119 protein-coding genes and 3 riboswitches are annotated in these 113,920 nt (G+C 43.5%); of the genes, 43 read left to right on the top strand and 76 right to left on the bottom strand.

Annotated features, from left to right (window positions below):
* Positions 1-71 precede the first annotated feature (71 nt).
* Complete coding sequence (locus LQ226_RS00595; RefSeq protein ID WP_231415782.1) at positions 72-1,589, bottom strand: glycine betaine uptake BCCT transporter; 1,518 nt, start codon at positions 1,587-1,589, stop codon at positions 72-74.
* Between the two features lie 94 nt (positions 1,590-1,683).
* Positions 1,684-3,867 carry a YhgE/Pip domain-containing protein gene (locus tag LQ226_RS00590; RefSeq protein ID WP_231415781.1) on the bottom strand — a complete coding sequence of 728 codons (2,184 nt, stop codon included), beginning with the start codon at positions 3,865-3,867 and terminating at the stop codon, positions 1,684-1,686.
* Positions 3,868-4,068: 201 nt separating this feature from the next.
* Between LQ226_RS00590 and LQ226_RS00585 the strand changes: the two genes are divergently transcribed.
* Positions 4,069-4,812 (top strand): SDR family NAD(P)-dependent oxidoreductase, encoded by a 744-nt coding sequence (locus LQ226_RS00585; protein WP_231415780.1) that lies wholly within the window; start codon positions 4,069-4,071, stop codon positions 4,810-4,812.
* 134 nt (positions 4,813-4,946) lie between these two features.
* On the opposite strand, the gene LQ226_RS00580 is transcribed toward LQ226_RS00585, so the two are convergent.
* Positions 4,947-5,933 (bottom strand): peptidoglycan recognition protein family protein, encoded by a 987-nt coding sequence (locus LQ226_RS00580; RefSeq protein ID WP_231415779.1) that lies wholly within the window; start codon positions 5,931-5,933, stop codon positions 4,947-4,949.
* Between the two features lie 240 nt (positions 5,934-6,173).
* Entirely contained in the window at positions 6,174-6,935 is a 762-nt protein-coding gene (locus LQ226_RS00575; RefSeq protein WP_231415778.1) for an HAD-IIB family hydrolase, read from the bottom strand.
* Positions 6,936-7,167: 232 nt separating this feature from the next.
* On the opposite strand from LQ226_RS00575, the gene LQ226_RS00570 reads away from it, so the two are divergent.
* A complete protein-coding gene (locus LQ226_RS00570) occupies positions 7,168-7,830 on the top strand; it encodes a VanZ family protein (protein ID WP_231415777.1) in 663 nt (220 codons plus the stop codon).
* A gap of 86 nt (positions 7,831-7,916) precedes the next feature.
* On the opposite strand, the gene LQ226_RS00565 is transcribed toward LQ226_RS00570, so the two are convergent.
* The 4 genes from LQ226_RS00565 to LQ226_RS00550 form a co-directional block, all read right to left on the bottom strand.
* Positions 7,917-8,255 (bottom strand): hypothetical protein, encoded by a 339-nt coding sequence (locus LQ226_RS00565; protein ID WP_231415776.1) that lies wholly within the window; start codon positions 8,253-8,255, stop codon positions 7,917-7,919.
* Between the two features lie 116 nt (positions 8,256-8,371).
* Positions 8,372-8,923 (bottom strand): hypothetical protein, encoded by a 552-nt coding sequence (locus LQ226_RS00560; RefSeq protein ID WP_231415775.1) that lies wholly within the window; start codon positions 8,921-8,923, stop codon positions 8,372-8,374.
* A gap of 32 nt (positions 8,924-8,955) precedes the next feature.
* Positions 8,956-9,717: a nucleotidyltransferase domain-containing protein gene (locus LQ226_RS00555; RefSeq protein ID WP_231415774.1), complete on the bottom strand. Its 762-nt coding sequence runs from the start codon at positions 9,715-9,717 to the stop codon at positions 8,956-8,958.
* A gap of 405 nt (positions 9,718-10,122) precedes the next feature.
* Entirely contained in the window at positions 10,123-10,704 is a 582-nt protein-coding gene (locus LQ226_RS00550; protein WP_231415773.1) for a type 1 glutamine amidotransferase family protein, read from the bottom strand.
* Between the two features lie 365 nt (positions 10,705-11,069).
* Here LQ226_RS00550 and LQ226_RS00545 point away from each other — a divergent pair, with 365 nt between their 5' ends.
* Positions 11,070-11,522: a DUF4362 domain-containing protein gene (locus LQ226_RS00545; protein WP_231415772.1), complete on the top strand. Its 453-nt coding sequence runs from the start codon at positions 11,070-11,072 to the stop codon at positions 11,520-11,522.
* 406 nt (positions 11,523-11,928) lie between these two features.
* On the opposite strand, the gene LQ226_RS00540 is transcribed toward LQ226_RS00545, so the two are convergent.
* Genes LQ226_RS00540 through LQ226_RS00530 form a run of 3 tightly spaced genes read right to left on the bottom strand, consistent with a single transcriptional unit; the run spans position 11,929 to position 14,253 of the window.
* Positions 11,929-12,399: a thioesterase family protein gene (locus LQ226_RS00540; RefSeq protein WP_231415771.1), complete on the bottom strand. Its 471-nt coding sequence runs from the start codon at positions 12,397-12,399 to the stop codon at positions 11,929-11,931.
* Positions 12,400-12,412: 13 nt separating this feature from the next.
* Positions 12,413-13,360 (bottom strand): 3-hydroxyacyl-CoA dehydrogenase NAD-binding domain-containing protein, encoded by a 948-nt coding sequence (locus tag LQ226_RS00535; protein ID WP_231415770.1) that lies wholly within the window; start codon positions 13,358-13,360, stop codon positions 12,413-12,415.
* 2 nt (positions 13,361-13,362) lie between these two features.
* Positions 13,363-14,253: a beta-keto acid cleavage family enzyme gene (locus LQ226_RS00530; protein WP_231415769.1), complete on the bottom strand. Its 891-nt coding sequence runs from the start codon at positions 14,251-14,253 to the stop codon at positions 13,363-13,365.
* Positions 14,254-14,634: 381 nt separating this feature from the next.
* Between LQ226_RS00530 and LQ226_RS00525 the strand changes: the two genes are divergently transcribed.
* Together LQ226_RS00525 and LQ226_RS00520 are read left to right on the top strand one after the other, a co-directional pair.
* Positions 14,635-16,182, top strand: coding sequence for a BCCT family transporter (locus LQ226_RS00525; protein ID WP_231415768.1), 1,548 nt, complete (start codon positions 14,635-14,637; stop codon positions 16,180-16,182).
* Positions 16,183-16,198: 16 nt separating this feature from the next.
* Positions 16,199-16,603: a carboxymuconolactone decarboxylase family protein gene (locus LQ226_RS00520; protein WP_255686749.1), complete on the top strand. Its 405-nt coding sequence runs from the start codon at positions 16,199-16,201 to the stop codon at positions 16,601-16,603.
* A 323-nt stretch (positions 16,604-16,926) separates the two neighbouring features.
* Here LQ226_RS00520 and LQ226_RS00515 read toward each other — a convergent pair whose 3' ends face one another.
* On the bottom strand, positions 16,927-17,466 hold the full coding sequence (locus tag LQ226_RS00515; RefSeq protein ID WP_231415767.1) for a TetR/AcrR family transcriptional regulator: 540 nt from the start codon (positions 17,464-17,466) through the stop codon (positions 16,927-16,929).
* Positions 17,467-18,339: 873 nt separating this feature from the next.
* Between LQ226_RS00515 and LQ226_RS00510 the strand changes: the two genes are divergently transcribed.
* The 4 genes from LQ226_RS00510 (at position 18,340) to LQ226_RS00495 (ending at position 19,741) form a co-directional block, all read left to right on the top strand.
* Positions 18,340-18,792, top strand: coding sequence for a hypothetical protein (locus LQ226_RS00510; RefSeq protein WP_231415766.1), 453 nt, complete (start codon positions 18,340-18,342; stop codon positions 18,790-18,792).
* Positions 18,792-18,941 carry a hypothetical protein gene (locus LQ226_RS00505; protein ID WP_231415765.1) on the top strand — a complete coding sequence of 50 codons (150 nt, stop codon included), beginning with the start codon at positions 18,792-18,794 and terminating at the stop codon, positions 18,939-18,941. The genes LQ226_RS00510 and LQ226_RS00505 overlap by 1 nt, the downstream gene beginning before the upstream one ends.
* A gap of 32 nt (positions 18,942-18,973) precedes the next feature.
* On the top strand, positions 18,974-19,333 hold the full coding sequence (locus LQ226_RS00500; RefSeq protein WP_231415764.1) for an SH3 domain-containing protein: 360 nt from the start codon (positions 18,974-18,976) through the stop codon (positions 19,331-19,333).
* Positions 19,334-19,474: 141 nt separating this feature from the next.
* On the top strand, positions 19,475-19,741 hold the full coding sequence (locus LQ226_RS00495; RefSeq protein ID WP_231415763.1) for a YesK family protein: 267 nt from the start codon (positions 19,475-19,477) through the stop codon (positions 19,739-19,741).
* A gap of 61 nt (positions 19,742-19,802) precedes the next feature.
* Here the strand turns inward: LQ226_RS00495 and LQ226_RS00490 are convergent, their stop codons facing one another.
* Positions 19,803-20,306 (bottom strand): hypothetical protein, encoded by a 504-nt coding sequence (locus tag LQ226_RS00490; RefSeq protein ID WP_231415762.1) that lies wholly within the window; start codon positions 20,304-20,306, stop codon positions 19,803-19,805.
* Between the two features lie 209 nt (positions 20,307-20,515).
* A complete protein-coding gene (locus LQ226_RS00485) occupies positions 20,516-20,803 on the bottom strand; it encodes a hypothetical protein (protein WP_231415761.1) in 288 nt (95 codons plus the stop codon).
* A gap of 65 nt (positions 20,804-20,868) precedes the next feature.
* On the opposite strand from LQ226_RS00485, the gene LQ226_RS00480 reads away from it, so the two are divergent.
* Positions 20,869-21,195, top strand: coding sequence for a hypothetical protein (locus tag LQ226_RS00480; protein WP_231415760.1), 327 nt, complete (start codon positions 20,869-20,871; stop codon positions 21,193-21,195).
* Between the two features lie 148 nt (positions 21,196-21,343).
* On the opposite strand, the gene LQ226_RS00475 is transcribed toward LQ226_RS00480, so the two are convergent.
* The 3 genes from LQ226_RS00475 to LQ226_RS00465 form a co-directional block, all read right to left on the bottom strand.
* Positions 21,344-21,706, bottom strand: a complete 363-nt coding sequence (locus LQ226_RS00475; protein WP_231415759.1) for a DUF948 domain-containing protein — start codon at positions 21,704-21,706, stop codon at positions 21,344-21,346.
* Positions 21,707-21,817: 111 nt separating this feature from the next.
* Positions 21,818-22,624 carry an aldo/keto reductase gene (locus tag LQ226_RS00470; protein WP_231415758.1) on the bottom strand — a complete coding sequence of 269 codons (807 nt, stop codon included), beginning with the start codon at positions 22,622-22,624 and terminating at the stop codon, positions 21,818-21,820.
* 153 nt (positions 22,625-22,777) lie between these two features.
* A complete protein-coding gene (locus tag LQ226_RS00465; RefSeq protein WP_231415757.1) occupies positions 22,778-23,281 on the bottom strand; it encodes a DUF3221 domain-containing protein in 504 nt (167 codons plus the stop codon).
* Between the two features lie 267 nt (positions 23,282-23,548).
* Between LQ226_RS00465 and LQ226_RS00460 the strand changes: the two genes are divergently transcribed.
* Both LQ226_RS00460 and LQ226_RS00455 read left to right on the top strand, forming a co-directional pair.
* The gene (locus tag LQ226_RS00460; protein WP_231415756.1) at positions 23,549-24,364 is read left to right on the top strand and encodes a 5'-methylthioadenosine/adenosylhomocysteine nucleosidase; all 816 of its coding nucleotides are present in this window, start codon (positions 23,549-23,551) and stop codon (positions 24,362-24,364) included.
* Between the two features lie 534 nt (positions 24,365-24,898).
* A complete protein-coding gene (locus LQ226_RS00455; protein ID WP_231415755.1) occupies positions 24,899-25,204 on the top strand; it encodes a hypothetical protein in 306 nt (101 codons plus the stop codon).
* An 85-nt stretch (positions 25,205-25,289) separates the two neighbouring features.
* Here the strand turns inward: LQ226_RS00455 and LQ226_RS00450 are convergent, their stop codons facing one another.
* From LQ226_RS00450 to LQ226_RS00435, 4 genes are all read right to left on the bottom strand, one after another.
* Positions 25,290-25,751 carry a hypothetical protein gene (locus LQ226_RS00450; protein ID WP_231415754.1) on the bottom strand — a complete coding sequence of 154 codons (462 nt, stop codon included), beginning with the start codon at positions 25,749-25,751 and terminating at the stop codon, positions 25,290-25,292.
* A 30-nt stretch (positions 25,752-25,781) separates the two neighbouring features.
* Positions 25,782-26,219, bottom strand: coding sequence for a hypothetical protein (locus LQ226_RS00445; protein ID WP_231415753.1), 438 nt, complete (start codon positions 26,217-26,219; stop codon positions 25,782-25,784).
* Positions 26,220-26,281: 62 nt separating this feature from the next.
* Positions 26,282-26,839 carry a hypothetical protein gene (locus LQ226_RS00440; RefSeq protein WP_231415752.1) on the bottom strand — a complete coding sequence of 186 codons (558 nt, stop codon included), beginning with the start codon at positions 26,837-26,839 and terminating at the stop codon, positions 26,282-26,284.
* A gap of 43 nt (positions 26,840-26,882) precedes the next feature.
* Positions 26,883-27,242 carry a YobA family protein gene (locus LQ226_RS00435; RefSeq protein WP_231415751.1) on the bottom strand — a complete coding sequence of 120 codons (360 nt, stop codon included), beginning with the start codon at positions 27,240-27,242 and terminating at the stop codon, positions 26,883-26,885.
* A gap of 278 nt (positions 27,243-27,520) precedes the next feature.
* Here LQ226_RS00435 and LQ226_RS00430 point away from each other — a divergent pair, with 278 nt between their 5' ends.
* The 4 genes from LQ226_RS00430 to LQ226_RS00415 all read left to right on the top strand — a co-directional run bounded on the left by LQ226_RS00430 (position 27,521) and on the right by LQ226_RS00415 (position 31,838).
* The gene (locus LQ226_RS00430; protein WP_231415750.1) at positions 27,521-27,979 is read left to right on the top strand and encodes a DUF6843 domain-containing protein; all 459 of its coding nucleotides are present in this window, start codon (positions 27,521-27,523) and stop codon (positions 27,977-27,979) included.
* Between the two features lie 167 nt (positions 27,980-28,146).
* A complete protein-coding gene (locus tag LQ226_RS00425; protein WP_231415749.1) occupies positions 28,147-29,643 on the top strand; it encodes a spore germination protein in 1,497 nt (498 codons plus the stop codon).
* Positions 29,644-29,646: 3 nt separating this feature from the next.
* Complete coding sequence (locus LQ226_RS00420) at positions 29,647-30,729, top strand: GerAB/ArcD/ProY family transporter (protein ID WP_231415748.1); 1,083 nt, start codon at positions 29,647-29,649, stop codon at positions 30,727-30,729.
* Positions 30,726-31,838: a Ger(x)C family spore germination protein gene (locus tag LQ226_RS00415; protein ID WP_231415747.1), complete on the top strand. Its 1,113-nt coding sequence runs from the start codon at positions 30,726-30,728 to the stop codon at positions 31,836-31,838. The genes LQ226_RS00420 and LQ226_RS00415 overlap by 4 nt, the downstream gene beginning before the upstream one ends.
* 105 nt (positions 31,839-31,943) lie before the next feature.
* Here the strand turns inward: LQ226_RS00415 and LQ226_RS00410 are convergent, their stop codons facing one another.
* The 13 genes from LQ226_RS00410 to LQ226_RS00350 all read right to left on the bottom strand — a co-directional run bounded on the left by LQ226_RS00410 (position 31,944) and on the right by LQ226_RS00350 (position 39,961).
* Positions 31,944-32,303 (bottom strand): hypothetical protein, encoded by a 360-nt coding sequence (locus LQ226_RS00410; RefSeq protein ID WP_231415746.1) that lies wholly within the window; start codon positions 32,301-32,303, stop codon positions 31,944-31,946.
* Positions 32,304-32,396: 93 nt separating this feature from the next.
* Positions 32,397-32,828, bottom strand: coding sequence for an NUDIX hydrolase (locus LQ226_RS00405; RefSeq protein ID WP_231415745.1), 432 nt, complete (start codon positions 32,826-32,828; stop codon positions 32,397-32,399).
* Between the two features lie 652 nt (positions 32,829-33,480).
* Entirely contained in the window at positions 33,481-33,720 is a 240-nt protein-coding gene (locus LQ226_RS00400; RefSeq protein ID WP_231415744.1) for a hypothetical protein, read from the bottom strand.
* Positions 33,721-33,928: 208 nt separating this feature from the next.
* Positions 33,929-34,147 (bottom strand): hypothetical protein, encoded by a 219-nt coding sequence (locus tag LQ226_RS00395; protein ID WP_231415743.1) that lies wholly within the window; start codon positions 34,145-34,147, stop codon positions 33,929-33,931.
* A gap of 31 nt (positions 34,148-34,178) precedes the next feature.
* Positions 34,179-34,745 (bottom strand): AAA family ATPase, encoded by a 567-nt coding sequence (locus LQ226_RS00390; protein WP_231415742.1) that lies wholly within the window; start codon positions 34,743-34,745, stop codon positions 34,179-34,181.
* 39 nt (positions 34,746-34,784) lie between these two features.
* A complete protein-coding gene (locus LQ226_RS00385; RefSeq protein ID WP_231415741.1) occupies positions 34,785-34,982 on the bottom strand; it encodes a hypothetical protein in 198 nt (65 codons plus the stop codon).
* A 63-nt stretch (positions 34,983-35,045) separates the two neighbouring features.
* Positions 35,046-35,390 carry a VOC family protein gene (locus tag LQ226_RS00380; protein ID WP_231415740.1) on the bottom strand — a complete coding sequence of 115 codons (345 nt, stop codon included), beginning with the start codon at positions 35,388-35,390 and terminating at the stop codon, positions 35,046-35,048.
* Positions 35,391-35,548: 158 nt separating this feature from the next.
* The gene (locus LQ226_RS00375; protein ID WP_231415739.1) at positions 35,549-35,830 is read right to left on the bottom strand and encodes a hypothetical protein; all 282 of its coding nucleotides are present in this window, start codon (positions 35,828-35,830) and stop codon (positions 35,549-35,551) included.
* A 157-nt stretch (positions 35,831-35,987) separates the two neighbouring features.
* Entirely contained in the window at positions 35,988-36,266 is a 279-nt protein-coding gene (locus LQ226_RS00370; protein ID WP_231415738.1) for a hypothetical protein, read from the bottom strand.
* A 78-nt stretch (positions 36,267-36,344) separates the two neighbouring features.
* Positions 36,345-36,695 carry a DUF2200 domain-containing protein gene (locus tag LQ226_RS00365; RefSeq protein WP_231415737.1) on the bottom strand — a complete coding sequence of 117 codons (351 nt, stop codon included), beginning with the start codon at positions 36,693-36,695 and terminating at the stop codon, positions 36,345-36,347.
* A 43-nt stretch (positions 36,696-36,738) separates the two neighbouring features.
* Entirely contained in the window at positions 36,739-37,533 is a 795-nt protein-coding gene (locus LQ226_RS00360; protein ID WP_231415736.1) for a phosphatidylserine decarboxylase, read from the bottom strand.
* Positions 37,534-37,659: 126 nt separating this feature from the next.
* Entirely contained in the window at positions 37,660-38,613 is a 954-nt protein-coding gene (gene mmuM / locus LQ226_RS00355; RefSeq protein ID WP_231415735.1) for a homocysteine S-methyltransferase, read from the bottom strand.
* Complete coding sequence (locus LQ226_RS00350; protein ID WP_231417535.1) at positions 38,579-39,961, bottom strand: amino acid permease; 1,383 nt, start codon at positions 39,959-39,961, stop codon at positions 38,579-38,581. Before LQ226_RS00350 ends, mmuM begins: the two co-directional genes overlap by 35 nt.
* A 107-nt stretch (positions 39,962-40,068) precedes the next feature.
* Positions 40,069-40,173, bottom strand: a riboswitch (SAM riboswitch).
* A gap of 236 nt (positions 40,174-40,409) precedes the next feature.
* On the opposite strand from LQ226_RS00350, the gene LQ226_RS00345 reads away from it, so the two are divergent.
* The 3 genes from LQ226_RS00345 to LQ226_RS00335 all read left to right on the top strand — a co-directional run bounded on the left by LQ226_RS00345 (position 40,410) and on the right by LQ226_RS00335 (position 41,415).
* On the top strand, positions 40,410-40,622 hold the full coding sequence (locus LQ226_RS00345; protein ID WP_231415734.1) for a helix-turn-helix transcriptional regulator: 213 nt from the start codon (positions 40,410-40,412) through the stop codon (positions 40,620-40,622).
* Positions 40,612-41,025, top strand: coding sequence for a hypothetical protein (locus tag LQ226_RS00340; protein ID WP_231415733.1), 414 nt, complete (start codon positions 40,612-40,614; stop codon positions 41,023-41,025). Before LQ226_RS00345 ends, LQ226_RS00340 begins: the two co-directional genes overlap by 11 nt.
* Positions 41,026-41,253: 228 nt before the next feature.
* On the top strand, positions 41,254-41,415 hold the full coding sequence (locus LQ226_RS00335) for a YfhE family protein (protein WP_188652667.1): 162 nt from the start codon (positions 41,254-41,256) through the stop codon (positions 41,413-41,415).
* A 76-nt stretch (positions 41,416-41,491) separates the two neighbouring features.
* On the opposite strand, the gene LQ226_RS00330 is transcribed toward LQ226_RS00335, so the two are convergent.
* Positions 41,492-42,505: a DUF2268 domain-containing putative Zn-dependent protease gene (locus LQ226_RS00330; RefSeq protein WP_231415732.1), complete on the bottom strand. Its 1,014-nt coding sequence runs from the start codon at positions 42,503-42,505 to the stop codon at positions 41,492-41,494.
* Positions 42,506-42,538: 33 nt separating this feature from the next.
* Complete coding sequence (locus LQ226_RS00325) at positions 42,539-42,997, bottom strand: hypothetical protein (RefSeq protein ID WP_231415731.1); 459 nt, start codon at positions 42,995-42,997, stop codon at positions 42,539-42,541.
* Positions 42,998-43,150: 153 nt separating this feature from the next.
* On the opposite strand from LQ226_RS00325, the gene LQ226_RS00320 reads away from it, so the two are divergent.
* Both LQ226_RS00320 and LQ226_RS21080 read left to right on the top strand, forming a co-directional pair.
* A complete protein-coding gene (locus LQ226_RS00320) occupies positions 43,151-43,996 on the top strand; it encodes a protein-glutamine gamma-glutamyltransferase (RefSeq protein WP_231415730.1) in 846 nt (281 codons plus the stop codon).
* A gap of 180 nt (positions 43,997-44,176) precedes the next feature.
* Positions 44,177-44,272 (top strand): YjcZ family sporulation protein, encoded by a 96-nt coding sequence (locus LQ226_RS21080; RefSeq protein ID WP_370635469.1) that lies wholly within the window; start codon positions 44,177-44,179, stop codon positions 44,270-44,272.
* Positions 44,273-44,375: 103 nt separating this feature from the next.
* On the opposite strand, the gene LQ226_RS00310 is transcribed toward LQ226_RS21080, so the two are convergent.
* Positions 44,376-44,846 carry a MarR family winged helix-turn-helix transcriptional regulator gene (locus LQ226_RS00310; protein ID WP_231415728.1) on the bottom strand — a complete coding sequence of 157 codons (471 nt, stop codon included), beginning with the start codon at positions 44,844-44,846 and terminating at the stop codon, positions 44,376-44,378.
* 2 nt (positions 44,847-44,848) lie between these two features.
* Positions 44,849-45,658, bottom strand: a complete 810-nt coding sequence (locus LQ226_RS00305; protein ID WP_231415727.1) for an N-acyl homoserine lactonase family protein — start codon at positions 45,656-45,658, stop codon at positions 44,849-44,851.
* A gap of 141 nt (positions 45,659-45,799) precedes the next feature.
* On the opposite strand from LQ226_RS00305, the gene LQ226_RS00300 reads away from it, so the two are divergent.
* A complete protein-coding gene (locus LQ226_RS00300; protein WP_231415726.1) occupies positions 45,800-46,432 on the top strand; it encodes a 2OG-Fe(II) oxygenase in 633 nt (210 codons plus the stop codon).
* Positions 46,433-46,558: 126 nt separating this feature from the next.
* Here the strand turns inward: LQ226_RS00300 and LQ226_RS00295 are convergent, their stop codons facing one another.
* The 4 genes from LQ226_RS00295 to LQ226_RS00280 all read right to left on the bottom strand — a co-directional run bounded on the left by LQ226_RS00295 (position 46,559) and on the right by LQ226_RS00280 (position 49,018).
* On the bottom strand, positions 46,559-46,867 hold the full coding sequence (locus tag LQ226_RS00295) for a putative quinol monooxygenase (RefSeq protein WP_231415725.1): 309 nt from the start codon (positions 46,865-46,867) through the stop codon (positions 46,559-46,561).
* Positions 46,868-47,038: 171 nt separating this feature from the next.
* Positions 47,039-47,572: a GNAT family N-acetyltransferase gene (locus tag LQ226_RS00290; RefSeq protein WP_231415724.1), complete on the bottom strand. Its 534-nt coding sequence runs from the start codon at positions 47,570-47,572 to the stop codon at positions 47,039-47,041.
* A 466-nt stretch (positions 47,573-48,038) separates the two neighbouring features.
* Positions 48,039-48,422: a VOC family protein gene (locus tag LQ226_RS00285; protein ID WP_231415723.1), complete on the bottom strand. Its 384-nt coding sequence runs from the start codon at positions 48,420-48,422 to the stop codon at positions 48,039-48,041.
* Between the two features lie 206 nt (positions 48,423-48,628).
* The gene (locus LQ226_RS00280; protein WP_231415722.1) at positions 48,629-49,018 is read right to left on the bottom strand and encodes a VOC family protein; all 390 of its coding nucleotides are present in this window, start codon (positions 49,016-49,018) and stop codon (positions 48,629-48,631) included.
* 244 nt (positions 49,019-49,262) lie between these two features.
* On the opposite strand from LQ226_RS00280, the gene LQ226_RS00275 reads away from it, so the two are divergent.
* Entirely contained in the window at positions 49,263-49,421 is a 159-nt protein-coding gene (locus tag LQ226_RS00275) for a hypothetical protein (RefSeq protein ID WP_231415721.1), read from the top strand.
* Between the two features lie 115 nt (positions 49,422-49,536).
* On the opposite strand, the gene murB is transcribed toward LQ226_RS00275, so the two are convergent.
* Positions 49,537-50,448, bottom strand: a complete 912-nt coding sequence (gene murB / locus LQ226_RS00270) for a UDP-N-acetylmuramate dehydrogenase (RefSeq protein WP_231415720.1) — start codon at positions 50,446-50,448, stop codon at positions 49,537-49,539.
* Between the two features lie 653 nt (positions 50,449-51,101).
* Between murB and LQ226_RS00265 the strand changes: the two genes are divergently transcribed.
* Both LQ226_RS00265 and LQ226_RS00260 read left to right on the top strand, forming a co-directional pair.
* Positions 51,102-51,620, top strand: a complete 519-nt coding sequence (locus LQ226_RS00265; RefSeq protein WP_231415719.1) for a hypothetical protein — start codon at positions 51,102-51,104, stop codon at positions 51,618-51,620.
* A gap of 110 nt (positions 51,621-51,730) precedes the next feature.
* Positions 51,731-52,123, top strand: coding sequence for a hypothetical protein (locus tag LQ226_RS00260; protein ID WP_231415718.1), 393 nt, complete (start codon positions 51,731-51,733; stop codon positions 52,121-52,123).
* Positions 52,124-52,339: 216 nt separating this feature from the next.
* Here LQ226_RS00260 and LQ226_RS00255 read toward each other — a convergent pair whose 3' ends face one another.
* The 10 genes from LQ226_RS00255 to hpaI form a co-directional block, all read right to left on the bottom strand.
* Entirely contained in the window at positions 52,340-54,016 is a 1,677-nt protein-coding gene (locus tag LQ226_RS00255) for an acyl-CoA dehydrogenase family protein (protein WP_231415717.1), read from the bottom strand.
* A gap of 2 nt (positions 54,017-54,018) precedes the next feature.
* A complete protein-coding gene (locus LQ226_RS00250; RefSeq protein WP_231415716.1) occupies positions 54,019-55,536 on the bottom strand; it encodes a class I adenylate-forming enzyme family protein in 1,518 nt (505 codons plus the stop codon).
* Positions 55,537-55,550: 14 nt separating this feature from the next.
* A complete protein-coding gene (locus LQ226_RS00245; protein ID WP_231415715.1) occupies positions 55,551-55,922 on the bottom strand; it encodes a MerR family transcriptional regulator in 372 nt (123 codons plus the stop codon).
* 185 nt (positions 55,923-56,107) lie between these two features.
* A complete protein-coding gene (locus LQ226_RS00240) occupies positions 56,108-57,700 on the bottom strand; it encodes a lamin tail domain-containing protein (protein ID WP_231415714.1) in 1,593 nt (530 codons plus the stop codon).
* 486 nt (positions 57,701-58,186) lie between these two features.
* A complete protein-coding gene (locus tag LQ226_RS00235; protein WP_231415713.1) occupies positions 58,187-58,648 on the bottom strand; it encodes a flavin reductase family protein in 462 nt (153 codons plus the stop codon).
* 10 nt (positions 58,649-58,658) lie between these two features.
* Positions 58,659-60,098, bottom strand: coding sequence for an aldehyde dehydrogenase family protein (locus tag LQ226_RS00230; RefSeq protein ID WP_231417534.1), 1,440 nt, complete (start codon positions 60,096-60,098; stop codon positions 58,659-58,661).
* Positions 60,099-60,407: 309 nt separating this feature from the next.
* On the bottom strand, positions 60,408-61,388 hold the full coding sequence (hpaD, locus tag LQ226_RS00225) for a 3,4-dihydroxyphenylacetate 2,3-dioxygenase (protein ID WP_231415712.1): 981 nt from the start codon (positions 61,386-61,388) through the stop codon (positions 60,408-60,410).
* A 12-nt stretch (positions 61,389-61,400) separates the two neighbouring features.
* The gene (gene hpaB, locus LQ226_RS00220; RefSeq protein ID WP_231415711.1) at positions 61,401-62,876 is read right to left on the bottom strand and encodes a 4-hydroxyphenylacetate 3-monooxygenase, oxygenase component; all 1,476 of its coding nucleotides are present in this window, start codon (positions 62,874-62,876) and stop codon (positions 61,401-61,403) included.
* A gap of 12 nt (positions 62,877-62,888) precedes the next feature.
* A complete protein-coding gene (gene hpaE, locus LQ226_RS00215) occupies positions 62,889-64,382 on the bottom strand; it encodes a 5-carboxymethyl-2-hydroxymuconate semialdehyde dehydrogenase (protein ID WP_231417533.1) in 1,494 nt (497 codons plus the stop codon).
* Between the two features lie 78 nt (positions 64,383-64,460).
* Positions 64,461-65,384, bottom strand: a complete 924-nt coding sequence (hpaI, locus tag LQ226_RS00210) for a 2,4-dihydroxyhept-2-ene-1,7-dioic acid aldolase (RefSeq protein WP_231415710.1) — start codon at positions 65,382-65,384, stop codon at positions 64,461-64,463.
* A gap of 147 nt (positions 65,385-65,531) precedes the next feature.
* On the opposite strand from hpaI, the gene LQ226_RS00205 reads away from it, so the two are divergent.
* The 4 genes from LQ226_RS00205 to LQ226_RS00190 all read left to right on the top strand — a co-directional run bounded on the left by LQ226_RS00205 (position 65,532) and on the right by LQ226_RS00190 (position 68,428).
* Positions 65,532-66,428 (top strand): LysR family transcriptional regulator, encoded by an 897-nt coding sequence (locus LQ226_RS00205; protein WP_231415709.1) that lies wholly within the window; start codon positions 65,532-65,534, stop codon positions 66,426-66,428.
* 75 nt (positions 66,429-66,503) lie between these two features.
* Positions 66,504-67,280, top strand: a complete 777-nt coding sequence (locus LQ226_RS00200) for a fumarylacetoacetate hydrolase family protein (protein ID WP_231415708.1) — start codon at positions 66,504-66,506, stop codon at positions 67,278-67,280.
* Entirely contained in the window at positions 67,277-68,035 is a 759-nt protein-coding gene (locus LQ226_RS00195) for a fumarylacetoacetate hydrolase family protein (protein ID WP_231415707.1), read from the top strand. The genes LQ226_RS00200 and LQ226_RS00195 overlap by 4 nt, the downstream gene beginning before the upstream one ends.
* A 15-nt stretch (positions 68,036-68,050) precedes the next feature.
* Entirely contained in the window at positions 68,051-68,428 is a 378-nt protein-coding gene (locus tag LQ226_RS00190) for a 5-carboxymethyl-2-hydroxymuconate Delta-isomerase (RefSeq protein WP_231415706.1), read from the top strand.
* A 790-nt stretch (positions 68,429-69,218) separates the two neighbouring features.
* Here the strand turns inward: LQ226_RS00190 and LQ226_RS00185 are convergent.
* From LQ226_RS00185 to LQ226_RS00140, 10 genes are all read right to left on the bottom strand, one after another.
* On the bottom strand, positions 69,219-70,580 hold the full coding sequence (locus LQ226_RS00185; RefSeq protein ID WP_231415705.1) for a PFL family protein: 1,362 nt from the start codon (positions 70,578-70,580) through the stop codon (positions 69,219-69,221).
* A 12-nt stretch (positions 70,581-70,592) separates the two neighbouring features.
* Entirely contained in the window at positions 70,593-70,868 is a 276-nt protein-coding gene (locus LQ226_RS00180) for an ACT domain-containing protein (RefSeq protein ID WP_188652622.1), read from the bottom strand.
* A 95-nt stretch (positions 70,869-70,963) separates the two neighbouring features.
* A riboswitch (glycine riboswitch) is annotated at positions 70,964-71,040 on the bottom strand.
* Between the two features lie 96 nt (positions 71,041-71,136).
* On the bottom strand, positions 71,137-72,441 hold the full coding sequence (locus tag LQ226_RS00175; RefSeq protein WP_231417532.1) for a TrkH family potassium uptake protein: 1,305 nt from the start codon (positions 72,439-72,441) through the stop codon (positions 71,137-71,139).
* Positions 72,442-72,764: 323 nt separating this feature from the next.
* The gene (locus LQ226_RS00170) at positions 72,765-73,517 is read right to left on the bottom strand and encodes an SDR family NAD(P)-dependent oxidoreductase (RefSeq protein WP_231415704.1); all 753 of its coding nucleotides are present in this window, start codon (positions 73,515-73,517) and stop codon (positions 72,765-72,767) included.
* 250 nt (positions 73,518-73,767) lie between these two features.
* A complete protein-coding gene (gene glpT / locus LQ226_RS00165; protein WP_231415703.1) occupies positions 73,768-75,132 on the bottom strand; it encodes a glycerol-3-phosphate transporter in 1,365 nt (454 codons plus the stop codon).
* 520 nt (positions 75,133-75,652) lie between these two features.
* The gene (locus LQ226_RS00160) at positions 75,653-77,356 is read right to left on the bottom strand and encodes a glycoside hydrolase family 13 protein (protein ID WP_231415702.1); all 1,704 of its coding nucleotides are present in this window, start codon (positions 77,354-77,356) and stop codon (positions 75,653-75,655) included.
* A gap of 18 nt (positions 77,357-77,374) precedes the next feature.
* Positions 77,375-78,202, bottom strand: a complete 828-nt coding sequence (locus tag LQ226_RS00155) for a carbohydrate ABC transporter permease (protein WP_231415701.1) — start codon at positions 78,200-78,202, stop codon at positions 77,375-77,377.
* Positions 78,203-78,214: 12 nt separating this feature from the next.
* Positions 78,215-79,561 (bottom strand): ABC transporter permease subunit, encoded by a 1,347-nt coding sequence (locus LQ226_RS00150; protein ID WP_231415700.1) that lies wholly within the window; start codon positions 79,559-79,561, stop codon positions 78,215-78,217.
* A 132-nt stretch (positions 79,562-79,693) separates the two neighbouring features.
* A complete protein-coding gene (locus tag LQ226_RS00145; protein ID WP_231415699.1) occupies positions 79,694-81,049 on the bottom strand; it encodes an ABC transporter substrate-binding protein in 1,356 nt (451 codons plus the stop codon).
* A 46-nt stretch (positions 81,050-81,095) separates the two neighbouring features.
* Positions 81,096-82,106, bottom strand: a complete 1,011-nt coding sequence (locus LQ226_RS00140; protein ID WP_231415698.1) for a LacI family DNA-binding transcriptional regulator — start codon at positions 82,104-82,106, stop codon at positions 81,096-81,098.
* A 413-nt stretch (positions 82,107-82,519) separates the two neighbouring features.
* Here LQ226_RS00140 and LQ226_RS00135 point away from each other — a divergent pair, with 413 nt between their 5' ends.
* Positions 82,520-83,284: a serine hydrolase gene (locus tag LQ226_RS00135; protein WP_231415697.1), complete on the top strand. Its 765-nt coding sequence runs from the start codon at positions 82,520-82,522 to the stop codon at positions 83,282-83,284.
* A gap of 334 nt (positions 83,285-83,618) precedes the next feature.
* On the opposite strand, the gene LQ226_RS00130 is transcribed toward LQ226_RS00135, so the two are convergent.
* Together LQ226_RS00130 and LQ226_RS00125 are read right to left on the bottom strand one after the other, a co-directional pair.
* Positions 83,619-85,193, bottom strand: coding sequence for a glycoside hydrolase family 32 protein (locus LQ226_RS00130; RefSeq protein ID WP_231415696.1), 1,575 nt, complete (start codon positions 85,191-85,193; stop codon positions 83,619-83,621).
* A 103-nt stretch (positions 85,194-85,296) separates the two neighbouring features.
* Positions 85,297-87,855, bottom strand: coding sequence for a glycoside hydrolase family 68 protein (locus tag LQ226_RS00125; protein ID WP_231415695.1), 2,559 nt, complete (start codon positions 87,853-87,855; stop codon positions 85,297-85,299).
* A 467-nt stretch (positions 87,856-88,322) separates the two neighbouring features.
* Between LQ226_RS00125 and LQ226_RS00120 the strand changes: the two genes are divergently transcribed.
* Together LQ226_RS00120 and guaC are read left to right on the top strand one after the other, a co-directional pair.
* Positions 88,323-88,586 (top strand): DNA alkylation repair protein, encoded by a 264-nt coding sequence (locus LQ226_RS00120; RefSeq protein ID WP_231415694.1) that lies wholly within the window; start codon positions 88,323-88,325, stop codon positions 88,584-88,586.
* Positions 88,587-88,757: 171 nt separating this feature from the next.
* Complete coding sequence (guaC, locus tag LQ226_RS00115) at positions 88,758-89,741, top strand: GMP reductase (RefSeq protein WP_231415693.1); 984 nt, start codon at positions 88,758-88,760, stop codon at positions 89,739-89,741.
* A 1,060-nt stretch (positions 89,742-90,801) separates the two neighbouring features.
* Here guaC and LQ226_RS00110 read toward each other — a convergent pair.
* The 3 genes from LQ226_RS00110 to LQ226_RS00100 all read right to left on the bottom strand — a co-directional run bounded on the left by LQ226_RS00110 (position 90,802) and on the right by LQ226_RS00100 (position 95,371).
* Positions 90,802-93,972, bottom strand: a complete 3,171-nt coding sequence (locus tag LQ226_RS00110; protein ID WP_231415692.1) for a bifunctional cytochrome P450/NADPH--P450 reductase — start codon at positions 93,970-93,972, stop codon at positions 90,802-90,804.
* A gap of 121 nt (positions 93,973-94,093) precedes the next feature.
* Positions 94,094-94,666 (bottom strand): TetR/AcrR family transcriptional regulator, encoded by a 573-nt coding sequence (locus tag LQ226_RS00105; protein WP_231415691.1) that lies wholly within the window; start codon positions 94,664-94,666, stop codon positions 94,094-94,096.
* A 165-nt stretch (positions 94,667-94,831) separates the two neighbouring features.
* Positions 94,832-95,371, bottom strand: coding sequence for a DinB family protein (locus tag LQ226_RS00100; protein WP_231415690.1), 540 nt, complete (start codon positions 95,369-95,371; stop codon positions 94,832-94,834).
* 591 nt (positions 95,372-95,962) lie between these two features.
* Here LQ226_RS00100 and LQ226_RS00095 point away from each other — a divergent pair.
* The 4 genes from LQ226_RS00095 (at position 95,963) to LQ226_RS00080 (ending at position 101,225) form a co-directional block, all read left to right on the top strand.
* Complete coding sequence (locus tag LQ226_RS00095; RefSeq protein WP_231415689.1) at positions 95,963-97,558, top strand: spore germination protein; 1,596 nt, start codon at positions 95,963-95,965, stop codon at positions 97,556-97,558.
* Positions 97,555-98,751 (top strand): Ger(x)C family spore germination protein, encoded by a 1,197-nt coding sequence (locus LQ226_RS00090; protein ID WP_231415688.1) that lies wholly within the window; start codon positions 97,555-97,557, stop codon positions 98,749-98,751. Before LQ226_RS00095 ends, LQ226_RS00090 begins: the two co-directional genes overlap by 4 nt.
* A 255-nt stretch (positions 98,752-99,006) precedes the next feature.
* The gene (locus LQ226_RS00085; protein WP_231415687.1) at positions 99,007-100,125 is read left to right on the top strand and encodes a GerAB/ArcD/ProY family transporter; all 1,119 of its coding nucleotides are present in this window, start codon (positions 99,007-99,009) and stop codon (positions 100,123-100,125) included.
* A complete protein-coding gene (locus LQ226_RS00080) occupies positions 100,122-101,225 on the top strand; it encodes a GerAB/ArcD/ProY family transporter (protein WP_231415686.1) in 1,104 nt (367 codons plus the stop codon). The genes LQ226_RS00085 and LQ226_RS00080 overlap by 4 nt, the downstream gene beginning before the upstream one ends.
* Before the next feature lie 370 nt (positions 101,226-101,595).
* Here the strand turns inward: LQ226_RS00080 and LQ226_RS00075 are convergent, their stop codons facing one another.
* The 5 genes from LQ226_RS00075 to LQ226_RS00055 all read right to left on the bottom strand — a co-directional run bounded on the left by LQ226_RS00075 (position 101,596) and on the right by LQ226_RS00055 (position 106,028).
* Positions 101,596-102,792 (bottom strand): M20 family metallopeptidase, encoded by a 1,197-nt coding sequence (locus LQ226_RS00075; RefSeq protein WP_231415685.1) that lies wholly within the window; start codon positions 102,790-102,792, stop codon positions 101,596-101,598.
* A gap of 24 nt (positions 102,793-102,816) precedes the next feature.
* The gene (locus LQ226_RS00070) at positions 102,817-103,647 is read right to left on the bottom strand and encodes a MetQ/NlpA family ABC transporter substrate-binding protein (RefSeq protein WP_231415684.1); all 831 of its coding nucleotides are present in this window, start codon (positions 103,645-103,647) and stop codon (positions 102,817-102,819) included.
* Positions 103,648-103,663: 16 nt separating this feature from the next.
* Positions 103,664-104,326: a methionine ABC transporter permease gene (locus LQ226_RS00065; RefSeq protein WP_231415683.1), complete on the bottom strand. Its 663-nt coding sequence runs from the start codon at positions 104,324-104,326 to the stop codon at positions 103,664-103,666.
* Positions 104,316-105,335, bottom strand: coding sequence for a methionine ABC transporter ATP-binding protein (locus LQ226_RS00060; protein WP_231415682.1), 1,020 nt, complete (start codon positions 105,333-105,335; stop codon positions 104,316-104,318). Before LQ226_RS00060 ends, LQ226_RS00065 begins: the two co-directional genes overlap by 11 nt.
* 151 nt (positions 105,336-105,486) lie before the next feature.
* A riboswitch (SAM riboswitch) is annotated at positions 105,487-105,594 on the bottom strand.
* Between the two features lie 158 nt (positions 105,595-105,752).
* A complete protein-coding gene (locus LQ226_RS00055) occupies positions 105,753-106,028 on the bottom strand; it encodes a hypothetical protein (protein ID WP_231415681.1) in 276 nt (91 codons plus the stop codon).
* A 180-nt stretch (positions 106,029-106,208) separates the two neighbouring features.
* Here LQ226_RS00055 and LQ226_RS00050 point away from each other — a divergent pair, with 180 nt between their 5' ends.
* Positions 106,209-106,526 (top strand): ArsR/SmtB family transcription factor, encoded by a 318-nt coding sequence (locus tag LQ226_RS00050; protein WP_231415680.1) that lies wholly within the window; start codon positions 106,209-106,211, stop codon positions 106,524-106,526.
* A 127-nt stretch (positions 106,527-106,653) separates the two neighbouring features.
* Positions 106,654-107,205, top strand: coding sequence for an NAD(P)H-dependent oxidoreductase (locus LQ226_RS00045; protein ID WP_231415679.1), 552 nt, complete (start codon positions 106,654-106,656; stop codon positions 107,203-107,205).
* A gap of 58 nt (positions 107,206-107,263) precedes the next feature.
* On the opposite strand, the gene LQ226_RS00040 is transcribed toward LQ226_RS00045, so the two are convergent.
* Complete coding sequence (locus LQ226_RS00040) at positions 107,264-107,443, bottom strand: DUF4083 family protein (protein WP_231415678.1); 180 nt, start codon at positions 107,441-107,443, stop codon at positions 107,264-107,266.
* Positions 107,444-107,942: 499 nt separating this feature from the next.
* Between LQ226_RS00040 and LQ226_RS00035 the strand changes: the two genes are divergently transcribed.
* The 4 genes from LQ226_RS00035 to LQ226_RS00020 all read left to right on the top strand — a co-directional run bounded on the left by LQ226_RS00035 (position 107,943) and on the right by LQ226_RS00020 (position 112,415).
* Positions 107,943-109,856: an LTA synthase family protein gene (locus LQ226_RS00035; RefSeq protein WP_231415677.1), complete on the top strand. Its 1,914-nt coding sequence runs from the start codon at positions 107,943-107,945 to the stop codon at positions 109,854-109,856.
* 533 nt (positions 109,857-110,389) lie between these two features.
* Complete coding sequence (locus LQ226_RS00030) at positions 110,390-110,590, top strand: hypothetical protein (RefSeq protein ID WP_231415676.1); 201 nt, start codon at positions 110,390-110,392, stop codon at positions 110,588-110,590.
* Positions 110,591-110,803: 213 nt separating this feature from the next.
* Positions 110,804-111,532, top strand: a complete 729-nt coding sequence (locus LQ226_RS00025; RefSeq protein WP_231415675.1) for a YqcI/YcgG family protein — start codon at positions 110,804-110,806, stop codon at positions 111,530-111,532.
* Positions 111,533-111,563: 31 nt separating this feature from the next.
* On the top strand, positions 111,564-112,415 hold the full coding sequence (locus tag LQ226_RS00020; protein ID WP_231415674.1) for a dimethylarginine dimethylaminohydrolase family protein: 852 nt from the start codon (positions 111,564-111,566) through the stop codon (positions 112,413-112,415).
* Positions 112,416-112,523: 108 nt separating this feature from the next.
* Here LQ226_RS00020 and LQ226_RS00015 read toward each other — a convergent pair whose 3' ends face one another.
* A complete protein-coding gene (locus tag LQ226_RS00015; protein ID WP_231415673.1) occupies positions 112,524-112,703 on the bottom strand; it encodes a hypothetical protein in 180 nt (59 codons plus the stop codon).
* A gap of 22 nt (positions 112,704-112,725) precedes the next feature.
* The gene (locus LQ226_RS00010; RefSeq protein WP_231415672.1) at positions 112,726-113,232 is read right to left on the bottom strand and encodes a ferritin; all 507 of its coding nucleotides are present in this window, start codon (positions 113,230-113,232) and stop codon (positions 112,726-112,728) included.
* Between the two features lie 187 nt (positions 113,233-113,419).
* Here LQ226_RS00010 and LQ226_RS00005 point away from each other — a divergent pair, with 187 nt between their 5' ends.
* Positions 113,420-113,719: a hypothetical protein gene (locus LQ226_RS00005; protein ID WP_231415671.1), complete on the top strand. Its 300-nt coding sequence runs from the start codon at positions 113,420-113,422 to the stop codon at positions 113,717-113,719.
* The last annotated feature ends 201 nt before the right edge of the window (positions 113,720-113,920 follow it).

Here is a 113,920-nt window from a genome sequence, read left to right as displayed (position 1 = left end):
TACTTCAATAAACACAAGATTGAATCCTTCTATAGAAAAACGCCTAGCTACACGCTAGACGTTTTAATCATTTATTTTCTTTTCTTTCCTTCAATCTTCCCAATCCCAAGCTCTTTCCCTTCCTGATACACCGTCTTCACGAAGCTAAATGACATCAGGAGCATGATGACGGAAAATGGCAAGGCTGCAATAATCATTGTGTTCTGTAACGCTTGAAGGCCACCTGTGTATAAAAGGGCAAGAGCGGTTACAGCGAGCAAGACACCCCATGTTAATTTCACGAACTGGCTCGGGTCGCCCTTACCGCCTGTTGTCATCAGGCCTAGCACGAACGTTCCTGAATCTGCAGATGTGATAAAGAAGGTACTAATGAGCAAGATTGCTACAATCGATGCGACCATGCTAAGCGGGAAGTTCTCGAATACTCCAAATAAAGACTTCTCAGTAGCAAGTTCTGAAATCGCTGCTATACCGTTATGCTCGAGTGAAATGGCCGTTCCGCCAAATGAAGCAAACCATAAGAACCCGATTAAAGACGGCAGTAACAACACAAAGAATACAAACTCCCTGATACTACGCCCCCTTGAAACGCGGGCAATAAAGATTCCTACAAATGGGGACCAGGCAATCCACCAGGCCCAGTAAAAAATGGTCCATGAATTAATCCAGCCTCTGATGTCTTCATTAAGAGGCGCAATACGGAAGCTCATCTCAGGCAGATGCTGAATGTAAGCTCCAAGTGAATTGGTAAATAAGTTCAGCTGGAACAATGTCGGCCCAAGGATAAACATCAGAAGGAATAAGATAAAAGCAAGAATCATGTTGGCATTACTTAAATACTTAATCCCTTTCCCAAGCCCTGACCAGGCTGAAATCATAAATAACACCGTTACAATCGCGATAATAATCAGTTGCACAAAGAAGTTACTTGGAATATCAAAGAGATAGGAAAGCCCTCCATTAATTTGAACAGCTCCAAATCCAAGTGTTGTGGCAACTCCGATTACGGTTGCGATCACAGAGAAAATATCGATTAAGCGGCCTGTATTTCCGTTCGCTTTATCTCCGATAATCGGCTCTAACGTGGCACTAATAAGACCAGGCTTACCTCTTCTGAAGCTAAAGTACGCAAGCACCAGTGCGACAATGCCATAAATAGCCCAGGCATGAATCCCCCAGTGAAAATAAGTAAACCGCATCGCATCTTTAATCGCTTGATCGGTCCCTACTTCTCCTGTCGGTGAGCTAACTGCATAATGACTAATCGGCTCAGCCGTCCCCCAGAAGACTAGCCCAATTCCCATACCGGCACTAAATAACATGGCGACCCACGTAGGCCTTGTGAACTCCGGTTTCTCATCTTGTTTTCCAAGACGGATTTTCCCAAGTGGCGTAATAAGAAAGACTAACGCCACAATCGTGAAGAACGTCACAACAATTAAATAATACCATCCTAATCGATTCGCAATGAACGCTTTAACATTTGCCGTGATGGTCTCTAACCAATCAGGTGCGATAATCCCAACAAGGGATAACAGAATCATCACAGCAGCTGATATTTTAAAAACGGGATTTAATTTTTGAAGCATAACAACGACTCCTTTCTAAGGCACTTTTCGGTACCTGACTCCTGCTTATTCTTTTCTATTCTGAGGATTGCTATTCGATAGGAAAGCACCCTTTTTAGTGGAACATGCCAGACTTCCGCGACTTCTCCATTAAACTTCTTGTCCCTTTATGCAAAGGCCCTTTCAAGAAGGCCCCAATTACGATGAAAAGCACCCAGAATCCAGTGAGAAATAAAAGGTCCGTTTTCACACGGGCATCTACAATACCTCCGACCGCTTCCCTCAACAAATCCACCGCATAGGAGAATGGAAGAAACGGATGTATGGTTTGAAAGAACTCCGGAAGAAGGGCAACCGGGTAGGTTCCACCAGAACCTGCAATTTGCAGCACAAGGATAACGATCGCTGCCGCCTTCCCTACATCTCCGAGCACCGAAACGAGCGTGTAGACGATCGTCATAAAGACAACGCTCACGACCATGCCAAAAAGGATGAAATAGAGAGGATCGGCAATATCAATACGCAATAGATATAAGTTCCCAAGGGTGACAACGAGTGTCTGTAATATTCCGATGCTTACAAAGGTCGCAAGCTTCCCGAAGTAGCGCTCATAGATTCGGTACTCCTCCCCGTGGACCGGGTCTGTCGTGAGGAGGGAGACGAGTAATAAAGCTCCGACCCATAAGGATAAAACGGTGTAAAACGGCGTCATGCCTGTCCCGTAGTTCTCGATTGGGAAAAGTGCATTTTTCCTCAGCATAATCGGATCCTCAAAGAAACTCTGTTCCGCTTTCGGATCATTCTTAAGAAGCTCAATCAGCTTATTGATATCCGTTTCGCCCTGAATCTCTCGAATGCGGTCAGCTAAGCGATTCACCTTCTCGTTTACATACGGGTACTCATTTAACATGTACTCAAGGATCCCTTGACCTTCATCGATATCCTTCTCTGTATTGTTCAGGATGCGATCCACCCTCGGGATCGTTGATTGGGCCTCTGATAAGATCGACCGCGCCTCAGCCAGCGTATCCTTGGCGCTAGCTACTTCACTTATCACAGTAGGTTCAATCGATTCGTTGTATTCTTTTAAAAAATCGCCTATCCGGTTCGATGTAGACTCAGATGTTTCTTGAAGATCTGCCAGTGTTGCCTCAATCGACTTTTGCTTGTCTATCAGGAATGTTTCAATCTTCCCATTTGTTTCTTGCAAGGCCTTAAGTCCCTGCGTTATGGTGTCGAGGTCAGCTAGCGCGTTTGAGATTGCTTCATTGTTCGTGCTTGTTTCCCCATTCGCCTGTTCTCCTTCTGGTGGCTCTTCTTGAACTTGCTTGAGGATCTGTTGTACATTCTGAACTTGGCTGATCGAGTCAGCGAGCTGTGAGTCGATTTTCTTTTGAATCTCTTGGCCTTTACTTAAATCGATATCGGTTGACTGAATCTCTTTCAGAAAAGCGTTAACCTCGTCAGCTGTTTCCTGGGCGGTCTTTAAGTCTTCTTTCACCTTAGGAGCCAACTCATTCAAGCGCTCTTCGGCCTTGCTTAAAAAGGAGGTGGTTTCGTCAATCGACGTTAAGCCTTGCTCCGTCACATTTTGTGCTTGCGGAATCAGAGCCTGCACGTCATTGATGACGCCTTCCGCTTCCTTAGAATCGCTGTACGCTCCTGAGATCAGGTCGTGAATCTTTGGCAGGTTCTCCTCTAGCTTGAAGACATATTCCTCAAACCTCTTAATGTCAGGAAGGTCTTTCTCAAGCTCTACTCCGAGTTGATTAAAGAGTTCCGCTACTCTCCCATTCACCTCCGAGATAAAGCTGCTCGTAATCTGATCCACAATGACAGAAGCCCCTTTATTCGTAATCTTCGGAGCAATGGCATTGATCTTCTCATTCACATAGTAAGCTACTTCTGCTTTCTCCGGACGGTCCTGAACGACCGTGGCTAATTTCTGGGAAAAGTTCTCCGGAATGACAATCACCGCATAGTAATCTCCGTACTCCAACTTCTCCATCGCGTCTGGTTGGTCCGTAAAGTGCCAGTCAAACTTCTTATTCTCTTTCAACGTGTCCACTAGCCTCTCTCCAACATCAATCTGTTGATCACGGACGGTTGCTCCCTTGTCCTCATTCACAATCCCTACAGGGAGCTGATCCGTTTGGCTATACGGATCCCAAGAAGCATCTATGTTAAACCAGGCGTATAAAGAAGGAAGGATGATGAGACCACCTATTAAGACCATCGCGACCCAGTTCGTTGCAATACTCTTCCAGTCTCTAGTGAAACTATTCCAGACAGCTTTCATGTGAGGATCTCCTTTATGTTCGTTCACAAGATTTCCTATTAGAATGCGCGGAACGAGGGGGCTATATTCTTAAGGAGAGGCGATTCTGAACAATCTATATTCCATTTTCAACCTACTTTTATTACAAAATTAAACAAATTATGAGACTTTTCGACAAAAGAAGCGTAAAATGGATAACGAAAGATAGAGAGGAGAGAAAGCATGAAACTAGAAAACAAAGTAGCCATTGTCACAGGTGGGGTAACAGGAATCGGGGAAGCAACGGTAAGAGACTTTTGCGAGCAAGGGGCGAAAGTGGTTATTGCTGATGTAAATGAAAACGGCGAAGCCTTCGCACAAGAGTTACGAGATCAAGGATTTGAAACGCTTTTCGTTAAAACAGATGTTACGAGCGAAGAGGACATTAAGAATTTGATTCATCAGGCAGTCCATACATACGGTTCTCTTGATGTTCTGTTTGCGAACGCAGGAATTGGAGACGTCACACCGGCTCATGAATTAACATATGACGCTTGGAAGAAGCTTATTGATGTCAATTTAAACGGGGTATTCCTTTCCAACAAATATGCAATCGAACAAATGCTGACTCAAGAATCAGGCGGTTCGATCATTAACAATGCCTCTGCCCTTGGTCATGTCGGTCAACCGAATATGACATCTTACCCTGCTGCAAAAGGCGGCGTGGTAAACATGACGCGTACGCTAGCGATTACATATGCGAAGAAAAACATCCGCGTCAATTCTGTGTGCCCAGGATACGTGGACACAGCCATTATGAAAGACGCAGATGAAGCTGCACGTGAACGCCTGACAAGCCTTCACCCTATCGGTCGCTTAGGCCAGCCATCTGAGATCGCGAAAGCCGTTACGTTCCTAGCAAGCGATGATGCATCTTTCGTAGTTGGTTCAAGCATTTTGGTTGATGGCGGGTATACTGCTCATTAATTCAACATAACGAAACGGATATGAGGCAGATGATGCTTCATGTCCGTTTTTATAGAGAACAATTCTGATGCTTTAGTTGAAAGTAAGGAGGGCCTTTTATAAAAAAACGCCACTCTCAGCTCAGACCCCAGTATTTACTGTAAGCTCGCTCGAATCTCGTTCATTTTCTGAAGGACTAGCGGATAGAAATTCTGCTCAGCACTCGCCGTGGAATTTCCACCGAAGAAACCAGTGCCCGGGCATGATTTAACAGCGTGCCCTGCCCCGTGGTCTAGCACGCGCTCTCCTGTATTAATATCCCACCAGTGGTGATAGGTGACGCTATCTACCGAAGGAGTCAGCCCATACTTTATCATTAACAAGGCTGTCACAGTTAGAATCGTTTCCCGTTGTTCAGCCGTCATTTGATTGTCCCCCTTATCAAAGCTCCCTAAATTCTCGATCGCTAAGGCATTGTCTTCAATCCGTTTCATAGCCGCTTCATTTTGAAGACCAAACGATCCTTCAGGAGGGGTGTTGAATGACCTGCCAACAGCCACAGTACCATCTGGGAAAGTCGTTAACTGCTGACTAATGTCGCTCCACTTCATCCCATTCACGTGGTACTCCTTCATCCCTTTTAGTAAAGCAAAATGGTTCGATCCATTAAAACTCTGGTAATTCGGCTGATATGTGTGGTGCTGTTGAATTAGATTGACCTTACGGCTGAACTTGTGATTAAAGATCCAATCCTTAAACTCCTCTCTTGTCATGAGAACAAACTGCCCTTCCATTTGAAGCTTCTTCGGAGGTATTCTGATTACTTGACCTACGTATAGCAAATTGGATTGGAGTTTATTCGCTGCTTTAATCGAAGATATAGTTGAATTGAACGACTGAGATAAAAGCCAAAGCGTATCGCCTGGCTGTATTTCATACATAACCGGGACCCGAATTTTCTGCCCTACAAATAACAAGTCAGACTGCAATCCGTTTATTCGCTTCAGGTCTGAAGCAGAGGTTTGATAGGTTGCTGCGATCTTCCATAGCGCATCGCCTGATTTCACCTCATAGATATTTCGTGGGTTATTTGTAGCATGGGCGTGAGACAGGGACAGTTGCATGATGACAAACAAACTCATGATAGCGATGAGGATATTTTTCATAATTGGATTCCTTTCCAACAGCTAGGATGTTTTCCTTTAGTTTGTTGATCATCAGTTAGATTATACGGAAGGAGCGTTATGGTTTGGGAAAAGGAGGCGTACCGAGAAATAACTTGCTTCAACTGTGAATAAAAGAACACAAAAAAGACATGAGAATTTGTACCTCATGCCCCTCTGCCTAAACTGTTCTCCTACAAAAAATACTGCGATTGTCATTTAAACGGTCATATGTTCGAGATTTCTTAGCTTGTTTATAATGTGCTCTTCTTGATCTTCTCCTAAAGCAATTGTTTCATCCGAAAAAGGTGTGAGAGAATCAAGATCCCCAATTTGGATGGCGTGTGCAGCGTGTTCGAACATAGTAATATCATTCGCGTCATTCCCGAATGCGATATATTCCCCTTCCTTCACGCCGATCTGCTGCAAAGCTGACCACTTATGAATGCCTTTAGGATTAATATCGATCAGGTCCTCTTTATGATGGCGGTGGATCACCACATCCAAATTCTCGACTCTTTCTGTTAACTCTTCCATGTGAGAAGCCGTTAAGATCAGAACCTTCACAATAGTAGGTAACTCCCCAACTGGCACATGCGATGCTAACCGGTAAGGATCAAGGTTGTTTAAAATAGGATGGTCATCCGGGCCTGTATAAGCATAATCCCATTCACTATCGATTAAATACGTGGCTTGGTAGGTTTCAATCAGCTCTTGTAGCGCGTTCACGCTTTCAGGTTGAAATGACGTTTCAGAAACGAGCTTCCCTTCCCTATAGACCATAGACCCATTCCCGCCAATTAACGTGCCATTATGGAATTGTTCATCAAGAACGGGGATCATATCACGGACGGGCCGGGCAGAGGCAAAGATCACGTCAAACCCTTTATGCTGCAACTCCGCAATCGCGGATGCAATCCCCTCAGAAAGAGGTTCCCCTTTAAAAATAATGGTGCCGTCTAAATCAAATACTAGTTTCATAGATCGCTCCTTTATGTAACCTTCTTCCCACATCTATTAGCTTACAAACACTGATGCGCCCCTTCAACTAAAACGTGTTCGTCTTGCACCACTAAATGAATTGCCGATTTTTACCCTAAAGAGTCCATTGAAAACCTCACCGATATGGTTTAATATGGAAATGTTGTTTAGGGATCGTTCAGGTAAGAGGAACCACTCTTCCTAAAAATCATTTAAGTAATAGGGTGATGTTGTGAAAAAATACGTATTGTTAGCCGTGCCCATCTTTCTTTATGGCCAAGGCGTCCTGTTTTACTTCCAGTCCAATAGTAGTTTGTTTGGGCAAAGTCTAGTAAACCTCGTAACGATAATCATTTTGTTGAGTCTTCTATTAAAACAGACACACTTCCATCATGTACTCGACTGGATCGTCGGAACCGCATTCGTCTTATACTTTTGCGTTTTGTATCACCAAACGGTTGAATTCGAGTGGTATTTCTCGAACATCCATTATTCACCGGAAGATATAAGCTATGTCTTCAATTTTGTGAACCTCATGCCCCTCACTGGAATTCTTGAGGTGTTACGCTACAATCCGAATGCAACTTTTCAAATTCTAGGGAATCTGATGATGCTTGCACCACTCGCTTTTGCTATGCTTTACTTCAAGTGGACAACGAGCTATAAACGAGTCGTCTTGTATGCGTTTCTATGCTCAGTAGGAATTGAAGTGTTCCAGTTCTTCCAAACCATAATTTCAACTGTATTCTCATTAGGGATAGGAAGAAGCACAGATATAGATGACATCATTCTAAATACGTTGGGTGCGGGTATAGGAATCGGAGTTTATCACCTTTGGACAATGATCGTAAAAGTTTATCGCCAGAAGAGAGAGAAGTCTCATCTGACTGCTTAAGTAAGAGGCATACATAAGAAAATGAAAGGCCAGCCCTATTATAGGGCTGGCCTTTCATTAGTTGTAAGCAACATGAAGCAATTCTATTACTCCTCTCTAATTATAGAACGAATCAAGAAGACCCCCGCTGCTACATCCAATAGATTATAAAGATCTGGTATATAGAACATTTTTATGAAGAAGGGATTTCCCCAACCGAGCCAGGAGATCCATTGGAACATGGGAATAAAACTAAAACCGGTTAAGAGCAGTGCAGGCACTACCAACCAACTGATCCTAACTTTTCCCCTGAGTAAGTTCTTTAACCCTCTCCATTCCAACAGAACTCCAAACAAAAACGCCCACAAGCTCATCTGTAAACTTAGCGATATGGAAAGGATATTTTCCTTTGCATCCTCTTCCATTGCCGCATAGGTAGAAACCATTAGATAGAGAAGAATGAGAAACCCAGTGCATATTGCTACTGAGAACAAGATCTTTTTTGTGATCGTATCCCTCCTAACTGGCGGGACGAGGGGACAGGTTCATTGTCCCGCTTTTTCTACTTTTTAGAGTAGTCTAAAAGATAAACTCCACTAAGTTTAAACGTCCATTGTTCGCCGCTCTTCACCTCTGCCCCACCTATTTTGAAATGATAGGATTGTTCGTAAGGCGCGTCACTATCTCCACCCCCATAAGCAATGTCAGCTGTTTCACCTTTTTCATTGACCACTTCATATTCTAAATCTCTTGAATACGACTGGTCGGAGTTCAATCGAAATAAACTCACCATCGTTCCGTTTGATTTCAATTCACTATCTAAACCGAACTCGACCACGTAGCGATCTTCCCTCTTCTCCACTTTGATAAGGTATACTTCAGTATCATAGACGGTGTCTAAAAGTCTTGGTTCTTCCACTCCTTCAACAATTTCATCTGTTGTTAAAGTGAACGCCATCCCTTCTTCAAAAGGTTCGGTGCTAGCACTATAATCATCTAAGTGATGCCGAATGAAAATGATGTCCTTATCATTGTTTAGGTTACAAGCATTCATGGTAAGGGCCAATAAAATAATTAAACTAAACATGAAATACCAGTTTAGTCGTCGTTTCACTGTCTACACCTCCATCATCTAAAAGTCGCCATTTAGATCCGCGCTCTGACCAACTCTAACAACCTACCCGATTGAGTAGGCACATCTGCCTCCAATGCGATCCATCCATATTCTTCATCGATCATCTTCAATATTTTCTTACCTGCTTCATGGTGAGCGGACGGCGTTATCTGCTCATAAATCTCAAGAAGCTGATCTTTTTTCGATTGCGGTAAATCCTTATGTATAGCTTTCATACCTAGCTGTGCCCGATCATTCGCATATCGGTAAAGAAGTAACCGACTCATAGATCGCATCACTTCCCGAAGCATTTCCGTTGCCCACAAATCATTCCCTCTGTCTTTGGCTTTCGTATACTGAAACAAAAACCAAACGACGGTTTCGGCGCGATCCCTAGCTTCTTCAGTCGTTAAGGTCAGGTTTTGAGTCAACTGATAATCCTTCATTACCTCATCACGATCGTAAAGAACCTTAAAATAATCTTTTTCCTGGATCGTCTTCTTCGTTACCGTAAACAAATCTATGTGTAGGCCATCCTCATAAACTCCAATGACCTGAGGAGCAATGATAAAAATAGATTCATAGTACAATAGATCCTTATAAGCCCTTAGGTGATCAAGCCTTCGTGTCAGAAAAGACGCTTCCCCGTCCTCGTCCACCAGACAATACAAATCAATATCTGAGTGCTCGTCATGTTCATTTCTTCCCATTGAACCTTTCACGAACAAGCTTTGCACACATGGCTCTTGCTTCAGGCTCTCAACTACTTTCTCAAGCGCTATATCTTGACGCATACTCTTACCTCTTTTCTATTGAAAGATAAATATTACGTCAGATTACTATAATATAGAAATAATATCAAATAATTTACACCTTAATGAACTGCCCATTTTTACGGTCCAATCAAAGCCGCTAAGACAGGAAGTGAAAGTAAGACAATAACACTTTGGACAAAAGAGATGATCCCGTCCTTTTTCCAAGCATTCTTTTTAGGATAGCGGTTAAAGATCCTTCCAAATATCAGGAAAAGAAACCACCAAAAGGTGAAAGCGTATAGAGCAGAGCTAACGCTTCCGTATAAGTCACTAAACAAAGGTATCCCCCCTTATTTCGCCAAATATTAGAGCCGGTACCGAGACGAGGGGACAGGTCCCTGGTCCCACGGGACAATGAACCTGTCCCTTTGTCCCGAAGCCACCTCACGCTTTGATAAACCCTTTTTTGAAAAAGCTATACCACTCTTCCAACTCTTCATCCTTTAACACACCTAGCCGTTTCAAAATATCTCTTGAGAACTCAAGAGCTGCACTCCCATTCGCGGTAATCAAATTTCTATCAAGCACCGATTGTTCCTCTATGTAATGCCCTTCTCCCTGATAAGTAGGTGCTCCTTCTTTTAAATACGATAACGAATTTCCTGTATGGGCGTGGTGATCCAGAAATCCATGCATTCCTAAAAACGTCGTAGCATCACAAATGGCTGCCACCGGAATCTCTTTTTGAAAACAAGTGGCTACAAGTTCCTTTGCCTGCTGGTTCTTATCCTCTCTCCACCCTGTTCCACCAGGCAAGATCAACATCGCGAGATCAGAGGCATCTCGGACATCTTGCAACCTGTAATCCGGAAGAACCGTGAGTCCACCCATCGAGACTTTGGGATCTCGGTCAATTCCTACTGTCTTCACTTGAAGGCCTGTATCTGGCTTATTCAACTCCGGTGTAACATAACTGGCTTCCCAATCCGCAAACCCATCTGTTAGAAATACGAGCACCTTTTTCATATCAATTCTCTCCTTTATTTATTCGTATTTAAAGAGATAAAAACAACAATACTTTAAATGATTGATCTTTGGATAGCGGTTCGTGATTTGTTGGAAGGCGAGAAAAATAGTCCACCAAAATAATAAAGCGTACATAATTGAACAGACATTCCTATATACGTCTGTACACAAAACAACCGCCCCATTATTTTCCAAACATTAGTATTAGGATACCATACAACACCTCATTATGTGCTTACGAATAAAATCTCAAGGACAATGAACCTGTTTCCTTGCCCCTCCTCCAATTGGATATTAATGTTAAAATAGAAGGATCGAAACAACTAGAAAGCTATAAATGGAAACTTTTAAAAGGAGGGGAGAGAATGATGAGAAACATATTAGTGGTGACCAGCATCATTTTGTTCATTCTTTCAGGATGCCAATCAAATGGCTTTGAAGGTACGCAAGACACTACAAATAGCGATGCACCGGAGTATGTCCAATCACCAGAAGATATCGTTGATTCACACAGAGATATGACTAACGTAGAAACGTTCTATGCCTTTATAGAACATGTGAATGAAGGGGGTGAAGATGAAATCCGGGTAGTAAGGTACACGACCGAGGGTGATCCGATTCTCCACGATCTTAAATATGATGGTGACGTTATTCATTCCACCATTGATTCCAGGAGAGATGCCTACGGGGCCGGTAGCGTAAGCGAGGCCACCTGCAAATCGATTGATGTTGATGAAAGTAAAGAGAGAACGGATTATGATTTAACAGGTTGTGACGGGGAAAGTGCGCAGCGTAGTATTTTAGTGGTTTGGAAATAGTTATAGGCTCATTGGTTAAAAACAAAACGTGCCCCATAGAGACAGAAAACAAACTCCATAATAGAAAGTGGTAAATATGATTAGATTAATAGGTTTAGTCACTTTAGGACTGGTCTTACTCTTATTAAATGGACTGATAGATACACTATACACTGATGGTACATTTAACTTATTTATTAAAGTATTAAGTTTTGTTACTTTCACTTGGTTAATAGGTAAAATTTTTAATTTAATAATGAAAGAAGAAAAAAGAAAAGACTAAAAATCTATCTTCTCAGATATACTTAAAAACTCTTCCAATTTTTATTGGAAGAGTTTTTTTATTACTATCCTGCGGGACAAGGGGACTGGTCCGTGGTCCCGTGGGACAAGGAACCTGTCCCTCCATCCCACCACCATCTCCATCTCATTTCCTACGAATCCCAATCGTTCTCCCAGCCTGCTTCGGGCGATCGATCTGAGCATCCCTTTCAGCCATTTCAGTAAGCTTGTCCGCTACCTCATTAGGGAAAGCAGCGCCGCGTCCTTCTTTACGGTCAATGCCCATCAGCATTTCCTCTAAGGTTGCGACCGCTTCGCCTTGTTCATTTTCCATCATTAGAAACAGGTGAATGCGCTTTGCGTCTACATCAAAGATCTGGCCTTTAACCGTAAAGGCAGAGCCTTCATGCATTTCCTGCAGGTAGCAAATATGCGTCTCTAAGGTGTAGATTGTGTAGTCATACACTTCACGGGTGCGTTCATCAAGGCCGATGTGGTCAATAAAGGCGTCCGTTGCTTGGCTGAACGCTTTATTGTACTCGGCGTCATTCATATGACCGTTATAGTCCACCCACTCATGAAGAACGGTTCCCTGATAAGAAAAGGATTGTTCCATATTCGACTCTCCTTTACACATTCGTTTTCGTTGTTTCTTGTGGCCAGTATTCCTGCACAAGGTCATAAAGCTTAATTAAGAATTCGTTTCGGTTCTGGTCAAGCTCACTCATCGTCATGCCGCTTGATTGTTCTTCGCATCCGGAAACGACTTTCTCATACAGTTCATCCGTTAATTCAGGTGCTTCAAGCTTCGTCCATGGTTTCTTAAGCGCAGGTCCGAACTGCTTCAGCATGTGACGCATGCCGCCTTCGCCTCCTGCTAGGTGGAATGTTAAGAATGGACCATATTGCGCGTAGCGAAGACCTGCACCGTGAGTGAACGCTTTGTCCACTTCTTCTGTTGTGGCAATGCCTTCGTTAACAATATGAAGAGACTCGCGCCAGATCGCTTCTAATAGACGGTCCGCGATGTGACCTTCAATTTCATGGCGAACAATGAGTACGCTCATGTTGATGCCTTCATAGAAGTCTTTCGCTTTCTGAACAAATTCCTTGGTCGTCTGCTTTCCTGGTACAACCTCAACAAGCGGCAGGATGTAAACCGGGTGGAACGGGTGAGCAACAACTACACGTTCAGGGTGATCTAAGTTCGCTTGTAGTTCTGAAGGCATAATGCCAGAAGTACTTGAGCCGATCAAGGCATCCGGCTTAGCGTGTTGATCGATATTTTTAAGAACCGTTTGCTTTAACTCTTCGATCTCCGGTACGTTTTCCTGAATGAAATCCGCATCCTTCACCGCTTCAGAAAGATCTGCTTCAAACGTTAGGCGGTCCTTTGAAGCTCCTTCCGCAAGGCCAAGTGCTTCAACGTGAGGCCACGCATGGTCAACCGCGCGGCGCATGCGCTCTTCTGCACCTTCTGCTGGGTCTGTTGCGACAACGTCATACCCTTGAGCAAGCATGCGTGCGATCCAGCCATTTCCGATAACTCCTGTTCCGACTACTGCAATTTTTGTCATGATTATTTCCCTCCATGTGGATTTCGTAGATTAAGATATTCGCGGGCTTCTTGTGGTGTCATTGGCTCTAAATCTAGTCCACCAAGCATGTTCACAGCCTTCTCAACAAGCTGTTCGTTCGTTGCTGGTACACCTTTTGATAGATAAATGTTGTCTTCTAGTCCAACGCGGATATTTCCGCCTAGCTGTGCTGTTTGAGAAGCGATTGGCATTTGCATACGTCCAATGCCAAATGCAGACCAGTGCGCGTTCTCAGGAATGCGATTCTTCATATAAAGCATTGTCTCCGCATCTGCTGCCGCTCCCCAAGGAATCCCTAAGCAGAACTGATACATTGGATCGCCGTCGATTAACCCTTCCTTCACCAATTGATTGGCAAAACGGATATGACCGGTATCGAAGCACTCAAGCTCTGGCTTCACACCGCTCTCCTGGATCATCTTCGCCTGATCGCGAAGCCAGTCGGTCGGGCTCATGTAGATCATGTTGCCGAAGTTTGTGCTTCCGCAATCTAATGTACACATTTCAGGAAGCAATTCTCCTACCGGCTCGTGGCGTTCAGCTGGTGTTTGAATATCCGTGCCGTCTCCACCAGCAGCTGGTGTTTGCAGGCTCGGGATGAAATCGCCCCCGCCCCCGGATGTGATATTAATGATGACATCTGTTTCAGACTCACGAATGCGATCGACAATTTCACGATAATGATCGACGTCGTGACTGATGCCCCCAGTTTTCGGATCGCGAGCGTGAACATGAGCAACCGTTGCCCCCGCCTTCGCTGATTCAATCGCAGACTCAGCAATTTCCTTTGGTGTTACTGGAACATTCGGGTTTTTCTTTATCGTATCTCCTGCCCCTGTTACGGCAGAAGTTAATAGTACTTTATTGTTCATTCAAAAGTTCCTCCTCTTGAATTCGTTTTTTGTTTTGTTGTGATCAACTAGTCAAAACTATACCATCTGGACTGTTTAGTTTCAAACCGTTTTTTATCAAAATGACTCCCTTAACCTTCTGAAAACCGCTACATAACAGCATTTAAAGTTTAAATAAAATTTTTATGATGTACAAAACAAACTGTATAATCAGTGAATTGCACATAAATTTTACGAAAATCAGTTAAAATTTGCCCTGAGTATCTAAAAATCTCTTTCATTCTTTTAAATCCTCTTATTTAATACCCAATCTCCCTTTTGAAAGGTTTACCGTCTGGATAGTACAGTTTTCAATGGCAAACAACCGAATAACAACTTATTGAAATATGAGGAGGAATTATTGTGACGAATAGATTAATGGATTGGAAAACCTTTTGGGGTGCCTTATCATTACTGATCTTTGTGTCGGTACCGCTGATGGTCTTTCCTAAAGAAGGGAAGAAACTTGTGCTAGCGGCAAACGATGTCGTAACACAAAACTTAGGGTTCCTATTCTTAACGGTAGGATTATTGATGCTTATGTTCTTACTCTTTGTAGGGATCAGCCGCTACGGAGATATCAAACTAGGCGATGTGGATACAAAGCCTGAATTTAAAACAAGCTCCTGGGCAGCGATGCTCTTCACGAGTGGAATTGGGACAGGCATTCTTTACTGGGGTGTCATTGAGTGGGCTTACTATTATCAAGGACCTCCGTTTGGTCTTGAGCCAGGCTCAAAAGAAGCGGTTCAGTGGGCTTCTACTTATGGATTCTTCCACTGGGGACCGATTGCCTGGGCGATGTTCGCCATCCCTGCCCTGCCGATCGGCTACATGTTCTTTGTTCGTAAAACGAATGTATTCAAAATCAGTGAAGCGTGTCGCCCCGTATTAGGGAAACACACGGACGGGTTCCTTGGACGACTCGTAGATATTCTATTTATGTTCGGACTATTAGGCGGTGGCGGTACAGGTCTTGCCCTGTCTGCACCGATTATTTCAGAAGGATTAAACCACCTTATTGGACTTCCGAACAATATTATGACGAAATCGATTATCTTATTTGGGTGTACATTAATCTTTGGACTAAGCGCTTATTCTGGACTCCAAAAAGGAATTCGCGTCTTAAGTGACATTAACTTATGGTTAGCTTTTGCCCTATTAATCTTTATCTTTTCTGTTGGACCGACCACGTTTATGACCGAATCAACGGTTACATCCCTTGGACGCATGATGGACAACTTCTTCAGCATGAGTACATGGGCAGAACCATTTAATGACTTAGGATTATTCGAACGAACCGGTTTCCCTGAAGGCTGGACGGTCTTCTACTGGGCATGGTGGATTGTATACGCGCCATTCGTTGGCTTATTCATCGCCCGCATTTCAAAAGGACGTACCATTCGCCAGGTTGTATTCGGCACGGTCCTGTTTGGAAGTCTTGGAACGGTTCTATTCTTCGGAATCCTAGGAAACTACTCCATGTACCTTGAATTAAGTGGACAGTATCCGGTGATCGAAACGTTAAACAACCAGGGAGCACCAGCTGCCATTATCGGGACGCTCACACAGCTACCCCTTTCAACATTTGCGATTATAGTCTTTGTTGTGCTTGCGATTATCTTCCTATCCACAACTTACGACTCCGGTTCTTACGTCATCGCCTCTGTTGTACAGAAGCACGTTGAGGGAGAACCACTTCGCTGGAACCGTCTATTCTGGGCCCTTGCCCTTTCCGTTCTGCCAATGATCTTCATGTATTTAGGCGGACTGAAGACGCTCCAGACCATCAGCATCATCGGAGGATTCCCGCTACTTGTGATCCTGCCGATCTTAGGATGGTCGTTCATTAAGATGGCCAATGAGGATAAAGAAAAGAGACTGAAGAAGGAAAAAGACGAAGCTGCATAAAAGGAGACAACACATCATGACGACACGCTATCAAAAAGGATTAGAAGCCTTAAACTCATACACCGATCAGGAAAAAGGAACAAGCCACTTTGACTTAATGAAGGACTTAGATTCCATTGCTCCTGATATCGGAAAATATATTGTAGAATTCGCCTACGGAGACATCTACAACCGTAGCCACTTAGACCAGAAGCAACGTGCCCTAACGGTACTCTCAAGCCTGATCACCCAAGGCGAAGGAAGCTTACCGCAGCTTGAATTACACATTAATACAGCCTTAAACGCTGGCTTGTCAGAAGAAGAGATCGTTGAAGCGATGATTCAGCTCATCCCGTATCTTGGTTTCCCTTCTGTGATTAATGCAGTCAAGCAAGCTAAGCGTGTATTTGCTGAGCGTTCAGAAGAGAAAGTATTTGCTTAGAACTAGGAAAGAAATTGTTCCCTTTTACTTGAATAGAGTGTAAGGTGGGCCTGGAAACCACTCGCTTTCCTGTGGGGAGTTGGTAAGCCTCCTCGACCAGCAGAGCTGGTCTGCGGGGTCTTACCTAGACTCTTCTTCCCACGGGAGTCTCGCAGTTTCCAGGCCCACCTTTACCGTAATGAGAGGAACGGGAACGTGCCAATTGGAGATAGGTAAAGTCTATATAAGGACACTTATATGGGACAGATTAAAATCCTCACTTCAACAGAACCTAAAACAAAAAAGTCACCAGTTCTACTAAAGAGCTGGTGACTTTTTTTGATTTATTTTTTATACGTCTGGTTCTTCAACCGCTCGAGGACTCGTCCTCGGAGCTCGGGGTCTAGTGGCGCTAGGCCAAAGATCTCAGAAAGCCACAGGCCATCAATTGCAAGACGGGTGATCGTTGCATCGACTTCATCTAACCCATCATGTTCCATGTGATCCTGCCAGTCGGCATATGTATCCTGCAGGGGTTTCATAAGCTCAGGGTTGATCCCCTGCGCGGCCAACATTCCGGCACTAATGGTGCGGTTCTCTTCACTCTTATCACGCATAACTTCGATAAAAGCACGCGCCCATTTCCCCGCTTCCTCTGGATCGTTCTCTACCAGTCCCTCGACGTTCTCACGATAAAGGTCATTCATATGTTGAACAAGCCCCTTCACTAGGGCCTCTTTCGTCGAAAAGTGATAAAGCAATCCGCCTTTACTCACTTCCGCTTTCTTCGCTGCGGCATCCAACGTCAAAGCATCACTACCCTGCTCCTTCACAATCAGCGCAGCCGCTTCTAAAATCTTATCCCGCTTCGACTCTCTTGGCATTTTCTTCCCTCATTTGTTTTAGTGCTTGGTTTTTGCTTGTTTTTATAGTATCAGTCTTTTGTGGGGGATTCAATTTTTGAAAATAAATAAAACCTTTAATTATTTACATCGCTATCTATCCTTCTTATTTTGGGCTTATCTAATAGTTAAATCCATATATTGTTGTGGTCCATTAGAGTTAGGATATCTGTAATTAAATTTGTAATGAAATTTTTACCTAATTTACTTTTCTTTGTATTAAATTCTTTGCTAAACTGTGTTTACACAAAAGGAATGACCTTAAATAGACGAATTACAGTAGTGGCTATATCTTGAAAGGATGTAAATATGACGATTTTTAGATTCCCCTTTTTCAGGACAGTAGTATATTGCTTGTTGATTTTAGTGTTATTATTTTCTGATTCTTTAAACTATCTTAACTTTTTTGCTATTAGTGCACTATATGCTTTGATCCAAAGGTTAACTCTAAGGTATAAATTTAACCGATTTACTAACAATAAACTTATTGATTTTGGTTGGTTGCCTATTCTTATTGTTACCATGTTGACGGTTGTGGTGACAATATAAAAGCATAAAATGCTAAGTAGTTCGGTTCAGAGGTAGAAAAATGAAAATAACAAGGCTTTTAACATGCGAATTCACATAGGAATTCGCATGTTTCTTTTTATTGATATGATAGGATTTATTATGGTTTTACGTCTAAAATAACAACGGTTTTAGCACAAGGATTAGCAACTGGACAATAGCTATTATTCGCAAGTTAAAATGGTGCTAAAACCATGGTCAAAACCAATGTTATTTAGTATAGTTAATTGTAATATTTTGTATGGATGAAACGCTTTATGCTTAACTAAATATGTAGGAGGGTGTATTTTGAAGAAACTTTTTATTCTGTTCATCGTAATAGGTTTGGCATTAGTTGGTTGCCAAAATAAAGATGAGAGCGGAAAAACCAATGAACCGAACGAAAGTGATTCTGAAACGACTCAAGCTACAGATCATGCGGGTAGTTCTAAAAATGTGGAATTCGAACCATATAGTGGAAAGGCTTTAAAAATTGCTGTAGTTGGAGCTTCTCCAGAAGTTAGAGAAGAAAACGTTCGTTTTAATGAACTTTCATTTAAAAAATTGCGGGAAGAAGATTTGACTCTTTATGATGCCGTCTTTGTTATGAAAGAGAATCTTTCCGAAGCTTCACAGAGTCAGTATGTTGATGTTTATAAGAGGCATGAAATCCCATTCTTTTTTATTTCTGCCAGAAACTCCATCCCTTTTTTCGAAAATCTGAAGAGTATAGTGAGTTTTGGGAGTGGACACCTGGACTGATGTACGCTCCAGGAGTGGAATATGAGTCAAAAGAATTTGACTCCTTTAGACCTATGGGTGTTTACTTGCCAAATAACGAGGAAACAGAAGAAAACCTAAAAAGAATGTATTCTTTAGTCTTTAATTTAATAGAAGAAACGAATCTGTAAATTAAAAAAAACATCGGAGAAAAGGAGCCCGTATGAATAATAATATATATATCGTGATAAAAAATCATATAAGTAATTATCCAAATCCGATTAAACTGACTAAAGGACAATCTGTTATTGTCGGAGAAGCGTACATGGGAGAGGAAAATTGGGATAATTGGATATATTGCCATACAGAAGATTTAAAGCTAGAGGGATGGGTTCCTGAACAAATAATAGATACCTGCGGAAAGGTATTAGAAGATTACGTAGCAAAAGAATTAAACGTGCATATCGGAGAACTGCTTTTCAAACAAAAAGAATTAAATGGGTGGTTTTGGGCTCAAAAACTTAATTCTTTTAATGAGGGATGGATCCCAAATGAAAATGTACAAGTTTATCAGCAAGATTAAATTTTCGTTTAGCTAACGGATGCAAGAGTTTAACAAGGAGTTGTCGAGAGGCATCTCCTTTTTTTAAGAGGCAGTTTATTGGAAGAACGATTTTTTGAATATTGAGATGTACGTTACGACTTTTCTAGAGGAGGAATTCAAATGTCTTACTTATTCATGAAGGCTATCATTACCGTTAGTTTAATAAGCATTTCTTTGATATTTCAAAAGAATGACTCCAAGTTACACTATATCATTTCACCACTATTCATAGTGTTAAGTATTGTTTTATTACTGATCAGTTTCTTTGTGGGAGGATGGGAAGGAATAGGGTTAGGGGCTATAAGCTTTTCAATTATGATTGCCTCAGTCATCTCTTCTATCGTAATGGGGACCTCAGCTTTATTGAAAGGCTGTGTTAAATTTTAATGTTGATATTTATACCAAAATAGAGGAAACCCGAAAATATTAGGGTTTCCTCTATTTTTATTTAATTTTCAAACGGTACGTTCGTTTCTACTCTGTTTTGAACAATAACTACGTTCTCTATACCTTTGGATACTTCTTTATCAATTTGGATTACAAATGTTCTTGGTGTTGCATCAGAAGTACAAGCTCCGTCTGGTTCCGATAAAGGCACTGTCATAGTATTGTTGTCAGAGCTTAATTCAACATTTTTTACCTTGTAGGGACAACTGCCAGACTCATGAACTCCAATAAAAAAAACATCTTTTTCGTGAAAGCTAACGTTTGGTATTTTATCTTCAAATCCATATAAGTTCCATGTTTGCTCAAATTCTGATTGATTAACAGCTTTTCTTATCAAAAATTGAAATAAAGGTGTTGTTTCTCTTTCAAATGCAACCTCATGAAAATTTGAAGGCAATGTTTTTTCACTTGCTATAACACCACTATCATTTGTGTCATTACTGCAACCGAATAAAAGTAACAACAAAAATAAAGTGAGAGCAAGTAACGATTTATTGATTGTCATAGTTTTTCACTCCTTTTCTATATAATTTAGACGACAATTATTTATAAAAGTTTCTCATATAAAAGTTTACAAGCTCAATTTTAATAGACGTAAACTATCATAGGTATCTGTCATTTCAAATACAAATCATGTAAGTAGAAATTCTTTAATATTGTGTTTGGTGTTTTCTACTTCACAACTGAACTACTTAATAAAATGCGGCTCTTTTATTATTCATATATAGCTACCGTTTTTGTCTCGAATACTTTAGATTGAGGAATACCTCCACCGTCAGCTAGTGGGTCTAACTCGTATTTCCATTTATAAGTTACTTTAAATCTTTCAACTCCTAGGTACGAGTAGTATTGATCGATATAATAATTAGCCGCAGTCAATGCATCTGAAGCCCACACAAGCGTTCCTACGTAAGGGATAGCCCTTTTACCTGCTGCTGCTTCCAAAGCAAAGTTAATACCTGCGGTTGTTGCGCCCACAGCTGTCAAATGAACAGGTGTCATATATGAAGGATATAAAACTACAAAAGTGATAGATTATTAGCATAGAAAGAATAAGGAGGTCCAATATGAGTAACAAAAAGTATGGTTTTGATAGTTTAAATAAGGAACTAAATAAGATTCAAAAAAACGGTAGAGAATTAGATGGGGAAAATAATGTCCCACTAAATGAACTGTTTGAGTCAAATTTCATGACAACGTTCACCCATTTTAATAACTTCGATGAGATGTTAAGAAGATCACAGTTTAACATCAATTCGCTAGAGGATTTTGAAGCCATTCCTAGTAGTGAGTGGGAAACATTTATTAAAGAAAAGACTTCCTTTATAAATTGGGATGAGATGTATTCTAAAGCTGTAGAAATTTGGACTCTTAAAAGCTTGGGCCTAATGTAGAGTGGGCTTTCCTAAATCCTTCTTTTCCTAATGTATATAACTATCAATGTTATTAGGAGGGGAAGTGAACACTCTTTTATGAAGTTCCCCTCCTTCATAGTTGCCCCGATGCAAAAAGAAGAGACCGGTCCCCCCAGTCTCTTCTTCCTCACTTCAATTTAATCTGCACCGGCTGACTCTCTTGCGTCCGCACGGTTTTCCTATCGTTCTTATCCAAAGCAGTCCTTTTCATTGAGCTTGTTACTTCATGGATCATATCGCCCACATCGTGTGCGGATTCGATTAAAGGATCGACGGCTTCCATCTTTCCTTTAACATCAACCGAAATTTGGTTGGCTTCATGAATCAGTTCTTCTGCTTCCTCCGTAATCCCTGTTACGGATTTACGGACGTCAGACAGCGTCTCTTCTGTTTCCGCCAGTGTTGCCATGACTTTTCGTAATGTTAGAACCAAATAAGCGACAAGTACGATAAACCCGATCGCTGCGATTAAAACACTCCACTCAAGCATTCAGACCACCTCCCTCCTACCCTCTAAGTCTATGAGAGTAAGGGGGCGGACATTCCTTCGTTGCTAGATTCAGAAGTGATTTAAGGACAGGTTCATTGTACTTTTAGGGAACTACACCTTTTTCAAATAGTCCATATCCTCTTCACTAATCTTAAAGTCTACCTCTGTATTCGTCTTCATACGCTCAGGAGTGACGGTTTTAGGTAGTGGAAGAAGTCCGAGCTGTAAATCGAATCGAATACTTAATTGAGCTACGGAAACCCCGTATTTCTCTGCGATCTCTTCAAGTTCTTCGTTTTTGAGCAAGTCGCCATGGGCCAGAGGAGAATAAGCTTCAACAAGGATGCCTTGGTCTTGCGTATACTGGATCAAATCCAATGGAGTATGCGTGATATTCGCTAAGATTTGATTGGCCATTGGTTTCACGTTGCACTCATTTAAAATGTTCTCAAGGTCCACTTGCTGGAAGTTAGAAACACCAATCGCACGTACTTTCCCGGCTTCGTATGCTTCTTCTAGCGCTCTCCATACGTTACGGTTTTCTTCCAAGTATCGATTGTCACTACCGAACTCATTCCACGGTTGCGGACAGTGAATGAGCATAAGGTCAATGAATTCAAGACCCAGTCTCTCTAACGACTGATCGATCGATGCTACAGCTTCATCGTATGACTTTATTTCAGCAGCGACTTTTGAGGTAATAAACAGCTCGTCTCTTTTCACACTAGAGGCAAGAATGCCTTCCCCGACACCTCTCTCATTTTCATAAGCCTGTGCTGTATCAATGTGACGATACCCAGCGTTTATAGCCTCTCTTACCGTCTGTGCCACATCGTCATTATCAATCTTCCAAGTTCCAAGACCTAGTTTAGGAATCTCTACCCCATTTGATAGAGTATACTTTTGATTTAAAATCATTGTGAATGTCCCCCTTTTGTTTTTATTTGACTTATATCTTCGCACCTTGCAAAATATGGTACAGTAAAAGCGGTTTCATGTCGATTAATAAGGGCTAGAGGGACAGTTCGATACAAACTTACATCCTTCTTGTTACATACATCACGCACTGGTTTATTCATCATCAACACTTACTTCAAGTACCTCATCTCCATCTTGCAGCTTAACGCTCCACATGTCTTTTTCCTCTATGAAATCGATTGCTTCCACCATTTTTAATCGATGTTCCATGTTGCTTAACGCTTTTCTCAACGCTTCTGATTTCGATAGAGTAGCTCCTTCAGGTTTCTCTTCAGAAAGGATTTCAACTTCTCCGAACTTACCTTGTGGAGGGTAGGATTCCATGACGCTACCTTCCACCTTGATGTCGACTCGGTCACCTATTGATACACCTTCAATATCACCAGAACCCCATATGGCATCGTAACCCCCATTGTTATTGACGTCTTTTGGGTTTGATTTAACCACAAGTATTTTAGAGTCGTTCTTATCCATTACATACCATGCACTAGATGGTTTCTCCATATCTTGATTAACAGAGTCATCTGAGGAATGACAACCAGCAATTAATAGACTCATTAACAATAAGCAGCACATTAGAAATAGTCCTTTTCTCATTTTGGAACCCCCTTTGTTTAACCCATTCGTCGCATAGATCTTTTCAAAAGTTACACTCCCACTTGGACCAGGTATTTTCGTTCTCCCCCTCAGTAAACAAGCAAACTCAAAATCCGAACAAAACAAAACAAAAATTACACAAAGTTCGATTTTAGTTAAATAAATGGTTGTAAATCTTTCTATCATAAAATACAATGACAAAAAGACGAACTTTATTAAGTGTATCGCTTCAATCGTTCGTTTCAACTTAGAAAAAGAGGTGCTAACATGAAACAACATTACTTACTCAAACCGCTACTAGGGATTGTGTTGTTGATCCTACTGCTCGCAGGATGTTCACAGCAACAAAATGAGTCAAAGGCTGCAGAGAAGAAAGATGAAGAACGGGTTGGTATTATTGGACCAATGGAAGTAGAAATAGATTTATTACGTTCTCATATGGAAGTTGATAACAAGGAAGAAATCGGTGACCTTACATATTATGAAGGAGTACTAAACGGACAACAGATTGTACTTGTCCAATCAGGCATCGGGAAAGTGAACGCAACCATTGCAGCTCAAACGCTAATAAGTGAATTTGATGTTGATACGTTAATTAATTCAGGCGTGGCCGGGGGTCTGCATCCCGACCTAGGACTAGGAGATATCGTCATATCTACAGAAACCGTCCATCATGATATGGATGAGACTGCTAAAGGCTTCAAGCCAGGTCAAATCCCAGGTATGGATACTCGCTTTTTCAAAGCTGATGAGGACTTAATTCAATTAGCTAAAGAGGGTACGAAAGGATTGCCTGATTACGTAGATGTGTTTGAGGCACGTATTGCTACGGGAGATCAATTTATTGCAAGTGAAGAGAAAACAGAGTGGATTTACAATACATTCAATGCATACGTAGTAGAAATGGAAGGAGCTGCTGTTGGGCAAGTAGCTCAGTTAAACAACATTCCATATGTCGTCATTCGTTCGGCTTCTGACGATGCTGGCGAAGAGGCTGCCTCGATCCAGGAGAACTTCGTTGAAGAAGCTGCTAAGAACTCTAGTCATGTTATTGAAGAAATTTTAAAGAATATGGGGAGCTAAAGCACAAGGGGACAGGCTCCTCGCCCCGTGGGGCAATGGACCTGGTCCCTTGCCCCACATTAGCTACTTGTAATACTCGGAAAAAAATATCTTATTCAAGATTAATGTCAAAATGAACCCAATGAATACAAAGCCAGGAAAAAGGACCAAACCAGATCCATCATGACCAAAGACAAGACTTAGATTCATAGATATATAAACATTAGCTACGAACTCTAACAAAAAAATAAAAAGAATCCAAACAAAGTGTAACGTTGTCATACGGTTATAAAATGCACTTACTCCTACTAAAACCAAAACGACTATCCCCACTACAACAGCTTCCGGCATCATGCTCCTCCAAATATTTAGTTTCAACCTATCAACGTATAGTTCATTATTAACCCTACAAAGAAGGTATCCAGGATTTTAATCCAGAAATCGTATATTACGGAGTAAGATCCTAAAGATGCTCCTCATAATTACAATACAGTAAAAGAAAGAAGCATTATGACAAGGAATAAACTAACGGAAACAAGAAAGGATGGTGTAATCATGACCACAACGTCTTCAAAGAACACAAGAAACCAAACGACCAACGGAGTGTTAAACCCTAGAAGTACCGGCTTTAACATGGCAATCATATACGGGCTTTTATTTGTCCCATTAATGCTTGTTATGGATAAAGAAATTACGGTTGATCTATTAGCAATCCCTGCCTTACTCTTATATGTACTTGTTCAATTGATTGAATCCTTTATAACGAAAGGCAAGAAAGCAACCGTCCCCCAATGGCTAATAGTCGGCTCCTTTGTGGTTTCAGTACTAACAGCGGTCATTATGGCCATTGTTTCAAGTTGACTTTTTAGGTTTATAAGTGATCAGGGGCATCACTATCTTTTTTATCGTAGCGATAAGAAAAGTTCTTCTCTTGATGTCTTCTCCCTCATAACTTCTTAATCTTATAACCTTCAAGAATATTATGAACCACCCACGCTGCTAGAATAGGAATGAAGAAAAGGAATTCTAACTCTACATTTTGCAAGTCTTTCAAAAACAAACACAATGTCGACACGATGCCAATGATCCCCATCCCCAGCATTCCATCCACTCTTTGCTGCTTCCATTCCTCCTCCCCTACTCGCTCTTTATCAAGTTCTACCATCAGACGAGCCGTTTTAGTTCCGATTATTTTTCCTGTTTTAAACATATATAAAGAATGGACGGCAATGCTCCACGAAAACAAACTAAACACAAAGACAAGTACAAAAGCTGACCCTACCTGCCTTGCATAGAGAAACAAGAGTCCATAAATGATAAAGCCAATGAGAAATTGTATATTATTCTGGAGTAATCGCCTCTTCTTCAAGCGCTTCACAATCTGTTGATCCACATCTTTACCAGCCATCCTCCCCCTCCTTCTCTCTTAATCAAATCACTACCTACTCTGAAGCTCTTCAAGAAGAGGCATAAATGATTGATAAACCTCCACAAATTGAACAACCATGTAACCTACGACAATTGCAGCCACTCCCCCGTAAAGGAACATACCTATTTTTAAGAAGCGCGTTTTCCGCAGGGATAAATAGACCATCCAAAGAACACTAAACAAAACTGAACTTAATGCAAAAAGCAATTCTATAAGGTTACGACTTTGCCCTATTTCCACCATGACCTTTATAGCAAGTCTATTATCTTCTTCCTTCTCGAGCACGTAGGTTTCATCTTCATTAAAAATATGCTCCACCGTCACCGACCCTTTGGAAGCTGAAAACGTATATGGAGGGAAATGAATATCCAGTAAATTAAAAATGATTAATGGAATGAGGATTAGAATGAAAAACCCCGCCATGACCATTTTCATTTTTCTATTCATTTAGCACTCTCCTTTCAGAAGCTCAGGCCCTTTAAGACTGAAAGAAAGAGTCCCAAAGCTCGTTATCGATTCTCGTTATATTGCCAATCGGCTGGCTCGATCATTTCACTTTCAAAGGCTTTAAACATCAGGCTAATTTCATGAATCTTTAGGTCATCGTATTGAAGTTCTGACATCTTAGTCGACAGATAAGTACTCTCCCTTTTTAACTCCCCGCTGATTTCAGGCGGTAGATTCTCTGATTGATACGATGCTGCATCTCGAAGGGTTTTCGAGATCGCATTTAATTTATCAGACGCGCTGTCCAACCCCAGGTTATATCGATCTTCAGATAATCCAGACTCAATTAGATGATTGAATTGATCAAGTAGATCACTTTCAATTCGTTGCAGCTTCCAACTGGCTACAATGAGTTCTTCTTCCGTCATCCTACCTTCCGAAGCTTTAGATAAAAGCTCCCCATACCGATCAATCGATTCAAAGTTTTTCTCAACTTCCTCCGTATAACTTTTTTGCAACAATTCATGGTATGAAAAAAGCCGGTTAACTAAGAACCCGAGACCTATTAGAATAAGACTTGTTAAAACAACATAGACGAAACGTTTCTTGTTTTTACTCACCCAATCCCTCCAAACCAAAAGAAAATGACACCTCAGAGCTTCCTTACTCCACCACTTCAATCTTCTCTAATTCCGACTGGGGAGGATAAGACTCAGCGGATCCGCCTTTCGCCCACACGCGAACCCTTTGGCCAACCTCATACTGTTTAAAGGACTCAAACATATGCTCCTCCTTAAATGTATGCGCCTCATATTTCTTATCTGTTTGCTCAGTAAGGTCTCCAAAGCTTTTATTTATCGCTTGTTCTTTTGTAATTCCGCTTACTACAAGAATTTCGTGATCCTCCACTTTTACAAGGTACCCTTCAATCGTAGGTGATCCTGTAACTCCTTGATCGTCTCCACTACATCCAGCCAACGTAAACAGAATTAATAGAATCAAGATTCGTAGACTCTTAATCATCTCATCATCCTTGTGGATTTAGACTGTTTGAATTCCTAAAACTTCCTATTCGTTAATGCCAATTATTTCAAAATAAATAGCAACCTGCAAGCTACTATGGTTTAAACCTATACACATAAAAGGCTATCTACGGGAAAGTAGAATAGTAGAAAACAACATGGATTGGGATAAGAATAGGATTTAACTAATTTTACAATAAATGTTAAAATGTGAGTTGGTTTCTAACAACTATGGAGGTGAGGACGATCCTAAAAAAGATAATAATTGGGGTTCTTGTAATGGCACCTATTCTTTCTTTTGTTTTATATAAAATAAATCATCATCCTAGTGATGAAGTTTATGTATTACCTGAAGAATTTGAGGGGTGTGTAGGTATTTTTTATAACTTTGAAAATGAGAAATCTCTTACTGAGGAAGGTAACATCATTACTTATAATATCCCTAAAGATGGCATAGTAAAAACGTCATCACCTAACGATTTTGGTTGGGGTTATGAAGATCGTTCTGGTCTTAGGAATGTTACCTATTACTATGTGGATGATCGTGGAGACAGGAAAGAAGTGAATGAAGAAAACATGATTCATAATAAAGGTATGGCCATGGTAGAAACTACTTTACCAAATGGCAATGATAAGAGCGTTACTTTCACCCATTTCTATGTAGGAGAAGAAGATCAAATCCCAAAAGAAAAGTGTTTTCAATCTCAGGAAAAAATTAATGAAATTATAAATAAATAAATAAACCGTGTTACATCCATACCCTAACTCGTACTCTAAATTGGTCAGAGGGGACAGGTTCCTCGTCCCACGGGACAATGAACCTGTCCCCTTTTCCCATGTATAAACTCCACCCCTTTCAACTCATACTATCCCTAAAACCAAGTGACCGATCTCTGGAGGGCTTAATGTTTATGTGGAAGAAGAAGCCAACTCACGTCAGATCGCACGAACCCCTTGATACCACCTACTCTACAATTAAAGGGCTTCTGGACGATCTTATTGAATCCGATGACTTTATATCCTATCGCTATGGACCAGATGAAGCGTATCGTCTCTCTTATTTTCAGCCTCTAATCGATGCAGCTCAATTAGAGCGCCATGTGCTGCCGAGTATAGCTCAGAAAGTTGAGCCATTAGAGAAACTTAAAGAAACCATCTCGATCCAAAATTGTCAGGTTCACCACCAAGTCAAAGAAGTGCAAAACAAAGTAATGCAGGGGTTTGGCATGATTACGAACAAAGACAATCCTACTCAAGCTCTCCTTATCCCTTTAGTTCGCTCGGAAGGACGTGCCGTCTCACAGCCTGAAGTGGAATTTAGTGTACTCGGTCCAAAGGAAGCTTTTGTAGAATCCATTGACACTAACCTTTTGCTAATAAGAAAAAGACTGCCTATTCCACAGGTGAAAATAAAAGAAATTCGGGTCGGTTCGCTTACAAAGACGCGCGTTACCGTTATGTATATTGACGGGATCGCTGATGAGGAAAATGTAAATACGGTCACACAGCGGATCAAAGACATCCATTACGATGAAATAGTTGATAGTTCTTATTTGATTCAAATGATCTCAGATAATCCAAAGTCCATCTTTCCTCAACTTGTCTCATCTGAAAGGCCTGATCGAATTACAGGCGAATTGGGTGAAGGGAAAGTCATTGTGCTTGTGGATGGATCTCCCAATGTCATTTCTGGTCCGACCACATTAATTGAATTCTTCTCTGCTTTTGAAGATTATTTTATGAACTGGACCATTGCCTCAGCGATGCGTTTAATCCGGTTATTTGCTGTTTTCTTTTCTGTTTTATCATCTCCACTATATGTGGCCATCTTAACGTATCATTATGAACTTATTCCGATGGACTTACTTGCCACGCTGATTTCCTCCAGGCGGGATATCCCGTTCCCTCCTATCTTAGAGGCAATTATTTTAGAGCTAGCTATTGAACTGCTCAGGGAAGCTGGCGCGCGTTTACCGACTAAAGTTGGCCAAACAATCGGGATTGTAGGAGGTATCGTAATAGGGACCGCTGCTGTTGAAGCAGGGATCACGAGTAATGTCCTTCTGATCGTCGTTGCCCTATCTGCCCTTGCATCATTTACGACGCCGATCTATGAAATGAGTAACACCATTCGTCTCGTTCGTTTTCCGTTTCTTCTTATGGCACAATTCCTTGGGTTACTTGGGGTTTTCATAAGCGGGATCTTCGTGTTAGGGCATTTATTACGTTTAACATCTTTAGGACGACCCTATTTGGCCCCTGTTTTCCCGTTTCGTTTTAAGGAATTAAAAGATACCTTCATTCGGCTATCCTTCCGCTACCAGCAGAGCCGCCCTGTACAAATGAGACCAGAAGATTCTGTCCGATCTCAACCCACTCCATCTAAAAAAGGAGACGATTAATCGATGTCAAACGTCAGCCAAAATCAACAAATCTCTCCTTTTCTGGTATTCTTCCTTATCCACTCAATGCAGATCGGGGTGGGTGTCCTCTCATTTGAACGGGTCATTTCTGAGAAAGCGGGACATGATGCATGGATGAGCATTATCCTAGCCGCTCTCTTTTCCCATATCCTTTTATGGATGATCTATTCTGTTGTAACGAAACACGATCAAGATATCATTTCCATTCACCAATCTCTTCTCGGAAAGTGGATAGGTAATGTACTCTCATTAGCTTTACTAAGCTATTTTGCCTTAATTGTATTACAAGTACTCCGGGTTTATATTGATGTGATCCGGGCTTGGATTTTTCCAGAGACCCCCGTGTGGTTGCTAGCTCTTCTCTTTTTATTGTTGAGCTACTACTTTGTATTAGGAGACTTTCGAGTGGTCGCTGGCATTTGTTTTTTTGGCGTCCTATTGCCTCTCCCACTGCTTTTGTTGAAGATTTACCCAATCCAGGATGGTCATGTAACGAACCTAATTCCTTTTTTCGAAGCAGACGCCGTTTCTCTCTTGAAAGCGTCTAAAGAAATGACCTTTAGCTACGTCGGAATTGAATTTCTCCTTCTTTATTATCCTTTTATTAAAAGAGGGAAAACATCAGCTCGTTATGCACACTTCGGCTTACTGTTGACGTCATTCATTTATCTGTTTAGTGCGCTCGTTACGTTTATGTACTTTTCCCAAGGACAGTTGCAACACGTCGTTTGGCCCACTCTTGACTTATGGAAGACGGTTGATTTCCCATTTATAGAACGATTCGAATATGTCGGTATCGCCATCTGGCTTCTTGTGATCTTGCCTCAAATGGCTTTAGGACTGTGGTGTATCTTGCGCGGCGTGAACCAGATGATCACCCTTCACACCCGATTGATTGGCTACGGAATTGTTCTTACCCTTGTCGTCGCAGCTTCGCTTATTCAAGGACGTGATGCCGTTCAAATGCTCAATACCACCACCAATCAAACGTCCTTTATTGTACTTGCCTGTTACATTCCTTGTTTGTTTCTTCTTTCCAAAATCAGAAGGAGGCAAGGGCAATGAAGAAAATTTCTATGCTACTTCTCTCAAGTTTCCTATTCATCAATGGTTGTTCGGAAAAGTCTATCATTGAAGATATTCAAATCGTTCAAACGATGGGCTATGACTATGTAGATGAGGAATCTATACAAGGCACCGCTGCTTTATCGGTATATGGTCAATCTGAAGCAGAATCGACTGTTAAAAATGTGAGCATCTCCACAACTGCTCATTCTGTAAATGATATGAAAAACAAGCTCCAGGAAACGAGCTCACAACCGATTCGAAACGGGAAAATAGAAACCATCTTATACAACAAGAAATTAGCTGAAAGAGGCGTTTATGAGTTTATTGATTACTTCAGCCGTGATTCGAGTATTGGCAGAAATGTGCAACTACTCATTGTAGACGGGAATGCTGAATCTTTATTATCTGCTTCCTATGAAATCGCCCCAACCGTATCGATGTACTTGCGAGACCTTATCAAACAGAACCTAGAGCAAAACTTGCCTACTGTCAATTTTCATGAATTCTTATACAGCTATTACGGAGAGGGAATGGACCCTTTCATGCCTCTTGTTCAAAAGGAAAACGGCGAAATCAATCTTAGCGGCCTTGCTTTATTCGAAGATGACCGCCTCGTTGATCAAATTGGAATGGACGACCTCTTCATCTTTAAAATGCTGTATGAAAGCGTTCAGAATGGAATTTATGAGTTCACCATTCAAGAAGGTGGAGAGAGCTCATCAGAACCCAATAGCAACTACATTGTGACAGAGGCGATCGGATCGAATGTGCACTATGAGATTACCGATGCGACAGATGCTCCTGAAATTACAATTCATGTGAAGCTAGAAGGGAAAATTAACGAAGCTGTTTCCTTAAAGAAGAAGGAAAACTCAAGACGATTGATTGATCATGTTGAAACCCATATGGAAGAAGAATTGCAGGAAAAAGGGCTTCAATTGCTCCAGAGAATTCAAGAGAAAAAGATCGATCCCCTTCGCATTGGTGACCGTACAAGAGCTGTCACAAGAGGGTGGAAGGAAGAAGATTGGAAGAAGATTTATCCTAAAGCCACTTTTAATTTGAACATCGACGTCCACATTACTCAGACCGGAATTTCTAAATAAGCTTTGTGATGAAGACATAAAAAAATGAAGCAAGAGAGAAGAGCTCTTGCTTCATTCCATTAATACCTGTTAAACCAATTGATGAAAAACTTCAAGTTACAAGTATTACTCAGACGAAAGCTCAATCATTTCTTCTTGATCATCCCATTCAATAATCATTTGAAATTCTTGTGATTCTCTCGCTATGTTACAGCCAGAACATTGTGAAGGACTCCCTTTATATGTCCCCTCGTCCAAACTCACATTTCCGTTATGCTCATCACCGAGCTCGAAGTGAATGTCTTCCGGTGGAGTGTCATCACCAGTATATCTAATCTCTAAGTTTGAAGATTGACTATTTTCACCTTTAGTCTTCACATGGTAAGTAACATCCCAATGATCGCCCTCTCCTGTAAAATCAATACGATTTTGGTTGCAAGCGACTAAAAGGATCGATAGCAGAAACAGCATTAGAATCTTTTTCATGAAAAGCCCCCTATTTTACTCAGGATCCCAGTAAACTTTTACAATCAGAGATCGATCTTTTCCTATATACCAGAAACACCTATGCTCAAGCATTTAAAAATCAATGCAAAATGGTTGAGAAGCGTCGTCTAAGCAATATTCAATTCGTTCTCGGAAATTGCTCACCTCTACCATCTCAAGCGCCTTGTCAATCGGATAAAACCCAACTTCAAGACTCTCTGAAGATGTGGTGCACTCCCCACCAATTGGCTTAGCCAAAAACAATGTATTACAGATCGATCGGTTCACATTTTGAAAGATCCCGCAAAATTTTAGAATTTCAACCTCAATCCCTGATTCTTCTTTTGTTTCTCTAATGGCCGCTTCCTTTAAAGACTCCCCTTCTTCTACTTGACCTCCAGGCATTTCCCAACCTCTCTTCGGTCCCTTAATCAGCAAAATCTCATTTTTCTCATTAAGTACAATCGTTGCAGCTGAAACGATATGTTTGGGTGGTGTGTATACATTTGGACTACTTTTTGTCATAAGGATCTCCCTTTTTCAAACGGTTTGATTTCCATACGGTTAAAGCGATCGCCGTTGTCGATAAGCTCCACATCAAGAACTCCCATCTTCTAGTAAGAAGGGAAAGGAATCCTAACAACAGTGGACTACCTATTAGAATCATGAATGAGATCTTTTGAGAACGATTGATTGAAATACCTCCTATGTATGCGAAAAGCTCCCACTATTATTGTTTTACCTTCGGGCGTAAATTCTTCTCTAGCTTTAATGACAAAATACTTTGTAAACTTTTGTAAATTAGTTTACCTTATTATTCTATAATTGCAAATAGTAAGATAATTCTTATCGTATAAATTTCCTTAAGCCTGTTCACCTTTTTATCCATCATCAAAGTCGATGCGGCGATGGATAAAAAGATGAAAGAGTTAGCTCAAGAGGTAGACGGTAAATTAATGTCTCGATTTTATAAAATAATGATATAAGCTTACCAATCCTATAACAATTAGGACAGTCATAGCGACACCATAAAATATGGACTTAGAAGTGTAACCAATCGAATCCATACTACTTACCGCAGCAGAACCTAAAACAAAAAATAATACGACTACTAGCAATAATCGATTCTTCATATATATGTACGCTCCAACCATAAAAACGCCTTATCAAATCCTACTTAAACGTAGATAATGATAGCTATAATGGCGATAGACGCAATAAAGTATACATAGTCAATTTGTCTTCTTAACAGAAAAGATAGTATCCCTTTACTTAGATATACAATGGATAGCGCTACACCGAAGTAAATCATCACTACATTATTTGGCGAATCAAACACTAAAATGATCAACGGAAGAGCTACCATAAATAAAGCAAGGAGCAGGTAGGTGAATCGTTCAAGCTTTTTTAAGTTCATGGTGGACATCCCTTTCGTATTATGGAAAAACCTTGTTTCATTCATATTTGGTTAATGAGATTAGGAGAATCCAAATGCTTTCTCTTGTTAAGATTATACAAATCGTCAGAATCCTTTTCAATAATATGAAAAAAATTGAAACCACTTGGAAGTAAATGATAACCTAGCAAAAGATTAGATAGAAATGACGCGTACCTTTAAATAATCTCTAAGTAACCACACCATCTTCAAAATAACGATGCTTCGCTTTGTCATAAATCATTAGTATTTCTTCAGTGATACCCCGAGCTTCCTTCCTATTAGGAGCTTCATCTAATTCTACTTTTAATGCAGCTACTTGCTCTTCTTCCCTATGGTTCAATATATCTTTAACCCGCACTACTTCCCTTTCCATTACATCACCAGCTTTCCAAAAATAGTTGCCCACCCTTATTCTAATTTGACAGAATTCACTCTTTTCATAATCGATTGGAAAGCTCCACGATACTCTCCATAACACCTTCCACTTCATCAGGGTCTTGAATAACAAAAAGGTGGTCCGCTTCCCCTTCTTTCGGATCGGTCACACCTTCATAAGAAGACTCCGCTTGCTGACGCTCAAGAATCTCATCAAAATTCGAATAATCACCCCTGAAGATCGTGGTCTTTCGTTCACTACGCTTCACTCGCGCGCGGAGGAGGTCATCCTGTAGATCAAAGTGAACCACTATTCGAACAAATTCGTCCGGAGGATAGATGTTTTTAAGCAACTCCTGTCTTCCTGCTTTAGTGCGATTCGCACTACTGGCGATGATGTGAAGGTTCGTATGTTCTTTAGCATAATTCACGATTAACTTAGAAATCGAGTGCTTGAGCGTATTGGGGCCGTCTTCTGGTTGGAGCTTTTGGTAATATGCATTTATAAATTCAGCATGGTTATCTTGGTCCATCACAAAAGAATGATCAAGCTCCCTTTCTAAAGCTCTGGCGAATGTGCTCTTCCCTGAGTGGGTTTTCCCTACGGTTAGAATGGCTAGTCGTTTCATTTCTCCTCTCCTTTGTTATGGATTTAATCCTTCTGCTTTTTAATGCTTATTCCTATTCAACTTTATGTTGTGGATAATATCTAACAGATAATATCCAGACAATAATAGAAAGGTAAGTAAATAAGAATGATGAAAGTAGTCGTTTTCTGTTACATTAATCAGTTTCATGACCACCACAGTACCTAAATGTACAAAAGCTAAGATTAGGAAAACTTTACTCCAACTACGTAAACTCATGGTCGAATTTCTCCTTACGTCATTCCAACAATCATGATTTGCTTACATTTCCGTGACTCCTGCTTATTCAAAAAAACAAACTTGCAATCTATTCCCATCTGGATCGTAAAAGTCAAAATAGTGATTGAATCCATCTTCATGTAGAGAATCCACCTGCACCCCTTGCTCTTCTAATGACTTATGTAGTTGCTCAATAGTGTTAGAGAAGAATATCGGATAGCTTCCATTCGTGTGCCCCTCACTTTTTCCTTCTTCAATCGTTAAAGGCACGCCGCCCTCTCCAACATTTAACACAACATAACCTTTATCCTTAAACGCTACACGAAACCCCAATACATCCTGATACCACTTACTAGATTTCTCAACGTCTCTAACCTTCAGACAGATCGTATCAATGCGTTCAATCATGCAATCCCTCCATCAACATAAAAAAGAAAAGGATATCCCTCCGTCGGTGATATCCTCTTCTTTCTACTATTCGTTATGAAAGCACACAAACCTGCTCAACCACCTTATTTTTCCAAGACGAAGGGAGGGGACAAGGGGCCTGCCCCCCCTTATCCCTACTAAGGTCCAAACAAAAACGTCCCCCATAGTTGAGACAATGGCGGAAAGAATAAAACGATAATCGCTAAATTGCCGTAGAATCCTGTTTTTCCGATCCTTTTTGTCTTCACAGAAACGCTATTAAACCGTAGGAGGACCCATCCCATAAATCCAACCATTAACCCAATAAAACTGATTCCGTAAAAGATTAAGAAAGGCGAACCAAATACTGAAAAATCGAAAAAGCCCATTGAAAGGGATAAGAGTAAAAGAATGAATCCGATCCAGTTGCATGTCTTCACAAAGATCTTCTCGATAAGAATTCCTCCCTAACCTTCAGTGTTCTCTTCTTTATCTACGATGAAAAAGAGCGTTTGTTTCACCCAATTTGGCAAAAATAAAGAAGCCCTTCCTAAGCTTGTTCAAGCTAAGAATACGCTTCTTTTACTAGACGAAATGTCAACTGCTTTCATTTGTTTTCATAATATTCCGTATAATAGGAACCAACAAATAAGCGAATATTTCAAAAATCATAGCCGCAGTAACGAGTACTCCTAACAGTGCTGCAAATTCTACACTAGTAATCATAGCGAACAGATAAGCTATAGGGAGTGCGAAACTGACGACAAGACAGGTGACAATCTTCCTCTTCTCATAACGCGAAAACATGCGAAAGGCGATCACACCTAAAATGGCCGCTATAGAGAATAAACCCAACAAGATCAATCCATCATTCATTGAAAACACCCCAATATGTAAAAGTTCTTCCAGTTTATATTAACATATTTAACCAAAACACAGAAGAGCGCCTTCCTTTTAACCTCGTAAAATCTTCTCCATCTTCTTCCCCTTTGCTAGTTCATCAATCAGCTTATCCAAATAGCGAATTTCTCTCATTGTTGGTTCCTCGATTTCTTCTACTCGTACCCCACAAATAACGCCTTTGATAAGGGTCCTTGATGGGTTGAGGTGAGGAGCTTTCTCAAAAAAGGTTTCAAAATCTGTTCCATCCTCCAAAATTTGCGCCAGCTCTTCCTGACTGTACCCTGTTAACCAACGGATAATTTCATCCACTTCTTCCTTCGTACGCCCCTTCTTTTCCGCTTTCTTTACATAATGGGGATATACATTTGCGACACTCATTTTATAAACTTTATGTGGAGCCATCATCTTCCTCCTTTTTTGTTTGTCTTTTATTATATCATGATGCTCATTCTTTTGAAGAAGACTTCTTCACCACTACAGGTTCTCCAACTCTAATCAAAGATTTCTCCTCCAATTCAGGATGAAGATCGACTTGAGCCTTCTCGAATAAAAGAACTACCGTTGATCCAAAGGAGAAATACCCGATCTCTTCCCCTTTTTCAACTTGGGAGCCGGGGTGGGTTAATTCGATGGTGTTGATCCACATTGCTCCTACTTTCACAACCGCAAAACGAGTTCCATCTTTCTGCTTTAAATCGGATACGATCCTATAGTTTGTCGATAGAGGTGACTCTCCTAAGGTTAGGCCTAGTTTGTTTACCGGTGAGGACTTTCCTCCAAGCTCATGCTGCTTTGTCACAACGGCATCGGCTGGTGAGTGAATGCGATGATAATCTGACGGGCTTAGGTAGAGAACGATAAATAAACCATCCTTGTAGCGCGTACTCATCTCTTCATCGCTCAATAAATCTTCTATAGAGTAAGAAAGACCTTTCACCTCGATATGACTTTTATTCATCCGCCCAAATCGCTCCACCCGAGCATCGACCGGACTGACTAATACGTTCTCATCACTGTGGATTGGCCTGGCTCCATCTTTTAATTCCCGTATAAAGAAATCTTCTAAAGAGGTATAGGCTTTCCGCTCCTTGTAAGCCTCGTCTTCTATTATATGAAACAGCTTTACGTAGGTTGGAATGAGCCATCTGCTCAATGAAGATTGACTGATTCTCTGCAATCCACGACCAATCAAAGGGTTGTTCAATAGGCCTATCAAACCACGGTACACCTGTTTTTTCATACGATCCCTCTTTCCTAGAACCCGTTCTTCTTTTATAGATAGACTTCCCTAAAACGTTTCTTGATAAAAGGAGGGGGCTCCCTCATTCAAAAACCCCGGGCACATGTTTGGGCCCAGGGTTTAAGATCAGGCTTTATTCTTCCATTTCAAAGAGAGCTCTTTCACATGCTCAGGGGTCGTTCGGCAGCAGCCTCCGATCACCCGGGCCCCTGCTTTATACCATGCCTCAGATTGTGCGGGGAAGCTCTCGCAACTCTCTGAACCATGCCAGGTTTTCGTATCAGGGTCATAGCTCTCACCCGAGTTTGGGTAGACGATAATCGGCTTTGTAGTATAGTTATGCAGGTTCTCCACTGCATCTGTGACAACTTCTAGCGGAGCGCAATTCACGCCGATTGCTGCTAATTGACTATTTCCTTCAAATTCATTGGCGACATCTTTAAGTAACGTGCCGTCGCTGATCGTTCTTCCATCTGTAAGCGTGAAGGACAGCCAAGCATAGACCTCAGGGGTTTCTTTTAAAATCGAAGCAAGAATACGGGCTTCCCGAAACGAAGGGATGGTCTCGATCGCTAAGAGGTCTGCACCCGCTTCGATAAGAGCTTCCATACGCGGTTTATGAAAAGCATACAGTTCCTCATCAGTAATGCTATACTGTCCGACGTACTCTGAACCATCCGCAAGATAGGCACCGTATGGACCAACAGACGCTGCTACGAGCGGTCTCTCCCGGTCGGGGTCTTCTTCTAGTACTTTATCGCGGGCTTCTGTAGCCAGCGTAACCGTTTTTCGAATCAGCGACAGGGCTTCCTCTTTTGTGAAACCTCTTCCCCCGAAGCCGTCCACCGTTGCCTGGTAGCTTGCCGTAATGGAACAATCCGCACCTGCACGGTAATAATCAGCGTGTACTTGCTTAATCGCCTCAGGCTGTTCGAGCAATACACGAGCCGACCACAATGGATCATCCAAGTCACAGCCGTACCGTTCTAATTCCGTCGCCAAGGCTCCATCGAGCACTAGGACATCCTGACGGCTTAATAAGGATTCAATGGGATTTAATCGATTGAGAGGTTTTGACATGATTTATTCTCCTTTTCTTCATAAATTGGTTCACATAATAACTTCCATAGCATAAGGCAATAAACGGGATGCCACAGTAAAGGGCAATTCGCTGCGTCGGATCAAAGGCAATCCCTACACATGAAGCCAAGCACAGAGTAAATGCCGCAATCGGAACTACTGGATAAAATGGCGCTTTGTAGGCTAAGTCAGTTTCTTTATGCCCTGCTTTTCGATACGCTCTTCTGAACTGGAAATGCGAGGCGCTGATACTCATCCACACCACTACAACAGCCAGGCCTGATATCGATACCAGAACAATATACACCGTGTCCGGCGCAATCACACTAGACAACAACGCAAGGCCCCCGCCGATCATACTAAAGGTCATCGCGATCAGAGGTACTCCCCTACTTGATAACTTAGCAAAGACAGGCGAGATTGTTTCTTTATCCGCAAGTGACCAAAGCATGCGCGCAGATGCGTAGAGCCCTGAGTTCGCAGCGGATAATATTGCTGTTAAGATCACGAAATTCATCACATCCGCTGCATACGGGATGCCGATCCGGTCAAGAACCGCAACAAACGGACTTTCTACCACACCAGCCACATCCGTTGGTAGCAGCGCCGAGAGGACAACGATCGTCCCGATAAAAAAGAGAATTAAACGGACAAGTGTTGTGCGGATCGCTAGCGGAATCGTTTTGGACGGATTAACCGTTTCTCCTGCTGCAATTCCAATTAATTCTGTTCCGGAAAAGGCAAAGTTTACCGCTAGCATGGTCATCAATATGGCGGTCACCCCGTTAGGAAAGAGCCCCTGACTTGTAAAGTTTGATAACACAGAAGTGGGTTCGCTATTCGTCACCGTGACCCACCCAAACATCGCTCCAAATCCAATAAGGATAAACAGAACAATGGCTACAACTTTTACAGAAGAGAACCAAAACTCAGCCTCTGCAAAAAACTTCACGCTAAAAGCATTCAAACTGAAAATTAAAGCAGCAAAAAAAGCACTCCATATCCAGACGCTAACATCCGGAAACCACCGCTGCATTAATAAGCCAGCTGCTGTAAACTCAGAGCCTAATGCAACAGTCCAGGTCAGCCAGTACAGCCAAGCAACGGTAAACCCGGTTCCTGGTCCTATGTAGTTGTGGGCATATGTATGAAAGGCGCCCGTCTCCGGATTTTGAACCGATAGCTCCCCGAGGCAGAGCATAACCAAATACACTACAAGAGCTCCAATACCATAAGCGAGAATCGTTCCAAGGGGCCCAGCTTGGTGAATCGTATAGCCAGAACTTAGGAACAACCCTGTTCCAATTACACCCCCAAGGGAGAGCATAACCAAATGCCTTGTTTTCATTTCCCGTTTAAACTGATGTTCCAATTTTCATTCCCCCTAACTTTAGTAGGGTGAACATACAAAAAACGCACTCTCATGCGAGTGCGTTTAACTGACAATAACGAAAGCTCTTATCGATCAGGATGGTTCACCCGCTGGAATTAGCACAGTGTCATCTTCGACCTGTTGCTGAGGCTTCAAAGGGCCAGTCCCTCCACCTCTCTGGATAAGAATATTTTTTTATTACTCTACTAGTCTTTGATTTAATTGTCAATATAGTTGTAATTTTCCTGATCTTTTTGCATTTACGTCTTTATTAATATTTTTAAAGTCGACTCAATGAAGTGCATAAAGATGGAAATCTTTTTAAATCCTTTATTTTCTTTTATTGACTGTAAATACCACTAGTTGTAATATGAAGTTAGCTTCACATGAAATAAACTTCACATCCTATGTAGGTGATCACTTTTTGAAAAACCATATTAGAAGCCTTCGAAAAGAGGCGAACATTACCCAACAAGAATTAGCAGACATCGTTTCTGTCTCGTCAAGAACCATCATTTCATTAGAAAAGGGGCGATATAATCCATCTGTTCTTCTGGCCTACAAGATTGCCAGAGTCTTAAATGTTCACATTGAAGATCTATTTATATTTGAAGAGGATGATGAAAATGAACACTAAGCATGTACGGAATTTAATTCTAACGATTGTATTAGCAGGAATCGGGATCGGTACCTTTATCACAGGAATCGTGAATGACGACCTTCCTTTTGGAGTAGCGGGACTAGGCTTTGCATTAGCGGGCCTCTCCATTGAAATGTACATACGAAGCAGAAAAGATACAACAACAGCAAGTGGTGAAAAGCGTAGTGAGATTGAGAAGAATGATGAGCGGAATATCCTGATTAATGCTAAGTCTGGTGAGGCGGTTAATTGGATTATGGATGGCATGATTGCAGTTGCCTTTGTCCTTTCTGTCTCCCTCGATGCTTCAACAATTGGGCAAACGCTTCTCTTTTCTTTATTGATGGTACGAATCATCATTCGTCCTATTGTGAAACGATTTTACGAACTCAAAATGTAAGGGAGGGCTTACGTAATCGGTGAAGAAGAAACGAGATCAAATGACAACGAAGTCTCTGTGTTACCCGGTTTGGTCCTAACCCCATTTAGATTTGTAAAGGCGATCGTGAAGTATTTCTTGAAATTATGGACCAGCATATAAAAGAAATGATTAAAGAGATGTTTCAACCAAAAATTCAGCGGGAAGGCTATAAATGTACAACGAATTCCAACAGAAAGGATGAGATCAATGTATAAGAGATCACAATACCAGCCTGTCGGAGGAGAGAACGATACATCAGCGGCGAAAGAAGTAATCTATTCTAAAGAATTTAAGAAAGCCGACATCGCTGGCGGGTACCGCAAACCAAAATTACAAGAAGCAAAAAATAGTAACCCTCAGTTACCGTAAAGGGGATTACATGAGAAAAAGCAGCCTGTGATCAGGCTGCTTTTATTCTTGTTATCTATCATTTCTATATAGCACCTTACACTCCATCAAAATCATCAGCAAAACGACTTCCCTTTAGGATTTCTTCTGGTCCCATTTTGGTCCACTCTTCTACCGTTACATCGGGGTTATTCTTTATAAAATCCTGAATGATCATAAGGCCTATTTTATAATTCGCCCATTTTGGAATCCTCTCATTGCCGTCTCTGAACTCTACTAAATCCTCACCTTCATAGGTATACCTTCTTTCGTTCACCCAGTTTATGACTTCCGTCTCTTCTTCTTTCGTCAATTCTCTCGTCCAAGGAAACTCAGCTTCGGGGTAAATCCCTTCTGCAAAGGCATCGGCTTCCCCTTCTACAAGGGCTTCCTCGACCAAATCAACTGGTCTTTCTGGATGCATTTCGTAATAGGCTAGATGATGGTATTCATGGGCCATTGTGTAAGAGAGGGCTTCCTCTGTATAATGTTCAGGATCGATCTCGAACCAAACCAGTGCATCCGTAGTATGAGCTAAGACACCGTCCATTTCATCTATAAGAGAAAGCTGATCGGGATTAAAGGGGAACACATAGATCTTTGTAGGACGATCGAGTTGAAAGCGTTCCACAGACTTCTCTAAAGATTCTTCAATGTAATGGACGATCTCTTCATAACTCGAGTCCAACTTTTGCACTGACTTCCTGAGTGCATCAATATTCTTCGGAGGTCGCACGTCCCCTCCCCGTGTATCACCAAACTCCTCTTGACGAAAAGGGTTAACGACCTTTGACGCGTAAGCTTCTGTTTTACTCTCTAATGGGTTCTCTTCCATAAACTCAATATAATCAAGCGTTGAATCAAAAGCAGGCACAACCTCAAACTCTTGATCTCTTATCGTTATGTAAGTCGGCTCGGTATGTTTCAGTGTGTACCCTTCTGTTTCCTTTACGTGCCCCTCATCCTCAGGTGCTTCTGGTGTTGTAGGAGAAGTCACCTTTTGCGTCTCTTCTCCCTGACAACCAGCCAGAACGAGGAGCCCCAATAAAATGATTAACACGATACGGTTCATCTCGTTCGCCTCATTTCTATAATAAATTAACTTTTACTCTACTTTATTACTTCGAATGAACTGCCCTAACGTTGTTCCTACTCCCGCTCCGATAAGAGGAAGAAAATCATGGAAGGCGTTCATCCTAATACCGCTCCAATCTACTACAAATAAACAAACCGTGAAGACTAGACTTACGACAATAAGGATGGTCGTCTCTATTTTCTTTTTACCCATCCACTCTTTCTCCCCTATACGATCTCGTTCAAAAGATTCGCTATACCTTTTATCCTTTGTGCCAATGATCTTTCCTGTCCTGAGCGTGTATAACGATCCACCTGCAAACGCAGTCATTATAACGCAGAAGGAAGCAAGAAGGACGAAAGCTCCATTCTCATAATGGAACCCATAAATCATAGAACCTATGATGAACGCCCAAAAAATAAGAGAAATTTGAATGGATGATCTTCTTTGTGATCGCTTTACTTTATCCAGGTCCCAAACTTGTTCCATAATCTAAACTCCTCACCTCACTATCTCCTAGTCTCGTATTCTTATATACGGATCACTTACCAATCCGTTTCACCATATCCAGTATTATACATATTTCCTTAACAGCGTCCTAGAAACATGTTTCGCGCCTTGCCCGAATAAACTAACAGAACAATGACAGAAATGGGGAATGCCATTGTGATACAAGTTGCAGGAACTCAAATACAATCCCTTTCTTCCTTAAACGTTTCAGGAGTGGATCTTGAAATCCTCGAGGGGATGAGGGATGCGGGGGAGCTCTTTTCTTTTCCGTCTATGGATCAATTATGGTTTGCCCTTAGACTTCGCAAGAATATGACCCTTAGTGCGAAAGAAATGAGTGAAGGAGAATCCACGTTTCGTGGCTTCAGTGCCGCTACGTGTAATCCTGAATACTGGTACTTAACACCGGCTGGAGGATTTCTTCAGAAGCCGAACGTCTATCCAACTAGTGGGATCTCAGATATCTTTACAAACAGTTCTTTATATGCGTTTGAATGCGCAACGGCTTGCGTCATAAATATGTATCACGCGATGAGTAAAAGTATGGAACAAACTACGTTCAACACCGCTTTTCAAAATATTTATCTCTACAGCTGGAATACAGACCCTGAACTTCGTCTTTACACGTTTCATGCGAACTTTTACCTGCCAGGGGATGTGGTTTATTTCAATAATCCGGATTACGACCGAAGCAATGCCAATTATAGAGGAGAAAATGCTGTGGCAATGGGCGGTGGGAAGTTCTTCGGCCATGGATTTGGAATCGTAACAGCTGAGGAGATGATTGAAGCCCTAAACAAGAAGCGTTTTCCAAACAGCAACCGCTCTGCTTACTTAACGTCTTTAGTCACCCGCTTCTCACCTGAGGTTCATTCCGGACTGTACAGAGATCATAGAGTACCGCCGGTGACGATTCACCATAATAAAATCTCCATCTCGTTTTATCAGTATATCCGTTACCTTTACAAAGGCAGATAAAGCCGGGACACGAACCCATTTTGGAAGGAGACGGGCTCGAAACGGAGCTAGGTGCGTATACTGTAGTGACAAATAACTAGTCTGAAAGGAAGAATGAATATGTACGCAAATGTTAATGCTCCTGCAAATGTTAACGCACCTGCGAACGTTGCTCCTTCTTACGTATCACCTGCTTACGGGATGATGCCTTGCCGCAATGACAACACGTTTGTCCTAATTGTGGTTCTGTTCATCCTCTTGATCATCGTTGGGGCTTGCTGCTATTACAACTGCTAGTCTATAAAGCCATCTGTTAGAAAAAAACAGACATGAGGAGTCTTTTCCTTGTGTCTGTTTTTGTGTGGCTTCACGCCTTCTGTGGTTCTGTTTCTCCATTCCTTTACTCTTCGTCTAAGAATCCCCGTTTCTCTATCGCTCCCGTATTGCCTAAACCTTTTAGAAGCTTCCCCATCAACGCGTTAGCTTCTTGAAGTTCCTTCTCATTAAGCTGATCGCTAACCTTTTCGTGGATTTGATCTTCAACGAGAGTGACGCGTTCTGATTTCTCACGGCCTATCTCTGTTAATTGCAGAATCGTCGACCGGCTATCATTTGGATTAGGCGTTCGTTCGATCAAATCTTCTTCCACCAAACGCTGAATTAACCTCGAAGGACTCCCCGTTTCACAGATCAGAAGACTTCCGAGCTGTTTAAGGGATAATGGTCCATTTTGTTGTAATACACTTAGTACCTCCGCTTTTGATGAGGTTAAGCCTAATTCGGATAAGGATTCATTGTAGATTCGATTCCCCTGCCTCTGGGCAGCAAGAATGAAATAGCGTAAACGCTCCGCTTCCTTTTTCCCGGTCATTCTTACACCAACCTCCCTTCTCGTACATCTGCATCATGGTTCGCGAGCACTGCATAACAATCCTCTCGTTTAGAGAATGTTTTCACCCAGTCCAGTGAAGCAACAGCTGCTTCGTGATCGACCATCAAACCAGGTAAGTGACCTTCCTCCCATGATTTCACCGCATATCCAACATCACTTGCTAGTAACACCCATCCTTTTACCGTCTGCACCAACACAGACCACTGCCCCCGGCTATGTCCTGGTGTGTGCACAAGATAGACGGTTCCATCATTAAATAAATCAATACCCTTGCAAAATGGACCGTATGGAATCACTTCAAGTGGCAAGGGGTCTACAGCTACTCCCTCCCACATGGACTTTCGGTAGCCGATTTCTTTATGCGCTGCCTTCCATTCTTCTTCTGAAACGATAATTCTCCTGGCTTTTTCTACATGCTTCAGCCCACTTACATGGTCTGCATGCATATGGGTCAGAACAACCGTATGTAACGAGTTCAGGTCCTTCCCTTGCTCTCGTAACCGTTCACCCACCGACTGTCCAAGAGGCAGATCTCCTTGAAACATCGAATGAGAGAGCAACCCTAAATGGCGTCTTTGATGAGTTCTGATATCTTCATGCCACCCTGTATCCACTAACACATCCCCTTTTGGATGTTCGATTAAATAAACAGACACGGGCACCCACCGCTTCTTTTTCCTTCCCCTTAACCACCCTGAATATGGCATCGGGTGAAGCGTCTTCTCTTGAAAAGCTAGTGATTGATCAATTCGAACAGAACCCGTATGCCAAACATGAACTTTCGTCTCCAAATCATTCTCCCCCTAAATACATGGCGTGTCATCTATTTTTCAGTATGAATGACATGTCATGTATTTACAAGAATTTACTTCCCCTTTCATATTTCCATAGATTCGCCCATATAATCTATCAAACAGAAAGGGGAGTCTATCATGACCGCTCAAGTTGAACGTGAAGCAACCATCTTTTCACATAAAGGAAACCGCATCATTACGGAGGACCGCACGATCTCTGTTATCTCAAAAGTAGAAGAGCCTCTTATTGTAGTGCTAGATAACGTGGCAAGTGAGAAGGAATGCGATCGCATCATTACTACAAGCCAGGACCGGTTAGAGCGCTCTAGGATCGGACAAGCAAGGGAAACAAATGAAATGAGAACAAGCAGCGGGATGTTTTTTGAAGAAAATGAGAACACACTGATCCACCGCATGGAACGACGCCTCTCCGCAATTATGAATGTTCCCATTGAGCACGCCGAGGGACTGCAGGTCTTGCGGTATCAGCCTGGCCAAGAGTATAAGCCTCATCATGATTACTTTAAGCAGTCAGATAACAACCGGATCTCGACGATTGTGTTATATCTAAACGACGTCGAAGAAGGTGGCGAAACGCTTTTCCCACACCTCGGACTATCTGTAACGCCTAAAAAAGGGATGGCCGTGTATTTTGAGTACTTTTATCAGGACGCGTTGCTTAATGAAAAGACACTCCATAGCGGCAATCCTGTGGTTCAAGGAGAGAAATGGGTCGCAACCCAGTGGATGAGACGGAAGCCTGTGCGATAGAAAAGACTCGGTAAGGATGAACCTCCCCTCATGAGTAGTTCGGTTGTGGAACAAGACACACGAAAGCACATAGAAAAACGCAGTGGTCCAACCCCTGCGTTTTTCTATGCTTTATTGACTTCTTACTTATGAAAGACCTTTCCCACCTTTTGTTTTTAAGGTGCTGATTCTTTCCATTCCAGTAATAATGGGTTTTGCACGTTCTATTAGTGTTTTTGTAGCTTCAAGAGTTAGAGACGCTTGATGAGCATTTTCGTCACTCCAAACTTCATACACATAAACAGAATTTGGTTCACTTTCTGAAATATTTACAAGGTAGATCTCACAATCCTCAAGATGTTTCATTGATTCTGCTGCTTCTAGCAATAGATCTACCATTGTGTCACGTTTGCCTTCTTGTACCATGAATTTTCCAAACAAACTGAATTTGTTCATTAGGTGCTTCCTCTCGTATTTATTAACCCGTTAAATGTTTCTACATCCGATCACTATATTATTTCCACGAAAAATAATTGAGCCTACCAAACTAACCTGCTCTGTTAATAAAAGAAGCTTTATTCTGCAATCGCACTATATACTAGAAGCGTTGAAATTAAGAGATCTGGTTTAATTTTCGTTAATTAGACCAAAAACATAATGATCTACATATGTGTCGTACAATAATTCTGATTTTTCTAGACATCCTTCTTTTGTAAAGCCTAATCTGTATGGGATGGCTAAACTTTTTTCATTCCCCGTTGCTACTCGTATTTCTATACGCTTAAGCCCAAGCTCATTAAAGCAATAGTTTATGACTTCTTGACACGACTTTGTCATTAACCCTTTTCCTTGAAAAGAATCCCCAAGCCAATACCCTATGGAAGTAGATTTATTTGACCAATTAATCGTATGTAACCCTACGATCCCTGCTAACTCTCCTTTATACCAGATCCCCGCCTGGAAGCCATCATTGTTACAGAATTGCTTTAATGTCCCCTCAATAAATCCCTTAGAGTTCTCTACTGTCTTTGTATGATCAATCCATGGTAACCATTTGCGGAGATTATTTCTTGAAGCATCAGTGAGTTGAAATAATTCTTCAGCGTGCCGTACTTCTAGTAAACGAAGCTCCGTGTCATCGTTAATTTTATATTTAAACATGTATTATTCCCCTTTCGTTTTTACAGCATAGAGGGAGATTCTCTTCTTGGATAATCGCACTCAGCACTCATTAAAACAATACAAAAGTTACCTATTAATTTTGTTCTTATCAAATTTAATCCAGCCAAAAAATATAATTAAAGTAGTCATAGGAAGAAAAGATGGTATCCAATGCTGTTTTATTGGCAAAAGAATAAATAGCATAGCTGATAGTAAGATTAAAGGAAGCACCCAAATAAAAAACAATCTTACATATTTATTTTTAAAGCTCAGCTCGAATTCCTCCATTATTTCCCCCCCTTACTCTTGAATACGAAGATCCCTAGGTTGCCTATTAATAGACCTTGCTAGTTTCATTTTTTATACCTCTGAACCACAATCCTCCTATTTGTTTCTCATTATGTAGGACGATTAAGACGCGTAACATTATACGAAGGTTTTAGCACTTTTTCTTTCAAATGTCCCTTCAGTCTTTCATGGAGGCACTTGTTTCATTTAGCTCCCCAAGCTCGATCCGGTTCCCATCTGGGTCTGTTAACACGGCAATGGTTCCCCAATCAAAAACCAGTCTCTTGTCTTTAAAGGCAGCCCCTCTCTCCTCTAGCTGTCTCACTTCTTTATCTAAATCCTCTACATCAAAGCGAATAACGGTTGGGTTTTGGTGCCTTGCCTTTTCCTGATCATTTCCAGCGCCACCCTTTTCGACCATTAAATATCCATGTGGAAGATCAAAAGATACAAGGGTAGGTTTTACATTTCTTACAGGTAGGTTTAGCGTATCTCGGTAAAAGGAAACGCAAGACTCGTAGTTTTCCGTGAATAGAATCAGTCCAAATTCTTGAAAATTCATAAGGTTTCTACCTCCTTAATTAAAGCTTAATCCAGAAACGCTTCACTACGCTTCCATCTTCTTCAACGTGATCCGTATCCTGTATGCCTCCGTTAAAAGGTTGGAAGTTCGGAACACCTATTACACAATCTTCATGCTAAGCCATGAAAATACAGATATGTTAATCCATTTCCGATTGGTCCTCTAAAAGGTAAATAGTTGAGAAGTTACTTTCCGAGGATGCTGTGAGCACGTTCTTTCTCTTCACTCTTATCCAAGTACTCAAAAAAACCAAGTTGATTTCCCCATGGATCCGAGAACGTGCCCCATTTCACTGGCACTTCAGACCTTGAGTGAATATCAAAACGATCAATATGTAAATGCTCCACAAGCCGATCTCTTTCAGATTCAATGTCTGTAACCCCTAAGCGCAAAGGTCCATTTCCTTCTGTAAGCGTTCCTTCAGCTACTTGCAACCAGCAACCGGGGATCAGCTCCCACTCTGCAAACCCCTCGTGTGGAATAAAATCTGGCTTCTTATTGAGAAGCGTTTCATACCACTCTTGCCCTTCCTTCATATCAGAAACCCGAAACTGTGTCGTCATTTCTAAAATCATTCCCCATCCCTCCACTGTTTGTTAGTCACTCCATTCATCATACCATAATTTAACAGAAAACTTCATTGAGAAGTATGGGTTAAGCTATGTAAAGACTCTCCTTTTGTTAGAACGTCTTTTGATGAAACAGCCACTTAATGACACACTTTGCTTGTCTTCTCCATGTTCAAACCCATAGCTGTGTATACCTTCTGACGTTTCCACGGATAATAAAAGACGAATTCAACTACAGAGGAGGGGTACGATGAAGCCAAATCAACAACCTAAAAAGAATTCGAACTCTACAATGAACAAAGGCGTAAAAGGGACGGATCCTCAGAAAGTGAAACAGGATATTCAGAAGGATTTAGACGCAGGGATTGGAGATATGACATCTCGCGAGGCTGGGTCGATGAGGGATTAAATTTTAGTGGAGCATAATGTCTTCTATGTATTATAAAAACAGGGATGGTGGTCCATCCTTGCCATGCTATATGGTATGAGTCAAAAAAAGGTAAAGAGCCTAAGCTCTTTACCTTTTAATCTTCCCCTATTATCTTCACTTCTGTTTCGAGGTCTACTCCAAACTTTCCTTTAACGGTTTCTTGAACGTGCTTAATTAAGTTGACGTAGTCTGTGGCCGTTCCGCCGCCAACGTTAACCATAAATCCAGCGTGTTTCTTAGAAACCTGAACGCCACCAATTTGAACACCTTGTAATTCACTATCTTGAATGAGTTTTCCAGCAAAATAGCCCGGTGGTCGTTTAAAGACACTGCCACAAGACGGATACTCAAGAGGCTGCTTCGACTCACGTTTGAACGTTAAATCGTCCATCTTTTCCTTAATCACATCATATTCCCCTGGCTCGAGAGCGAATGTGGCTTCTAAGACAAGAAGGTTCTTCTCTGCGATGTTACTTGTTCTGTAACCTAAATCAAGCTCCTCTGCGCGTACAGCAAGAAGTTCTCCTTTGTCCGTCACGACAACGGCACTTTCAAGTACATCGGATACCTCACCGCCATAGGCGCCTGCATTCATATAAAGGGCTCCACCTACTGTCCCAGGAATGCCACAAGCAAACTCTAACCCAGTCAGTGTTTGGTCTAGCGCATATCTTGAGGTATCAATAATCTTCGCGCCTGCTTGAGCTGTAATCTTGTTGCCTGAATGACTGATGTCATCCATCTTACCTAAGAATAGGGTAACCCCTCTGATTCCGCCATCTTTCACGATCATGTTTGACCCATTTCCAAGAATGGTTACGGGTACTTCATTTTCATAACAGTAGGATAGCACGTCGCCTGCTTCTCTGTTACTTTGAGGAGAAACTAAGACGTCTGCTTCTCCGCCTGTATGTGTGAAGGTATACGTTTTTAACGGTTCATCTTTTTTCACGTTGTCCTTCTTTACTAATGTTGATAGATCGTCGTACCACTTTTGTTTAGTCATGTATATTCAATCCTTTATCACCATAATCTGTTTTATCATATGACCCAGCTTTTTCTTTGGTTCATCGTCAAGCCCAAAGGTCCGTTACGATAAAAAGAGCTTGGGCTGTCTTGCGGACCACTCGCTTTCCTGCGGGAAGCTGGGAAGCCTCCTCGTTCGCTTTCGCTCTCTGTGGGGTCTCCCCTAGGCTTCTTCCCCGCGGGAGTCTCGCAGTCCGCCAGCCAGCCCTGACATTATTGAAATGAACGGACCCTTAAACCCTTTTTTCCGTAACGTCCTGAGGTCATATATTTCGTGTTTCCCTACCTATATACAACTGCTAACAGAAAAATATCAATATAAAACTTTTCGAATTATAACTTTAACCACCTATAAGTATAAACCTCATACCTCTTTTATGGAAACTCCTTCAGAAAAAAGCGTCTTAAGGCTTATTTTTGGTTAGAAGATTCTTTATGTACCGCTGATTTTAAGCCTAATCTAAAGAAAGATATTCATTTTTTGAAAGGAGGATGGGTTTTTTAAAAAAGATCTTTTTTTAGCTTACCATATAATGAGGATTCAAGGGAGGGTGCGGGTGGGGTTGTTTATTTTCAATTCGTAAGGCACGTGGTAATATGTTACATATTGAATACATGGATTAGGAGGAGATTATGTTACATCAATCGTTACGCCTTTTGTTTTTATTCATGTCCGTTACGGTCATTCTCCTTTCCGGTTGTAATGAAACGGAGAAAGAAGTAGTTCATCATTATTATATGCCCCTTGATGGGGAGAGTGAGCACTGGGTGTTAAGTGATTTTGAGGTAGTTATGACGCCGGAGGCTTTGAAGGTTGGGAATGGGAAGTTAATGATGAAACAGGTGGAGGAATATGAATCCAGTTCGATGAGTTTTGATACTCACCTTGTTGTGAATGGTGAGGATTCTATTGTTCATTCGGGTGCTGTTTCTGGTAATGGGATTGATATCGCTGAGGAGTCTACAGGAGCTATTGAAGGTGGGCCTGAGCTTACGGATGAGGGGGACCCGATTCGTCTTAAAGATGTGAGTCGTATTTACATGACGGTAAAGTGGCGCGATACGGATAAGAAGGAAACGATGGAAGAGAGAATTGATTTGTACGATCAGGGTTTGAAAGAAGATAGCTTTTTGGATGAGGAAGGGTACTAATCAATAAGGTCCAGATAATCTTTACATAAGTCATGAATACAGTTGAGTTTCACCTCTGAAATGAATATACTTTTTATAAAAGCTAGTATTCTAAATTTTAGGAGGTTTCTATGGTTGGTCATTTAAGAAGACATATTGGAGGGGCTATTCTTAGTTCGGTCTATTTTATTGGGGTTTATTTCTTTTACGGCATGGCTTTGGATGGAGAGCTAGGGATTGTCTTTTCGATTCCTTTTGCGTTTATAGCCACTTTACCGATCTACTTACTGATTGCGAATCCTCTTACGATGTTGTTTACTTACTTATTGAAAAAAGCCACCACGTACTACCTTCCTTTCCTAACGCTCATCATGACCGTGCTCTCATTTCTATTTCAATACTTCTTCATCGCAGCTCCGGATCGATTTTCAGTCGCGGGTAGCGGGTATGTTTTCATTATCCTATGGTGCTTTCTTACTGCTCTTCCTTCCGTTCTTGGGGTTGAGTTTTCGGATGAGCGATAGCTGAAACTTGCCGTTCTACTGACTACCAAGAGGAGTTACGGATAATTACCAAACACATCCTCATGCGTGTAAAACTCCCCTTTTTTATATTCTTTTCTTTCTTTTCTAATAACAGCAAAAACGGACATGATTCAGCCGTTCCTCATGTCCGTTTTCACCTATTCGTTAGTAAAGGATTGATTCGATTATCTAGGGATCACTCCTATCTCACTGTTTTTATTTTACACCTACCTCCGTCTCTTTCCCTTCCACAATCATCTCAAAATAAGCTAACGACTTCCGCTCTAAATCAAGCTCTCCCTTCTTCCAAGTCTTCTGCAAGAACACTTCAGCAATGGCTTTTTTGCGTGGTCCTCCTTTGACTGCATCTTCAAGGGCCACCACGCTCTCGTAGATCGCGGCCATTTTTTCAGCGAGGTGCTTGGCGTAGAACGTTTGCTCTTCTTCACTGAAAGAGGCGAGTTTTGCAATCTCTTGTTCTAGTTCATCCGTCTTCTCATAAATGAGAGACGACAATGGTTGCAGATCCTCTGGTAACGCATCTAAGGAAGCCTTCATTTCTTCCATGAAAAGGGTGTGAACCTGGAATTTCTTTATCAGCTTCAATACCTCAAGGCCAAGAATATTGGCTGTCCCTTCCCAAACGGTTAGCACTTGTGCGTCTCTTAATAAACGAGGCATAACGAAGTCTTCAATATACCCATTTCCACCGTGCATCTCAATGCTTTCATGACAGAAATGAATAGCTTGTTCGGCCGTTTCTTTTTTCAAAATCGCTATAAGCAGGCGTTGTAAGGCAACATCCCGCTTTGAGGCTGATGCTTGATCATTAGAAATCTTGTCAAAAAGGGAAATGAGCTTGAATACACTGCTCGTTTCGACTTCTTGCTTCGCTTTTAACGAAACAAGGGTATCCTGAACCATCGGGAAATCTTTCAGTGCGCTGCCGAATGTAACCCGGTCGTAGGCGTATTGCTTTGCTTCAAGATAGGCTCGCTGCATGATCCCGATCGATGCCACAGCATTACACACCCTCGATAGATTGAGAGCTTCCATCATGTAGTAGATGCCGCGCTCTGATTCTCCAACGAGATAAGCCTTTGCACCGTCAAACTCCACCTCTGCAGACGGAACTGCCCGGACACCGAGTTTATCTTTTAACCGACGAATGGATATCCCTTCTGCCGTATGGGATCCATCCTTCCAGGGGACAAGGAACAAACTCAATCCCCGGGAACCGCCTCCGGCTCCTTCGATCCTCGCAAGGACCATCGCTACCCCGCACATCCCCGCGTTACTGGCAAAATACTTCTCTCCATAAAGGCGATAGGAATCACCATCCGGAATAGCTTTTGTCTCATTCGCTCCGACATCTGAGCCGCCTTGCCGTTCAGTTAGAAACGTTGCACCTTCATACAACTCTACGTCCCCAGTAGCTAAGACGTGAGGCAAGTACGTTTCTTTTAACGCATCATTGGCGTAATGATCGATTAAGTAGGCGGTCGCCATCGTTAACGTCACCGGGCAGTAGAACCCAGGTTCTGTATGGGAAAGAAGATAGCCTTGGGCATAGGAATAAATATAATCTCCCTTTCGTCCAAGCTCAGGGATCGGCTTATGCACATACCCGACAATTCCTCTATCATACGTTTGCTGAAGGGTCTTTTTATACCCATCATTCACCCACACATAGGAAATGTCGTTGCCCATTTTGTCGTACTTGATTAGCTTCGGCTGCCCTTCCCGGTCGGTGTGAGCAGCGCGCTCATCGATTTCAGACGCACATAACTCTCCGTACTCATCAAGCTCCCGCTTTGCCCATTCTGCAAAATCATCGTCTAGATACTGGTCTAAAATAAAGGACAGATTCGGATCTTCACGAAAATAATTCATTCTTATACCTCCTTCATTTCAGAGTGTCGCAGCTGATGCTTCAACAATTTACCCGTCGCATTTCTTGGGAGTGACCCCAACACTTCATAGACTCTAGGAATTTTATAATCGGCTATTTTCCCTTTCAGGAACGAGGACAGTTCTTCTGATAAAAGCTCTTCAACATTTTGCGGAACGACAAACGCCTTCACCGTCTCTCCCCAGTCGGGATGCGGGATGCCGACGACAGCCACATCAGCAATCGAAGGATGGGACAAGAGCGCTTCTTCAATTTCTTTTGGGAAAATGTTTACGCCTCCTGAAATGATGAGGTCTTTCTTCCGATCGATCACCCAAAAGAAACCATCCTGATCCCGCTTTCCGACATCTCCCGTATACAGCCAGCCATCCTTTAGAACTTCTTGGGTCTTTATAGGGTCTTTGTAGTAGCCCTTCATCACCCCTTCTCCTCTAAGGACAATCTCGCCTATTTGACCAGGTGGAACGGGATCTCCGTTTTCATCGACAATGTCAATTTCACTATTTAAAGCTGGACGTCTGCCAATACTTCCAGCTTTCCCGTCGTGTTCCTCTGGTAAGAGAAGCGTACCGTTTGGACCGGCTTCTGTGAGTCCATACACACACATGAGGCGTTCTGTCTGAAACTGTTCTTTCACAAACTTCACTTCTTCTGTCCCAAGCGGTGCACCGCCGTAGACCCAGTATTGCATGGTGCTTAAGTCATATTCTTTTACACTTTTATGTTTGGCGGTTAACAAATAGGCAACGGGCGCGCCGAAGAAATGCGTGACGTGTTCTTTTGAAACAAGCTCAAGGAGTAGTTCTGGGGTGAAGGTTGGTGCTAGGATATGAGTGCCACCAACGTACGTCGTGGACATCATAAATAAGTGAAGTGGGGCAGAGTGGCTAAGTGGCATCATATGGAGCACGCGGCTTCCGGGCTCCATTTTCATCTCAATCGCCATCATCGTGGCAACGGTTTGAATATTACGGTTCGTAAACAATACCCCTTTAGGCTTTCCTGTGGTGCCTGATGTATAAAGGAGTGCAACCTCGTCATCTTCTGTTGTCGTCGAAGCACGAGGTGTATCAGGAGAGGCTTTGATCAGCGCATCGAGTGAGCGCCATCCGTCATCAGCGCCTCCAGTTTTGACACAAAGCAAGTCCGAATCAGCGAGCGGTGCGACTTGAGGGAATAATAAGTCATGGGTGAAGAACGCCTTCGCATCACTATGCTCGACGATATAAAGAATTTCATCATACACAAGCTTCGCGTTAATGGGAACGATTATGGCATCAAGTCGCTGCGTGGCGAAATACGTATACAGAAATTCTTCAGTGTTCGGCATATGGAGAATAACCTTGTCCCCTTTGCCTACACCCAATGAAGCCAGTCCATTGGCTAATCGGTTCACCGTCTGATCCCATTCCTCGTACGTCACTCGTTTCCCATTTGAGACAATCGCTTCGTGGTGAGGGCTTCTACGTGCTTGCATGGCTAACAGCTGTGATCCATTCATTTCGTATCCTCCTTTTAATTGTGTAACTTCCTACGAAACTGATCCAACATCCCTTCCATTTCACAACGCATGTCCGTTAACTCTTCGATTCGCTCGGTCACCTCCCTGATCTTCTCCTCTCCATATTGAATCGTCCGCTCCAGTTGCCTGGCTCCGGACGGATCCTGATCAAACAGCTGGACCATCTCTCGAATTTCCTCGAGTTTAAATCCAAACTTCTTCCCGCGAAAAATAAGCACAAGACGGGTCTTCTCTTTCTTCCCATAAACCCGCTGACCCGATTCAGTTCTCTCCGGCTCAAGCATCCCAAGCTGTTCATAGTACCTGATGGTTCGCGTACTCACGCCAAATGTGTTCGCTAGCTCAGAAATGGTGTACGTTGTCACAATCTCACCCTCATTTGTCTAAACTTTCTGATTGTTTATAGTTTACCATTTACGTTAACGTCAACTTCAATTCCTTTTTTTGTGGGGAAATATTTTTAATGAAGAGAAATTTCTTATCAAATCGATGTAACTTTCTTTTGCCATATAAAAAAGACCTGAAGCAAATAGGCTTCAGGTCTCGCAATCTATTTTGTATACATTTCAGATGGCAGGATGACAACTTTAGCATTCCCGATCGATACGCGCATGCCTTCTACGCTTTCAAGCTGCCTCATAAGTCCATTCATATCGTCCATAGCTAGTTCTTCTAATTCTTCTTTCCCCATGGTATCTTTCCCAAACTGAAGAGCTTCAGGTAATGGGTTATCTTGAGATACGATTTTCACATCGGAGTTTCCGATTTGGGTCATTGTCTGAGTTCGTTTCATTTGCACTCGTTCCACTTTTGATTCCTGAACAGTGCCATTAACGTACACTTGATCTCCAACGGAGACATTAACGGACGACTCAACATAAAGCCCTTCTGATGTAATTTCGTTCCGGTCCTTCTCCCCCTCCATATAGAAGCCTTTTCCATCGAGGTACGTAACGATTCCACTAATCGCTTCAACTTCCTTACCTTCATACGGAGAAGTCATTTCCTCTCCTTGAACATCGTGAATAAAGAGGTGACGCTCAACATCTTCTGCTTTGTCGATATAAAGGGTTTGGTAGTCACCGTTATTTCTATAAATAGCTGTTACATCCACACGTTCTCCAGCTTCTAGTTCCGGAAGTGCTGAATCCCCGTTAACGGGAATGGTAGAGCCGGATGCATCGTTAAGGATGGTCCGATCATATTCATCTTTTTCACCCACCGTCAGATTATACAAATGAACACGTTCCCCGGCTAATGAGGGAGAGAGTTTATCAAAATTATAAATCGCTGCAGGTTCCGGAAGTGGGTTGTCCTTTGATTCAATGGAAGACGTGTAGTTGTAAATATTCGGATACCCATAACTATCTATTCTTCCTTCTACTCGCACATAATCTCCTACCGACACATCATAACCGCCCAGTTGACCTTCTAGTAAAATACCACCCGTCTTATCTTGAATAAACGTCATCCCATTGGTGGTCGTAATGACTCCTTCAATTGTCACCAGGTTATAATACCCTTCTTCTCTCGCTTGTTCAATCGTATCTTCAGCCGGTGCGTCTTCTGCTATTACGTGATGGCGACCTAGATTATCATAATAGTTGTACCAATAAGGCACCCATTCTGCTGATAGGTCAAATGCATCGGTCGGGTCCGTATCACCTTTTAAAATGGTCCGATCCCGGTAAACGTGTTTCGTATCCCACCCCTGTTCATTTCCGATCTGACCAAAACTATCGACCACTTCATCCCCATGCTTTAACACGAATGTATCATTCCCATCATGAGTTAACACTTCAGAAGTGTAGAGCGCATTACGCGCCACCTCTCCGTCGCTTGGGTTGGCAATCGCTGCTGCTCGTCCATCTTCTAGCGTATCGTCAAGAGGAATCACATCCGTCGCCACTTCGCTGCCATCCTTATAAATCTCAAGGGAATAGTCCCCTAGATCAACATCGCTTCCTGTTCCATTAAATAATTCAATCGCTTTAGCATTCCCATCCCCATTTAAGTATTCCGAGATTAAAAGATCTTCTGTATGTACTTCTTCCGCCGATACGATTTGCTGTGGCACGGATGCAAACACGCTTCCTAATAAAACCGTTGCTGTCATAATTGGAGCAAGCTTTTTACGCTTCATCACCATTTCCTCCCTCTCATCAATTGACTATATATCCAGAATTTTCTTTAATACAACCATTGTAAATAGATTATCTTTCAGATGAATATAGTCCTTTCTAGGGAGGTGGCTTAATGGTAGGGATTGGAAAGGAGAATTAGAGGCTAAAGGCTTAAGTATTGTAGAATTCATCAAAATGATACGGATGTAACGTGCCAAACGATAGGGATGAATCTAGTAAAGTCACTAAGGAGGAGTAAGGATTAATACTTTGGTCGCAGCTATCTCTACTGCCTATATGGTGTTTTTTTAGCCTAGTAGAGCAAGGAGGGGTGGGGAAAATGCGAGACTCCCGCGGAAAAACGGGCTTCCGAGATCCCACAGAGAGCGCAGCGAACGAGGAAGCTCGGGAGTTCGTCCGCAGGAAAGGGAGTTTTTTCCCCACCCCTCCATCCTCTCATCAACAGTAAAAAAACACGCCACGTAACGTGGCGTGTTTCACCGTCTTTATTCACTAATCTTGCAATACTTTCCTTGATAATACCCTAGTGGAACCCCGTCCTTAACACTTAGGTTCTTCACTTCACCGATATAAATCGTGTGGTCACCTGCTTCGTGGCTACCATAAAGGCTACAAGCGATGTTTACGATAGAGTCTTTAATCGCCGGCTGTTCTTCAAAGCGGTCAAACGTAAGCTCCCATTTTTCTTTTACCATGCCAGCGAAGTAGTTCGACATATCTTCTTGTTCATTTGATAAGATATTTACAACAAACTGGCCTGATTCTTTAATATATTCGTGCATTCTAGCTTTCTTCGCGACAGATACAGCGATTAATTTCGGTTCCATGGAAACAGACATAAACGCGTTAGCTGTCATGCCACGCACTTCGTTATCCGTTTCTGTCGTTACAACCGTAACCCCTGTTGCGAATTTACTCATTGCGGTTTTAAACATGCGATCGTCCATATACAACACCTCATTTGTTTTTATTAATAATGATAAGTTTCATCTCTGTCATTTCGTCAATTGAGTAGCGAATTCCTTCCCGTCCGGTACCACTTTCTTTCACTCCGCCATACGGCATATGATCCACCCGGTAAGTTGGAATGTCATTAATCAGGACTCCCCCAACTTGAAGTTGATCTGCTGCCTCAAAGGCGTGGCCGATATTTGGAGTGAATATACCGGCTTGCAGGCCGTAACGAGAATCATTCACTGCTTCAATCCCTTCTTCTATGGATTGAATCCGGTTAATCACAACGACTGGAGCGAACACCTCTTTACATGAAACCTTCATCGTTCGACTGGCATTCGTGATCACCGTTGGACGCATGACATTCCCTTCTATCATACCACCTGTTTCAAGTACCGCTCCACCTTCAATTGCTTCTTCGACCCATGATAAGGCTCGTTCTGTATCTTCTTTCGTGATAAGAGAGGAAACATCCGTCTCTGGATCAAGAGGATCTCCCGTCTTCAACTTCTCTGTTTCTGCAACAAAAGCGCGAAGGAAAGCTTGATAGACGGCATCGTGAACATAAATCCGTTGCAGGGATATACAAACCTGCCCCTGATAAGCAAAAGCTCCTGTAACGGCACGCTTTGCAACTTCTGCAAGATCCACACCTTCGTCTACAATAAGCGCTGCATTTGAACCAAGTTCAAGCGTCACCCGCTTCAGTCCTGCCTGGTTCCGGATCCCTACACCCGTTTCAGCACTTCCCGTAAACGTAATCATCTTCACTCTAGAATCCTTCACAAGACGGTCACCTACAACGCGACCACTACCTGTTACCACATTGCAAGCACCCTTAGGTAGTCCTGCTTCTTCTAAAAGCTCAGCCAAGAAAAACGCAGAAAGAGGAGTACCAGACGCTGGCTTCAGCACAACCGCATTACCAGCAGCAATAGCCGGCCCGATTTTATGAGCTACAAGATTCATAGGAAAATTAAATGGTGTAATCGCCCCAATTACTCCAAGAGGCTCTCTTACCGTATAACCCACCCGATTCTCCCCGCCAGGCGCTGCATCCATAGGAATGGTCTCTCCGTACCGATTGCGCGCTTCCATCGCCGCAAATGTATACGTCTGAACCGTCCGTTTCACTTCAACCCGAGCTGCCTTAATCGGCTTCGCGGCTTCATTCGCAATGATCATAGCCGCTTCCTCTTGGCGTTCCTCTAGTAAACCAGCAAGACGTTCCAAAATCCCCGCTCTCTCATGAGAAGGCAGAGCGCGCATCAACTGAGCCGCAACCTCCGCCGCCCCAATCGCCCGGTCCACATCCTCCTCTGTTCCTTGAGGAATATCGGCAAGTTTTTTGCCGTTATAAGGAGAAAAAAGGGGCGCATAACGCTCCCCTTCCATCCACTCGCCACCTATATACAACTGTTTCTTCTCAACCGTATTCAACATCCCCACATCCCATTCCCCCTTACGTCATTTTCTGTTTCCGTTAACTTTAGCATGAGCGTAAGGTGGGCCGGGAAACGGAAACCTTCAATATATGGTAGATAGTGCCTTTTGATTCTATAGTGGTCCGTTCACTTCCTTTAGGCCAGGGCTGGCTGGGGGACTGCGAGACTCCCGCGGGGTAAGGAGCCTAGGGGAGACCCCGGAGATCGCGTAGCGATTGAGGAGGCTTCCCAGCTCCCCGCAGGAAAGCGAGTTGTCCCCCAGCCAGCCCAAGCACTATTAAGGCAACGGACCCACTCTAGATAAAGCCTAGATTATGAAGGTTGGTTTCTTTTTCTTCAGGGTGGGCTCTTGGAGTGGGAGCGTCTTACCTGTGTAGACGTTCTGCACCAGAGAAGCCTCATTAAACCAACGATCAGGCGCTTCGTGCCCCCAGAACGTCTGCCGCATTGGATCATTAATATCCCAGCGAATTGGCTTAAAGTCCGGGTCACTTGTTAAATAATCTCCATTGTACAACTCAATCCGGTGACCATCAGGATCCCTCAAATATAGGAAGAAAGCATTCGACAATCCGTGTCGTCCAGGTCCTCGTTCGATGCTGTCGACGTATCCCATGGAAGCGAGCACGTCACAGGCATGAATCAGACTTAGCTGATCACTAAGCCAGAACCCGATGTGATGAAGACGTGGGCCGTCGCCGTTCATGAAGGCAACGTCATGCACACTTGGTTTACGGTGCAGCCAAGCGGCCCAGATCGCTTCGTCATCTGAAGAGGTGTACTCCGAGCACTTAAAGCCAAGCTCTTCTGTATAGAAGTCATAGGCTTTTTGTACATCTGACACCATACAGTTAAAGTGATCGATGCGCTGCACACGGGCTCCGCGGTACTGGTCATAGCGCTGGAGCATGCGGTCCACTGTGTCCATTTTAGAGAAGAATTCAACCGGAATCCCGGAAACATCCTGAACACGGAAGGAGCGTCCGATTGCTTTTTGAGCGCCTGCTTCCACCCACTTGACCTTGTAGCCTTTCCTGTCAAACAAGCTTGCCAGCTGGTCGAGGTCAGCTTCTGACATCACTTTGTAGCTGATGACTTCAACAGAGGCTTCGTCGCCTTTTTTCAAAAGCAGGCTGTGGTGATTGTGTTCTTCTAGACCTCTGTAGTAAATGTGCTCGTCATCTGATTCTGTCTCGACAAAACCAAGTGCTTCGTAAAAGGTGCGAGAAGCGTCTAAATCTTTCACATGGAGCACGGCACGGGCTGAACGAATAATATTAAACGTCATCAAGAATCCCTCCTATACACTCGTAACATTCGGCTTTTTCGAACCGCTTTTATTAAGGAAATCCTGTACAAAGTCTTTGTACGGATCTTTGTCGTACTGATCGAAATAGGTCATGCCCATCTTAATCGGATCGCCGAAGAAATAGTACTCATAGTGAGCCTGACGTGATCCGAAGGCACTAAGTGTAGCATCCCAGGCTAAACGGAACAGTTGAACACGCTCATAGCCATCAAGGTTCTTCCCTTGCATCGCACGGTTAATAATCGGTCCGATCTCCTCGTGCTGGAAGTCTGCCTCTGTCGGAATTCCCATCAATCCTGATGCGCCGAGGATTCTTAAAATTTCTGTGATACGAGGGTAAACACGCGGGTACCAGTTGCGGGCTGCATTTAACGCTTCAAAGTCTGGCGTCATCGTCCCCCATTTATCCAGTTTTGCATTGTGTTCTGCTTTATAAAGATGGGACTTCATCGTCTCAAGGGTCAGCATCACTTCTGTCCCCTTGTCCTTCACGTGCTGGAACTGATCAATGCCGATCGCATCCATTACCTGCAGGATAATGCCAAGAAGAAATTCTGTTTTCACAACATTCTTCGAGACAACTTGGTGAGACATATGAACCACGGCGCCTGTCTCAGCGAATGTACGGTTACAGATCGACGAGTTCTCACAAACGAATACGCGCTCCCACGGAACGAAAACGTTTTCAAAAGAAACGATCGCGTCTCCTTCTTCAAAGCGTGAGGATAATGGGTGGTCCCACTCGTTTTTGCCGTAATCAAACGACTCACGGCTAATGAATTTCAAGCCTTCTGTGTTATTAGGAACGGCAAATGCTAAGGAATACGGATCATCGAGCTCGCCAGATTTCTTCACAGTCGACGGGAAGACGAGAATTTCGTCTGTGATGCCGCCTTGAGTCGCGAGTAAGCGAATGCCATCGACAATAATGCCGTCTTCACGCTTCTCGACAAGGTGAAGGGCGTTATTGGCATCCTTCTGCTCGTGCTGGGCTTTCGCACGGTTTACCTGCGGATGAATGAGCGTGTGGGTCAGGCTAATATCATTTTCACGGCAGTACTCGTAATAGTTACGGGCATTCTCCGCAAACATCGGATCCGCTTCAGCGAATAAGTCTGAAGCTGTCCCCATTGCCATCACTTCCGCATTCAAGTAATCTGGTGAGCGTCCCATCATGCCACCTGTCGCTTTGGCCCATTCTGTGATCGCTTCACGGCGTTTAATCAGATCCTCAATCGTTTCAGGACGCATGAACGTCATGCCGACCTTATCTCCTGAGGTTGGAGAGGTGTACAGCATTTTATCTGCTTTTTCGTGCTGAAGGTCGTACAAGCCCGCCATCGATTTGACGACGTTTTTGAAAGAAGGATGGGTCGTTGGATCCTCGACCCGTTCCCCTCCGATATAGATATTGTTCTTCGCTTTTTTAATTCGTTCCATATACTGATCGCCTGTTTTAGCTGGCATCGTATCTCCCCCTTATTTCTTTTTCCCAAACTGCGGAATATGATGGTCTCCAAGTGCTACGTGAATGACTTGTTGCTCTGTATAAAATTCAAACGCATAATAGCCACCTTCACGACCAATTCCACTATGCTTCGAACCGCCAAACGGTGTGCGCAGGTCGCGGACGTTTTGTGAATTCACCCAAAGCATGCCAGCATCGACTGCCTGGGCGACGCGGTGTCCTCGCTTAATGTCTTTTGTCCACACATAACCAGCTAGGCCGTAGCGGATATCGTTGGCTTTTTCAATGACTTCTTCTTCGTCCTTAAACGGAATAACCGTCATGACAGGACCGAATATTTCTTCCTGGGCAATCCTCATTTTATTATCTGCTCCTAATAGGAGCGTTGGTGCTACGTAGTTGCCGCTCTTGTAACTTTCAGGAACGGTTCCGCTGTAGACGTCACAGCCTTCTTCTTTCGCGATATCAAGGTAACTTAAGACCCTGTTGTAGTGCGTCTTATGAGCCAGTGGACCGATCTGGGTTCCCTCATCAAGAGGATCGCCGACGATAATGTTGTCGACTCGTTCTTTCAGAGCTGCGACGAACTTATCATAGATCGCTTCATGGATAAAAAGTCGTGAGTTCGCAGTACAACGCTCTCCATTAAAGGAGAAAATGCCCCACGTACATGCATCTAAGGCTCGGTCAAAATCGGCATCATCAAAAACAATAATTGGCGACTTCCCGCCAAGCTCCATGGAAAAGCGCTTAAGCGTATCGGCGCCGTTTCGCATAATTTCAGATCCTGTCGTCGTTTCCCCTGTAAAAGAAATAAGTTGCACATCCGGGTGAGCGACGAGTGACGCGCCTGCTGTTTCCCCGAATCCGTGCACAACATTGAACACGCCATCTGGCAGTCCAGCCTGGTCAATGATCTCCGCTAATCGGTTTGCCGTAAGCGGTGACCACTCAGCAGGTTTTAAGATGACGGTGTTCCCTGTCGCGAGTGCCGGAGCAATCTTCCACGTTTCAAGCATGAACGGCGCATTCCAGGGCGTAATGAGCCCGGCGACACCGACTGGCTTGTGAATGGTATAGTTCAAGAATTCATCGTCAACGGGATACGCATCTCCCACAAGGCGAGCGGATACCATTTCAGCATAAAACCGGAAGTTCTGAGCAGCACGAGCAACCATCTTCTTCGTCTGGCTGATCGGAAGCCCTGTATCATAAGACTCAAGCGGGGCAATCTCATGAATATGCTCATCAATCAAGTCGGCAATCTTGTAAATGTAGGCCAGACGCTCTTTCACTTTCATCTGACCCCATTCCCCTTTAAACGCCGCCTTCGCAGCTCTTACCGCTTCATCGATATCGGCCGTATCCCCTTCTGCCACCTGGTTGATCGTTTCGTTTGTAAAGGGATTCAAATTCTCAAATGCTTTCCCACTCGTCGCCTCAACGAACGAACCATTGATATATAACTTCACATCCTGAACGTTTTCCAGGATGTCTTTTACCATTTCTGTTTTGTCCTGCAACTGATTACTCAACGTTTAGACCTCCTTTTTGTAAACGCTTTCTTAACCTAGTAAAAATTTTTACTTTAACCCAATTCCATCAGCGATCTCGACATAGTCAGCCAATACGGAACGAATCTCATCCTGAAGGGTTCCTGTTGGCAGGTCCATCGGCAGACGAAGATCAGGATTGATTTTGCCCATCATTCCAAGTGCTGCTTTCAGTGGAGCCGGGTTCGTATCTTTAAAGAGAACATCATTTAACGGCATCAGATCATAGTGAAGATCCTGCGCTCGTTTCACATCCCCTTCTACCCACGCATCATAGATTTCAGCGACTTTATCCGGTACAACATTCGCCGTCGCGCTAATATGGCCAGCTCCCCCTATCGCAAGCATCGGGTAGCAAAGCAGTTCAATACCTGAATACAGAAGGAAATCACGACCGCAGTTCAGTAAAACACGGTTAATATGCTCAAAGTCTTTATTTGATTCTTTCACTCCGATAATGTTCTCACAGTCACGGCTAAGCTTCGCAAGGGTTTCAACATGCAAGTTCGTCGCCGTACGTCCAGGAATGTTGTACACGATAATCGGAATATCCACAGCGTCTGCAACCGTCTTAAAATGTTTATAAAGCGCATGCTGAGAAGGCTTATTGTAATAAGGAACAATAACGAGCGCGGCATCCGCTCCAATCTCTTGAGCTTTCTTCGTCAGATACATCGTCTCCTGGTGATTCGTTGATCCTGTCCCGGGCACAAATGGCACTCGCCCGTTAATGGCTGTATGTGCTTCTTTCATCACATCTACTCGTTCTTCCACCGTCAATGAACTCGGCTCCCCTGTCGTTCCCGTAACCGAAATTCCGTGCGTCCCACTTGCAATATGCCAGTGAATGAGCTTCCTGAATGCTTCAAAATCAATTGAATGATCTTTCTTAAAAGGAGTGACAATCGGCGCGATTGACCCTCTTAGTCGCTGTTTCGCTTCTTGAATATTCATGAAAAAACTCCTCTCTTGCTCCGAAAAAGATTTATATTTTTCTGAAATATTTGTCATTTTAACGATAGCATGTGCTACGATAGATTTAAAATATCTAAAAAGTCTAACTTTCATAGGGAAAAAATATAGCGAATAGGAGTTGGAACGATGGACATTCGTCAGCTGCGCTACTTTTATGTCATCGCCCAGGAACGACAGATTACCCGTGCGGCCAAACGTCTTCATATTGCTCAGCCTCCACTGAGCCAGCAGTTAAAACAATTGGAAGCTGAGCTTGAAGTGAGTCTTGTCGAGCGAAACGGCCGAACCCTTGAACTAACAGAGGCTGGACGCGTGCTGTATCAACGAGCCGAAAAAATTCTCCACGAAATGGACGACCTTGTCACAGAAGTGAAAGAAACCGGTGAAGGCATTCGAGGAACCCTTTCACTCGGATCTGTGAAATCATGTTTCTCCTACCTCCCGCCAAGATTAAAAACCTTCCGTGACGAACACCCCAAGCTCCGTTACAAGCTCCAGGAAGGAGACACATCATTCTTATCTGACAGTTTACGAAACCGGGAAATTGAGCTTGCCATCGTTCGGCTTCCTGTCGATAGTGAGGATTTCTCTATTCTTCACCTGCCTCCTGAACCTTACGTCCTGGTCGTTCCAGAGAGCTGGTCCCACTTTGCACCTGGAGTGGAAAGTGTCTCGATGGGCGCTTTAGAAGAGCTCCCCCTCCTTTTGCTACATAGGTTGAGTGGAATTGGCCAATACGAGATCATATTAGAAGAATGCCGGCACCACGGATTCGAGGCAGACGTAATCTGCGAATGCCCCGATGTCACGATGCTCCTTTCCCTCGTATCTTCAGGGGTTGGAGCAACCATCGTGCCGGAAGCTTCGCTGAAAGATCGATACGATCCCGGCATCCGCGTGATCGGCATTCATGATGCGACCATTCAGGCAGAACCAGCGATTGTATGGATGAAAGATCGGTTCCTATCTGTCGCTGCCAGAAAGTTTATTGAACAATTTGAACCGGTAAAAAATCTTCAGTAGAAAAGATTTGAATTTTTAGAATCTTTATGTTTATGATAGACGTGATTCGAATCTGGTTTAGAGGAGGAAATCCTGATGAAGAAAGCAATGGTTCAGTTAAGCGGTGTTCCGCAGGCTAAAGAAATGATGGTTGACCCTGCAAAAGGAACGCTCTCTGACGGAGAGGAAGCCCTGCGTTTAGACTTCCCTCTATCTGGAAATGTGTACGGGACAGCGATGAACTACAAAGGGAATCTAGATGAGTTTGGCCTATCCCTCCACGAAGATCCATACAAAAAACCACCAGAAGCACCGGTCTTATATATGAAGCCTCGTAATACATTTACAGGCCCAGAAACAAACATCGCCATACCAGATGGTGAAACAGAAGTCGAAATTGGAGCGAGCCTTGCGATTGTGTTCGGCCGTACCACGAGTAAAGTACAAGAGAAAAATGCACTCGATTATGTAAGCGGATACACAATTGTAAACGATATTTCGATTCCACACGAAAGCATTCATCGCCCTGCTATAAAAGAGAAATCAAGAGATGGCTTCTGTGCAGCAGGCCCCTGGATTGTATCGAAAGATGACGTCATAAACCCAGATGACCTCGGCATTCGGATTTATGTAAACGGCGCCCTACGTCAGGAACACTCTACATCTGAATTGGTCCGCCCTGTCGGTAAATTGATTGCGGACGTGTCCTCCTTTATGACTTTCTCTAAAGGGGATGTATTACTAGTCGGCCTTCCACCCGGCGCCCCTCGCGTTCAATCCGGGGATGAGGTGCGCATTCAAATTGATGAGATCGGCGCACTGACGAATCATTTTGTTTCTGAGCATTCGTATGTAAAGGAGGGCAATCGATGAAGAAAGCACGTGTAAGCTATAAAGGAAATGTATGTGAGGCAGTCGTAGAAGGCGATCAACTCGTTTTAGAAACCGGTCAAACAGCACAAGAGTCAGAAGTGGTCTGGCTCCCACCAGTTGATGCCGGAACGATCTTCGCCCTTGGCCTAAATTTCGCCGATCACGCGTCAGAACTCGCTTTTAACGCCCCAGACGAACCACTTGTTTTCTTAAAAGGACCCAATACACTCGTCGGTCACCAAGGGGAAACCCCTCGCCCGACTGACGTGACCCACATGCACTACGAGTGTGAACTGGCTGTCGTCATCGGACGGCAAGGGAAGCATATTACGAAAGAAGAAGCGTACGATTATGTCGCTGGCTATACCATCGCAAACGACTACGCCTTCCGCGATTATTTGGAAAATTACTATCGTCCTAACTTCCGGGTCAAAAACCGGGACAACTGTACGCCAATCGGGCCATGGATCGTCGACCGAGATGATATCGGTGACCCTATGAACCTCGCCCTTCGCACGTATGTGAATGGAGAGCTCGAGCAAGTCGGCAGCACAAAAGATATGATCTTCTCCGTCCCTTATTTAATTGAGTATTTAAGCAGCTTCATGACCTTAAATGAAGGAGACATCATTCTAACAGGCACGCCTAAAGGCCCGACGAAGGTCAATGTTGGCGATAAAGTCGTCACTGAAATTGAAGGCATCGGACGCTTAACCAATACGATTATCGAAGAGCATCCTGCTCCCGTATCCTAAAGGAGGAATGACCCATTGCCTCATATCATAGTGGAATACACCGATAACTTAGCCGATCTAAACTTCCGTTCCTTGCTGAAATCACTAAATCACGTCCTCGTAGAAAGCGACCATTTCCCAACGGGCGGGATCCGCTCAAGAGCTGTGAAGCTAACCGACTATGTGGTCGCCGACGGAACGGAAGATGACGCCTTCGTCCATATTGAGCTAAAAGTAGGCGCCGGACGAAGTGAAGAAGTATTGAAAGCAACGAGCGAGTCCCTATTTGAAGCCGCCAAAACCTTCTTGGACGACTGCTTCAAAGACCGCTACCTCGCTCTTTCCTTAGAAGTGACCGAGTTTCGCTTCCCTACTCAGAAAAAGAACAATATTCATAACCGGTATACAGGCTGAGTGCATCAGCCTGTTTTTTTGTGGGTTTGGAAGTTGGGGTTGTGGGCGGTTTTAGTGTGGTGGAGTGGGTGGGCTTGAGCCAGTTTTCGCTAGCTTGAGCCGCTACCTCGGACTCGAGCCGCTTTTCGCCAGCTTGAGTCGGGTCGTTCGCTTCTCGTGTCGCTTTTCTTGTACTCGAGTCAGTTCGTTCTTTACTTGAGCTTATTTTTTTGATGAGTGAGTCAATTTTCTCTTTTCTTGAGCCAGTTGAGACCTCTCTTGAGTCGATTTTTCTCTACTTGAGCCGCTACCCCGGACTCGAGCCTCTTTTCGCCAGCTTGAGCCGCTACGTCCGCTTCTTGTGTCGCTTTTCTTGTACTCGAGTCAGTTCGTTCTTTTCTTGAGCTTATTTTTTTGATGCTTGAGTCGGTTTTCTCTTTTCTTGAGCCAGTTGAGGCCTCTCTTGAGTCGCTTTTTCTCTACTTGAGCCGCTACCCCGGACTCGAGCCTCTTTTCGAAAGCTTGAGCCGCTACGTCCGCTTCTCGTGTCGCTTTTCTTGTACTCGAGTCAGCTCGCTCTTTTCTTGAGCTTATTTTTTTGATGCTTGAGTCGGTTTTCTCTTTTCTTGAGCCAGCAGGGGCCTCACTTGAGTAGCTTTCTCTCTACTTGAGCCTCGGCCCCCGGACCTCGAGCCTCTTATCGCCAGCTTGAGCCGCTACCCTGCTCTCGAGCCGCTACCCCGCCACTCGAGCCACCCCCCACTCAAACAAAAAAAACTGCCCAAACCAAGTCTGGGCAGTCCACAAAAATCTAGTTTATCAACGACTGAAGAGGAGCAGGAATGCGACCGCCGCGATTCACGAAGCCTTCGCTGCTGTATGGATTAACGCCCATAACAGGAGCGCGGCCTAGTAATCCGCCGAATTCGACCATTTCGCCTTCTTCTTTTCCTGGTACCGGAATGACACGTACGGCTGTTGTTTTCTTATTAATCATGCCGATTGCTGCTTCGTCGGCGATGATGCCGGATAACGTTGCAGGGGAAGCGTCACCAGTAAGTGCGATCATATCAAGGCCTACGGAGCAGACGCATGTCATCGCTTCAAGTTTTGATAGGGAAAGGGATCCTTCCATTACTCCTTCGATCATCCCTTCGTCTTCACTAACCGGGATGAAGGCTCCGCTTAATCCACCTACATAAGAGCTTGCCATGGCGCCACCTTTTTTCACGGCGTCGTTCATAAGAGCAAGGGCTGCGATTGTTCCGTGGGTTCCGACGCGTTCGACACCGATTTCTTCTAGAATGCGAGCAACACTGTCGTTCAGCGCGTTCGTAGGAGCAAGGGATAGGTCGAGAATGCCGAATGGAACGCCGATTCGTTCGGCTACTTGGCGACCAACGAGTTCACCGGCACGAGTAATTTTGAAGACAGTATTCTTAATGACTTCTGATACTTCACCAAGATCCGCTTCCGGGTAACGTTTCAGCGCACTCAGTACAACTCCAGGTCCACTTACGCCAACGTTTAAGACTGCTTCGCCTTCCCCAGTTCCGTGGAAAGCGCCGGCCATAAACGGATTGTCCTCAACTGGGTTACTGAACACAACAAGTTTCGCGCAGGCAATTCCGTTTTGATCCTTCGTGCGTTCTGCTGCTTCACTAATCACGTGGCCCATTTGTTTTACAACGTCCATATTGATGCCAGTTCGAGTCGTCGCAACGGATACGGAACCACAAACGCGTTCTGTGACGCTTAACGCTTCAGGAAGAGAATCGATTAGCGTTTGGTCGCCTTTTGTGACCCCTTTATGAGTGAGAGCGGAATAGCCTCCGATGAAATCAACGCCGAGGTCTTTGGCTGCCTGGTCTAAGGTTTTTGCAACTTCTACGGCTTCAGAAACGGTTGCTTTCCCAAGGATTTCTGAAACGGGTGTGATTGAGATTCGTTTGTTAATAATCGGTACGCCGTATTCTTTTTCGACTTGTTCTGCGACGGTTGTTAAGTCTTTTGCGTATGTCGTAATTTTGTTGTAGACATTTTCTTTTAGCTTCTCAATATCTGAGTCAGCACAGTCACGGAGACTGATTCCGATTGTAACGGTGCGGATATCAAGATTCTCCATTTGGACCATGCGGATGGTTTCTGTTATTTCATTAAATGCAATATTCACGGGGAGACCTCCTTAAATGCGGTGCATAGACTGGAAGACTTCTTCTAGCTGCAGACTAATTTGCACGCCTAAGTTCTCGCCAGTTTCTTGTAGTACTTTTCGGATCGCATCTAAATCATGCGCTTCTTTCACATCGATAATCATGATCATCGTGAAGTATTCTTCAACGATCGTTTGGCTGATATCAAGCACGTTCAATTTATATTCTGCGAGCACGTTTGTCACGTTCGCGATAATTCCGACCTGGTCTTTTCCGATGACGCTTACTACTGCTTTACGTTTTTCCATGATGATCCACCTCTACCTATATTTTCTGTGAACAAAAAAAGAGATCAGCTCTCGCCGATCTCAGACAAACGTACCCATACATGTATTCTGTATGTAAGTTCGTTCCTGTCCGGTTGCCTGAGATCATGAACCCTTCGGCGCCGCTTTACGCGATCTCTCCAGGATTGGCTCCAGTTATAGTGTTACCCATAACCTTCACGGCCACTATTCTTTTGAATAAATGTAATGGTACCAATATGCGTATCGTTGGTCAAGGACTATGTTTCTCTCACCCTGTTAACACGTCTTCTTTTGGATATTTTACCCGGTCCGTACGGTGCCTCGCGAAAGCAAAAGCGAACGTAAGCGGCCCTAATTTCCCTATAAGCATCGTGAGGATGATGGTTACCTTGCCAATAGTCGTCAGGCTGCCCGTTAGACCCATCGATAACCCTACGGTCCCAAAGGCCGAGACGCCTTCAAACACGATGTCCAAAAACGGTGCGTCTTCTGTTAAATTTAAAATAAAAATCGCAACAAGAACGACAACCACACTTCCCATCGCAAGGGACAGAGCTCGTAAAATTAACGGATAAGGAAGACTGCGTTTAAACGTAACCACTTCCTCGCGCTGCTTATAAAACGTGAACGTAGCGAGCACGATTAAGAGGGCTGTTGTAAGCTTGATCCCCCCGGCCGTTGACGCACTTCCTCCTCCTATAAACATAAGGATAATCATATAAAAGAGGGAGGCGTGTTCCATTGAACCGATATCAAGCGTGTTAAACCCAGCTGTTCTTGGCGTCACCGCTTGGAAATACGATGCTTGGATCTGATCCGGAGTCGACATAGATGCGAGCGTGTTTGGGTTGTTGTACTCCAGCACAAAGATCATGAAAAAGCTGATCACGTTAATCCCAATGGTCCCAAGAATCATAAGCTTTGAATGAAGGGAGAGCTGGCTGAAGTCTTTGCTTTTCCACATGTCAAACACAACCGTAAACCCAATCCCACCGATGATAAATAAAATCGTGATAACAAGGTTCACAACCGGGTCTCCGACGTAGCCAGATAAACTATCGGACCAGATTGAGAAGCCTGCATTGTTAAAAGCCGAGATCGCATGAAAGACACTCGCATAAAGCGCTCTTCCCCAGCCTAAATCCGCCCCCCATTCAAGAGTCAAGAAGACAACTGCCATCGCCTCAACGACCAAACTAAAAATTAGCAACCTCTTCGCAAGAGCAATGACTCCCCCAAGCGTATTCTGATTCAGGGCTTGTTTAATTAACAAACGCTCCCGGATGCCAATCTTTCTCCCAAGAGCGAGATAGATAAATACAGCAAATGTCATAATCCCGAGCCCGCCAAGCTGGATTAAAGCCATAATGACGATTTCTCCGAAGGTTGTAAAAGCTGTTCCTGTATCGACCACCACAAGCCCCGTAACCGTCATGGCAGACGTTGAAGTAAATAGAGCATCGACAAAGGAGATCCCCTCCGTAGTTGAGATCGGTAATAAAAGAATAAATGTACCAACTAAAATAAGTGCAAGAAACGTACTAATCAAAATCTGGGGTGGATTCCACTCCATCTGCTTGTCTCTCTTTTTCACCCTAACCCTCCCCCTTCAGGCAACACTTCCAAATAATCTCTATATACTACCCTATTTAACTCCTCCTCACCCCAAAAAGCAACCCTTATTTTAAGACTTCTCATTAGCGCACTAAAGGACTAATGCGTGCCAGACACCCGGTGCTGCGTTAAAGCACTGACGCGTGTCTGACACGCTTCACTGCTCTAACGCAATGGTGTGTGTCTGACACGCTTCACTTCACTAAAGCAAAGAAGCAGAAAAAACGTGAGCGCTTTTACTTTGCGCTCACGTTTCTTATCATATGCATCGTTTGGAAACAATTAGGATTTCGTACTTGTAAAGCCACCGTCGATGCGAATAACGTCTCCGTTAATATATTGAGCTTTAGACGTTAATAAGAAGGCTACGGTTTCAGCGACTTCTTCTGGTGTGCCTAAGCGTTTTTGTGGAATGCCGTTTTCTGCACTTTCTTTCATGTTTGGATTGTTTTCAAAGAACTCTTTAACCATTGGAGTTTCTGTTGGGCCTGGAGCAATCGCGTTCACGCGTAGTCCGTCTTTTGCATATTCAGCTACAAGACTCTTCGTTAACCCGACCATAGCATGTTTTGTTGCGGAATAAGTCACTACGGAATCTTGACCGATTACACCTGCACTTGAAGATGTATTCACAATCGCGCCTCCGCCATTTTTGACCATCACTTCAGCCACATAACGTACGCCATATAAGGCGCCCATTAAGTTGATTCCTACTATCTTTTCGATTTCACTTACTTCTGTATCAAGGAAATAGCCGCCACTGCCTGAAATTCCAGCGTTATTGAAGAAATAATCGATTGTACCAAAATGATTAACCGTCTCATCTACATAGTTTTTCACTTCATCAGGTTTTGAGACATCCGCTTTGATGAAGATCGCATCAACACCTGCTTCTTTTAATTGCTTAACGGTTTCATTTCCGCCTTCTTCATCAATATCTACAACAGAAATATTCACGTTATCTTCTGCAAGGCGCAACGCTGTAGAGCGGCCTAACCCACTACCAGCACCTGTAATAACTGCAACTTTACTCATCTCAAAAACCTCCTTAAGTAGTATCACACCATTACAATTTCCCAAAATGCTTCACACTATAAACCTGGAAACATCCCCCATCCTTTGACGCTGTAAAGAGCAGACGCGTGTCAGACACCCTTTATCGCTCTAAAGCACTACTACGTGCCTGACACCCTTTCACACTCTAAAGCACGACCAGGTGTCTGGCACGCTCCATCGCTCTAAAGCAAAAAAGCAAGCACCTCATAAGGGTGCTTGCTTGATTTTTTTAATGATGTTTTACAACTTCTTGGCCTTTTACGTTCCATGTGAAGGCGAAGAGGATGACGGCTAGTACACAGGAGCCTGTTAGAAGCATGAATCCTGCATCCCAGCTTGCGAATTGTACAATGTAACCAAGTAAAGCATTTGCCATAACAGCACCACCAAGGTAACCGAATAATCCAGTCAGGCCAGCTGCTGTTCCTGCAGCTTTTTTCGGTACATAGTCTAGTGCTTGTAATCCAATTAGCATAACCGGTCCATAGATCAGGAAGCCGATTGCAATTAGCGCTGCATTATCAATCATTGGATTTCCGGCTGGATTTAACCAGTACACAACAACTGCGACAAGAACACCTAGCATAAACACCACGCCTGCTGGTCCGCGGCGCCCTTTAAATACTTTGTCCGATATATACCCACAGAGTAATGTTCCTGGGATTCCCGCCCATTCATAAAGGAAATAAGCCAAACTTGATTCTTCCATATTAAATCCTTTTTCTTCACTTAAGTATGTTGGCGCCCAGTCCAGCACACCATAACGTACGAAGTAGACGAAGACGTTCGCAATCGCAATCGTCCAAACCCATTTATTGTTCAAAACGTACTTAAATAAAATCTCTTTCGTCGTCAGTTCTGTTTCGAATGTCTTCTTCGATTTAGAAGGATAGTCATTACGGTATTCCTCAATTGGAGGCAACCCGACAGATTGCGGAGTATCTCGCATAAGAAGAAAAGCGACCAATGCCACAACAATAGCAACGAGGGCTGGTAAGATGAAGATCCCTTCATATCCAGCAAAACTTGCCCCAAAATAGGTGGTTACAATCGACACACCCGCAATCGCAAGAGGAGCCATTAAGCCTCCACCTACATTGTGTGCTACGTTCCATATGGCAGTTTTCCCTCCACGTTCACTAACACTGAACCAGTGAACAAGCGTACGCCCGGACGGTGGCCAGCCCATACCTTGCACCCACCCATTTAAGAATAGCATGACAAACATAATAGCTATAGACGAGGTGAAAAATGGGATAAAACCTATACTCAAATTAATAATCGCGGATAAGATCAAACCGGTAGCTAAGAAATACCTGGCGTTACTCCTATCCGAGACGGTCCCCATCACAAACTTACTTATTCCGTACGCAATCGAGATCGCAGAAAGAGCCAACCCAAGCTCTCCCTTTGAAAATCCTTCTTCTGTTAAATAAGGAATTGCCAATGAGAAGTTCTTGCGAATTAAATAGTAACCCGCATAACCTATGAAAATTCCTAAGAAAACCTGAAGCCTGAGCTTCTTATATTCAGCATCTACTTGTTCATCTGGTAATCTCTCTTTAGCAGAAGCTGGTTTGAAAAAATCAAACATGAAAACCCTCCTAATTTATTAGCTTGTTGGTTTCATAGAATCTCTATGAACCTTCTAACCGTCCCACCAAGTTAAATCCATGGAACGTTTAGATCCTCCTTTCTAATAAATTTCATCCAAGGTGAAAACAAAAAAGCCCACACTCCTCCAGAACTTTATCATCCGATAAAGCCCCAAAATAGTGTGAGTCTCCGTGTTCTCCGTTCAAAGTATTAACTTGTATGGCACAAGTTTACCCTCCTTTGAAAACGCTGTCAACAAAATATTGAAAATATTTCCCTATATTTCATCCTAATCCGACATTTTCCTACATTTGCTTTCTCCCTATAAAGCAATGACGCGTGTCAAACACCCTTTACTGCTTTAATAAACTACCAGGTGTCAGACACCCTTCATCGCTCTAAAGCACTACTACGTGCCTGACACCCTTTCACACTCTAAAGCGCGACCAGGTGTCTGGCACGCTCCATCGCTCTAAATCAAAAAAGCAAGCACCTCATCAGGGTGCTTGCTTTTTGGGTTATTGTTGGTGGTAGACAACCGCTTCGTAGGGGCGGAGTTTCATACCGTCTTTCGATGCGTCTGGGGCATCGTTGTAGTTGTGGATCATGACAAGGGCTTCTTCAAAGTTTACGTCTTCTGGCCACGGACGCTCGATTGTTTCGCCTGTCCAGTTGGTTACAACGACTAGCTTTTGCCCTTCATGTTCACGCTTATACGCATACACTTCTTCATCTTCAGGCCAAATAAGGGTGTGATCCCCATTTACGATGACCTCATGTTGTTTCCGAAGAGCAATCAGCTTCTTATAGTAATGAAAGATCGAATCAGGGTTCTCTCGCTCTTTCTCAACATTGATCTGATCGTAATTCGGATTCACTTTCAGCCATGGAGTACCTGAAGTGAAGCCTGCATTCTCAGATGAATCCCACTGCATCGGCGTACGGGCGTTGTCACGGCCTTTTTCATGAATCGCTTTTAGAATTTTATCTGGATCATGGCCTTTCTCAACAACCATATCCTGCCAAAGATTTCGGATCTCAACATCCTCATAATCGTCAATCGACGGGAAGTGCACGTTCGTCATCCCGATCTCCTGACCCTGGTAAACGTAAGGTGTGCCCTGCATCATATGGAGCCAGGTTGCAAGCATCTTCGCGCTCACGTCATGATACTCCCCGTCATCACCGAAGCGAGAAACGGAACGTGGCTGGTCATGGTTTTCAAGATAAAGAGAGTTCCATCCCTTATTAAAGAGCTCCACCTGCCAGGTCGACATAATCTCTTTTAGTTCTGTTAATTTCCAATCCTTCTCTTCCCATTTCCCCATTTGACCACCAGGCTGGGCGTCGACATCCATGTGCTGGAACTGGAATAACATCGACAACACGCCTGAATCTTCATTCGTAAACTGTTTGCCTTCCTCAGGCGTAACAAATCCGGTCTCCCCAACCGTTAAGATATCGTAATGGTCAAGCACTTCTTCTTTCATCTCCTGCATAAATTCCATGAAGCGAGGGCCGTTGGCGAAGTAATCGCTGCCCCACTGGAACTCGTCATCAGGTTTTGTCACAGGGGCATCCGGGAGTCCTTCTACTTTTGAAATTAAGTTGATCACGTCCATGCGGAAGCCGTCTACACCACGGTCTAGCCACCAGCGCATCATATCGTACACTTTATGACGGACTTCGGGGTTCTCCCAGTTTAAGTCGGGCTGCTTTTTCGTAAATAAATGAAGAAAGTACTCACCCGTCGGCTCATGGTATTCCCATGCTGAACCGCTGAAGAAAGAAAGCCAGTTGTTCGGCTCCTTCCCGTCTTCATTTGGCGGGCGCCAGATGTAAAAGTCTCGATACGGATTGTCTTTTGACTTCTTCGCTTCTTGGAACCACGGATGCTCATCAGACGTGTGATTGACAACCAGGTCCATAACAAGTTTTAACCCTTTCTCATGCATTGTCGAAATTAAGCGATCCCACGTCTCTAAATCACCGAACTCTGTCATGATGTCCTGATAATCACTAATATCATAGCCATTATCATCATTTGGGGACTTGTAGATCGGAGAGAGCCAGATGACGTCAATTCCAAGCTCAACAAGGTAATCGAGCTTTTCGATAATGCCTTCTAGATCACCGATGCCATCACCGTTACTGTCATTGAAGCTTCTCGGATAAATTTGATAGACGACCGAGTTTTTCCACCATTGTGTTGATTGTCCCATGTTCTAAATCCCCCTCATTTATTCTTTTACAGCACCTGAAGTCAGACCAGAAACAATGCGGCGTTGGAATACGAGCACCATTATAACGAGTGGAACAGTTACAATAACCGTTGCCGCTGTTACTTCTCCCCAAGGAATCGTGTACTGACCCTGGAACATTCCAATTCCGACCGGAACCGTCTTGTGACTTTCCGCTGTATTAATCGTTAAAGCAAATAGAAACTCATTCCACGCTGCAATAAACACCAGGATCGCTGTTGTAAAAATCCCTGGTACAGCCAGTGGCAAAATGATTCTGAAATACGTCTGCATCATAGAAGCTCCGTCCATCTTGGCGGACTCTTCTAAATCGAACGGGATCTTACGGAAAAACGTAACGAGCAACCAGATCGATAAAGGTAATGCAAAGGTGGTATATGGAATAATTAACCCGAGGTAACTATTCGTTAAACCCAAGTTCTTCATAAAAATATAAATCGGCGAAATCGTAGCAATCTGCGGGAACATCGACACCGATAGCACAAGACCTAAGATGACCGTTTTACCCGGAAATTCAAGACGGGCAATCGCATACGCTGCAAAAGCGGCTACGAAAACGGTATAAACTGTTGTAATCGTTGCGACGACCGTACTGTTCCACAAGTAATTCAAGAACGGATAATTCACAAAGACTGATACATAATTCTCTACTGTCGGATTGTTTGTAAACCAATTAAATGCTTCATCACCAAACAATTCAGCTACCGGTTTGACGGAGCTCAATAAGATCCACAGAAACGGGAACATGATGATGAAAATAAATATCGCTAAGAATAGGTAGAAGCCTACCCCTGCTTTTTTCTGCATCCTGATCACTCCTTATTTTTTCGCTCCGTCTCCAAGTAAGTCTGAGCCTAAGAATTTAATGTAGATCATCGAGATAATCGCTACACACACAAACACAATGACCGCAAGTGCCGACCCTTCTCCAAAGTTCGTCTGACCGAACATGACTTTATACGAGAAGAGCGAGATCGTTTCCGTTGCGTTCGCTGGTCCTCCGCCTGTTAAAACGAAAATTAAGTCAAAGACACGGAAGGCATCGAGCGTACGGAACAGCAATGCGACAAGAAGACTTGATTTTAGGAGTGGAAGAGTAATTTGCGTAAATTGCTTCCACTTACTCGCCCCGTCAATCGAGGACGCCTCATACAAAGAGCTCGGAATCGTTTGAAGCCCGGCTAGTAAAAGAAGGGCCATATACGGCGTTGTCTTCCATACGTCTGTTAATATAACCGCGGCCATGGAGCCAACCGGCGTTGTAAGAAGCGTACTCATATGATCAATAATTCCGATCTCCGAGAAGAATTTAGCGATGATCCCGTTTTGACCATCATATAAGAAGCTCCACATCTTAGCGGAGACCGCTGTTGGAATGGCCCAAGGAATCAAAATCGCTGCCCGTACCATCCCGCGCCCGAAGAACGCTTTATTAATAAGAAGCGCGATGGCCATACCAAAGACAAGCTCAAGCCCTACAGAGATCACGGTGAAAATCCCTGTATTCATTAGAGAAACCCACATCCGCTTTTCGGTTAAACTATTTTTATAGTGTTCAAGTCCGATAAAATTCGACTCCACCACTGTTTTCAGTAAGGCATTCGAAAGACCGGTGAGCTTCTCACCTTGCTCAAGAACGCCTTCATCCTGGAGCGTATTCAGTTCTTTATTAATCGAAGCGAACTCTTCATCAAACTCTTGACCAAATGATCGATCGATTTCAACAAACTTCAGATCCTCACTAGGAACTTCAAAGTTGAACAGAAGTTCATCCACCTCTTCATAAGGACCCGCCACTCCGTCCTGGGCTTTTAACTTCTCATCAAACTCTGTCAGTTCACCTTTGATTTCCTGGAGCTGATCTTGAACATCTGGCGGGGCATCATCGATCTCTTGATCGAGCGCCGTGACTAAGAACGGCTGATTGTTTAAGTACCGCTCGAGATCCAGGGTATAATCCAAATGAATGCTAGACTTCGTTGGTTCATTTAACCTGTAATCAAATAAACTAAAATAAAAAGATTGCAAAACAGGCCAAATTGCAATAATTAAGATGAGGATTAACGATGGAGCAACTAAAAGAAAACCTGTCCTTCTCTCTTTCTTCTTTGCATCATTTACCTTCGTGGTGACGTCCTGCTTGGAACTTTTCAGCCGAGTCGACACGACAACCTCCTCCTTTATTCCCCTAAAGGGTCAAAAGAGTAGAAAAGGGCACTCCTCCCCCCGACAATATAAACGGATGTCATTTATAAAGTTGGAAGGATGAGTCGCCCTCACCTTACTCTCTGAATGGACTTACTGCATAACTTTTTGTAACTCTTCCTCCATCTTCGCGGCTGCTTCTTCTGGAGTCATCTCACCAGCGATCGCTTTTGAGATGTTGATTTGAATAATCTCTGAAACTTCTGGATAGTTTGGCGCTACAGGACGTGAAACAGCTGCTTCAAGCCCTTCTTGGAAACCTTCTTGTTTAAAGAATGGGTTCGCTTCAAGAATTTCTTCGTCTTCAAATAGGGCCGGAAGCGTTGGCGCTAAGCCACCGTGAATCGCAGAGATCTTCTGACCTTCTGGGCCTGTCATGAATTTAACGAACTCCCATGCTTCCTGTGGATGCTCAGAGTATTTGTTAATCGCTGTCATCCAACCACCAAGGGCTGCTGCAGAACCTGCGTCACCTGCTGGAAGTGGTGCAACACCAATGTTTCCAACGATATTTGATTCGTTCTCGTCATTTGCTAGGTTCCACTGGTAAGGCCAGTTACGAATGAATGGAGACTGTCCTTCGATAAAGGCTGTGTGCGATTCCACTTCCGTAAAGGTTGTAATGTTACCAGGTACGAAATCAGATGTTGCGACTTCAACCATTTTGGAGATCCCTTTGACTGTTTCCGGGCTGTTTACAACGACCTCTCCATCTTCGTTCAGAATGGCACCACCGTAAGAAGCGATGTATTCAATGGCGTTCGTAACTAATCCTTCGTACTGTTTTGCTTGCATTAAGTAACCAAATTCAGTACCTTCTGCGCCTTTATTTTCTTTAGCAGAGGCAATCAGCTCATCCCAAGTCTGTGGAACTTGGTCTTCTGAGATAATATCCGTTCGATAGAATAATAGTCCTGTATCAATAAACTTCGGCATAGCCCACTGTTTTCCGTTGAAGGTAGCAGCAGAAAGGGCTCCCTGGTTGTAGTCATCTGTGTTGATGCCGTCTTTTTGAAGGAAACGATCAAGCGGTAATACGTAACCAGCTTGAGCAAACTCAGCCGGCCAGATTACGTCTAAGTCCATCACATCAATTTCAGAGGACTCAGCGTTTAGCATCGTTACATATTGGTCATGCTGTTGACCTGAGTCAGAAGGCATTTCACGAAATTCAACCTGAATGTTCGGATGCTCTTCATTGAAAGCTTCTACAATCTTAGCCGTGCCTTCTGTGGAGTCTTGCCCACGTGCATAAACAAGTTTGACCACTTCATCAGATCCTTCAGCTTCTTCTCCGCCATTATCTGATGATGTATCTGTTTCTTCCGTTGTAGAATCATCTTCGTTATCCGTAGACGATGTTGTATCATCATCTCCGCTACAAGCTGCAAGGGCAAATACAAACACCAACACCAACATAAGCGACAACAACCAGTGCTTCATTTTCATTAAAAAGACCTCCCCTTATTTTTGAACACGCTTTCATTTAAGCGATTTATTCAACAGCCCGGATTGGACTGACTGTTGACTCTCTAATAATTAACTCTAGTGGATACTCATAGACTTCCTTCTCTTTCCCTTTGTGATGAATCCTGTCTAACATCACTTCAACCGCCCGTTTCGCTAAAAAAGGGATGGGCTGTTCGACTGTTGAGATCTTCGGGTCCATCACCTTCGTGATCACCTGGTTATCAAACCCGATTACCGCAAGGGATTCAGGAACCTTCACCCCGTATTCCTTCGCTCCTGTAATGATTCCGGCTGCGACTTCATCACTTCCCGTAAAGACGGCAGTAGGTGGATCAGGCATTTGATGAATGTGTTTGAAAATACGGATGCCATCTTCAATCGAGAACGCATCATAGAATCCATATCGCTCATCAAAATTGAGATTGAATTCCTCGAAAGCAAGATCAAAGCCTCTTCTCCGGTGCTGACCTACGTTACTCTTCTGCCCGCCCGTGCAATAAGCGATTTTCTTATGTCCTTGTCTGATTAAATGTTTGGTAGCCACATAGCCTCCGTGCACCTGGTCAAACTTTACGGTCGGAATCGTAGCCTCTTCTTCAAACTCATTACAGAGAATCATCGGACCGTAGGATAAGTATTCTTTCACAACATCCCAGTCATTCTCGAGCGACGTTAAGATCATCCCATCAACTTGCCTCATTTTCAAAAGCTCGAGGTGCTTGAGTTCCGTTTCCGTTGAGTACATCGTCTGGCAGATCAGTAGCTGATAGCCATGCTTCGCTGCCTGGATTTCCATTGATTCAGCTAACTGTCCGAAGAACGGGTTCATAATGCGCGGCACGAGCACCGCAATCATCTTCGTCTTCTTATTCCGAAGACTCCTCGCAGATGAATTCGGCACATACCCAAGCTCCTTCATCGCCTCAAACACTTTCTCTTTCTTCTTAATGGAGACGTGGGGATAATCGTTGATTACTCTTGAAACCGTCGATTTCGATAACCCAGCCCGCTTCGCCACATCATCAATCGTTACCATAACCACCCTCCTTTCGAGGAAAAAGATTTTTGAAACCGATTTCAAAATTTCATAGAATAAAAGTTTCAAAAGACCACTGAGTCGGACTCAACTCCTTTTGAAACCGTTTTCAATTTGTTGACTCGATTATATATCAGCCCAAACTGCACCGCAACCATAACCGTACGACGGATTTTGACAAATTCCGACACAACCTTTAATGCATTACCACAGTGCCGGGTGTCAGACACCCTTTAGTGCATTAGCGTGACGCTGCGTGTCTGACACCCTTCATCCCTTTAGTGTGCTAACGCGCGTTTCTTTCGCTTGTATATGCGCGATCTTTTGATAGGATAATAGGTACCCAATACCTTCCAAGTCGTATAGATGGAAGCGAGAGGAGAATTCTCTTAATGAACACCTTACAAGATAGAATGGAACGTAGACTTCATCAAATAAACGCTTCTGCCTCGATCCTCATCACAGCAGGAGACTCGCCCCTCTTTTCCCGCGATGAAGACACATCCCTTCGTGCGGCAAGCGTCATTAAAGTTCCCATCATGATGGAAGCCTTTCGTCAGCATCAGGCGGGAACCCTCAATTTAGATAACGTCCAAAACATCCATCCCACTGAAACCGTTGGGGGTGCTGGAGTGATTCACTATTTATCCGGGAAACAAGACTATACTCTGCGGCAGCTGATCGAACTGATGATTATCGTATCGGATAACACCGCTGCAAACTTAGTATTAGAAGCAGTCGGTATGGAAAACGTGAATGCCCTATTGAAGCAGCTCGGCTGTGAGCATTCGGTGATCGAGCGTTTCTTTATGGATTCAGAAGCGATTGAAAACGGTTTAGAAAATTGGACAACAGCCAGAGATATGGTTACCTGTTTGCAGGCGATATATGAACACCATCCCCTTTTTATAAAAGAAGATCAAATGAAAATGAAAAAAGTCTTACAAAACCAGCAGTTCAAAGACCTGCTCGGTTCGTTTACTTCTTCTGAAGAGATTATGACCTATCATAAAACCGGTGAGCTCGAAGGTGCTGAACATGATGCGGGGATTTTTGAATATAGAGGTAAAACCATTTATGCGGCTGTTTTAACGGATGGTCTTAGTAGAAATCAGGAAGGCCGTGAGATGATTGCCTCTGTTGGGCAATGGATTGCGGAGGAGATCGCGAAGGATTAGGTGTCATCTTATATGAGGGAGGGGGGTTTTAGACGTCCTGGCCAGGAATTTAGACGTAGCGTCTGATATTTAGACGTTCTGACAAAGAATCTAGACGTCGTTTCTTTCTTTTTAGCCGTGGGCGCTCTTTTCTCGTCGTCCTATCTAGCTTTCTAGCCGTGGCGATCCGCTTACTCGTCATCCCCTCCTCTTTTCTAGACGTAACAAAACGTTTTCTCGACCTCGCGTATCTCTTTTTAGCCGCGCAAAGCCACTTTCTCGACCTCGCATCCCCCACCTTCATCCCAAAACCTAAAAAAAGCCCGGCTACTATAAAAGCAGCCAGGCCTTTCCCTTATTCATGCATCGATTTCATATCATAAACCTCTAAAGACTCAATCTTCACAGTTCCTCCGTAAGAATAGATCGACAGGCCATCGCTACCTTCAGTCGGGAAGATCTGATTGGTTAACACTTTCTGCCCATTATTTCCGAATACCTCTACAGAAGATTCATCGACATAAATGTGAAGCTTAATCGTATACCCATTCATCGCCTCCATCGGGGCGCGGTAGACGCCGCCGAATTCCGGGTGGAAATCGGTTTTACCGGAGTTGTTCCGGTCTGTGAAGAGGTAGTTATTCCGGTCGTCATAGCCGACGATCGTCTCTTCACCTTCACCTTCTGCCACTTTAAAGCCGAACTCATTCGCCTCATCGACTCGGAACGTGGCCACGATTTCATAGCTACTCTGATCAAACTCAGGCATCGCCATGGTTCCGTTAAGCGTTCGGTTCTCCATCTCCATCAATTTCTCACCGCGCAGGTTCTGTAATTCTTCGATAGGCTGCTGGGTGAGAAGCATTTCGCCTCTGTCGTTTGTCGTCAAACTCACTTCACGAGGAATACTCATCGCACCGCGCCACGGGGAGGTCGGGATATCAGCCGCATACTGCCAATTACTCATCCAGGCAATCCAAACGACACGGTCCATATTGTTAAAGGCTTGGGTGGCATAAAAGTCTTTCCCGTAATCGGTCCATTTCGTCTCGGTTTGATCGGGGTCCAGTTTAAATTCTTTTCCATCGAAATCACCGATAAAATACTGGCTTCCAGATCCACCAGCGATGCTTCCTGGGTTCATGTCCACCTGAAGCACCCATTTCTTATTGTCAGAATCACCATCGACTGCAAGTTCAAACAGTTCAGGCGTTTCCCAAACACCTCCGTGAGCCCCGTGTTCAGCACCAAACTCACTACTATAAGACCAATCCACAAGATTCTCCGATTCATAAAACATTACCTTGTCTCCCGCAACGAGAAGCATCACCCACTTCTCTGTTTCCTCATGCCACATTACGACGGGGTCGCGGAAGTCTTTTATCCCTGGATTCGGTACAACGGGATTCCCTTCCTCATACTTCGTCCACGTCTTCCCTTCGTCTGTACTATATGCCAGGCGCTGGTCCTGAACATCACCCGCATTTGTATAATAAGCAATCAGACCGCCCTCGTCCTCTGGGAAAAGACCGCTCGTATTATCATCATCAACGACGACACTTCCTGAGAAAATCATCCCGTTCTCATCTGGTGTCATGGCTACGTCGAGCTCTTTCCAATGGACAAGGTCCTCACTTACCGCATGGCCCCAGCTCATATGACCAAACTGGTCGCCTTTTGGATTGTGCTGATAGAACAGATGGTACTTTCCTTTATAGTACACCATTCCATTAGGATCGTTCATCCAATTCTCTGCTGGTGTGTAGTGAAATTGCGGGCGCCATGGCTCGTCATAAGAAGCATTCGTTGCCTTACTCGTTTCCTCGATCGTATCTGGTTCGTCTTTTTGCAGGACGTACCAGATGGAAACGGCCACGATTAGCACCAAAATAACCACACCGCTAATCAGCAATTGTTTCATTTTCGTCATGTCATTCACCTCTATAAAAGGAAGCTAGCCTACTAGACTAGCTCCCCTGTGTTTCTTTCTCTACTTGTACCAGTCGTGCTCATTCTTTAAGAACGGAAAAAGGTTATTTATTTTTCCCTTTTGCTTTCCCGTTATTTTTTGATTCGAATAACTGGCCTTGTTCAAGTGTGCCTTCAATCGAAGTCTCCATACCATCTACATCAAGCTGTAGCGTTGGAGCTAATGTTCCGCCAAAGTGGCTGAACTGATATTCTTCAGATTGAGCGCCAAGATCGCCAATCTCAAGACCGTTTAAGTTATCGAAGTTCGCGAAGCTTAATACGTTCATGTTCGGTATAACCATCCAAGAATACGCCTGGAATGGATCTTCTTCAGGGTTCGCGATCACAAGACCACTTTCGTTTAGAGGCTTATAGTCCCCTTTAAGAGAGTCTGCGTTGAAACCATAAAGACCGTCCTCACCAGCAAGTCCTGGACCGAATTTATGCTTATGCGTATTCGTGAACAGGTAGTACTCGCCATCTTCTACCACAATGTGCGGGCGCTCTAACTCCTGGTTCACACGCTCTGCTTCAAGAAGAGGTTCTTGTGCTTCAAACTCCGTATAGTCATCGTTCATCGCTTTTGCAATACCGATCGAACCGTTAAAAATGGTTGCGAATTCATTTGGCTTGTGATTTTCACGAGCACGCTCAAGTGGTGTACCTGGTGTGTTCGCTTCAAACAAGATGTACTCTTCGTTTGTTTGTGGATCTTGGAAGAACCATGGATCACGGAACGTGTACGCAATGTCGCCTGCTTCAGACTGCTCTTGTGTCTGGTACAGCTCACCTTCTGGCTCTAAAATTACTTGATGCTCTGACCAGTCTTTGAACGTTACACCATTTTGACCTGTCATCTTAGCAGAAGCTGTCGCTAAACGCTGCTCGTAAGAAAGGTTTTCTTCTCCCTTACGACCTGTTGCTGTGTAGAACATGTGAATCTCGTTGTTCTCAACCATCGCAGATCCTGCCCACTGACGAGAACCGAGCGCGTCGTCACCTTCAAATACTTCCCCAGCAAGCTCCCAATTCTGACCGTCTTTAGACGTGAAATAGCGAATTTCTGCAATGTCATGACGCTTCCCTGGTAGTACGTCTGATGGAGCCGTCAGAGAGAATAGAACGTATTGTCCTTTTACTTTTGCAATTGAACCGTCCTTGTTACGTAAAGGCCACGTATCCCATACATGGTAGTCTTCAGTCATCTGATCTAATTCTTTTACATCAAAATTCGGCGCTGTAGTCTCTTCTGTAAGTTTGTATTCTTCTAGAGCGTCAGCACTCCAAGCAGGTGTTGTGTCCTCTTCTGTTTCTGGATACTCAATTTCACCCTCATTAAGAACGCCTGTGATTTCAGAGTTCTCACCATCAAGGTTGATCTCAAGAGTCGGTGCGAACTGACCACCTTTAATCGCTTCTCCGTTATCCGTAAATTCGTTAATGAAGCTGATCACGTTCTCGTTCGGAAGGACCGCCCAAGAATAAGTCTGGAATGGATCACTTTCAGGGTTCGCTACTACAAGGCCGTTGTCGTTCATTGGTTTGTAGTCGCCGCGAAGGGAATCGTTCACGAAACCATACAATCCGTCAATCCCATCATCAAGACCTGGAGCAAACGTGAACTGGTGACTGATCGTAAATAAATGATAGTTTCCATCTTTCACGACAATATGCGGTCGCTCTAACTGTTGGTTCACACCGTCTGCTTCAAGTAGTGGCGGAAGAAGTTCGAAGTTATCTAAACTTTTATCCGTCGCTTTTGCAATCCCGATGTTTCCATTAAAGTCTTCAGACCCTTCAGGAACGTCATGTGTAGCACGGAACTCCTCATCTCCAATGTTACTTGGGTCTAATGATTTTTCGTACCCAGCTGTATTTCCTTCGAAAAGAATGTACTCTTCACCAGTAGCCGGGTCCTGGAAGAACCATGGGTCACGGAAAGAATAAATAATACTTCCTGTCTTCTGATCTTGCGTTTCGTAATATGTACCATCTGCTTCAGCCAGGATTTGGTGTTCTCCAGTGTTTTCTACTGAGAACTCCCCGTTGTCTTCAAACATGTAAAGCTCTGTTTTCGCTAATCGCTGTTCAAAGTGGTTCTGAGCTGTTTCGTTTTCCTTACGACCTGAAGCTGTGTAAAATAATGTGACTTTACCGGAATCGTCCATCATCGCAGAACCAGCCCACTGACGAGAACCGTATGCTTTCTCTGGGTCATACGCTACGCCGCCGACTTCCCAGTTCTCTCCATCTTCAGAGATGAAATAACGGATAACCGCGTGGTCGTGACGTCCACCCCACGTGTAATCCTTTGAAGCTGTTAGTGCGAATTGAACTTTGTAACCATTAATCTCTGCTAAAGATCCATCACGGTTTCGTAAAGGCCACGTGTCCCAGATCCATAAGTCCTCGGCAACTACTTTAAAGTCAGCGTCGATTTCTGGAGCTGTGTTCTCGCTCGTACGCTCAAAATTCTGCGCCATCTGACGCGTCCATTCTGCAGTGACCGTGTTTGATGTGGTTTCTGCTTTTACAGACTGCATAGGTGAAGTGGCAAATAAACTACTAATAAGGGCAGTTGTCAACGCCAGTCTTGTAAAAGTCGATTTCTTTTTACTCAAGATGAATCCCTCCGTTTTTTGGTTGTTTTTGCGGTGCGTCTTAACGGTATGCTACGAAAACCCCACTCGTCAAAGCTTTTTAAAAGAAGCAAGAAGCCTTACAAGAATTGGTTCTAATGGCTTAATCGACTGATAAGACCGTCAATGTAAACGGTACTAAAAATAAGCGCAACCGATTGCCCTTTTCAAGAAAAATAAATACAAATGGACTAGACTAACCTACCTTTCCAGTGAGCACCCTTACCTATCGTCAAAGGGTCCAAAAGGCGGTTTTCATTAGAAAATTTTTCTATGCGCTTACAAAAGGAAATCAATCCACTTAAATGGAGAATTTTAGGTTGTGGAAAGGATTCCATATAACCATATACCTACAAAATCACTGATCTTTATGCCCATAACCTCCTCAAAAGAGTAAGAATTGCCAAGATGTACATACTATAAAAAATCCTTTAAGGAGGTTTTTAGTCATGACAACCGAACAAGCTTCTCCTTATCTTTGTCCGAGTTGCAAAACAAACAAAACACGCTTCAATCTAATTGAACAGGTCGTAACCCCTGTGAAGAAGAATCCCCAAACGGGTGAAATCGTCGAAGAATACGAAGATCTCTCCAATCAGCCCATGCACATGCCTTACCGCGGAGCTCAGTACCGTGTACAATGTGCAGCCTGTGGTGTAATCGAGGAAGAAATATCGTTTATTAAACGAGCAGAATACAATAAAAGTTCGTAAATAAAGGAGAACCGAGGCATATACAAGCTTCAGGTTCTCCTTTTTCTCTTTATTTCCGAACTTTTAATGAGTAATGTCTTTGACAAACTTTAGAAAATGCGTTATATTACATATTGTACGAACGATAATGTTTAACCGAATTTTAATGTTCGGTTTTTGGGAGTGTATACAATGGAAAATGTATTTGATTATGAAGATGTTCAACTAATCCCGGCTAAATGTGTCGTAAACAGCCGCTCTGAATGTGATACAAAAGTAACGTTAGGCAACCATACATTTGAATTACCAGTCGTTCCTGCCAACATGCAGACGATCATAGATGAAACAATCGCAACCTTCTTAGCAGAAAAAGGGTACTTCTACGTGATGCACCGCTTCGAACCAGCTACGCGCCGTGCCTTCATCCAGGATATGAAAACACGCGGACTAATCTCTTCGATTAGTGTTGGCGTGAAGGAAGAAGAATACGGATTTATTGAGGAGCTTGCAGCTGAAGGCATTGTTCCCGATTACATCACAATCGACATTGCCCACGGCCATTCCAACGCCGTAATCCAAATGATCCAACATATCAAAAATCACCTTCCTTCCACATTCGTCATCGCAGGAAACGTCGGAACACCAGAAGCCGTACGCGAGTTAGAAAACGCAGGCGCTGACGCAACCAAGGTCGGCATCGGCCCGGGGAAAGTATGTATCACCAAAATCAAAACCGGCTTCGGCACAGGAGGCTGGCAGCTAGCGGCCCTTCGCTGGTGTGCAAAAGCCGCTTCAAAACCTATCATTGCTGACGGCGGCATCCGCACCCACGGAGACATCGCAAAATCCGTCCGCTTCGGAGCAACAATGGTTATGATCGGTTCCCTATTCGCCGGCCACGAAGAGTCCCCTGGCGAAACAGTCGAACGCGAAGGAAAGCTTTATAAAGAATACTTCGGCTCTGCCTCTGAGTTCCAAAAAGGCGAAAAGAAAAACGTCGAGGGCAAGAAAATGTTCGTTGAACACAAAGGCTCCCTTGAGGACACCCTTACCGAAATGCAACAAGACCTCCAATCCGCCATCTCCTACGCAGGCGGCACGGACCTTGATGCCATTAAGCACGTAGACTATGTTGTTGTGAAGAACTCGATCTTTAATGGAGATAAAGTCTATTAATCTTGTGAAAACGAGCCCTTTGGGGCTCGTTTTTTTGTTTGGGAGAGGTTATGTGCGTGGGTGGGGAGGGGCGGCTTTCTTCAGTGCGCACTCTCTTTCGACAGAACGGTTTGGTTTTCAACAATCTAATCTAGCTTTCTTCACTCCGCCGCCTGTTTGCACATTCCGATCCTACTTTAGACACTGCGGAGGCTCTTTCTTCACTGCTCGGTAATCTTTCTTCATTGCTCTATTTGCTTTCGACAGTGCGTTCTGGCTTTAGACAGTGGAGGGCGGCTTTCTTCAGTGCCATCCGCCTTTTAACACTCAACCCTCTCTTTCTACAGTCAAACCCTTCTATATACATTCCAAACCTCTTTTCTACACTGCACACCAACCTTTCTTCACTGCTCGGTAACCTTTCTTCATAGCTCTATCCGCTTTCTACACTGCGCTGCTCTTTTCGACAGAACGGTTTGGCTTTCAACAATGTAATCTATCTTTCTTCACTCCGCCGCCTGTTTGCACATTCCGATCTTACTTTAGACACTGCGGAGGCTCTTTCTTCACTGCTCGGTAATCTTTCTTCATTGCTCTATCCGCTTTAGACAGTGCGCTCTGGCTTTAGACAGTGGAGGGCGGCTTTCGGCAGTCCGACCCCGCTTTCTTCACTCAACCCTTTCTTTCTACAGTCAAACCCGTCTATCTACATTCCAAACCCTTTATCTACACTGCACACCAACCTTTCTTCACTGCTCACAAACCTTTCTACAGACCGACCTAGCTTTCAACAATGTAATCCATCTTTCTTCACTCCGCCGCCCGTTTCAACATTCCGATCCTGCTTTAGACACAGCAGAGGCTCTTTCTTTACTGCTCGGTAATCTTTCTTCATTGCTCTTCTCTCTTTCTTCAGTGCGCTCTGGCTTTAGACAGTGGAGGGTGGCTTTCTACAGACCGCACCTCCATTCAACACTGCAAACCCGCTTTCTACACTCCGCCGCACCGCGCTCCCCACCATCTCTACAACCAGACAAAAAAAGCGGAACCCCATAGGTTCCGCTTTTCATCATCATAATCATTACCCAGCCCAAACATCTTTTGCATAAATGCCTTTTTGCTGTAAACCATCTAACCACTCGGCTGCTTCTTCTCGTGTGGCAGATTGAATTTTTTCGTAGCTTTCCATTAATACTTCTTCGACGGCCGGGGCCATTTGGCTGCCGTCGCCGCATACGTACAAGCGGGCGCCTTTGTTTAATAGACCCATCACTTGTTCGGCATCTTCGCGCAGTAAGTCTTGCACATAAGTTTTCTCCGCGCCTTCTAAACGGGAGAAAGCCGTGTGCAGCTTGACGAGTCCGTTTTCCTGGAAGGATTCGAACTCTTCCTGGTAAAGGTAATCCTGTTCAGGATGGCGGCAGCCGAAGTAAAGATGGGCTTCGCCTAGTTCGTGGCCTGCTTCACGCAGTGCTTGACGCGCTTGCAAGAAGCCGCGATACGGAGCCACTCCTGTTCCTGGGCCAATCAGAATCATCGGCGTTTCGCTGGATTCAGGAAGCTGGAAGTTCGATTGAGGTGTGTTAATGAAACATGCGACCTCATCTCCAGGTTCTAAGGATGCAAGATAGTTACTCGCTACTCCTTTATACTCTCCGTCACCGCTCCAGGATGGTCCGCGAACGATACTGACTGTAATGCTTGGTTTTCCTTCTTGCACACTCGGTGAGCTCGAGATGGAATAATAGCGAGCTTTTAGTGGTGGCAATAGGGCAACGAAGCGATCAAATGGAAGCTCACATGCCATGTATTTCTCAAGCAGCTGAAGCATGGTTGTGCGTTTGCCTAGCACTTCCGTTTTGTAAACCTCATCTTGTAAAAGATCTTCAAGCTCTACTTTGTGAGGCGGGCAAGTTGTGTTTGCTGCGAGTTCACGAATTTGAGCTCGTGTTGCAGGTTCTTGAAGTTCTACATAATGGGTCATTAAATCTTTAATGCTCACCGGATGGTCAAGTGGAAGGTGAGCCGTTTTGCCGCTGCTTCCGCTTAACACCATAAAGCGTTCGCCGTCTAATGAGAAACGGCGCAGGACGCGGTCGACAAGGTCCTGGTTATTTTGTGGAATAATGCCTAAGTGATCTCCTTCTTTATAGGAAACACCTGATGGCAGTGTGATATCTAAATGACGGGTGCTTCGTTCACTTGTTTGCCCTTGCAGTTCAGCACTCTCAGCAACACGCGCTGTGAAGGCTTTATGATCCTTCGCAAGGGGTGTACTTGTTACACCGTCTACAAATTCAACCGTCAGCGCATTAGCGGTTTGTCCAGTATCTCCCTCAAGGTTCAGGTCGAACGTTTCAGCGAGTTTACTCCAGAGTCCTTCTTCCCATGTTTCATATTGGCCTTCAAAGTCGTCGCTCGCGTCGCCTTCTCCACGTTCAGCAAAAGGAGTGGCACCTTTTTTCGCCATTTCTTCGTCAATCCACTTCGGAACGCTTTGATAGGTATTGGCCCAGTTGCGGTCGCCGCAGCCGAATACAGAATACTGAACGCCTGTTAACTCATTCTCACCTGCTGCATCAAGCCAAGCCACAAATTCGTGAGCATTATCAGGTGGATTTCCGTTATAGGATGCGGAGACAATGACAACCGCTCCCTCAAGCGGCATCAGGCCTGCATACTCATCAAGGGAAGCAATGTGCGCACTGAACCCTTTTGCCTCGCCAATCTCAGCAAGTTCACGGGCTACGCCTTTAGCTGTTCCGAGGTTTGAACCATATAAAAGAAGTAGAGGCGTGCCGTGTTTAGGAACGGATGCTTCTTTTTTGCTTTCTTTTTGGTCCTCCTCTTTCTTAGGAGCCGTCATTTGAAAAGCCATCTGAGCGCGACGGGGCTTCACTTGCATCGTGAGGCCTTCTGGTTTTAGCGTTAGTGTTTCTTTTACATCTAATTGGTAGTTTGTGTGATCAATAAACTTGAAGTTTTGCAACAGCATGCCTAACACAAGCGTTGCTTCGTGCATCGCAAATTGCTGGCCGATACACGCACGCTGTCCATTGCCGAATGGTTTAAAGGCGTGCTGTGGGATGGATTTCATATCTTCAAAACGCTCTGGCTTGAACGCTTCGACATCGTCTCCCCATACGGATTTATCACGGTGTAATTGCGGCAGCAAGACCATAACCGTTTCGCCTTGCTCGATCGGAATATCTCCTCCGATGACGGTATCTTCTTTTGCATGAAGACCAAAGGCAGGCGCTGTTGGCCATAGGCGCAAGGCTTCATTTAAGATCATGCGCACGTATTTTAGCTGTTTCGTTTGTTTATAAGTAGGGACGCCGCTGTCGCCTAGCACTTCGTCCACTTCCGCGTAGGCTTTCTCTAACACCTCTGGATTCTTCATCAGATAATGTAGCGCAAACGAAAGCAGGCCACTTGTTGTTTCGTGTCCGGCGATTAAGAACGTGATGATCTGGAAGCGAATGTTTTCATCACTTAATTTCTCACCTGTTTCAGGATCATGACCTTTTAGCATATGAGAAAGAAGGTCATCTTCCCCCTGGTCTCCCTGGTCTTTACGGTCTTGAATGAGCTGGTCCACAAGAGTGAACATGCCTTGTATGTCTTGCTGGAACTGACGTTTCTTCTTCAGCATTAATTTATCTTGCAGGCCAAGACGCTGCAGCTGACTCATCGCTTCATCTAGTCCACGAACCATATTCTGAACAAACGGGTGCAGTTCTTCGCGGTAGAAACTATTAAAACGATAGTTAAAGCCGCATAGCCCGATCGTATCAAGCGTGAGACGTGTCATATCGTCGGTTACGTGAATGCTTTCCTGGTCGTTCAGACGGGACCATTTCTGCACAAGCTGAACAGCGATATCGGCCATTTTGTCATGGTACCCTTTCATCGCCTGCTGGCTGAAGCTTGGGAGTAGGATGTTGTGGGCTTTCTTCCAGTTTGGCTCTGACGTTTCACTTGTGAATAATCCGTCCCCGCCAAAAGCTTTTACATTTTGTAAAGCAGGCCCTACCGTTTTATCAAAACGTGACTCATCGCTTACTTCTTTAATGAGTTCATGGTTTGAAATAATCGTACTAAGTCGACCCGGAAACTGAAATTGAAAAATCGGGCCGTATTCATCGGCTAATTTCATTAAGGATTGCATCATTTTATCTTTATCAATTAGAGGTAGACTCCCGAGCGGACCATACGTCTTCGGGGATGGAATCTGTCTAGCATTTGCCATACTCGATCATTCCTTTTTGTATAATGTAATAGGAAACGCGGCGGAAGAGATGTATGGGGGCTTGTTGTTCTGACCGGAATGAATATTCATTCCGCTTATACCATAATGCAATATAGAGCTTTTAGTGAGCTCTAACTGCATCCCAGCAACTTTCTTCATAGTCTCGTAACAACTGTGGGGTTTCATCCACCGCACCTTCTCTTACAAGTTGATGAAGTTGAATAAAGGCACCGAAAACAATCGCAATCAGCGCATTTGCTGGCATCTTTCGGATCTCTCCAGTCTTTTTCCCGGCTTCAAAATAGTCACGAGTAAAGTCCAGCAGCTCTTGATATAAAGCCACACTTTCTTCGTCTAATACACGAGGACGATTGTGGGTCTTAATAAAGTAAAGAGCATGCTCGTTATCGAGTGTGAAACGAACCATACTGTTAAATATATGGCTGAACTGTTGTCTACATGTACCCTCATTCGGGTAACCGGTTCGCAATGTTTCAAGGAACAGGGTTACATATTCCCTGAATAACTGGTTCATTAACGTTTCTTTGTTAACAAAATAACGGTAAATCGTTCCCGCTCCTACGTTTGCTTTTGAGGCAATCATAGGAATGGTCGTTGCATCATAGCCACGCTCGGCAAAAAGCATAAGCCCCGCTTCTAAAATATCTTTTCGTTTATTCGTCGCTGTTTCCATCAAGGTACCCTCCATTACATCCGGAGCGGAATGAACATTCATTCCCCTCTATGCTAAGTATAAAAATAGTGAGGTTTCATCGTCAATTTATTGTGGGGCAACAGGCTATAAAATCCACCTATAGCACTAGTAAACCCGGGACTAATAGCCCCGGGTTTTTCCTAATTAGTTGGTTTCTGCTACTTCTTTCATTTGTTCAAGGTGGCGAAGCTCATGCCAACCGATAAACTCAGCCCACTGATCCAGTGACATTTCACCGAATACGGGATGTGGGAACGAATAGCTTTGAAGCGTTTCTTCGTCTTTGTTATGAAGAAGGAACAACGTCGCTTCTCTAGAGCGCTTCAAACCTTCAAGAGCATCCTGAATCGATTTGAAGTCTCCCTTTGGCTTTAAGCCTTCTGGGGCATCGACCTTGTGTGAACGATCAGGTGTATGATGAATCGGTTTCTTTGACGTCTCTACACGCTCCCCACCACGGATGGTTTTATCGATCTTCTGGATGATAAACCCTTCCATTAAATAAAGGTGCTCCGCGACTTCGAGTACAGACCATGTATCTTCATCTGGTTTCTTAGAAGCTTGTTCATCTGATAGGCTATTTAAATAATCCAACACTTGCTGACGTTTCTCTTCTAAACCGTACATCCAATCATCCTTTCCTCTTTTCCCTCTCACTGTACCACATACCCATCCCTCAATCACGCAAAAACCCACCCACTATCTCGAACTTAAGACAATCCCACCTAAATGTGTATGAATTACCAAACAATGTAGAAGCTAGTAAGAAAAGCGCAGGCGGCCCGTTTATCCCCGTCAAGCTTAAGACAAACCTCGAAGTGGCGACTTTGCCACGTAGAGGGTTGACTTAAGCTCAAGGGGATGGCCGCCGGAGCTAGATCAAGAAAAGCGCAAGCGCCCCGGGAGATTCGACACGCATAAGACAGAACACGGCGTGGCGGTCTTTGCCACAGAGTGGTCTGACTTATGTCGCGAGAATCTGGGCGCTGGAGCTAGACATGAAAAGCGCAAGCGGCCGTTTATCCCCGTCAAGCTTAAGACAAACCTCGAAGTGGCGACTTTGCCACGTAGAGGGTTGACTTAAGCTCAAGGGGATGGCCGCCGGAGCTAGATCAAGAAAAGCGCAAGCGCCTTGGGAGATTCCACACGCACTTCAACAGACTAAAGCGTGTCTGACACCCTTTAACCTTTTAAAGCACCACATGGTGTCTGACACGCTTCTATACTTTACTACAGGAAAGTGATTGATACGTCGGCTTTTTATGAGGGATGGTTATGAAAAAGTTATTTCGTTTATTTACGAAAAAAGAGAATAGTCAGCAGACGGAAGAAGAGTATCCAACACCGATCGATCCTGATCTTCCTAAGAACCTCACGTTTATTAAGCATTCCTTAGGAGAGAGTACGGACATTGTGATACGTAAGTTCAAGATCGGAGAAAAGCGTACCGTGAAAATAGCGGTCGTGTATACAGATGGTCTTGTGAATGAACATACAGTCCATGAATCACTCCTTGAAACGTTGATGTCTGATATTCGTCAAACGAGATTAAGCCAGCAAGCTTCAGAGAAAGGCATGTATTACACCATACGGGATCATGTCTTAACTGCTGGAGAGATGGATGAGCTTGATACGTTAGACGATATACTCCTTCACGTCCTTTCAGGGGATACGGTGATTTTCTTAGAAGGTGAAACGAAAGCTCTTTGTGTTAGTACTCGTGGCTGGCAAGACCGAGGCGTGGAAGAGCCGAGTACTCAAGCCGTTGTTCGAGGGCCTAAAGACGGTTTTACAGAAACCTTAAGAACAAACACAGCTCTACTCCGACGTAAAATTAAAGACCCTAACCTTTGGATTTCCACACAATCCATTGGTAAGAAGACGAAAACCGATGTAGCCGTCGCTTATATGAACGGCATAGCGAACGATAAAGTCGTAAAAGAGGTCCATAAACGCTTAAACCAGATCGACATTGACTCCATTTTAGATAGCGGATATATAGAAGAACTGATACAAGATGAAACGTATACACCGTTTCCCACGGTTTATAACTCGGAACGGCCTGACAGTATCGCTGCCGGATTGTTAGAAGGACGCATCGCGATTATCGTGGACGGTTCACCTTTTGTCTTACTGGTCCCTGCCCTCTTTATGCAGTTCTTCCAGTCACCAGAAGACTATTACCAGCGATCAGACTTCTCGACACTCGTCCGTATGATCCGCTTCTTGTCGTTCTTTCTTGCTTTGCTCACTCCTTCTGTATACGTCGCACTCACGACCTATCATCAGGAAATGATTCCTACGTCTCTCTTAATCAACTTATCTTCACAGCGAGAAGGCGTTCCATTCCCTGCGTTAGTCGAGGCTCTTATTATGGAAGTAACGTTCGAGATCCTACGTGAGGCTGGGGTCAGACTCCCTAAAGCAGTTGGTTCTGCGATCTCAATTGTCGGGGCCCTTGTTTTAGGGCAGGCGGCTGTAGAAGCCGGTCTTGTCTCAAGCGCGATGATTATCGTTGTGAGTCTGACCGCGATTTCAAGTTTCGTATCGCCAAGCTTTAATTTCGCGATCTCAATCCGCATGCTGCGCTTTCTATTTATGTTCTTAGCGGCAACCTTTGGATTATTCGGCATTTTACTAGGACTGATTGCACTCGCTTTACACCTGGCAAGTCTACGTTCTTTTGGTGTTCCGTATTTAAGTCCAATCGCACCTTATATCACAAGCGACCAAAAGGACACGATACTCAGATTCCCGCGCTGGGGGCTACTGTCACGCCAGCGTTTAATTAACCAAAAGAATATAAATCGAGAAAACATGCACAAGCCAAGTCCTACATCACGACCACCAAAAAAGGGTGATTCATCATGAAGAAACGACTTCTTTTATGCATTACGCTACTCTTTTTACTCACGAGTTTAACGGGGTGCTGGAGTAAACGCGAACTGGACGAACTCGCCATTGCGACCGGCTTGGGTCTTGATAAAACAGAAAATGGCTACAAGTTCACAGTCCAAATCATTAACCCAGCTGAAGTAGCGGCTAAGACCATTTCCACACGAACCGCTGTGACCACCTATACGAGCGAAGGACGCTCCATGTTTGAAGCTTTGAGGGGCTTAACAGACAAAGCTCCCCGGAAAGTGTATTTATCTCATATCAGGAAAGTTGTCTTCGGGGAGGAGCTGGCCCGCTCAGGGATTAGCGAAACCCTTGATTTCCTTACCAGGGACCACGAGCTTCGGACAGATTTTCACATGGCTGTGGCAAAAGGAATGGAAGCTCATGACCTGCTCACAATCTTAACCCCAATGGAGAAAATCCCAGCAAGTAAAATGTATTTTTCCATGCAAACATCTAGGGATTACTGGGCCCCTTCGATCGTTGTTAAAATTCAGCAACTCATTACACAGATCCTCAGCGATGGACAAGAACCCGTGTTAAGCGGAGTGTACAACGTAGGAGACTTAGAAAAAGGAAGCAGGCTTGAAAATGTAGAAGACGTGGGCGCTCCAACAGATGTACGCGTCGACTCCGTTGGTGTTTTCAAAGGGGATCGATTAATTGGGTGGATGGATCAGGCTCAGAGTAAAGGCTTTAACTATATACAAGGCAATGTGAGGAATACCGCTGAATATTTCACATGCAAAGATGATGGAAGCATTACGTTAGAGGTCATGAAAGCCAAAAGCGACAAAACAGTGTCGATTCAAAACGGCGAACCTCACTTTAATGTGAAGGTAATGGTGGAAGGGAATATTGCAGATGTTGAATGCGAAGTGGACCTGATGAAAGTAGATGCCATTAAAGAACTAGAGCAAAGCTTTAGCAAACAGCTCACCATTCTACTTAACGAAACCGTTAAAGATGTTCAAGAGGATTACCAGAGTGATATCTTCGGTTTTGGTGATCTACTCCACCGAAAAGACCCTGCCTATTGGAAAACTGTCAAACAAGAATGGGACAGCACTTTTCCTGAGGTCGATATTTCGGTAGATGCCACTGTTGAAATTAACCGAACCGGAACCATCTCAAACCCTTATAAACTGGATAAGGAGAAATAGACTATGTGGTTTCTACTCTATCTGCTAATTCTCATCATTAGCTGGGTCCAGATCAAATCCTTGTTACGTGATTCGTCGAAGAAAAAAGATCTATTTTTATATGTCACTTTAATAGGCATCAGTTTATCTATATTGATCTTGTCCCAGGTCGGGATATCCATACCTAGTCCACTTGAGGGGATCTCCATCGTCTATGATCCCGTCCATCGATTTTTCAAGTGATGATCTTAATTGTTCAGAAAGGAGAGAGGGCATATGGATGGCAGAGAAAAAATCAACGTCAGGCAATTTTTGCTGTTCTTATTCTTGTTCGTCATCGGAACATCCATCTTACTCTCTCCTTCTAATCTGGCTAGCACAGCGAAAGAAGATGCCTGGATTAGTGTAGGGGTAGCCATGGCTATCGGAACGGGGGTTATCCTATTCTACCTCTTAATCAGCATATGGTATCCTGAGCATAACATGGTGGATTTGAATAAGGTATTGTTCGGGAAGTGGGTCGGAACCCTCTTTTCTCTTTTGTTTATGTTATATGCCCTCATTACTGCAGCAACGGTATTATGGACAATCGGTCATTTTATGGTCACCCAAATGCTCCACGAAACGCCTCAGCCGTTTATCCATTTTCTATTCATGTTTGTCGTCATCTACGCCGTCTATCTTGGTATTGAAACGCTCGCGAGAACAGGAGAACTCTTCTTCCCGTGGGTGCTCATCTTGTTGCTCGTCATTTTTGTGTTCAGCATCCCTAGCATTAACCTGGATTATGTAGAACCTTTGTTAAGCAGCGGGGCGAGTCCAATCGTGAAAAGCGCTTGGTTCGACCTTACTGTTTCGACCTTCCCTCTTATTGTTTTATTTATGGTCTATCCTAAGCTCGTCCAAGATAAGAAACACATGGCCAGAAAAGTCATTATAGCTTACCTCCTTGGTATGTTAATGATTATGACTGCGACGTTTATTACCACCTCCGTGCTCGGAGTGGAATATACGGCCCACCATATCTATCCGACTTATGTACTCGCGAAAACGTTAAATGTAGAAGGGTTAATTCAGAGGGTGGAAGTTATCATTGCGATCTCCTGGATCTTAACGATATTTTTCAAGCTATCCTTATATTTTTACGCGGCTGTCACTGCTTTTTCTCAGATTTTCGGGGCTAAAAATTACCGCTCCCTCACGTTTCCTTTTGGCCTTTTAGTCATCGCTTTATCTCTCATCGTATATCCTAGCAGCATTTATGCGGCAGAATGGAACCAGACGACATGGTTGTATTACTCCACGACGTTTGGAGTTCTCTATCCGATTCTTATCACTATCACAACACTCGTGAAGAAAGTGTTCAAACGTTCTCTGAAAGGGGCTTCCCGATGAAAGAGTCCATTACTCGTTATCAGTTCATTTCCCTTATCATCCTCTTCGAATTTGGGAGCTCGATTATTGTAGGATTAGGATTTGAAGCAAAGCAAAACGCATGGCTCTTTATCTTGTTAAGTATGGCAGGTGGACTCATCCTTTATGGACTATTCACTCGATTCGTGTCCTTTTATCCGGACACCCCATTCCCCCAAGTCATACAAATACTCGCTGGTCCGGTCATCGGCTACATTTTGGTCTGGGGGTATATTCTCTATTTCTTATACATCTCAGCACGCGTCTTACGGGACTTTACCATATTAATTTCCCAGACGATCTTACACGAGACGCCTCTCTTCGCTGTTTCATTGTTGTTTATGATTGTAGTGGGCTTCGCCTGTTATCTTGGCATAGAGGTGATTGCCAGATCAGGAGAGCTTTTTCTCCCTTACGTATTGTTAATGGGAGGACTATTCCTCATGTTTGTCTTTATCATGGATCTGCCGAAAATCGAACGACTTGAGCCGTTTTTCAATATAGGGGTGAAAGAGTTACTCTCTCTCGTTTTCCCACGCGGGGTGTCGTTCCCGTTCGGAGAACTGATTGTGTTTGCCGTGATCTTCCCTCACTTGGAGCATCCCTTAAATAGCTTCCGATATGGCGTTATCGGTATTCTCATAAGCGGGATCATTTTACTGATTATAAGTGTGACGATTCTTATGGTTCTTGGCCCGACCATTGCGATGAATTCAACGGTCCCGCTTCTTGACACCATCTCCCTAGTAAATATCCAGGGAATCATTCAACGCATGGACCCGATCGTCATCATCATTATGGTGGTCACCGGCTTCTTTAAAATTACGATTTTCTTCTACGGTGGAGTGACAATGCTTCAGTATTTATTCAAGCTCCCAAGGAGAAAAAGCAAGGGGTTAATCGGATTTATAGGCCTCCTTGTCATGACCGTGTCGATGTTAATTAGTGAAAATATCGCCGAACATTTGAAAGAAGGATTAGAGATCGTTCCTCTTTATGTCCACGTCCCTATGCAAATGATCGTTCCAAGCTTGTTGCTACTCCTTCTCTTTATTCGTAAAAGAAAGATCCAAAAAAAATAGGGGGAAAGGCACGATTTACTATCTCAACAGTAAACCGTTCCTTTCCCCCTATTCCCTGACCTTTACACAACCTTCTTAAGAAGGCGACCGATCATTCTTGGAATGAACGTTACGATGGCTACAATCTTGTCGATTAATTTGTGTAACATGTGAACTCCTCCTTTGGTTTGTTAGTTGTTCTTTTCACCCATCGTGGTGCTATTAAACACTTCAGGAGGAATATGAGTCATAGGTTACACGTTTTGGGTATTCCCCAGGAAATATTTCTACAACGATAGACACGTTTCGATTCATAAAATGGGAGAATGTTTCCGTTTGCGTTAGCTTAAACAAAAAAAGGAGTCACCCCATATCGAGATAACTCCTTTTATCAACCATTCTTCTTCAGTTCAAATTCTTTCTGAACCTCTTGCAAGGATTCTTCGTTCGTTAGTAATTCAAGGCCAGTTAAGGCAAGTGCTTTTGATCCACGAAGAAGGGCTAAGTCGCCACGTTTTGAAATGGCTGCTTCTCTGAATGCGTCGGTGTGGGGGACGAGGTCAGAGGAGCCGATTTTGATATAGGGGTGGATGGTTGGTACGACTTGGCTGATGTTTCCTGCATCGGTTGAACCGATCCCCTCGCGGCCTTCTTCGATATAGTTCTCTCCAAGGGCTATGATGTGCTCTTTGAAGATTTCATCAAATCGAGTATTCAAAACGAGGTTATCGACGCCGTTTTGAATGGGTGTGACTTTTACAGAAGCTCCGGTTGTTAAGGCTGCTCCTTCTGCGATGCGTTTTACTTTTGCTGTCACTTCGTTACACGCCTCGCGGGTAGCGGCTCTTACAAAGAAGCGTGCTCTTGCGTAGTCAGGAACAATGTTTGGAGCGACGCCTCCATCTAGAATGACACCGTGAAGACGTACGTCATCTGTGACGTGTTGGCGAATGGCGTTGACTCCGTTAAAGAGCTGAATGACACCATCTAGCGCATTTATCCCGTACTCTGGCTTCGCTGCGGCATGGGCTGATTGACCATAGAATTCAAAATCTAGCGGATCAACAGCCAAGGAGTCAGATGTTCCGTTCGTCTGATTGGATGGATGAACCATCATGCACGCATCAAGGTCCTGAACAAGACCGTGTCTGACAAATGTCCCTTTCGCACTTCCATTCGGTCCCCCTTCTTCAGCCGGGGTTCCGAGGACGACCACCTCTCCTCCAGTCTGGTCGAGAACTTTACTAAGGGAGATCGCAGCAAGTGTGCTCGTTGTTCCAATAATATTGTGCCCACAAGCATGCCCAAGTCCAGGTAAAGCATCGTATTCTGCGAGAAAGCCAATTTTCGGTCCTTTCGCGCTCCCTTTTTTCCGAGCGATAAAAGCTGTCTCATGTTCCGGGATGCCTCTTGTAACCTCGAATCCTTCTCCTTCTAACAGCTTACACAACGTTTCACTGGCAAAATATTCTTCATTCCCGATCTCTGGATTCTGATGGATGCGGTGACTCACATCTAAGTAGACTTCCTCGCGGTCATCCACATAGCCCGTCACGACTCCTTCAAGCGTTTTCTCTACTGTACTCATGCCGTTCACTCCTTTTACTGGCGATTACCAGCCAATTTTCTCTAATGATACGAACGTCGGGATTAAAGAATCGTTATACGTTTCACGAATGTGTTCAGCTGTTTCTTCTGTTTGATAGATCTCTACAATTTTTTGATACGCTTCTTTATCTGCTTCATCAGCTCGTGCTGCAATAATATTAATATAAGGGGTCGCTGTGTCTCCTTCAATAAATACCGCATCCTCAACAGGGACAAATCCTGCTTCAACAGCTACACCGTTGTTAATCACACTTGCAGCTACATCTGGTAACACGCGAGGTGTCTGCGCAGCTACAACTGGAGTTAATTCTAAATTCTTTGGATTCTCTTCGACTTTCTCTAATGATCCGTTCCCATCAAAGTCTTCCGGAAGTCCAATCAAGCCAGCTTTCTCAAGAAGAAGTAGTGCCCGGCCCATGTTCGTTGCTTCTTTAGGTAACGCAATCGCGCTTCCTTCTGGGATGTTACTTAGGTCTTCATACTTTTCTGAGTAAACGCCCATTGGTGCAATAAGCGTCGTTCCAATCGGCTCAAGATCGAGGTCGTGTTCTTCAATGAACGCATCGAAATAGGAAACCGTCTGGAATGCGTTTAAATCAATATCTCCATCGGCAAGGGCAAGGTTCGGTCGAACGTAATCGGCAAACTCGACAAGCTCAATATCAATCCCTTCTTCTGCTGCACGTTCTTTAATCGGATCCCACAAAGGTACTCCAGAACCACTGACTCCAATTTTAACGGTTTTGGTCTCCCCTTCTGCTTCCGTACTGCCGCACCCTGCAAGGGCCGCTCCTAATGTTGTTAATACTGCGATGAATACAATCCACTTTTTCATATGTAATTTCCTCCTTTTATCGTCTACGAACTGCTTTTGATACGTAATTTCCTAATGTTTGAACGGTTTGAACAATGATGACCAACAGGATCACCGTTATGATCATGACGTTTGTCTCAAAGCGCTGGTACCCATAGGCAATCGCTAAATCTCCAAGACCACCGCCTCCTACAAAACCTGCCATCGCCGATGCTCCGACAAGGCCGATTGTTGCGATCGTGATGTTTAACACGAGAGAGCTTAATGCTTCTGGCAAAAATACGCGTAGAATGATTTGCCAGGGTGTGGCTCCCATCGATTCTGCTGCTTCTACAACCCCTGGATTCACTTCTAGCAAACTACTCTCAACGAGCCTTGCAATATAAGGCGCTGAGAAGAATACAAGGGGCACCACGGCTGCCGCTGTCCCAATTGAAGTACCGACAATAAATCGAGTGATCGGTAGAATAGCAACAAGCAAGATAATGAACGGAATTGAACGGAAGAAGTTCACCACGCCGTTTAATACAGTAAATAGAGGGCCATTCTCTAGCAGTCCATTCTTCCTCGTTACAACGAGAGAAATCCCAAGGGGTAATCCAATTACGACCGCAAACAGTAAAGCGATGCCTACCATAACGACAGTCTCTTGTGTTGCCTCTAAAATCTTTGGCCAAAATGTAGCTAATTCAACTTGCATTTCTTGTCACCTCTTTCAATGTAACGGATTGCCCGATTGTATGAAGGGCCTTAAAAATTTCTTTCTCTCCTCCAATAAATTCGACAATCAGACTTCCAAATGGTTCACCTTGCAATTCAGTTATTTGCCCGTATAACACATTCACTTCAACATTGTGCTGAGCCGCAGCTCTATAGAGAATGGGCTCAGATGCTTTTTCCCGTAAGAACGTAATCCGGTACACATGGCGGGTACTGTCTAGAGCCTCTAGAATCGAATCCGGAATCTTATCGTTCATCACCGAACTCACAAAGTTCTTTGTCGTCTGATGCTTGGGACTAGAGAAAATATCAAAGACCGATCCTTCTTCGATCACCTTTCCTCCCTCCATTACAGCAACCCGGTCACAGATCTCACGAATGACTCCCATCTCATGGGTAATCATTAAAATCGTAATCTTATACTGATCGCGAATTTCCTTTAACAAATCAAGAATCGCATCCGTCGTCTGAGGATCAAGCGCCGAAGTCGCCTCATCACACAAGAGGACTTCAGGAGACCGGACAAGGGCGCGCGCAATACCTACACGCTGTTTCTGACCGCCGGAGAGTTCATCTGGATATTTCCCTGCTTGATCAGCTAAGCCAACAAAATCGAGAAGCTCTTTCACTTTAGCTTCCACATGTTTCCCTTTTTGTCCGTCAAGAAGTAAGGGGAAAGCAACGTTTTGATAGACGGTTTTCGATTCTAGCAAATTAAAATGTTGAAAGATCATGCCAATACGCCGCCTGACTTTCCTTAGTTTTGCCTTTGGCAACTTGGTCAGGTCCTCCCCGTCTAACTTCACCTCTCCAGATGTAGGGCGCTCAATGAGATTGACGCAACGAAGGAGTGTACTTTTCCCCGCCCCGCTAAATCCAATTACGCCGTAAATAGCTCCCTTATCAATTGATAGGTCCACTCCATCGACTGCTCGAATGATTTGTTCATCCTTATGGTACACTTTCTCAATATTGTGTAACTCGATCATGCTGCCTGCCTCCTTTAATACTGATAAAACAGATATGATAACTTGGTTTTATAGCTAAATCCGGTCCATTTCACTCCCTTATGGACAATAAAAAATCCCCTCTTCTTAAAAAAATAAGAAGAGGGGATTTACGTATATGTAGATCCGTCTCTTCTCATCTTTCAAGCGTATGCTTGAAGGAATTGGCACGGTGCCCTGTTAATCAGGATCCGTTGCCGAGGTTTCAAAGGGCCATTCCCTCCACCTCTCTGGATAAGAAGATTGTATGCATATGTGTTTTTCGTTAATCCATATGTTACAAGTGTATCATAAAAATGTCAAAGGATTTTTCAAACTTTTTAGTTAAAAATTTTAATAATCGTTAAGTGAGCTATGAAACGACTGCGACTCTGACAATTACGGATTTCTTTTCACAGGTTATCCCCAGATAAACATTAAATAGCCATTAAAGGCTGCTAATGCAACACTTAGTACAAGGGTTAAAATCGGAATGATTCTCCCCTTTCCGTTTTCTTGTAAGACACCTGCAACCCCGACGATCAGACCGATAATCGCTGTGTAGCGTGTAAGATGTGAGAAGGTGACAATCGTTAGAAGTCCTTCTATGGAGCCGACAATTAAAAGCGCGAGTAATTGCCCGACGAAGATCGCTAACATAAATAAGGCCAATTTCCCAGATAATGCTTTTGGCATGGTTCTTCTCTCCTTTTTTTAATTATGTAAAGGGAATACCCTTCTCTTGAAGAAGCTATGCCACAAAATTGCATATTGTTAAAAAAAGGTTCTAAAAGACTCTCAGTACACAGGACCCTTTTCAACTATCAAGAGTCCACTGTCTTGCCTTCAAGTATGATAATCGATACAATATGAATTATGAAAATACCTTATCATCCACCAATTGAAAGCGTAACGTTTACAAAAGTTTTGCAGGCCCTGAGTGAACCGAACCGAGCTAAGATTATCCGGTGTCTTCGGGACACGCATGAGAATAACTGTACCCATTACACGCTTCAACTTCAATTACCGAAATCAACCGTATCTCATCATATAAAAGTATTACGAGAAGCCGGGCTTATCCAGGCCAGAATTGTAGGAAAGGAGCATTTTTACTCCATACGGACAGAAGAAATTGAAGGAAAGTTCCCTGGATTACTCGACGCGATCGGAAAAGTAAATGAAGAAGATTTATAGCGTGTTCGGAGAACCACCATTTTTTGGTGGTTCTTTTTTTGTTTGCATTCCACTTAATAGGGTGCTATAGTTTAAAACAGTTCGATGGTTTTCGAACAATAAAACTATATGATAAAGGATGTTTAAGATGAACAATATTCTAGTTATAAATGGACACGAACCATACCCAATTGCTGAGGGACGTTTGAATAAGACGCTTTATGATGAAATTGTAACCAAGCTCTCTTCAAAATATGAAGTCAAAACAACAGTTGTAAGTGAAGGCTACGATGTAAAAGAAGAACAAGAAAAATTCAAATGGGCTGATACCATCGTTGTTCAAACACCGATGTACTGGTTCAGCCTTCCTGGTGCAACAAAGACTTATATGGATTCAGTTTATGAACCAGGTATTTTCTTCGGCGGTGGAGGTAAGTACGGAGAAGGTGGCCTGATGACCGGAAGAAAGTACATGTTCTCTACAACATGGAACGCTCCAAAAGATGCGTTCAGTAAAGACGAAGAATTCTTTAAAGGCCAAGATCTCGAAGGAGCAATTGATCATCTTCATAACATGCAGAAATACGTCGGTATGGAACCACTGAAGAGCTTTGGCGCATTTGATGTAATCAAAAACCCTGATATCGATACGTATATGACAGAACTTCGTCAGCATCTTGCTGAAGTGTTTAATGTATAATAACGGATACACAAAAGGAGAGAGGCTCCTGCCTCTCTCCTATTATATATTCCCCATGTCATTTCTTCTGAAATTTTTCCGTCAACCCATCCACTTTCTTCTCCACACGTTCCAACCGATCGCCGACATTTTTTTGAAACGTTCTCCTAAGGAAATACGTAAAGGATACTAGGAACAAAACGATGAGCCCAACAATCAAAAGGAGCCACACCACACCTAAAAGCCCAATACCAGACAACAGCCAACCTCCTCTCTTCCTTATTATATAGTAGAACACCCGAGAGCATTTAACAAAAAACGGAAAAAGATGATCGTGTCAGACACCCTGCGGTGCTTTACAACACGAAAGGGTGTCTGGCACGCTTCACTTGGCTAAAGTAGAATTTATAGTTTAGAAGGTTGAGAATTGGTGAGTATAAAGGAGGATACCGAGGACAGGCTTTTTTAATTTACTATTTATGTAAAAAATAACCTTTGATATTATATTAAATGCATGTTAACTTTTTGTAAGGTCGAAGGCATTAAAGAGTGACATTTCTATGAATAAAGTCTATTTTTATAGGAATATTGGCTAATTTTAGTAGTGTTCCCATTGACCTTTTCAAAAATCGTTCTATAATGAAATTCTAAAGAATTTGTAAATGTAGGATCTCAAGTACTTTGACTATACAGATAAAAAGCACGATATCCTCAATCACAATCAATCATGGAACCAGGCGATCAAAGGAGGATCACACATGAATAAAAGAGTAGACCGATTGCTACAGAATGGACTATTCTTCTTCCTCATAGCGACAGTTTTGCTATGGGCCAAATCGTACTTAGCATTCAGATTTTCTTTTAACCTAGATTTAGAAAACACAACGCAAGAATATATCTTGGCTCTTACACCACTAGGGTCGATTTTATTTTTCTTAGGACTTAGTTTTATCTTTCCAAAAGCGAAACGGATTAAAGCGTTTCTAACCTTATACTTCATTATGTCGTTTGTGTTATTTGCAAACGTCGTGTATTACCGATTCTTTAACGACTTCATTACCATCCCGGTATTGATGCAGTACAAGAACTTCGCTCAGCTTGGCGGAAGTGCTAAGTCATTAATGAGCTTTACAGACTTACTGTTCTGGGTTGACGTAGTCGCATTAATGGTTTGGGCACGCATGAAGAAAGGTACGCTCACACTCAGCGTGAAAAAGCGTACAATGGGCGCTTTATTTGCTACCGCGCTTCTAGCCATTTCATTAAACCTGAACATGGCGAACGACGAACGTTCTGAGTTATTAACACGTACATTCGACCGTGCGATGTTCGTAAAACTTATGGGTGTGTATAACTTCCACCTATACGATTCTATTATGACAGCGAACACCCAGAGTCACCGCGTTTTCGCTGAAAGTGATGAGTTAACAGAAGTACGCAGTTACTTATCCAGTCAGAAAGACCCGAAAAGCGAAAACTTCGGAGAACTTGAAGGCAAAAACGTTGTTCTGATCTCAATGGAATCCTTGCAGAACTTTATTATTGATTACAAAGTAAACGGCAAGGAAGTTACTCCATTCTTAAACGATTTAGTAAGAGACAAAAATACGCTTTACTTTAATAACTTCTACCACAACACAGGTCAAGGAAAGACATCAGACGCTGAGTTCACAATTGCGAACTCCCTTTATCCACTTCCTCGTGGAGCCGTCTTTACGACCAATGCTGGTAACGAGTTCAATGCAACACCTGAAATTCTAAAAGAAAAAGGCTACACATCTGCCGTATTCCACGGAAACAACGATAGTTTCTGGAACCGCGATGTGATGTACCCAGCCTTAGGTTATGATCGTTTCTTCTCGAAGAAAGATTATAATGTTACAACGGAGAACTCTGTTAACTATGGCTTAAAGGACATTCCGTTCTTTAAACAATCCATGTCTAAGATTAAAGGCTTAGAGAAACCATATTATACGAAGTTCATTACGCTTACGCACCACTATCCTTTCGTTCTTAACGACGAAGAGGATGTCATGATCGACCGCACGAACACTGGAGACGGCACAGTAGACCGTTACTTCCAAACTGCGCGTTATATGGATAAATCTTTAGAGACATTCATGGAAGACATGAAGAAAGCCGGCGAGTATGAAGATACCGTATTCGTATTCTACGGTGACCACTACGGAATCTCTGAAAACCATAACCGTGCGATGGCTGAAATTACAGGAACTGAAATCCGACCATTTGAGCACACGCAATTGCAGCGTGTTCCATTCATCATCCACTCCCCTGGTCTTGAAGGGAAAACAATGGATACAGTCGGAAGTCAAATTGACGTGAAGCCAACGATCCTAAACTTACTAGGAGTTGAAACGGAAGACGATATTCAGTTTGGTACAGACCTACTTGCTAAAGATCGCGAAGACTTAGCGATTCTACGTGATGGATCCGTTATTACTGACAAATACGTCTACGACGGTGAATCCGAGAAGTGCTACGATAAAGCGACAGGGCAAGAACTAGAAGGTTCTGAATGTGATACCATTGTCCAAAAAGCTCAAACAGAATTGAACCTGTCTGATAAGCTTGTATACGGGGATTTACTTCGATTCTTAGATGATGAGGAAGAGGACAAACCGTTAACGGACTCTCCTAATGAAGAGAAATAATAAGACGAGCCGCGCAAACGTAACTGTTTGCGCGGCTTTTTTATTGGGCTTTAGTTGAGTTTAAGGTGGGCCTGGAAACTACTCGCTTTCCTGTGGGGAGCTGATGAGCCTCCTCAACCGCCTTTGCCGGCCTCCGGGGTCTCACCTAGTTTAAAAGTGCAGGCGTGGTGCTTAGGACCGTACGGATAAGACAGCTTTTTGGAAAAGGCGGTTTGCCTTTGTAAAAAAGATGACTTATCACGCTAGGTCCTCCACGCCGGAGCTGGATAGGCTCACGTTGCCGCAGGAGTCTCGCACTTTCCCGAACCACCTTTACCAAGTATAGAAGAGACGGAAACGTGCTGAATTAGATAACAAGGGCTTAAATAGCTTACTGAAAATGAGCAAATCTTCAAGCTCGCCTCATGGAACTTATAACACCTGATTCTTCCATATATAAGGAAATAAAATACAATTCAGATCATACTTATGATATACTAAAAATATAAAGCTACAAAAGTAAATCAGGTTAAGGTAGGAAAGGAGATGCCGCTATGCCTATGTGGCTGTTTTTGCTGATCATTATGGGAGCGCTCCTTGTTCTTGGTTTTGTGATTGATATGATTGCGAAGAAAAGAAAGTTAAATATTGATCCTGAAGAAGGGGTCAAAAACGTTAGTGATTCGACTCAGGTTTATACAGAAACGTCATTAGACCAGGCCAGACATCGACATGATGGGAATAATTTTCAATAACATACAAAGCTCTAGTACGCACCTCCGATGGGGGTGCGTTTTTATTTAGTTAGATCCATATTTTCTGTAAAATATTGAAAGCGATTTCTCCCTCTATCTCCTCTAAAACTATTTTACAATAGAATGTTTCACCCTTCCCAAATCAGGTTATACACACTAGATAGCATGCATCCAAGATTCTCCATCACGAATTACATATAAAGGAGAAGAAACATGTTAAAAACGAAAAGCCCTTATTTGCTTACGAAAGAGGATTTTGACAAGTCTGATCACCTGCCTGAGTGGCTTGTGAATGAATATCAAACGTTTAGTGAAATTGTGACGGATCCAACGTTTCCTTGTTTTTTTGGTATGAAGGCTCAAAAAATAGGCGAGCTTCGTTATTCCTATATAAGTCATGATAAGTGGGACCACCTACCTGAAGCCGTTGAAAGTTTCTTAAGTTTGTTCAAGGAACCGAATGCGCCGCGGCACGGGTTGTTTATCTTTGTGGAACCCGAAAAAGAGGAAAAATCAGTGGATTATTACCGCTCGTATTTTTGGGAGATTTTACAGTATTTACACAATCAGGATCGCTTCCCTTGGCCAGAAGGTGCACCAAAGGATCCTGAGCATTATTTATGGGATTTTCACTTTGGGGGCGAGCCGATTTTCACCTTCGGAAATGCCCCTGCCTATAAACAACGGAAGACGAGAAATCTCGGGAACAGCTTAATTTTGGGGTTCCAGCCTCGGGTGATTTTTCAAGGTTTAGAGGGAACTGAAAAAGGAGGAATCATGTCTCGGGAGAAGGTGAGAGCCCGCGTTGAGAAATGGGACCAGCTCCCTACTCATCCTGACATCAGCCATTTTGGCGATCCTACGCATAATGAGTGGAAACAGTCTTTTATAGGAGACGACATTAAGCCAATTGAAGGCAAGTGTCCATTCCATCATAAATAACGTTAAAAATCAGTAGAAAGAGGTTACAAGCATGAAGAGTTTAGAAACAGACAACCGCATCCAATGTAGATCAGAATACGATACCTTACACAAAGTCCTCGTCGTGAAACCTTCTTTTATGGAAATTACTGAAGTGATCAACGAAACACAGAAACATTATCAGAATCAAAATATAAATATCCCTCTCGCTCAAGAACAGCATGAACAATTTGTGCGCGTGTTGCAAGACCAGCACGTGGAAGTAGAAGAGCTTTCACCTGATCCCGCCCTACCTGAGCAAGTTTTCACAAGGGATATAGGATTTGCGCTTCATGATGAACTGTACGTTGCCTCTATGAGTGAAACGATTAGACAGCCAGAGTCAGAAACTTTAAAAAGATGGCTTGAAGCCAACGAAATCCCCTATCACAATGAATTCCCTTCTTCTATCGAAGGAGGCGATGTAATTGTGCATGGAACGACTATATTTGTTGGACAAAGTGGGCGAACTTCTATGGAAGCCATAGAGGCGTTGCAAGATCGCCTGCCTTCTTATAAGGTCGTGGCCCTGCCCCTTCATGAGTCCATCCTCCACCTTGATTGTGTATTTAATATCGTGGATGAGGAAACAGCTCTAGTGTACCCTTCTGCGTTCACCCCTGAAGGACTGGGGCGAATCTCTTCGATGTTCAATCTCATTCGAGTAACACGTGACGAACAGTTCCAAATGGGCCCAAACGTTTTATCCATTGGGGACAAAATGATCATTAGTCTGCCTCAGAACGACCGAATGAATCGAATTCTTGAGGAAAAAGGCTTTCATGTGATCCCTGTTGATTTCTCTGAGATTATTAAATCAGGCGGTTCGTTCAGGTGTTGTACCTTGCCGCTTAGACGGGGGTAGCTCTTTTTAAAATTGGATCGATCTTAAGTGAAACACCAAATGGCGTGCCTATCAGTTAGATTGGCACGCCATTTGGTTATAGAATCCACACGCTTTAAGTTGTCGATATTAACGTTCCCGCTTAGCAGCTAACTGCTTAGCCTCTTCCATAAATTGCTCATGCGTCAGTTCATCGTTCAAACTTTTTCGCACAAGCTCGTCATGCTCCTTCGTTACGTTGAACCCTTCAAGTTCAATAGATGCTTTCGCTTTCTTCATAGCCGCTTCTATGGATAAGTTCTTACACATACAATCACCTGCTTATCTTCGATTATCCCCCTGCTGCCGCTCCCGGCTGTCGTTGCCCTAACTCCTGGTCGATCACTAACAGGGCCGATGGGTTGTCAGCTGCAATCTTTAACCTTTGAACGATCGTGAGAGATTGAGCCTCTTCGTCAATCTGCTCTCTTAAGAAGTCTTGCACAATGACAGCGGTCTGAGGGTCGATCGGAAGGATATATTCATAGGCTTGGCGATAGGCGTTTGTAACGAATTGTTCGTGCTCGAGTACTTTCTGAAACGTTTCAAGAGGTGTCCCAAAATCACTCGGTTGCGCCGGCACTTCCCCCAGTTTCACCACGCCATCTTTCCCAGCTAAATAATCAATTAATGATAACATATGCGTCCGTTCTTCTTCCGACTGTAACCGTAACCACTTCGCCATTCCCGTATAATCCTGACGATCTAAATAGGCAGACATCGCTAAATAAAGGGTCGTTGAGACATGCTCGATTTCAATCAGGTAATTCACTAACTGCTGTACTTCTTCTTTTACCATCCTTCACACTCCTTACTAGGCTACTTCCTTATAAGGTATGAGAGGAGCTTGAACATGTTGTTTATGAAAAACTGGATCGTTGAGGACCTTCTTTATTCGCTCGGCCAGATCCCTCCCCCCTCCACACATCTCCCATTACCTGCATAGACTATACCAACAACCACTCGATGGAAGGAGACGAATCATTATGGCACAATCTATATTTTCCTTTTTACCTCTTGGAAATAAGGAGAGATCATTGGAACAGGACGCGTTTTGGAACGGCTATCCGTTTCGGACCTTTCCATTTGGAGCGTCAGCTGATGTTTTCTGGGGAGTATACGACGGCTTATTCTTTTACCCTCCCTTTTACTCCCAAACCTTCCCCTACTCAGCCAAATGCCCAGGGCCATACCCTTATGGATATCCCCTTAACGACGGCAAAGGACCAGCTTTCATTATCGGCGAACCACCCATCCCACCAATTCTAATTAATCCTGAACTATAAGAATCTAGTTGTATTCGGTACTTTAATTGAATGAGAGAATCGTTTCCGTTACCTATAATCGTGAAAAGGTGGACCTCAGAAATCACTCGCTTTCCTGCGGACGGACTCCCGAGCCTCCTCGGGCAAAAGCTGAAGTGCCCCCCTATCTTAGGACAAAAATAGGGGGATCATTTATGGGAAGATTTACTCCCACCGAAAAGC

The organism is Pontibacillus sp. HN14, assembly GCF_021129245.1.
Taxonomy (GTDB): domain Bacteria; phylum Bacillota; class Bacilli; order Bacillales; family BH030062; genus Pontibacillus.
The sequence above is the reverse complement of the archived record's forward strand: the minus strand, read 5'-3'. Positions and strand labels throughout refer to the sequence as shown.

Coding starts and splice junctions, on each gene's coding strand:
- LQ226_RS00595 (WP_231415782.1), bottom strand. CDS start 1,589: ATGCTTCAAAAATTAAATCCCGTTTTTAAAATATCAGCTGCTGTGATG.
- LQ226_RS00590 (WP_231415781.1), bottom strand. CDS start 3,867: ATGAAAGCTGTCTGGAATAGTTTCACTAGAGACTGGAAGAGTATTGCA.
- LQ226_RS00585 (WP_231415780.1), top strand. CDS start 4,069: ATGAAACTAGAAAACAAAGTAGCCATTGTCACAGGTGGGGTAACAGGA.
- LQ226_RS00580 (WP_231415779.1), bottom strand. CDS start 5,933: ATGAGTTTGTTTGTCATCATGCAACTGTCCCTGTCTCACGCCCATGCT.
- LQ226_RS00575 (WP_231415778.1), bottom strand. CDS start 6,935: ATGAAACTAGTATTTGATTTAGACGGCACCATTATTTTTAAAGGGGAA.
- LQ226_RS00565 (WP_231415776.1), bottom strand. CDS start 8,255: ATGGTTTCTACCTATGCGGCAATGGAAGAGGATGCAAAGGAAAATATC.
- LQ226_RS00555 (WP_231415774.1), bottom strand. CDS start 9,717: ATGCGTCAAGATATAGCGCTTGAGAAAGTAGTTGAGAGCCTGAAGCAA.
- LQ226_RS00550 (WP_231415773.1), bottom strand. CDS start 10,704: ATGAAAAAGGTGCTCGTATTTCTAACAGATGGGTTTGCGGATTGGGAA.
- LQ226_RS00545 (WP_231415772.1), top strand. CDS start 11,070: ATGATGAGAAACATATTAGTGGTGACCAGCATCATTTTGTTCATTCTT.
- LQ226_RS00540 (WP_231415771.1), bottom strand. CDS start 12,399: ATGGAACAATCCTTTTCTTATCAGGGAACCGTTCTTCATGAGTGGGTG.
- LQ226_RS00535 (WP_231415770.1), bottom strand. CDS start 13,360: ATGACAAAAATTGCAGTAGTCGGAACAGGAGTTATCGGAAATGGCTGG.
- LQ226_RS00530 (WP_231415769.1), bottom strand. CDS start 14,253: ATGAACAATAAAGTACTATTAACTTCTGCCGTAACAGGGGCAGGAGAT.
- LQ226_RS00520 (WP_255686749.1), top strand. CDS start 16,199: ATGACGACACGCTATCAAAAAGGATTAGAAGCCTTAAACTCATACACC.
- LQ226_RS00515 (WP_231415767.1), bottom strand. CDS start 17,466: ATGCCAAGAGAGTCGAAGCGGGATAAGATTTTAGAAGCGGCTGCGCTG.
- LQ226_RS00505 (WP_231415765.1), top strand. CDS start 18,792: ATGTACGCTCCAGGAGTGGAATATGAGTCAAAAGAATTTGACTCCTTT.
- LQ226_RS00500 (WP_231415764.1), top strand. CDS start 18,974: ATGAATAATAATATATATATCGTGATAAAAAATCATATAAGTAATTAT.
- LQ226_RS00495 (WP_231415763.1), top strand. CDS start 19,475: ATGTCTTACTTATTCATGAAGGCTATCATTACCGTTAGTTTAATAAGC.
- LQ226_RS00490 (WP_231415762.1), bottom strand. CDS start 20,306: ATGACAATCAATAAATCGTTACTTGCTCTCACTTTATTTTTGTTGTTA.
- LQ226_RS00485 (WP_231415761.1), bottom strand. CDS start 20,803: ATGACACCTGTTCATTTGACAGCTGTGGGCGCAACAACCGCAGGTATT.
- LQ226_RS00480 (WP_231415760.1), top strand. CDS start 20,869: ATGAGTAACAAAAAGTATGGTTTTGATAGTTTAAATAAGGAACTAAAT.
- LQ226_RS00475 (WP_231415759.1), bottom strand. CDS start 21,706: ATGCTTGAGTGGAGTGTTTTAATCGCAGCGATCGGGTTTATCGTACTT.
- LQ226_RS00470 (WP_231415758.1), bottom strand. CDS start 22,624: ATGATTTTAAATCAAAAGTATACTCTATCAAATGGGGTAGAGATTCCT.
- LQ226_RS00465 (WP_231415757.1), bottom strand. CDS start 23,281: ATGAGAAAAGGACTATTTCTAATGTGCTGCTTATTGTTAATGAGTCTA.
- LQ226_RS00460 (WP_231415756.1), top strand. CDS start 23,549: ATGAAACAACATTACTTACTCAAACCGCTACTAGGGATTGTGTTGTTG.
- LQ226_RS00455 (WP_231415755.1), top strand. CDS start 24,899: ATGACCACAACGTCTTCAAAGAACACAAGAAACCAAACGACCAACGGA.
- LQ226_RS00450 (WP_231415754.1), bottom strand. CDS start 25,751: ATGGCTGGTAAAGATGTGGATCAACAGATTGTGAAGCGCTTGAAGAAG.
- LQ226_RS00445 (WP_231415753.1), bottom strand. CDS start 26,219: ATGAATAGAAAAATGAAAATGGTCATGGCGGGGTTTTTCATTCTAATC.
- LQ226_RS00435 (WP_231415751.1), bottom strand. CDS start 27,242: ATGATTAAGAGTCTACGAATCTTGATTCTATTAATTCTGTTTACGTTG.
- LQ226_RS00430 (WP_231415750.1), top strand. CDS start 27,521: ATGGCACCTATTCTTTCTTTTGTTTTATATAAAATAAATCATCATCCT.
- LQ226_RS00425 (WP_231415749.1), top strand. CDS start 28,147: ATGTTTATGTGGAAGAAGAAGCCAACTCACGTCAGATCGCACGAACCC.
- LQ226_RS00420 (WP_231415748.1), top strand. CDS start 29,647: ATGTCAAACGTCAGCCAAAATCAACAAATCTCTCCTTTTCTGGTATTC.
- LQ226_RS00415 (WP_231415747.1), top strand. CDS start 30,726: ATGAAGAAAATTTCTATGCTACTTCTCTCAAGTTTCCTATTCATCAAT.
- LQ226_RS00410 (WP_231415746.1), bottom strand. CDS start 32,303: ATGAAAAAGATTCTAATGCTGTTTCTGCTATCGATCCTTTTAGTCGCT.
- LQ226_RS00405 (WP_231415745.1), bottom strand. CDS start 32,828: ATGACAAAAAGTAGTCCAAATGTATACACACCACCCAAACATATCGTT.
- LQ226_RS00400 (WP_231415744.1), bottom strand. CDS start 33,720: ATGAACTTAAAAAAGCTTGAACGATTCACCTACCTGCTCCTTGCTTTA.
- LQ226_RS00390 (WP_231415742.1), bottom strand. CDS start 34,745: ATGAAACGACTAGCCATTCTAACCGTAGGGAAAACCCACTCAGGGAAG.
- LQ226_RS00385 (WP_231415741.1), bottom strand. CDS start 34,982: ATGAGTTTACGTAGTTGGAGTAAAGTTTTCCTAATCTTAGCTTTTGTA.
- LQ226_RS00380 (WP_231415740.1), bottom strand. CDS start 35,390: ATGATTGAACGCATTGATACGATCTGTCTGAAGGTTAGAGACGTTGAG.
- LQ226_RS00370 (WP_231415738.1), bottom strand. CDS start 36,266: ATGAATGATGGATTGATCTTGTTGGGTTTATTCTCTATAGCGGCCATT.
- LQ226_RS00365 (WP_231415737.1), bottom strand. CDS start 36,695: ATGGCTCCACATAAAGTTTATAAAATGAGTGTCGCAAATGTATATCCC.
- LQ226_RS00360 (WP_231415736.1), bottom strand. CDS start 37,533: ATGAAAAAACAGGTGTACCGTGGTTTGATAGGCCTATTGAACAACCCT.
- mmuM (WP_231415735.1), bottom strand. CDS start 38,613: ATGTCAAAACCTCTCAATCGATTAAATCCCATTGAATCCTTATTAAGC.
- LQ226_RS00350 (WP_231417535.1), bottom strand. CDS start 39,961: ATGAAAACAAGGCATTTGGTTATGCTCTCCCTTGGGGGTGTAATTGGA.
- LQ226_RS00340 (WP_231415733.1), top strand. CDS start 40,612: ATGAACACTAAGCATGTACGGAATTTAATTCTAACGATTGTATTAGCA.
- LQ226_RS00335 (WP_188652667.1), top strand. CDS start 41,254: ATGTATAAGAGATCACAATACCAGCCTGTCGGAGGAGAGAACGATACA.
- LQ226_RS00330 (WP_231415732.1), bottom strand. CDS start 42,505: ATGAACCGTATCGTGTTAATCATTTTATTGGGGCTCCTCGTTCTGGCT.
- LQ226_RS00325 (WP_231415731.1), bottom strand. CDS start 42,997: ATGGAACAAGTTTGGGACCTGGATAAAGTAAAGCGATCACAAAGAAGA.
- LQ226_RS00320 (WP_231415730.1), top strand. CDS start 43,151: ATGACAGAAATGGGGAATGCCATTGTGATACAAGTTGCAGGAACTCAA.
- LQ226_RS21080 (WP_370635469.1), top strand. CDS start 44,177: ATGATGCCTTGCCGCAATGACAACACGTTTGTCCTAATTGTGGTTCTG.
- LQ226_RS00310 (WP_231415728.1), bottom strand. CDS start 44,846: ATGACCGGGAAAAAGGAAGCGGAGCGTTTACGCTATTTCATTCTTGCT.
- LQ226_RS00300 (WP_231415726.1), top strand. CDS start 45,800: ATGACCGCTCAAGTTGAACGTGAAGCAACCATCTTTTCACATAAAGGA.
- LQ226_RS00295 (WP_231415725.1), bottom strand. CDS start 46,867: ATGAACAAATTCAGTTTGTTTGGAAAATTCATGGTACAAGAAGGCAAA.
- LQ226_RS00290 (WP_231415724.1), bottom strand. CDS start 47,572: ATGTTTAAATATAAAATTAACGATGACACGGAGCTTCGTTTACTAGAA.
- LQ226_RS00285 (WP_231415723.1), bottom strand. CDS start 48,422: ATGAATTTTCAAGAATTTGGACTGATTCTATTCACGGAAAACTACGAG.
- LQ226_RS00280 (WP_231415722.1), bottom strand. CDS start 49,018: ATGATTTTAGAAATGACGACACAGTTTCGGGTTTCTGATATGAAGGAA.
- LQ226_RS00275 (WP_231415721.1), top strand. CDS start 49,263: ATGAAGCCAAATCAACAACCTAAAAAGAATTCGAACTCTACAATGAAC.
- murB (WP_231415720.1), bottom strand. CDS start 50,448: ATGACTAAACAAAAGTGGTACGACGATCTATCAACATTAGTAAAGAAG.
- LQ226_RS00265 (WP_231415719.1), top strand. CDS start 51,102: ATGTTACATCAATCGTTACGCCTTTTGTTTTTATTCATGTCCGTTACG.
- LQ226_RS00260 (WP_231415718.1), top strand. CDS start 51,731: ATGGTTGGTCATTTAAGAAGACATATTGGAGGGGCTATTCTTAGTTCG.
- LQ226_RS00255 (WP_231415717.1), bottom strand. CDS start 54,016: ATGAATTATTTTCGTGAAGATCCGAATCTGTCCTTTATTTTAGACCAG.
- LQ226_RS00250 (WP_231415716.1), bottom strand. CDS start 55,536: ATGAATGGATCACAGCTGTTAGCCATGCAAGCACGTAGAAGCCCTCAC.
- LQ226_RS00240 (WP_231415714.1), bottom strand. CDS start 57,700: ATGAAGCGTAAAAAGCTTGCTCCAATTATGACAGCAACGGTTTTATTA.
- LQ226_RS00235 (WP_231415713.1), bottom strand. CDS start 58,648: ATGGACGATCGCATGTTTAAAACCGCAATGAGTAAATTCGCAACAGGG.
- LQ226_RS00230 (WP_231417534.1), bottom strand. CDS start 60,098: ATGTTGAATACGGTTGAGAAGAAACAGTTGTATATAGGTGGCGAGTGG.
- hpaD (WP_231415712.1), bottom strand. CDS start 61,388: ATGACGTTTAATATTATTCGTTCAGCCCGTGCCGTGCTCCATGTGAAA.
- hpaB (WP_231415711.1), bottom strand. CDS start 62,876: ATGCCAGCTAAAACAGGCGATCAGTATATGGAACGAATTAAAAAAGCG.
- hpaE (WP_231417533.1), bottom strand. CDS start 64,382: ATGGTAAAAGACATCCTGGAAAACGTTCAGGATGTGAAGTTATATATC.
- hpaI (WP_231415710.1), bottom strand. CDS start 65,384: ATGAATATTCAAGAAGCGAAACAGCGACTAAGAGGGTCAATCGCGCCG.
- LQ226_RS00205 (WP_231415709.1), top strand. CDS start 65,532: ATGGACATTCGTCAGCTGCGCTACTTTTATGTCATCGCCCAGGAACGA.
- LQ226_RS00200 (WP_231415708.1), top strand. CDS start 66,504: ATGAAGAAAGCAATGGTTCAGTTAAGCGGTGTTCCGCAGGCTAAAGAA.
- LQ226_RS00195 (WP_231415707.1), top strand. CDS start 67,277: ATGAAGAAAGCACGTGTAAGCTATAAAGGAAATGTATGTGAGGCAGTC.
- LQ226_RS00180 (WP_188652622.1), bottom strand. CDS start 70,868: ATGGAAAAACGTAAAGCAGTAGTAAGCGTCATCGGAAAAGACCAGGTC.
- LQ226_RS00175 (WP_231417532.1), bottom strand. CDS start 72,441: ATGGAGTGGAATCCACCCCAGATTTTGATTAGTACGTTTCTTGCACTT.
- LQ226_RS00170 (WP_231415704.1), bottom strand. CDS start 73,517: ATGAGTAAAGTTGCAGTTATTACAGGTGCTGGTAGTGGGTTAGGCCGC.
- glpT (WP_231415703.1), bottom strand. CDS start 75,132: ATGTTTGATTTTTTCAAACCAGCTTCTGCTAAAGAGAGATTACCAGAT.
- LQ226_RS00160 (WP_231415702.1), bottom strand. CDS start 77,356: ATGGGACAATCAACACAATGGTGGAAAAACTCGGTCGTCTATCAAATT.
- LQ226_RS00155 (WP_231415701.1), bottom strand. CDS start 78,202: ATGCAGAAAAAAGCAGGGGTAGGCTTCTACCTATTCTTAGCGATATTT.
- LQ226_RS00145 (WP_231415699.1), bottom strand. CDS start 81,049: ATGAAAATGAAGCACTGGTTGTTGTCGCTTATGTTGGTGTTGGTGTTT.
- LQ226_RS00140 (WP_231415698.1), bottom strand. CDS start 82,106: ATGGTAACGATTGATGATGTGGCGAAGCGGGCTGGGTTATCGAAATCG.
- LQ226_RS00135 (WP_231415697.1), top strand. CDS start 82,520: ATGGAACGTAGACTTCATCAAATAAACGCTTCTGCCTCGATCCTCATC.
- LQ226_RS00130 (WP_231415696.1), bottom strand. CDS start 85,193: ATGACGAAAATGAAACAATTGCTGATTAGCGGTGTGGTTATTTTGGTG.
- LQ226_RS00120 (WP_231415694.1), top strand. CDS start 88,323: ATGACAACCGAACAAGCTTCTCCTTATCTTTGTCCGAGTTGCAAAACA.
- guaC (WP_231415693.1), top strand. CDS start 88,758: ATGGAAAATGTATTTGATTATGAAGATGTTCAACTAATCCCGGCTAAA.
- LQ226_RS00110 (WP_231415692.1), bottom strand. CDS start 93,972: ATGGCAAATGCTAGACAGATTCCATCCCCGAAGACGTATGGTCCGCTC.
- LQ226_RS00105 (WP_231415691.1), bottom strand. CDS start 94,666: ATGGAAACAGCGACGAATAAACGAAAAGATATTTTAGAAGCGGGGCTT.
- LQ226_RS00095 (WP_231415689.1), top strand. CDS start 95,963: ATGAAAAAGTTATTTCGTTTATTTACGAAAAAAGAGAATAGTCAGCAG.
- LQ226_RS00090 (WP_231415688.1), top strand. CDS start 97,555: ATGAAGAAACGACTTCTTTTATGCATTACGCTACTCTTTTTACTCACG.
- LQ226_RS00085 (WP_231415687.1), top strand. CDS start 99,007: ATGGATGGCAGAGAAAAAATCAACGTCAGGCAATTTTTGCTGTTCTTA.
- LQ226_RS00080 (WP_231415686.1), top strand. CDS start 100,122: ATGAAAGAGTCCATTACTCGTTATCAGTTCATTTCCCTTATCATCCTC.
- LQ226_RS00075 (WP_231415685.1), bottom strand. CDS start 102,792: ATGAGTACAGTAGAGAAAACGCTTGAAGGAGTCGTGACGGGCTATGTG.
- LQ226_RS00070 (WP_231415684.1), bottom strand. CDS start 103,647: ATGAAAAAGTGGATTGTATTCATCGCAGTATTAACAACATTAGGAGCG.
- LQ226_RS00065 (WP_231415683.1), bottom strand. CDS start 104,326: ATGCAAGTTGAATTAGCTACATTTTGGCCAAAGATTTTAGAGGCAACA.
- LQ226_RS00060 (WP_231415682.1), bottom strand. CDS start 105,335: ATGATCGAGTTACACAATATTGAGAAAGTGTACCATAAGGATGAACAA.
- LQ226_RS00055 (WP_231415681.1), bottom strand. CDS start 106,028: ATGCCAAAAGCATTATCTGGGAAATTGGCCTTATTTATGTTAGCGATC.
- LQ226_RS00050 (WP_231415680.1), top strand. CDS start 106,209: ATGAAAATACCTTATCATCCACCAATTGAAAGCGTAACGTTTACAAAA.
- LQ226_RS00045 (WP_231415679.1), top strand. CDS start 106,654: ATGAACAATATTCTAGTTATAAATGGACACGAACCATACCCAATTGCT.
- LQ226_RS00035 (WP_231415677.1), top strand. CDS start 107,943: ATGAATAAAAGAGTAGACCGATTGCTACAGAATGGACTATTCTTCTTC.
- LQ226_RS00030 (WP_231415676.1), top strand. CDS start 110,390: ATGCCTATGTGGCTGTTTTTGCTGATCATTATGGGAGCGCTCCTTGTT.
- LQ226_RS00025 (WP_231415675.1), top strand. CDS start 110,804: ATGTTAAAAACGAAAAGCCCTTATTTGCTTACGAAAGAGGATTTTGAC.
- LQ226_RS00020 (WP_231415674.1), top strand. CDS start 111,564: ATGAAGAGTTTAGAAACAGACAACCGCATCCAATGTAGATCAGAATAC.
- LQ226_RS00015 (WP_231415673.1), bottom strand. CDS start 112,703: ATGTGTAAGAACTTATCCATAGAAGCGGCTATGAAGAAAGCGAAAGCA.
- LQ226_RS00010 (WP_231415672.1), bottom strand. CDS start 113,232: ATGGTAAAAGAAGAAGTACAGCAGTTAGTGAATTACCTGATTGAAATC.
- LQ226_RS00005 (WP_231415671.1), top strand. CDS start 113,420: ATGGCACAATCTATATTTTCCTTTTTACCTCTTGGAAATAAGGAGAGA.